The organism is Nocardioides luteus, from assembly GCF_015752315.1.
Classification (GTDB): Bacteria; Actinomycetota; Actinomycetes; order Propionibacteriales; family Nocardioidaceae; genus Nocardioides.
Window position 1 is genome coordinate 4,306,996 of record NZ_JADOVJ010000001.1, and the last position, 115,343, is coordinate 4,422,338.

General features: G+C 70.6%; 102 protein-coding genes (2 of these 102 only partly in view). 40 read left to right on the plus strand and 62 right to left on the minus strand.

Annotated elements, in window-relative coordinates; all coding sequences use genetic code 11:
- Positions 1-228: the 5' portion of a nitroreductase/quinone reductase family protein gene (locus tag HD557_RS20710; RefSeq protein WP_196875281.1), read on the minus strand. The gene continues 165 nt to the left of window position 1, outside the view; the window shows 228 of its 393 coding nt (coding positions 1-228); it begins with the start codon at positions 226-228; its stop codon lies beyond the left edge, outside the window.
- Between the two features lie 71 nt (positions 229-299).
- Complete coding sequence (locus tag HD557_RS20715) at positions 300-1,334, minus strand: alpha/beta fold hydrolase (RefSeq protein ID WP_196875282.1); 1,035 nt, start codon at positions 1,332-1,334, stop codon at positions 300-302.
- Positions 1,335-1,378: 44 nt separating this feature from the next.
- On the opposite strand from HD557_RS20715, the gene HD557_RS20720 reads away from it, so the two are divergent.
- Complete coding sequence (locus HD557_RS20720; RefSeq protein WP_196875283.1) at positions 1,379-1,756, plus strand: hypothetical protein; 378 nt, start codon at positions 1,379-1,381, stop codon at positions 1,754-1,756.
- Positions 1,757-1,760: 4 nt separating this feature from the next.
- Here the strand turns inward: HD557_RS20720 and HD557_RS20725 are convergent, their stop codons facing one another.
- From HD557_RS20725 to mfd, 3 genes are read right to left on the minus strand one after another with little or no spacing between them, the layout of a single operon-like run.
- Entirely contained in the window at positions 1,761-2,213 is a 453-nt protein-coding gene (locus HD557_RS20725) for a hypothetical protein (protein WP_196875284.1), read from the minus strand.
- Entirely contained in the window at positions 2,173-2,790 is a 618-nt protein-coding gene (locus HD557_RS20730; RefSeq protein ID WP_196875285.1) for an ArsR family transcriptional regulator, read from the minus strand. Before HD557_RS20730 ends, HD557_RS20725 begins: the two co-directional genes overlap by 41 nt.
- A 40-nt stretch (positions 2,791-2,830) precedes the next feature.
- A complete protein-coding gene (mfd, locus tag HD557_RS20735) occupies positions 2,831-6,427 on the minus strand; it encodes a transcription-repair coupling factor (protein ID WP_196875286.1) in 3,597 nt (1,198 codons plus the stop codon).
- A gap of 106 nt (positions 6,428-6,533) precedes the next feature.
- On the opposite strand from mfd, the gene HD557_RS20740 reads away from it, so the two are divergent.
- Positions 6,534-7,544 (plus strand): aldo/keto reductase, encoded by a 1,011-nt coding sequence (locus tag HD557_RS20740; RefSeq protein ID WP_196875287.1) that lies wholly within the window; start codon positions 6,534-6,536, stop codon positions 7,542-7,544.
- Here HD557_RS20740 and HD557_RS20745 read toward each other — a convergent pair.
- Complete coding sequence (locus HD557_RS20745; RefSeq protein WP_008363632.1) at positions 7,501-7,944, minus strand: MerR family transcriptional regulator; 444 nt, start codon at positions 7,942-7,944, stop codon at positions 7,501-7,503. The two genes, HD557_RS20740 and HD557_RS20745, sit on opposite strands and share 44 nt — an antisense overlap.
- 43 nt (positions 7,945-7,987) lie before the next feature.
- Positions 7,988-8,743 carry an SDR family NAD(P)-dependent oxidoreductase gene (locus tag HD557_RS20750; RefSeq protein WP_196875288.1) on the minus strand — a complete coding sequence of 252 codons (756 nt, stop codon included), beginning with the start codon at positions 8,741-8,743 and terminating at the stop codon, positions 7,988-7,990.
- A gap of 61 nt (positions 8,744-8,804) precedes the next feature.
- On the opposite strand from HD557_RS20750, the gene HD557_RS20755 reads away from it, so the two are divergent.
- Positions 8,805-9,404 carry a TetR/AcrR family transcriptional regulator gene (locus HD557_RS20755; RefSeq protein WP_196875289.1) on the plus strand — a complete coding sequence of 200 codons (600 nt, stop codon included), beginning with the start codon at positions 8,805-8,807 and terminating at the stop codon, positions 9,402-9,404.
- Between the two features lie 8 nt (positions 9,405-9,412).
- Complete coding sequence (locus tag HD557_RS20760; protein WP_196875290.1) at positions 9,413-10,294, plus strand: M15 family metallopeptidase; 882 nt, start codon at positions 9,413-9,415, stop codon at positions 10,292-10,294.
- 190 nt (positions 10,295-10,484) lie between these two features.
- On the opposite strand, the gene HD557_RS20765 is transcribed toward HD557_RS20760, so the two are convergent.
- A complete protein-coding gene (locus HD557_RS20765) occupies positions 10,485-11,267 on the minus strand; it encodes a siderophore-interacting protein (RefSeq protein WP_196875291.1) in 783 nt (260 codons plus the stop codon).
- A 50-nt stretch (positions 11,268-11,317) separates the two neighbouring features.
- A complete protein-coding gene (locus tag HD557_RS20770) occupies positions 11,318-12,040 on the minus strand; it encodes an arsenate-mycothiol transferase ArsC (RefSeq protein ID WP_196875292.1) in 723 nt (240 codons plus the stop codon).
- 304 nt (positions 12,041-12,344) lie between these two features.
- Between HD557_RS20770 and HD557_RS20775 the strand changes: the two genes are divergently transcribed.
- From HD557_RS20775 to HD557_RS20785, 3 genes are read left to right on the plus strand one after another with little or no spacing between them, the layout of a single operon-like run.
- Positions 12,345-13,766 carry a polysaccharide biosynthesis tyrosine autokinase gene (locus HD557_RS20775; RefSeq protein WP_196875293.1) on the plus strand — a complete coding sequence of 474 codons (1,422 nt, stop codon included), beginning with the start codon at positions 12,345-12,347 and terminating at the stop codon, positions 13,764-13,766.
- Positions 13,767-13,768: 2 nt separating this feature from the next.
- Positions 13,769-15,148: an O-antigen ligase family protein gene (locus tag HD557_RS20780; RefSeq protein ID WP_196875294.1), complete on the plus strand. Its 1,380-nt coding sequence runs from the start codon at positions 13,769-13,771 to the stop codon at positions 15,146-15,148.
- Positions 15,141-16,169, plus strand: a complete 1,029-nt coding sequence (locus HD557_RS20785; protein ID WP_196875295.1) for an acyltransferase family protein — start codon at positions 15,141-15,143, stop codon at positions 16,167-16,169. Before HD557_RS20780 ends, HD557_RS20785 begins: the two co-directional genes overlap by 8 nt.
- Here the strand turns inward: HD557_RS20785 and HD557_RS20790 are convergent.
- The 4 genes from HD557_RS20790 to HD557_RS20805 all read right to left on the minus strand — a co-directional run bounded on the left by HD557_RS20790 (position 16,166) and on the right by HD557_RS20805 (position 21,765).
- On the minus strand, positions 16,166-17,068 hold the full coding sequence (locus tag HD557_RS20790) for a glycosyltransferase family 2 protein (protein WP_196875296.1): 903 nt from the start codon (positions 17,066-17,068) through the stop codon (positions 16,166-16,168). The genes HD557_RS20785 and HD557_RS20790 overlap by 4 nt on opposite strands.
- Complete coding sequence (locus HD557_RS20795) at positions 17,065-18,693, minus strand: delta-60 repeat domain-containing protein (RefSeq protein ID WP_196875297.1); 1,629 nt, start codon at positions 18,691-18,693, stop codon at positions 17,065-17,067. Before HD557_RS20795 ends, HD557_RS20790 begins: the two co-directional genes overlap by 4 nt.
- A 24-nt stretch (positions 18,694-18,717) precedes the next feature.
- Positions 18,718-19,341 carry a hypothetical protein gene (locus tag HD557_RS20800; protein WP_196875298.1) on the minus strand — a complete coding sequence of 208 codons (624 nt, stop codon included), beginning with the start codon at positions 19,339-19,341 and terminating at the stop codon, positions 18,718-18,720.
- A gap of 129 nt (positions 19,342-19,470) precedes the next feature.
- Entirely contained in the window at positions 19,471-21,765 is a 2,295-nt protein-coding gene (locus HD557_RS20805) for a hypothetical protein (protein ID WP_196875299.1), read from the minus strand.
- 192 nt (positions 21,766-21,957) lie between these two features.
- Here HD557_RS20805 and HD557_RS20810 point away from each other — a divergent pair, with 192 nt between their 5' ends.
- The gene (locus HD557_RS20810) at positions 21,958-23,097 is read left to right on the plus strand and encodes a right-handed parallel beta-helix repeat-containing protein (protein ID WP_008363615.1); all 1,140 of its coding nucleotides are present in this window, start codon (positions 21,958-21,960) and stop codon (positions 23,095-23,097) included.
- On the opposite strand, the gene HD557_RS20815 is transcribed toward HD557_RS20810, so the two are convergent.
- Positions 23,084-24,541, minus strand: coding sequence for a lipopolysaccharide biosynthesis protein (locus HD557_RS20815; RefSeq protein ID WP_040757228.1), 1,458 nt, complete (start codon positions 24,539-24,541; stop codon positions 23,084-23,086). The genes HD557_RS20810 and HD557_RS20815 overlap by 14 nt on opposite strands.
- A complete protein-coding gene (locus HD557_RS20820; RefSeq protein WP_196875300.1) occupies positions 24,538-25,659 on the minus strand; it encodes a glycosyltransferase family 4 protein in 1,122 nt (373 codons plus the stop codon). Before HD557_RS20820 ends, HD557_RS20815 begins: the two co-directional genes overlap by 4 nt.
- Positions 25,660-25,815: 156 nt before the next feature.
- On the opposite strand from HD557_RS20820, the gene HD557_RS20825 reads away from it, so the two are divergent.
- The 3 genes from HD557_RS20825 (at position 25,816) to HD557_RS20835 (ending at position 30,273) form a co-directional block, all read left to right on the plus strand.
- On the plus strand, positions 25,816-26,574 hold the full coding sequence (locus HD557_RS20825; RefSeq protein ID WP_196875301.1) for a CDP-alcohol phosphatidyltransferase family protein: 759 nt from the start codon (positions 25,816-25,818) through the stop codon (positions 26,572-26,574).
- Positions 26,571-28,466, plus strand: a complete 1,896-nt coding sequence (locus tag HD557_RS20830; RefSeq protein ID WP_196875302.1) for a glycosyltransferase — start codon at positions 26,571-26,573, stop codon at positions 28,464-28,466. The genes HD557_RS20825 and HD557_RS20830 overlap by 4 nt, the downstream gene beginning before the upstream one ends.
- 604 nt (positions 28,467-29,070) lie before the next feature.
- Positions 29,071-30,273 carry an MFS transporter gene (locus tag HD557_RS20835; RefSeq protein WP_307785672.1) on the plus strand — a complete coding sequence of 401 codons (1,203 nt, stop codon included), beginning with the start codon at positions 29,071-29,073 and terminating at the stop codon, positions 30,271-30,273.
- 1,605 nt (positions 30,274-31,878) lie between these two features.
- Here HD557_RS20835 and HD557_RS20840 read toward each other — a convergent pair.
- Complete coding sequence (locus HD557_RS20840) at positions 31,879-32,994, minus strand: DUF1972 domain-containing protein (protein WP_196875303.1); 1,116 nt, start codon at positions 32,992-32,994, stop codon at positions 31,879-31,881.
- 118 nt (positions 32,995-33,112) lie between these two features.
- Positions 33,113-34,411, minus strand: a complete 1,299-nt coding sequence (locus HD557_RS20845; protein ID WP_307785673.1) for a glycosyltransferase family 4 protein — start codon at positions 34,409-34,411, stop codon at positions 33,113-33,115.
- Positions 34,412-34,564: 153 nt separating this feature from the next.
- Here HD557_RS20845 and HD557_RS20850 point away from each other — a divergent pair, with 153 nt between their 5' ends.
- Complete coding sequence (locus tag HD557_RS20850) at positions 34,565-35,983, plus strand: AMP-binding protein (protein WP_196875305.1); 1,419 nt, start codon at positions 34,565-34,567, stop codon at positions 35,981-35,983.
- A 3-nt stretch (positions 35,984-35,986) separates the two neighbouring features.
- On the opposite strand, the gene HD557_RS20855 is transcribed toward HD557_RS20850, so the two are convergent.
- The 4 genes from HD557_RS20855 to HD557_RS20870 are packed head-to-tail and all read right to left on the minus strand — an operon-like array spanning position 35,987 to position 39,286.
- Positions 35,987-36,253 (minus strand): acyl carrier protein, encoded by a 267-nt coding sequence (locus HD557_RS20855; RefSeq protein WP_008363602.1) that lies wholly within the window; start codon positions 36,251-36,253, stop codon positions 35,987-35,989.
- A 33-nt stretch (positions 36,254-36,286) separates the two neighbouring features.
- Positions 36,287-37,480 (minus strand): pyridoxal-dependent decarboxylase, exosortase A system-associated, encoded by a 1,194-nt coding sequence (locus HD557_RS20860; protein ID WP_008363601.1) that lies wholly within the window; start codon positions 37,478-37,480, stop codon positions 36,287-36,289.
- Position 37,481: 1 nt separating this feature from the next.
- On the minus strand, positions 37,482-38,333 hold the full coding sequence (locus tag HD557_RS20865) for a hypothetical protein (RefSeq protein WP_196875306.1): 852 nt from the start codon (positions 38,331-38,333) through the stop codon (positions 37,482-37,484).
- Positions 38,330-39,286 (minus strand): glycosyltransferase family 2 protein, encoded by a 957-nt coding sequence (locus HD557_RS20870; RefSeq protein WP_008363599.1) that lies wholly within the window; start codon positions 39,284-39,286, stop codon positions 38,330-38,332. The genes HD557_RS20865 and HD557_RS20870 overlap by 4 nt, the downstream gene beginning before the upstream one ends.
- A gap of 122 nt (positions 39,287-39,408) precedes the next feature.
- Between HD557_RS20870 and HD557_RS20875 the strand changes: the two genes are divergently transcribed.
- The 3 genes from HD557_RS20875 (at position 39,409) to HD557_RS20885 (ending at position 42,996) form a co-directional block, all read left to right on the plus strand.
- On the plus strand, positions 39,409-40,074 hold the full coding sequence (locus tag HD557_RS20875) for a polysaccharide deacetylase family protein (RefSeq protein WP_040757308.1): 666 nt from the start codon (positions 39,409-39,411) through the stop codon (positions 40,072-40,074).
- Positions 40,075-40,198: 124 nt separating this feature from the next.
- Positions 40,199-41,260: a hypothetical protein gene (locus HD557_RS20880; RefSeq protein WP_050801026.1), complete on the plus strand. Its 1,062-nt coding sequence runs from the start codon at positions 40,199-40,201 to the stop codon at positions 41,258-41,260.
- Between the two features lie 113 nt (positions 41,261-41,373).
- The gene (locus HD557_RS20885; RefSeq protein WP_008363595.1) at positions 41,374-42,996 is read left to right on the plus strand and encodes a DUF4082 domain-containing protein; all 1,623 of its coding nucleotides are present in this window, start codon (positions 41,374-41,376) and stop codon (positions 42,994-42,996) included.
- A gap of 10 nt (positions 42,997-43,006) precedes the next feature.
- Here the strand turns inward: HD557_RS20885 and HD557_RS20890 are convergent, their stop codons facing one another.
- Positions 43,007-44,344, minus strand: coding sequence for an O-antigen ligase family protein (locus HD557_RS20890; protein WP_008363593.1), 1,338 nt, complete (start codon positions 44,342-44,344; stop codon positions 43,007-43,009).
- Between the two features lie 10 nt (positions 44,345-44,354).
- Positions 44,355-45,086 carry a hypothetical protein gene (locus HD557_RS20895; RefSeq protein WP_196875307.1) on the minus strand — a complete coding sequence of 244 codons (732 nt, stop codon included), beginning with the start codon at positions 45,084-45,086 and terminating at the stop codon, positions 44,355-44,357.
- 120 nt (positions 45,087-45,206) lie between these two features.
- Between HD557_RS20895 and HD557_RS20900 the strand changes: the two genes are divergently transcribed.
- The 3 genes from HD557_RS20900 to HD557_RS20910 are packed head-to-tail and all read left to right on the plus strand — an operon-like array spanning position 45,207 to position 48,895.
- Complete coding sequence (locus HD557_RS20900) at positions 45,207-45,881, plus strand: hypothetical protein (protein ID WP_008363589.1); 675 nt, start codon at positions 45,207-45,209, stop codon at positions 45,879-45,881.
- Positions 45,874-47,340, plus strand: coding sequence for an oligosaccharide flippase family protein (locus HD557_RS20905; RefSeq protein WP_008363587.1), 1,467 nt, complete (start codon positions 45,874-45,876; stop codon positions 47,338-47,340). The genes HD557_RS20900 and HD557_RS20905 overlap by 8 nt, the downstream gene beginning before the upstream one ends.
- A complete protein-coding gene (locus HD557_RS20910; RefSeq protein WP_196875308.1) occupies positions 47,333-48,895 on the plus strand; it encodes a hypothetical protein in 1,563 nt (520 codons plus the stop codon). Before HD557_RS20905 ends, HD557_RS20910 begins: the two co-directional genes overlap by 8 nt.
- 21 nt (positions 48,896-48,916) lie before the next feature.
- Here the strand turns inward: HD557_RS20910 and HD557_RS20915 are convergent, their stop codons facing one another.
- The 10 genes from HD557_RS20915 to HD557_RS20960 all read right to left on the minus strand — a co-directional run bounded on the left by HD557_RS20915 (position 48,917) and on the right by HD557_RS20960 (position 61,683).
- Complete coding sequence (locus tag HD557_RS20915; protein WP_196875309.1) at positions 48,917-50,083, minus strand: glycosyltransferase; 1,167 nt, start codon at positions 50,081-50,083, stop codon at positions 48,917-48,919.
- A gap of 1 nt (position 50,084) precedes the next feature.
- Complete coding sequence (locus HD557_RS20920) at positions 50,085-51,194, minus strand: DegT/DnrJ/EryC1/StrS family aminotransferase (RefSeq protein ID WP_008363579.1); 1,110 nt, start codon at positions 51,192-51,194, stop codon at positions 50,085-50,087.
- The gene (locus HD557_RS20925; protein ID WP_196875310.1) at positions 51,191-51,859 is read right to left on the minus strand and encodes a DapH/DapD/GlmU-related protein; all 669 of its coding nucleotides are present in this window, start codon (positions 51,857-51,859) and stop codon (positions 51,191-51,193) included. Before HD557_RS20925 ends, HD557_RS20920 begins: the two co-directional genes overlap by 4 nt.
- Positions 51,856-53,007 (minus strand): DegT/DnrJ/EryC1/StrS family aminotransferase, encoded by a 1,152-nt coding sequence (locus HD557_RS20930; protein WP_196875311.1) that lies wholly within the window; start codon positions 53,005-53,007, stop codon positions 51,856-51,858. Before HD557_RS20930 ends, HD557_RS20925 begins: the two co-directional genes overlap by 4 nt.
- Complete coding sequence (locus HD557_RS20935; protein ID WP_196875312.1) at positions 53,004-54,008, minus strand: NAD-dependent epimerase/dehydratase family protein; 1,005 nt, start codon at positions 54,006-54,008, stop codon at positions 53,004-53,006. Before HD557_RS20935 ends, HD557_RS20930 begins: the two co-directional genes overlap by 4 nt.
- Positions 54,005-55,075: a Gfo/Idh/MocA family protein gene (locus tag HD557_RS20940; protein ID WP_196875313.1), complete on the minus strand. Its 1,071-nt coding sequence runs from the start codon at positions 55,073-55,075 to the stop codon at positions 54,005-54,007. The genes HD557_RS20935 and HD557_RS20940 overlap by 4 nt, the downstream gene beginning before the upstream one ends.
- 82 nt (positions 55,076-55,157) lie before the next feature.
- Entirely contained in the window at positions 55,158-59,912 is a 4,755-nt protein-coding gene (locus HD557_RS20945) for a DUF4082 domain-containing protein (RefSeq protein WP_196875314.1), read from the minus strand.
- A 19-nt stretch (positions 59,913-59,931) separates the two neighbouring features.
- On the minus strand, positions 59,932-60,780 hold the full coding sequence (locus tag HD557_RS20950; RefSeq protein ID WP_196875315.1) for a glycosyltransferase: 849 nt from the start codon (positions 60,778-60,780) through the stop codon (positions 59,932-59,934).
- Entirely contained in the window at positions 60,777-61,424 is a 648-nt protein-coding gene (locus tag HD557_RS20955; protein WP_008363569.1) for a serine O-acetyltransferase, read from the minus strand. Before HD557_RS20955 ends, HD557_RS20950 begins: the two co-directional genes overlap by 4 nt.
- Complete coding sequence (locus HD557_RS20960; RefSeq protein WP_196875316.1) at positions 61,414-61,683, minus strand: acyl carrier protein; 270 nt, start codon at positions 61,681-61,683, stop codon at positions 61,414-61,416. Before HD557_RS20960 ends, HD557_RS20955 begins: the two co-directional genes overlap by 11 nt.
- A gap of 180 nt (positions 61,684-61,863) precedes the next feature.
- Between HD557_RS20960 and asnB the strand changes: the two genes are divergently transcribed.
- The 6 genes from asnB to HD557_RS20990 all read left to right on the plus strand — a co-directional run bounded on the left by asnB (position 61,864) and on the right by HD557_RS20990 (position 67,202).
- Positions 61,864-63,903: an asparagine synthase (glutamine-hydrolyzing) gene (asnB, locus tag HD557_RS20965; protein WP_196875317.1), complete on the plus strand. Its 2,040-nt coding sequence runs from the start codon at positions 61,864-61,866 to the stop codon at positions 63,901-63,903.
- Positions 63,900-64,934 (plus strand): NAD(+) synthase, encoded by a 1,035-nt coding sequence (gene nadE, locus HD557_RS20970; RefSeq protein ID WP_231380391.1) that lies wholly within the window; start codon positions 63,900-63,902, stop codon positions 64,932-64,934. Before asnB ends, nadE begins: the two co-directional genes overlap by 4 nt.
- 82 nt (positions 64,935-65,016) lie before the next feature.
- Positions 65,017-65,244: a hypothetical protein gene (locus HD557_RS20975; protein ID WP_196875318.1), complete on the plus strand. Its 228-nt coding sequence runs from the start codon at positions 65,017-65,019 to the stop codon at positions 65,242-65,244.
- Entirely contained in the window at positions 65,237-66,175 is a 939-nt protein-coding gene (locus tag HD557_RS20980; RefSeq protein ID WP_196875319.1) for a hypothetical protein, read from the plus strand. The genes HD557_RS20975 and HD557_RS20980 overlap by 8 nt, the downstream gene beginning before the upstream one ends.
- Positions 66,176-66,217: 42 nt before the next feature.
- On the plus strand, positions 66,218-66,859 hold the full coding sequence (locus HD557_RS20985; RefSeq protein WP_196875320.1) for an SRPBCC family protein: 642 nt from the start codon (positions 66,218-66,220) through the stop codon (positions 66,857-66,859).
- A gap of 4 nt (positions 66,860-66,863) precedes the next feature.
- A complete protein-coding gene (locus tag HD557_RS20990; protein ID WP_008363561.1) occupies positions 66,864-67,202 on the plus strand; it encodes an ArsR/SmtB family transcription factor in 339 nt (112 codons plus the stop codon).
- 265 nt (positions 67,203-67,467) lie between these two features.
- Here the strand turns inward: HD557_RS20990 and HD557_RS20995 are convergent, their stop codons facing one another.
- The 5 genes from HD557_RS20995 to HD557_RS21015 all read right to left on the minus strand — a co-directional run bounded on the left by HD557_RS20995 (position 67,468) and on the right by HD557_RS21015 (position 72,597).
- Positions 67,468-68,742, minus strand: coding sequence for an HNH endonuclease signature motif containing protein (locus HD557_RS20995; RefSeq protein WP_196875321.1), 1,275 nt, complete (start codon positions 68,740-68,742; stop codon positions 67,468-67,470).
- Between the two features lie 587 nt (positions 68,743-69,329).
- A complete protein-coding gene (locus tag HD557_RS21000; protein ID WP_008363558.1) occupies positions 69,330-69,731 on the minus strand; it encodes a VOC family protein in 402 nt (133 codons plus the stop codon).
- Positions 69,712-70,131, minus strand: coding sequence for a holo-ACP synthase (locus tag HD557_RS21005; RefSeq protein WP_196875322.1), 420 nt, complete (start codon positions 70,129-70,131; stop codon positions 69,712-69,714). Before HD557_RS21005 ends, HD557_RS21000 begins: the two co-directional genes overlap by 20 nt.
- 28 nt (positions 70,132-70,159) lie before the next feature.
- Positions 70,160-71,023, minus strand: coding sequence for a hypothetical protein (locus tag HD557_RS21010; protein WP_196875323.1), 864 nt, complete (start codon positions 71,021-71,023; stop codon positions 70,160-70,162).
- A 2-nt stretch (positions 71,024-71,025) separates the two neighbouring features.
- Entirely contained in the window at positions 71,026-72,597 is a 1,572-nt protein-coding gene (locus HD557_RS21015) for a class I adenylate-forming enzyme family protein (protein ID WP_231380392.1), read from the minus strand.
- A gap of 164 nt (positions 72,598-72,761) precedes the next feature.
- Between HD557_RS21015 and HD557_RS21020 the strand changes: the two genes are divergently transcribed.
- Genes HD557_RS21020 through HD557_RS21035 form a run of 4 tightly spaced genes read left to right on the plus strand, consistent with a single transcriptional unit; the run spans position 72,762 to position 76,458 of the window.
- Positions 72,762-73,433: a hypothetical protein gene (locus HD557_RS21020; protein WP_196875324.1), complete on the plus strand. Its 672-nt coding sequence runs from the start codon at positions 72,762-72,764 to the stop codon at positions 73,431-73,433.
- 6 nt (positions 73,434-73,439) lie between these two features.
- Positions 73,440-74,729 (plus strand): MFS transporter, encoded by a 1,290-nt coding sequence (locus tag HD557_RS21025; protein WP_196875325.1) that lies wholly within the window; start codon positions 73,440-73,442, stop codon positions 74,727-74,729.
- Entirely contained in the window at positions 74,726-75,742 is a 1,017-nt protein-coding gene (locus tag HD557_RS21030) for a PD40 domain-containing protein (protein ID WP_196875326.1), read from the plus strand. Before HD557_RS21025 ends, HD557_RS21030 begins: the two co-directional genes overlap by 4 nt.
- 59 nt (positions 75,743-75,801) lie before the next feature.
- The gene (locus HD557_RS21035) at positions 75,802-76,458 is read left to right on the plus strand and encodes an acyltransferase (protein ID WP_008363544.1); all 657 of its coding nucleotides are present in this window, start codon (positions 75,802-75,804) and stop codon (positions 76,456-76,458) included.
- A 10-nt stretch (positions 76,459-76,468) separates the two neighbouring features.
- Here HD557_RS21035 and HD557_RS29080 read toward each other — a convergent pair whose 3' ends face one another.
- Entirely contained in the window at positions 76,469-77,143 is a 675-nt protein-coding gene (locus HD557_RS29080) for a response regulator transcription factor (protein WP_307785674.1), read from the minus strand.
- Positions 77,130-77,876 (minus strand): sensor histidine kinase, encoded by a 747-nt coding sequence (locus tag HD557_RS29085; RefSeq protein WP_196875327.1) that lies wholly within the window; start codon positions 77,874-77,876, stop codon positions 77,130-77,132. The genes HD557_RS29080 and HD557_RS29085 overlap by 14 nt, the downstream gene beginning before the upstream one ends.
- A 243-nt stretch (positions 77,877-78,119) precedes the next feature.
- Between HD557_RS29085 and HD557_RS28815 the strand changes: the two genes are divergently transcribed.
- Positions 78,120-79,208 (plus strand): LCP family protein, encoded by a 1,089-nt coding sequence (locus HD557_RS28815; RefSeq protein WP_196875328.1) that lies wholly within the window; start codon positions 78,120-78,122, stop codon positions 79,206-79,208.
- Positions 79,209-79,279: 71 nt separating this feature from the next.
- Here the strand turns inward: HD557_RS28815 and HD557_RS21055 are convergent, their stop codons facing one another.
- From HD557_RS21055 to HD557_RS21085, 7 genes are all read right to left on the minus strand, one after another.
- A complete protein-coding gene (locus tag HD557_RS21055) occupies positions 79,280-80,623 on the minus strand; it encodes an LLM class flavin-dependent oxidoreductase (protein WP_196875329.1) in 1,344 nt (447 codons plus the stop codon).
- Positions 80,623-81,375, minus strand: a complete 753-nt coding sequence (locus tag HD557_RS21060; RefSeq protein WP_196875330.1) for an ABC transporter ATP-binding protein — start codon at positions 81,373-81,375, stop codon at positions 80,623-80,625. Before HD557_RS21060 ends, HD557_RS21055 begins: the two co-directional genes overlap by 1 nt.
- Positions 81,348-82,199: an ABC transporter permease gene (locus HD557_RS21065; protein ID WP_231380393.1), complete on the minus strand. Its 852-nt coding sequence runs from the start codon at positions 82,197-82,199 to the stop codon at positions 81,348-81,350. The genes HD557_RS21060 and HD557_RS21065 overlap by 28 nt, the downstream gene beginning before the upstream one ends.
- Positions 82,199-83,260: an ABC transporter substrate-binding protein gene (locus tag HD557_RS21070; RefSeq protein ID WP_196875332.1), complete on the minus strand. Its 1,062-nt coding sequence runs from the start codon at positions 83,258-83,260 to the stop codon at positions 82,199-82,201. Before HD557_RS21070 ends, HD557_RS21065 begins: the two co-directional genes overlap by 1 nt.
- A gap of 181 nt (positions 83,261-83,441) precedes the next feature.
- Positions 83,442-84,599 (minus strand): hypothetical protein, encoded by a 1,158-nt coding sequence (locus tag HD557_RS21075; protein ID WP_196875333.1) that lies wholly within the window; start codon positions 84,597-84,599, stop codon positions 83,442-83,444.
- Positions 84,596-85,744: a phosphotransferase family protein gene (locus HD557_RS21080; RefSeq protein WP_196875334.1), complete on the minus strand. Its 1,149-nt coding sequence runs from the start codon at positions 85,742-85,744 to the stop codon at positions 84,596-84,598. Before HD557_RS21080 ends, HD557_RS21075 begins: the two co-directional genes overlap by 4 nt.
- A gap of 81 nt (positions 85,745-85,825) precedes the next feature.
- The gene (locus HD557_RS21085) at positions 85,826-87,481 is read right to left on the minus strand and encodes an enoyl-CoA hydratase-related protein (RefSeq protein WP_008363533.1); all 1,656 of its coding nucleotides are present in this window, start codon (positions 87,479-87,481) and stop codon (positions 85,826-85,828) included.
- Between the two features lie 231 nt (positions 87,482-87,712).
- On the opposite strand from HD557_RS21085, the gene HD557_RS21090 reads away from it, so the two are divergent.
- Positions 87,713-88,384 (plus strand): GTP pyrophosphokinase, encoded by a 672-nt coding sequence (locus HD557_RS21090; RefSeq protein WP_008363532.1) that lies wholly within the window; start codon positions 87,713-87,715, stop codon positions 88,382-88,384.
- A gap of 47 nt (positions 88,385-88,431) precedes the next feature.
- Here HD557_RS21090 and HD557_RS21095 read toward each other — a convergent pair whose 3' ends face one another.
- Genes HD557_RS21095 through HD557_RS21125 form a run of 7 tightly spaced genes read right to left on the minus strand, consistent with a single transcriptional unit; the run spans position 88,432 to position 96,207 of the window.
- Entirely contained in the window at positions 88,432-90,771 is a 2,340-nt protein-coding gene (locus HD557_RS21095) for a PQQ-dependent sugar dehydrogenase (protein ID WP_196875335.1), read from the minus strand.
- A gap of 25 nt (positions 90,772-90,796) precedes the next feature.
- A complete protein-coding gene (locus HD557_RS21100) occupies positions 90,797-91,507 on the minus strand; it encodes a hypothetical protein (protein ID WP_231380394.1) in 711 nt (236 codons plus the stop codon).
- 15 nt (positions 91,508-91,522) lie between these two features.
- The gene (locus tag HD557_RS21105) at positions 91,523-92,281 is read right to left on the minus strand and encodes an ABC transporter ATP-binding protein (RefSeq protein WP_196875336.1); all 759 of its coding nucleotides are present in this window, start codon (positions 92,279-92,281) and stop codon (positions 91,523-91,525) included.
- Positions 92,274-93,020 carry an ABC transporter ATP-binding protein gene (locus HD557_RS21110; RefSeq protein WP_196875337.1) on the minus strand — a complete coding sequence of 249 codons (747 nt, stop codon included), beginning with the start codon at positions 93,018-93,020 and terminating at the stop codon, positions 92,274-92,276. The genes HD557_RS21105 and HD557_RS21110 overlap by 8 nt, the downstream gene beginning before the upstream one ends.
- On the minus strand, positions 93,017-94,093 hold the full coding sequence (locus tag HD557_RS21115) for a branched-chain amino acid ABC transporter permease (protein ID WP_231380395.1): 1,077 nt from the start codon (positions 94,091-94,093) through the stop codon (positions 93,017-93,019). The genes HD557_RS21110 and HD557_RS21115 overlap by 4 nt, the downstream gene beginning before the upstream one ends.
- The gene (locus tag HD557_RS21120) at positions 94,077-94,961 is read right to left on the minus strand and encodes a branched-chain amino acid ABC transporter permease (protein ID WP_196875338.1); all 885 of its coding nucleotides are present in this window, start codon (positions 94,959-94,961) and stop codon (positions 94,077-94,079) included. The genes HD557_RS21115 and HD557_RS21120 overlap by 17 nt, the downstream gene beginning before the upstream one ends.
- A gap of 4 nt (positions 94,962-94,965) precedes the next feature.
- Entirely contained in the window at positions 94,966-96,207 is a 1,242-nt protein-coding gene (locus tag HD557_RS21125; protein WP_008363518.1) for an amino acid ABC transporter substrate-binding protein, read from the minus strand.
- 104 nt (positions 96,208-96,311) lie between these two features.
- Here HD557_RS21125 and HD557_RS21130 point away from each other — a divergent pair, with 104 nt between their 5' ends.
- From HD557_RS21130 to HD557_RS21140, 3 genes are all read left to right on the plus strand, one after another.
- Positions 96,312-97,388 carry a LacI family DNA-binding transcriptional regulator gene (locus HD557_RS21130; RefSeq protein ID WP_196875339.1) on the plus strand — a complete coding sequence of 359 codons (1,077 nt, stop codon included), beginning with the start codon at positions 96,312-96,314 and terminating at the stop codon, positions 97,386-97,388.
- On the plus strand, positions 97,385-97,810 hold the full coding sequence (gene arfB / locus HD557_RS21135) for an alternative ribosome rescue aminoacyl-tRNA hydrolase ArfB (protein WP_196875340.1): 426 nt from the start codon (positions 97,385-97,387) through the stop codon (positions 97,808-97,810). Before HD557_RS21130 ends, arfB begins: the two co-directional genes overlap by 4 nt.
- Positions 97,811-97,926: 116 nt before the next feature.
- Positions 97,927-98,925 (plus strand): IS481 family transposase, encoded by a 999-nt coding sequence (locus tag HD557_RS21140; RefSeq protein ID WP_196876299.1) that lies wholly within the window; start codon positions 97,927-97,929, stop codon positions 98,923-98,925.
- Positions 98,926-99,080: 155 nt separating this feature from the next.
- Here the strand turns inward: HD557_RS21140 and HD557_RS21145 are convergent, their stop codons facing one another.
- Positions 99,081-100,673: a GNAT family N-acetyltransferase gene (locus HD557_RS21145; protein WP_196875341.1), complete on the minus strand. Its 1,593-nt coding sequence runs from the start codon at positions 100,671-100,673 to the stop codon at positions 99,081-99,083.
- 122 nt (positions 100,674-100,795) lie between these two features.
- Positions 100,796-101,968, minus strand: a complete 1,173-nt coding sequence (locus tag HD557_RS21150; RefSeq protein WP_196875342.1) for an acyl-CoA dehydrogenase family protein — start codon at positions 101,966-101,968, stop codon at positions 100,796-100,798.
- Between the two features lie 85 nt (positions 101,969-102,053).
- Between HD557_RS21150 and HD557_RS21155 the strand changes: the two genes are divergently transcribed.
- The gene (locus HD557_RS21155) at positions 102,054-102,506 is read left to right on the plus strand and encodes a CoA-binding protein (protein WP_008363512.1); all 453 of its coding nucleotides are present in this window, start codon (positions 102,054-102,056) and stop codon (positions 102,504-102,506) included.
- Between the two features lie 2 nt (positions 102,507-102,508).
- Here the strand turns inward: HD557_RS21155 and HD557_RS21160 are convergent, their stop codons facing one another.
- Positions 102,509-102,958 (minus strand): Lrp/AsnC family transcriptional regulator, encoded by a 450-nt coding sequence (locus HD557_RS21160; protein ID WP_040757215.1) that lies wholly within the window; start codon positions 102,956-102,958, stop codon positions 102,509-102,511.
- 110 nt (positions 102,959-103,068) lie between these two features.
- On the opposite strand from HD557_RS21160, the gene HD557_RS21165 reads away from it, so the two are divergent.
- Positions 103,069-103,551 (plus strand): DUF2000 domain-containing protein, encoded by a 483-nt coding sequence (locus tag HD557_RS21165; RefSeq protein ID WP_196875343.1) that lies wholly within the window; start codon positions 103,069-103,071, stop codon positions 103,549-103,551.
- A gap of 2 nt (positions 103,552-103,553) precedes the next feature.
- On the opposite strand, the gene purE is transcribed toward HD557_RS21165, so the two are convergent.
- On the minus strand, positions 103,554-104,048 hold the full coding sequence (gene purE / locus HD557_RS21170) for a 5-(carboxyamino)imidazole ribonucleotide mutase (RefSeq protein ID WP_008363509.1): 495 nt from the start codon (positions 104,046-104,048) through the stop codon (positions 103,554-103,556).
- Between the two features lie 115 nt (positions 104,049-104,163).
- Here purE and HD557_RS21175 point away from each other — a divergent pair, with 115 nt between their 5' ends.
- From HD557_RS21175 to HD557_RS21190, 4 genes are read left to right on the plus strand one after another with little or no spacing between them, the layout of a single operon-like run.
- Positions 104,164-106,803, plus strand: coding sequence for an ABC transporter permease (locus HD557_RS21175; RefSeq protein ID WP_196875344.1), 2,640 nt, complete (start codon positions 104,164-104,166; stop codon positions 106,801-106,803).
- The gene (locus HD557_RS21180) at positions 106,800-107,669 is read left to right on the plus strand and encodes an ABC transporter ATP-binding protein (RefSeq protein ID WP_196875345.1); all 870 of its coding nucleotides are present in this window, start codon (positions 106,800-106,802) and stop codon (positions 107,667-107,669) included. Before HD557_RS21175 ends, HD557_RS21180 begins: the two co-directional genes overlap by 4 nt.
- On the plus strand, positions 107,662-108,324 hold the full coding sequence (locus HD557_RS21185) for an ATP-binding cassette domain-containing protein (protein WP_196875346.1): 663 nt from the start codon (positions 107,662-107,664) through the stop codon (positions 108,322-108,324). Before HD557_RS21180 ends, HD557_RS21185 begins: the two co-directional genes overlap by 8 nt.
- 58 nt (positions 108,325-108,382) lie before the next feature.
- Entirely contained in the window at positions 108,383-111,100 is a 2,718-nt protein-coding gene (locus HD557_RS21190) for a DEAD/DEAH box helicase (RefSeq protein WP_196875347.1), read from the plus strand.
- A 99-nt stretch (positions 111,101-111,199) separates the two neighbouring features.
- On the opposite strand, the gene HD557_RS21195 is transcribed toward HD557_RS21190, so the two are convergent.
- The 4 genes from HD557_RS21195 to HD557_RS21210 all read right to left on the minus strand — a co-directional run bounded on the left by HD557_RS21195 (position 111,200) and on the right by HD557_RS21210 (position 114,779).
- Positions 111,200-112,357, minus strand: a complete 1,158-nt coding sequence (locus HD557_RS21195) for a 5-(carboxyamino)imidazole ribonucleotide synthase (RefSeq protein WP_196875348.1) — start codon at positions 112,355-112,357, stop codon at positions 111,200-111,202.
- 96 nt (positions 112,358-112,453) lie between these two features.
- The gene (locus HD557_RS21200; RefSeq protein WP_040757211.1) at positions 112,454-112,753 is read right to left on the minus strand and encodes a winged helix-turn-helix domain-containing protein; all 300 of its coding nucleotides are present in this window, start codon (positions 112,751-112,753) and stop codon (positions 112,454-112,456) included.
- A 249-nt stretch (positions 112,754-113,002) separates the two neighbouring features.
- Positions 113,003-113,953: an adenylate/guanylate cyclase domain-containing protein gene (locus HD557_RS21205; RefSeq protein WP_008363499.1), complete on the minus strand. Its 951-nt coding sequence runs from the start codon at positions 113,951-113,953 to the stop codon at positions 113,003-113,005.
- A 37-nt stretch (positions 113,954-113,990) separates the two neighbouring features.
- Positions 113,991-114,779, minus strand: coding sequence for a biotin--[acetyl-CoA-carboxylase] ligase (locus tag HD557_RS21210; RefSeq protein ID WP_196875349.1), 789 nt, complete (start codon positions 114,777-114,779; stop codon positions 113,991-113,993).
- Positions 114,780-114,840: 61 nt separating this feature from the next.
- Here HD557_RS21210 and HD557_RS21215 point away from each other — a divergent pair, with 61 nt between their 5' ends.
- On the plus strand, positions 114,841-115,343 hold the 5' end (the start) of the coding sequence (locus tag HD557_RS21215; RefSeq protein WP_196875350.1) for an acyl-CoA carboxylase subunit beta. The gene runs 1,117 nt beyond the window's last position; only the first 503 of its 1,620 coding nucleotides appear in the window; its start codon is at positions 114,841-114,843; its stop codon lies beyond the right edge, outside the window.

Genomic DNA, 115,343 nt, shown 5'->3' on the forward strand with positions numbered 1-115,343 from the left:
CACGTTGCGGACCCAGTTGGTGCCCGGGCCCCACGGCAGCGTGATCACGAACTCGTCCTCGGTGTGCAGCAGGGCGACCGGGAGGCTCAGCGCTCGTCCGGTCTTGCGGCCGCGGTGGTGCACCACGGCCCAGAGCGGGAACAGGCGGCGCCCGGCCAGGGTCCGCACCATCGGGGCGGTCGCCTTCGCCATCCGCCAGGAGTCGTTGCTCGGGGTGATCGTCGTCATGGCTCCACTGTCCCGGGATACCCGGGGTCACCGCTTCCCGGAAGGTGCGCAGCGCAACTGACGGGTTCCCGTCAGTCGGCCCCGTTGCGGATGGCCCAGGCGGTGGCCTCGGCCCGGCTGCGTACGCCGAGCTTGCGGTAGAGGTTGGCCGCATGCCGCTCGACGGTGTGCTCGGTGATGCCGAGGTCGCGGGCGACCGAGGCGTTCGTACGTCCCGTGGCGATCAGCCTCAGCACGTCCTGCTCGCGCGTGGTCAGTGCCGACAGGCCCGGCCCGGGCGCCCCGCGGTGCACCTCGCCGGCCAGGAACCAGCGGCTCACCATCGCGAGGTCGCGGGCTCCGCCCTCGACGAAGAGCGTGGGGGTGCTGCCCTCGAGCTCGACCAGCCGTCCGTCGCGGACGCCGTCGGCCAGGCTCCGGGACACCTCGACCGGGATCTGGCTCGCGGCCTGGCGGTGCAGCACCAGCGTGGGCGCCACGACCCGGTCGAGCAGGTCGCTGACGTCGAGGCGGGCCGCCTCCGCGAACCAGTCGCGGGCGACCGCCGGGGTCGTGGCGGTGCGGAACGCCTCGGCCACCCGGCCGGCGTTCTCGCCCGAGCCCCAGCCGAGCCAGGCGGTCGCGGCGGCATCGGCGAAGAGGTCCCAGTCCTGCTCGACCAGCGACAGCAGCGCCTGCGTCTGCGCCGGGCTCATCGCGTCGCGCATCCGTGCCGCCCCGCCGAAGAGGAGCATCCGGTCGACTCGCTGCGGGTTGGTGGCGGCGTACGCCACCGCGGTCGCGACCGCGTGGTAGTAGCCGAGCAGGTTGACCCGGTCGGCGCCGACCGCCTCGATGACCGCCTCCAGGTCACGGATGTGTGCCTCGAGCCCGAGGTCGCCGGCCCGGCGGTCGGAGGAGCCGGTGCCGCGGCCGTCGTAGAGCACGAGGGTCAGGTCCTGGCTCAGCCGCTCGTAGGCCATCCGCAGCGCCGGCACCCGCCACTGCGCCCTGATGTTGCTGAGCGAGGGCATCCAGATCGTCACCGGCCCGCTGCCCACTGTCTGATAGGCGATCGCGATGTCGTCGCTGGTCTGCGCGTAGCGCACCTCTGGCTCGCCGGTCACGCCGCCCATTCTTGCGCCTGGGACGCATGAGTAGCGTCGGTGCCATGAACCGAGTGCTCCTGATCGGGCTGGCGCCCGAGGCAGTCGACCTCTCCGACGCACCGATCGACCTGGCCACGTTGAAGGAGCGGATCGCCGTCGGCAACGCGCAGGTCGCCGACGCCGGCTACGACGCGCTCCCCTGCGAGATCGGCACCGATGTCTCCACCGCGTCCGCGCAGGTGCGCGCGGCGCTCGAGCAGCATGCCTGGGACATCGTCATGATCGGCGGCGGGATCCGGGCGATCCCGGCCCACACCGAGCTCTTCGAGGCGATCGTCAACCTGGTTCACGAGCTCGCGCCCGAGGCCCGCTTCGCCTTCAACGCCGGCCCCGACACCACCCTCGAGGCGCTGCGCCGGGTCGCAGACGGCAGGGGCTGACGGCTCAGACCGCGAGCCGTTCCACGGCGGCGTCGTAGAGCGTCTGTGCGGCCTCGGCGGCCGCGTCGGCGGCGGCGACGGTGACCGGCTTGCCGAGGTAGTTGTTGGCGTTGCGGTCCAGGCGCATCACGTCGTAGTGGATGGCTGCGTCCCGCGGGGGCGGGGTGTCGAAGACGGCGGCGAGGAACCGGCCGACCTTGACGTGGCCACCGGCACCGTACGTCGTCTTGTAGCCGTAGGCAGCGAGCATGGCCTCGCCGACGTCGTGGGCCGCCTTGTAGGCGAGGTTGTAGCGGTTCTCGGTCCGGGTGACGTTGGGTACGTCGGCAAGGGCCGACTCCGCGCCGCCGAGGAAGGCGCGGGCCTTCTTCTCGTCGGGTCGCACCGCGCGCAGGGCGCCGGAGCGTACGAGTGCGTCAACCGTCTTCTGCTGCGCCGGCGTCAGCGGCAGGGCCATCCGGTCCTCCTCCGTAGATCTCGATCACCGGGCTGGCCCGGACCTCCTCGAGGAACCCGGTCTGCTCCTCGGCCTCCTCGGGACTCATGATCGTCGGGTTGACGATCCGCCCGACGCTGTCGGAGACCTCCCGGCAGACCTCGTAGACCGCTCGTACGTCGGGCGTGCCGATCACCATCAGGTCGATGTCGTTGGGCGGCGGGCCCGGCTCCCCCTTCGCCCGGGCCGCGAACGACCCGAAGATGAAGGCGCGCTCGATCCCGTCGAGACCCTCGAGGGCCTCCCGGAGCAGCACGGCCGGGCCGGTCACGGTCAGCAGGATCTCCCGCGTCGGCGCGAGCAGCGGGCTCTGCTCGTTGCCCTTCACCAGCCGCGTCCGCCCCACCCGGCGGTCGGCGAGGAGGCCGGCGTCGAGCAGCCGGGCGACCTCGCGGTGCACCGTCGGATAGGGCAGGCCGACGCGCTCGGCGAGGTCGGTCATGCTCAGCTCCTCCCCCGGGAGCAACAGCTCCGAGAGCAGCAGCGCCTGCGCCTCCGACCGGAACAGAGGCGCGAGCACCGGAGCCTGACTTCTCACAAAATGGATAATAACCTCCATTTTGTGGATATGTAACCCCCTACGTGAGCGGGTCGATGATCGCGTCGATGACGACCCGGGCCCAGTCGAGGAGGTCGGGACCGTCGAGGGGCTTGGCCGGGAAGCCGGAGGAGACCGGGCGCGGCACCATGATCGTCTCCAGCTGCGGCTTGACCAGCGACTTCGGGTACATCCGGTTGAGCCGGACGACCCGGGAGTCGGGCAGCGTGACCGGGTGGAAGCGTACGTTCTTGCCGGCCAGGGTGACCTCGGAGACGCCGGCCTGGCGGGCGCGGGCGCGGAAGCGGGCGACCTGGAGGAGCGAGGAGACCTCCGTGGGCGGCTTGCCGTAACGGTCGAGGAGCTCGGCGGCGACCGACTCGACGTCCTCGTCGGAGCGCACCTCGGCGAGGCGCTTGTAGATCTCCAGCCGGAGCCGCTCGGAGGGGATGTAGTCGTGCGGGAGATGCGCATCGACCGGGAGCTCGATCCTCACCTCGTTGAGCTCCTCGGCGGCACCGTCGGGGCCGGCCTTGAACTCGGCGACGGCCTCGCCGACCAGGCGTACGTAGAGGTCGAAGCCGACGTCGGCGATGTGGCCGGACTGCTCGCCGCCGAGCAGGTTGCCGGCACCACGGATCTCGAGGTCCTTCATCGCGATCGCCATGCCGCCACCGAGGTCGGAGTGCTGCGCCAGGGTGGCGAGGCGCTCGTGGGCGGTCTCGGTGAGCGGCTTCTCGCCGGGGTAGAGGAAGTAGGCGTAGGCACGCTCGCGGGAACGTCCGACGCGGCCACGCAGCTGGTGGAGCTGGCTCAGACCGAGGGTGTCGGCGCGCTCGATGATCATCGTGTTGGCGTTGGAGACGTCCAGGCCGGACTCGACCAGCGTGGTGCACACGAGTACGTCGAACTCCTTCTCCCAGAAGTCGACCATCACCTGCTCGAGCTGCTTCTCGTTCATCTGGCCGTGGGCGACCGCGACCCGCGCCTCGGGCACCAGCTCGCGGATCCGGGCGGCGGCCTTCTCGATCGAGTTGACCCGGTTGTGGATGTAGAAGACCTGACCCTCGCGGAGCAGCTCACGACGCACCGCGGCGACGATCTGACGGTCCTCGTAGGCACCGACGTACGTCAGGACCGGGTGTCGCTCCTCGGGCGGCGTGGTGATCGTGGACATCTCCCGGATGCCGGTGATCGACATCTCCAGGGTGCGCGGGATCGGGGTCGCGGACATCGACAGGAAGTCGACGCTCGTGCGGAGGCGCTTCATGGCCTCCTTGTGCTCGACGCCGAAGCGCTGCTCCTCGTCGATGATGATGAGGCCGAGATCCTTGAAACGTACGTCCTTGTTGAGCAGCCGGTGGGTGCCGACGACGATGTCGATGGTGCCGTCGGTGAGGCCGGCCATGACCTCGGCCGCCTCCTTGTCGGTCTGGAAGCGGGACAGCCCGCGCACGTTGACCGGGAAGCCCGACATCCGCTCCATGAAGGTCGACAGGTGCTGGGAGACCAGCAGCGTCGTCGGCACCAGCACGGCGACCTGCTTGCCGTCCTGGACCGCCTTGAACGCGGCCCGCACCGCGATCTCGGTCTTGCCGTAGCCGACGTCACCGCAGACCAGCCGGTCCATCGGCACCGGCCGCATCATGTCCTGCTTGACCTCGTCGATCACGGCGAGCTGGTCGGCGGTCTCCTGGAAGGGGAAGGCGTCCTCGAGCTCGCGCTGCCAGGGGTTGTCGGGACCGTACTGGAAGCCCTTGGTGGCCTGCCGGGCGGCGTAGAGCTTGATCAGCTCGGCGGCGATCTCGCGGACCGCCTTGCGCGCGCGGGCCTTCCGCTTCTGCCAGTCGGCGCCGCCGAGCCGGTCGAGGCTGGGCTGCTCACCACCGACGTAGCGAGTCACCTGGTCGAGGGCGTCGGCCGGGACGTAGAGGCGGTCGGGCGGCGCACCGCGCTTGGAGGCCCCGTACTCCAGGACGAGGTATTCGCGGGTCGCGCCCTGCACCTCGCGCTGCTTCATCTCGATGAACTGGCCGACGCCGTGCTGCTCATGGACGACGTAGTCGCCGGGCTTGAGCTCGAGCGGGTCGATCTGCTTCTTGCGCCGCGCGGGCATCTTCACCATGTCGCGCGTCGACGACTTCTGCCCGGAGATGTCCTCCCCGGTGAGCACCACCAGCTGGTTGGCCTCGTCGAAGAAGCCGTGGGTGAGGCGGGCGTGGATCACGGTGACGGTCTTGTGGACCGGCTTGGCGGTCTCCTCATCACCTTCTGCCAGGCGAGCCGGGACGTCACGCTCCCCCAGCGCCTCGACCGTACGCTGCGCCGTGCCGTGGGCGGGCTGGACGACGACCACGCGGCAGCCGTCGTCGCGCCACCGCTCGATGTCCGCCATCGCCGCGGCGGTGTCGCCCCGGTAGGCCTTCGCGGGCTGCCAGTCGATCTTGCGGACCGGTACGCCGACGACATCGGGATCGGCGAGATCGGACTCACCGTCGTCGAGACCGAACGGGCTGACCGACCACCACGGCTTGCCCTGCGCGATGGCGTGGGCACGTACGTCGGCGAGGTCGCGGTAGGAGGCGGCGGAGAGGTCGATCGGGGCGACTCCGCCGCTGGCCGCGGCGGCCCAGGAGGCACCGAGGAACTCCTCGGCGGTGGCGACCAGGTCGTGGGCCCGGCTGCGGATCCGCTCGGGGTCGAGGAGCAGCACGTGGCTGTCCTCGGGGATCAGGTCGATCAGCAGCTCCATGTCGTCGACGAGGGCGGGTGCGAGCGACTCCATGCCCTCGACCGCGATCCCGGCAGCGATCTTGTCGGTGAGCTCGATCAGCGTGGGGTGGTCCTCGCCGAGCTTTCGCGCCCGGTCGCGGACCTCCGGGGTCAGCAGGAGCTCACGGCACGGCGGCGCCCACAGGCGCTCGGTGGCCCCACCGTGCTCCTCGGGGATGGCACGCTGGTCGGCGACCGCGAAGTGGCGGATCGAGTCGACCTCGTCGCCCCAGAACTCGACGCGGACCGGGTGCTCCTCGGTCGGTGGGAAGACGTCCACGATGCCGCCTCGGACGGCGAACTCGCCACGCTTCTCGACCAGGTCGACGCGGGAGTAGGCGGCGTCGGCGAGCTTCACGACGACGTCGTCCAGGCTCACCTCCTGGCCCTTGATCAACTCCACCGGCTCGAGGTCGCCGAGGCCCTTGACCTGCGGCTGGAGCACGCTGCGGACCGGTGCTACGACGACCTTCAGCGGCCCGTGGGCGCCGTCGGCATCAGGGTGGCGGAGGCGACGGAGCACGGCGAGCCGGCGCCCGACCGTGTCGCTGCGCGGGGAGAGCCGCTCGTGGGGCAGCGTCTCCCAGCTCGGGTAGTAGGCGACCGAGTCGGGCGGGAGCAGGTCGGTGAGGTCGCTGACCAGATCCTCGGCCTCACGCGAGGTCGCGGTGACGGCGAGGACGGTGCGCTCCTGGCGTACGAGACCGGTGACCACGAAGGGGCGCAGCGCCTCCGGGCCGGTGACGTCGAGCGCCAGCATCCGGCCGCCCTTGGCCTCCGCCATCACCTCGCTCAGGGCGGCATCGCGCAGGACGAGATCGGCGAGCGGGGCGAGGATCACGGGTGACTCCAAAGTGATGGGCATGCACGAGAGCCCCCGGCCGGAGAGAACAGGGGGTGCGGCACCAGTCTAGGAGACGACCGTAAAGACGTTTGACTTCGAGCGCGCGCGAAGCCGGAGCGTGGAAGACATGCGATACACGACCATCGGATCAGGCGCCGGATCCCGGCGCGTCAGCAAGCTCGCGCTCGGTGTGATGCGGTTCGGCACCGACACGGACATCGAAACCTCGTACGCGATCCTGGACCGCTTCGTCGAGGCCGGCGGCACCTTCGTCGACACCTCGAACAACTACGCCTACTGGGCCAACGGCACCCAGGGAGGCGAGAGCGAGACCGTGCTCGGGCAGTGGCGCCGCGACCGCGGCGTCGGCGACGCGCTCGTCATCGGCACCAAGGTCGGCGCGCGCCCGACGGACGTCGTCGAGCGGGTCGAGAACGGCTGGGAGAACCAGCGCGACCGCCGCTGGGAGGGCTTGGCCCCGGAGAACGTACGTGAGCAGGCCGACCGCTCCCGCGAGCGTCTCGGTGTCGAGCGGCTCGACCTCTACTACGCGCACGTGCCGGACATGAACGGCGTGCCGCTGGAGGAGTACGCCGCCGGCTTCGCGGCCCTGGTGAAGGACGGTGTGATCGGCCAGTTCGGGCTGAGCAACCACTGGTCCTGGCAGGTCGAGCGGGCGCGGGCCGTGAACCCGGAGGCCGCGCGGCCGAGCGTGCTGCAGTATCACCACACCTACCTGCGGATGCGCACCGACATCCCCGACCGGCGGCTCTCGGTCGACGGCGAGATCGGCGTGGCCGACGCCTCGCTGCTGGCCTACCTGCGGGCGACACCTGGACTCACGCTGGTGGCCTACACACCGCTGCTCAGCGGCGCCTACACGAACCCGTCGAAGCCGCTCGACCCCGCCTACGACCACCCGGGCACGACCGCCCGGCTGGCGGTGCTCGACGAGGTCGCCGCCGAGACCGGCGCGACCCGCAACCAGGTCGTGCTGGCCTGGATGCTCGGCGACGCGCTCCCGGTCATCCCGCTGGTCGGGGCGTCGTCGGTGGCCCAGCTCGACGAGAGCCTGGCGGCGATGGATCTGGAGCTCAGCGAGGAGCAGCGGGCTCGCCTCGACGCTGCTGGGCGATGAGCTCGGCGTCGGGGTCCGTCTCGCCCACGGCCGCCGCGTAGTAGGCGACCTTGAACTCGATCGCGTCCAGATGGGCGGCCGTCTCCTCCAGCTGCGCGCGCACCCGGTCGCGGTGTGCGCGCAGCAGGGCAAGGCGCGCCTCCTCGTTGCCGCCACCGTCGCGGACCATCTCGGCATAGCGACGGATCTCCCGGATCGGCATCCCGGTCGAGCGCAGCCGGGTGATCAGCGTGATCCAGCCGAGATCGTCCTCGGTGTAGGCGCGGTGGCCCGAGCCGTTGCGGCCGACGCCGAGCATCAGCCCGTCGCGCTCGTAGTAGCGCAGGGTGTGGGCGGTCAGGCCGGTCCGCTCGGCCACCTCGGCGATGCTGAGTCCGTTGCTGTGCACCTGCGACGTCATGACTCCAGTGTCCTGGTTGGAGTGCACTCGAAGTCAAGAAGATTCAGAGGGCCGAGCCGCCGGTCACGTCGAGCGTCTCCCCGGTGACCCAGCGCGCCCGGGGCGAGGCCAGGAACCCGACGGCGTCGGCGACGTCCTCCGCCGTGCCGATCCGGCCGAACACCGACAGCGCCTCGGCCTGCGCCCGCGGCCCGGGCAGGTTGATCCAGTCGGCGTTGATGTCGGTCTCGATCACACCGGGAAGCACCGCGTTGACGGTCACGCCGCGTGCGGCGAGCGGCGCAGCCAGGGAGCGGGTGAGGTTGTTGATGCCCGCCTTGGAGGCGGCGTACGTCAGGTGGGTCGGCGCCGCCACCCGGGTGTATCCCGTCGACACGTTGATGACCCGGCCTCCGTCGCGCAGCCGCGGCGCGAGCGCCTGGGTGAGGAACATCGGTGCCATCAGGTTGACCTCGAGCACACGGCGAGCGGTGTCCGGGTCGAGCTCGTGGAGCTCCTGGTTGCCGTTGATGCCGGCGTTGTTGACCAGGATGTCGAAGCCGTCCTCCTCGGCGAGCGCCGCCTCGGCCCAGGCCGCCGCGACGTCCGCGGCCGCCTGCGCGCCGTCCTTCCCGAGGTCTGCCTCGATCAGGACCGCCCGCGCCCCGGCGGACTCGACCAGCCTCGCGGTCTCCTCGGCGGCCGCCCGGTTCGAGCCGTAGTGGATGCCCAGCAGGCCGACGCCGTCGGCGGCGAGACGTACGGCGATGGCGCGGCCGATGCCGCGTGAGGCTCCGGTGACGAGAGCGTTGCGGGTCATCTCGTGCTCATTTCTGTAGTAGTCGCTAAATAACTCGGTACGGGATAATGTAGGGATCACTATGGAAATGCGCAAGGCCTCCCGCGGACGACCGCGCTCCTTCGACGAGGACGCGGTGCTCGATGCCGCGATGCGGGCGTTCTGGGAGCACGGCTACGAAGGCACGAGCGTCGCGACGCTCGAGGCCGCGACCGGCTTGAAGGCGCCGAGCCTCTACGGGGCGTTCGGCTCCAAGGAGGCGCTCTACCAGTCGGCACTCGAGCGCTACGCGCGCGAGCACGGCGCGGTGCTGCGGCCCGACGGACCCGTCCGCGAAGCGGTCGCGGAGTTCCTGCTCGACGCGGCCGACCGGTTCAGCGAGGGCGGGCTGCCGGCGGGCTGCATGATCTCCACGGCCGCGCTCGGGGTCGGCGCCGCTCAGCGCGGGGTCGCCACCCGCCCGGCCAGGATGCGGGCGCAGACGCTCGCCGGGATCGAGCAGCGGCTGCGGCGCGCGGTCGACGAGGGTGAGCTGCCCACGGAGACCGACGCCGGCGCTCTCGCCCGCCTGGTCGGCGCCGTGATCCAGGGCATGTCGGTGCAGGCGATCGACGGCGCGTCCCGCGCCGATCTGCGTGCCCTCGCCACGGTCGCGATGAACGTCTGGCCCACAGCGGGTTGAATGGAGCGGTGAGAACCCGCACGTACCCCGCCGCGCTGGCGGCCCTCGCGCTCGTGCTCGCCGCCTGTGGCGTGGCTTCCGAGGCCGGGCCCGCGCCGAGCCCGACGGTGGACGCATCGAGATCGGTGTCGGCGGAGCCGTCGCCCAGCGACGTACCGTCGTCTTCTCCGGTTGTCCCGAAGCCGGGGTCGGTGCCGCCGCCGTGGCTCGGCACGCGGGTGCTGAAGGAGGACGCGCAGGGCTATGGGATCGCCCGGCCGACGCCGCCGGAGCTGCGTCACCGGGCGTGGACGCTGCCGGACGTCGTGCCGATGCTGCCCGGCGACGGGTTCGCCGCCGAGGTCGACGTCGCCCCCGACGACGTGATCGAGCGCTCGACCTGGGTGCCGGGATGCCCGGTCTCACGCCAGCAGCTGGCGTGGGTGCGGATGACGTTCTGGGGCTTCGACGGGGCCCGCCACACCGGGGAGATGCTGATCAACGCCCGGGTCGCCGAGGACGTCGTCGGGGTCTTCCGGCGTCTGTACGAGGCGCGCTTCCCGATCGAGCAGATGGACATCGCCACGAAGGCCGCCCTGGACGCGCCACCGACCGGCGACGGCAACGGCACCGGCGGCTTCGTCTGCCGCCCGTCGGTGGGCCAGACCTCGTTCTCCCAGCACGCCTACGGCCTGGCGATCGACATCAACACCTTCCAGAACCCGTACGTCAAGGGCGACCGCGTCATCCCCGAGCTCGCCCGCTGGTACCTGAACCGGTCCCGGAAGGCGCCCGGGATGATCCACGCCGACGACGTGGTCGTCAGGGCGTTCGCCGACATCGGCTGGGAGTGGGGCGGCGACTGGAACTCGCTGAAGGACTACCAGCACTTCTCCGAGAACGGCACCTGAGACCCCGCCGACTCGGCGCAACTGTCCCAACATCAACGGCCGACCCGGCACGTCTGCCCCGCAATTCAACGCCGAGTCGGCGCAACTGTCCCAGCGGCCGGTGGGACAGACGCGCCGACTCGACCCTCTATGACGGGACAGACGCGCCGGGTCGACCGCTTTCGGCGGGGCAGATGCGCCGAGTCGGCGGTCAGACGGACTCGGCCGCGGCGAGCTCACGCTTCCACTCGCGGAAGGTCTCCTCGGTGCGGCCGCGGCGCCAGTAGCCGGAGATGGAGAGGTCGGCCTTCGGGACGCCGCGCTCCTTGAGGAGGTAGGGGCGGATGCCGTGCATGGTGACCGCGGCCTCGCCGTGGACGAAGGCGTGGACCCGGCCCTCGAGCCAGGGCAGCTCGCGGATCGCGGTGACAAGGGGCTGCTCGTGGCCCTCGGCGTCCTCGGCGGCGTGGTGGGCGTGGCCGCCGGTGACCAGCCAGGTCACCTCGACGCCGTCGGGGTGGTCGAGGGGCTGCTCGTGGCCGGTGGCGGGGACGTCGATGACCGCGTAGCCGCGGGCGTCGGCCGGCAGCGCGGCCAGGGCCGCACGGATGGCGGGCAGGGCGGTCTCGTCACCGGCGAGCAGGTGCCAGTCGGCCTCCGGGGCGGGCGCGTAGGCGCCACCTGGGCCGAGAGCCGTGAGGGTGTCGCCGGGCTGGGCCGCGGCGGCCCAGGGACCGGCGTAGCCCTCGGTGCCGTGGACGACGAAGTCGATGTCGAGGGTGCCGTCCTCGACCGAGGGGTTGAGCGCGGTGTAGGTGCGCAGCACCGGGCCGTCCGCCTGCGGGAAGACCAGCTTCACGTAGCGGTCGGTGAACACGCTCGACGAGAAGGCACCGAGGTCCTCGGAACGGAAGCTCACCCGGATCATCGTCGGACTCAGCCGCTCGGTGGCGGTGACGACGAGGACGGTCTCGGGCTTCGCGGGACGGTTCATGTAGGCAACCCTAACTTGCTATCCAATCAGCCACGGTGAACCAGCCGCGGTCAGCCCACCGACCGGTTGGACTGCGTGGAGTGCGTCGGCTGGATCGGCCGGGGCTGGGTGGTCTCGACCGGCTCGGCGGGCGCCGGGATGACCGGGGCGGGGCGCTGGGGCTTGCTGACCAGCGAGAGGCTCGGCTCGAGCACCCGCAACAGCGTCTCGACGTGGCCGCGCGCCTCGGTCACCAGCCGCCGGGCCTCCCGCGGCGACCGCTTCCGCAGGTCGACGAGGTCGTCGTCGGCCGGACGGCGGACCCGCCGACGGGCCCTCTGCAGCGGCGCGAGCTGTACCAGCGTACGCAGCCGGGTGGCCGCGTCCGCGTCCGAACCGGCGGGCCCGCCCAGGGCGGTGCGGCCCAGCAGGTCGCCGAGCGCGGCGATCTCGACGAGCGTGAAGGTGCGCTTGACCGCCGACGGCACGAGTCGGGCGACCTCGCTGCGGTGGGAGCGCTCGGCGGTGATGATCAGGTCGGCGCTCTCGATGTCGTCGACGTCGAGCGGGTAGGCCTGGTGCCGGCTCAGCCGGGTGCCGGCGAGAGCCACCTCGGAGGCGATCATCGGGTCCATCTCGTAGCCCTCGAGCGCCTCGCTGCCCGCCGAGATCACGTTGATGCCGTGGCGCGCGAGCCCGCCGATCTGGCCGACACCCTCGCGGAGCATCGCCTCGATCGCCGGCGATCGTCGCACGTTCCCGGTGCAGACGACCAGGATCGTCGGGGTGTCCATGCCTGCCTACCTTCGAGTCGTCTGACGATTCTGGAGCGTGGAACCGCACGTCCACGCGGCCATCCCCCGAACGTGACGAACAGACATTACGCAGTCGGCGTACGGCCCCCGAAACCGACGGGGGATCAATCCCCCATTTGGGGGAACGGGCCGGACACTCGGCCCTGTCATCCCCAGAATCGGGTGAGGATGTGCGATGGCCCCGCGGACCTGCCCTGACGGCGCCACCCATTGCCTCGGGCTCCGCTTCGGCGGATGAGCCGCGGACGAGCAGCCTGGCAAAGACATCGGACGGAGTGACCTGTTGGACCTGCGCGACTATGTCGCTGCCCTGCGCAAGCGCTGGTACATCGTCGCTGTGCTCGCGATCATCGGTGCCGGCGTGGCGTTCGCCCAGGCGCACGCGAGCCCGCCGCAGTACCGGGCGCAGAGCACCGTCTTCGTCTCGATCGCCCGCGGCGCGACCACCCAGGAGCTGGTCCAGGGCTCGACCTTCACCCAGGACATCGTCCAGTCCTACGCCAAGCTGGCCACGATGCCGGTGGTGCTCGACCAGGTCATCTACGACCTCGACCTCGACACCACGCCCAAGGCGCTGGCCGAGCAGATCACCGCGGAGAACCCGCTCGACACCGTGATCATCGAGATCGACGCGGTGGCGACCACCAGCACCGGTGCCTCCGACCTCGCCAACTCGGTCGCCGACGAGCTCACCACCACGATCACCAACCTCTCCCCCAGCTCCAACAAGAAGGCCGCGGTCGAGGTGACTGTGGTCGCCCGCGCCGACCCGCCGGAGGAGGCGTTCGCGCCGCGTACGCGGCTGGCCGCCCTGGTCGGGTTCACGGCCGGCTTCGGGCTCGGCGTCGCGATCGCCGTGGTCCGCGCGCTCCTCGACACCCGGGTCCGGACCGCGGCCGAGATCGAGCAGCTCACCGACGTCGGGCTTCTCGGGGCGATCCCCCGGCGCCGGGGCCAGCGGCGCTCGCGCGGCGCGGTGACCGCCATCGACCCGCACAACGTCGCCGCCGAGGCCTACCGGCGGCTGCAGACCAACCTGCAGTACCTCGACGCCTCCTCGCCGGTCCGATCGATCGTCGTGACCTCCTCGATCGGCGGTGAGGGCAAGTCGACGACGTCGATCAACCTGGCGCTGGCGATCGCGGAGCAGGGCCAGCGTGTGCTGCTCGTCGATGCCGACATGCGCCGCCCGGCGGTCGCCGACTACTGCGGTCTGGAGGGTGCGGCCGGGCTGACCACGGTGCTGATCGGCAAGGCCGAGCTCGACGAGGTCGTCCAGGTCTGGGGCGACGCCAACCTGCACGTGCTCACCATGGGCGAGATCCCGCCCAACCCCGCGCAGCTCATCGGCTCGCCGCGGATGGCCGACCTGCTGGAGGAGGCGCGCGCGAGCTACGACGTGGTCATCCTCGACTCCCCGCCGCTGCTCCCGGTCGCCGACGGCGCGATCCTGTCCCGCCTGACCGACGGTGCCCTGGTCGTCGCCAACTGCCGCACCATCCACCGTCCCCAGGTCCTGGAGGCCATCGACAGCCTCGAGAACGTCGACGCCCGCTGCCTCGGCATCGTCGCCAACCAGGTTCGCGACACCGCGGCGCACACCTACTACGGACAGCCCGAGCAGGGCTGGCTCGCCCGCCTCCTCTCCGGTTTCGTACGTCCCCGGGAACCGCGCCAGCAGGGCTACCCCGCCGCCGGGAGCTGAGCATGGCCGTCGCGACGGCGGTCCGGGTCCGCACCGGGCGCAGCGGGCGCACCGGGCGCACCCAGGTCGCCGAGCGCACCGGCTGGGAGGTGCTGACCGCTCTCCTGGCCGGGGCCGCGGCGTTCCTGGCCGGCACCGACTTCGACCTCGTCCGTGGCCTCACCGTGGGCGGACTGATGGGCGCGGCCCTGGCGCCGGTCTGGATCCGGGAGGCGGGCCGCTATCGCGGGGCGGCGCTGGGCGGCGTACTGCTGCTTGCCTGCTTCGTCTCCGCGCTGGCGCTCACCACCTGGCGCTCGGCGACGCATCCGCCGACCGAGGCGGGTGTGCTGTTCGAGCTGTTCCCGGTCGTCTCGGCCGTGATGTGCGTCGGGGCGCTGCTGTGGGGTCAGCGCGTGCTCTCACCGGGGATCGTGGTGTGCCTCTACGCGCTCGGCTCGTTCATGACCGCGCCGCTGGGGTCCAGGTTCGCCGAGGAGCCGTGGCGGTTCGGGTTCGCGATGCCGTCGACGATGTTGCTCCTGGGGGCCTGCCTGCTCATCCGGCGGCGTCCCCGCAAGCGGCTCCTCGCCGACATCACCGCCCTCGGGGCGCTCACCGCGGTCACGGCGCTGTCCGGGGCCCGGTCGATGAGCGCGTTCCTGATCATGACCGCCGTGCTGCTGCTGTGGCAGCACCGGCCCAGGACCGCGAAGCGCACCACCTCCGCGCTGCTCTCGCTGGTGCTGGTGGGCGCGCTGGGCTTCGGGCTCTACCGGGCGCTCGAGGGTGCGGCGCTGGACGGCTACCTCGGCCAGTCGGCGCAGGAACGCACCCAGGAGCAGACCCAGGCCGCCGGATCCCTCATCCTCGGTGGCCGGCCCGAGATCGGCGCCACGGTCGCGCTGATGCTGCACGAACCACTCGGCTACGGCGCCGGCACCATGGCCACGCCGACCGACATGCAGGCCGCGAAGCAGGGCATGTCCCGGCTGGGCTACGACCCCGACAACGGCTACGTCGAGCACTACATGTTCGGCACCCGGATCGAGGTGCACTCGCTGATCGGCGACCTCTGGGTCTGGTTCGGGCTCGCCGGGCTGGTGCTGTCAGGGTGGCTGCTGTGGCTCGCCACCATCTATCTGGGCCGCAGCATGGCCCACCGCACGGGCACCGCGCTGGGCCTCTTCCTCGCCCTCCAGCTCGGCTGGAACCTCTTCTTCGGCCCGATCATCAGCTCGCTGCCGCCGCTCGCGCTCGCGCTCGGGGTGTTCCTGCTGCAGCGCAAGGAAGCCGATCAGGCCCCGCCGATGCCGCCGCGGCCGCAGCTGCCCCGGCGCCAGGGCGGTCACGGCCAGCGCGCCCGCCGTCGCTATCTCTCCGGAGGTCCGCAACGTGCGTGAGACCTGGATCGACTCCGCGCGCGGCCTGGCGATCGTCCTGGTGGTGCTCTTCCATGCCGTGATCAACCTCGACCTGGTCGGCCTCGCCGGGCCGTGGTCACGGCTGGCCTACACCCTCGACACCTTCCGGATGCCGCTGTTCTTCTTCCTCTCCGGCCTCCTCGCTCCCGCGCTGCTCGCCCGCCCGCTGCGGGAGGTGCTGCGCACCCGCTGCCTGAACCTGATCTACCTCTACCTGCTGTGGTGCCTCCTGCTCGGCGCCTTCCGCGCGCTCCTGCCACACTCACCACCAGGTGGGGTCGCCGCCGTCGCCCGGGTGCTGGTCGAGCCAAACGTCTACCTCTGGTTCCTCTACTCGCTGTGCCTGTTCACGCTCGTGGGATGGCTGACCCGCCGGCTTCCCGCGTGGCTCGTCGTCGGCGCCGCGCTGATCGTCTCGGCGGTCTTCGCCGCCGGGCTGGTCTCCACCGGCGACGTCCCGTGGGACAAGACGTTCCGCTACTGGTTCTTCTTCGTGCTGGCCTCCCGCGCCGCACCCGGGGTGCGCTCGGTCGTCCCGCGGACGCGGCCGGTCCACGTGGTCGGGCTGGGGGTGGCGTACGTGGTGGTGCTGGGGTTCTTCCTCTACGTCGCCGACGACCGGATCATCTTCGTGCGGCCGATGCTGGGCCTGCTCGCGGTGGCCGCCGGCTGCGGGCTCGGGGTGATGATCGCCCGGATCCCGGCTCTCGGCTTCGTACGCCACCTCGGCACCCGCACGCTGCCGATCTACGTCGTCCACGCCTTCCCGATCACCGCCGCCGCGGCCCTGCTCACCGGCCGCGACGTCGACTGGCCGCCGGGGGCCGGACTGGTGGCCGTGCCCCTGCTGACCCTGGTCGCGATCGTGCTCGCGCTGGCTCTCGACCGGCTGATCACCGGCCGCGTCCGGGGCATCTTCGACTTCCCGATCCCACGCTGGACGGCCAAGCGCGATCTGGCGATGCCACCAGCCCCCGCCGGTCGAGGCGGCGAGCGCTAGCGGGCGTACTCGGACACGTGGGAGCCCCAGGCACCGCGGAGCATTCCGAGGCCGCGGAGGAGGGTGCGGGTGCCGCGGGCGTGGTGGGGCTGCGAGCCGGTCAGGCGGCCCAGGAGGAGGCGGGCGGAGCCGCCGAGGACGCGGACGAGGCCGCGAGCGGTGGCTCGCAGCCGGGCGAGCGGGCGGCGACCCGACGGAGCGAGGTGGACCTGCACCCGGGAGTCGGAGTTGCCGATGCGGGAGGCGCGGGCGCGTACCCATTCCCGGGTCGCCCGGTCCGCGGGCACCAGGTCGTGCACCGGGGCCTCGTCGCACCACACGATCCGGCCGCCGGCGGCCGACAGCGTGCGGGTGAAGACGGTGTCGGAGCCACCGGAGAGCCCGAAGCCGAGGTCGAAGCGGAGCCTGCCGACCTGAGTCATGTCGAGTAGGAGGTTGTTGGTCGCCGCGGTGGTGACGACGGTGCCGGTCGGGTGCCGGAGGCGCCGGAAGAAGCCACCCGCCTCGATCCACGGGTCCAGCGGCCCGTCGAAGTGGGAGACCACCGGCCCGACCACGGCCGCGGCGCCGGTCTCCTCCCAGCACGCGAGCAGGGTCGGCAGCCACTTCTCCGAGGGCTGCTCGTCGTCGTCGATGAAGACGACGACCGCCTCGGGGCCGGCCTCGTCCAGCGCCCGGTTGCGGGCCGCGGCGATGCCGGGGGTCGGCTCGTGCACATAGACGACGCGTACGTCCCCCGCGGCTGCCTCCGCCACGGCGGAGGCAGCGCTGGGCTGCTCGTCGTTGTCGATGACGAGCAGCCGCGCGTCAGGGACCAGATCGAGCTGGGTCCGGAGCATGCCGACCGCCTCGGCCAACCCCTCGGGGCGCCGATAGGTGAGCATGCAGACCCAGATCATCTGATCGTGACCGTGACCCAGTCGGAGCGGGAGATGTTGCCGAGCGGGTCCACTGCCTCGATCTTGTACTTCTGCGACGAGCCGCTGGTGCGGCCGGTGTCGGTGAAGGTCATCGCGGTGTGCTTCCAGAACGGGGCCGAGACCTTCACGGTCTTGATCGGCGTGGAGTCGAGCGAGCCACGGTAGAGCTTGTAGGTCACCGCCGCGTTGTCCTTGTCCGGGTTGCCCGGCCACTTCAGCGTGGCCTTGCCTGCGGAGGGCGAGGAGCCGGTCAGCGCCCACTTCGCCCCCTTCAGCGTCGGCCCGACCTTGTTGGGGGCGACATCCTTGACGGCGAACCGCACCAGGCCCTGCTGGGCGACGCCGTTGACCTTCAGGAACTCACCGCCGTACAGCACGTAGCTCGCGTTGGCGGTCACGGTCCAGGTCGACTGCTGGGCGCTGGTGTAGGTGCCGTTGGTCCACTTGGGGTACCACTCCAGGAACTCCGGGCGCGGGGTGCCGGGGTGGTCCGGGTAGCCGTACTTGTCGTCGGCGATGTTGGTGCCGCGTACGTCCTGGGTGATGGCGGTCGAGTGATACCAAGCCCGTGGCTTGGTCTCCGGGAAGCCACCGGAGGTGTCGCAGCCGTGCTTGTGGCTGGCCTGGTAGACCGTCTTGGCGGTCGGCCAGACGGCGTAGGTGTCGCCGTGGCAGTCCTCGAGCCAGGTCAGCTTGCCGGTGGCCCAGTCGGCCTTGAACGAGCCCTCGAGGTTGCCGGAGCCCGCGTAGTTGTAGCCGGTGCCGTAGAAGCTGGTGCCGTCGGACTCGAGCGAGAGGATCGCCGACTCGGTGCCGCCGTTGCGGACCTCGTCGTTGACCGGCAGCGCCAGCGAGCTGCCCGAGGAGACCTCGAGCCGAGCCAGGCCGAAGCCCGGCTTGGAGGAGCCGTTGACGCTGGTGAACGCCCCACCGATCACGATCTTGGTGCCGTCGGAGGAGACCACGATGTCGTTGACGTTGCCACCGGCGACCTTCGGGTTCATCGGCAGCAGGCCGGTGCCGGTGTCGCTGGGCTTGACCGCGGCCACCTTCGTCCGCGCCGTCTTGTCGGCCGAGGTGAACACACCGCCGTAGAAGACCGCGCTGGACGTGGCCGCGACCGCGTTGGTGGTCGAGTTGAAGACCGGCCGGAAGCTCGTCGCCTTGCCGGTCGCGAGGTCGATCGCGGCGGCCCGGTAGCGGTTGACGCCGTCGACCTGGGTGAAGCCGCCGGCGACGTAGAGCAGCTTCTTGTCGGGCGAGAGCGCCATGTCCTTGACCTGGCCGTTGAACGTCGGCGCGAAGGTGGTGATCAGCTTCCCGGTGGAGAGCCGGTAGGCGAGCATGTTGGACCGCGGCGTCTCGCTGGTGCCGGCCGCAGCACCCGCCGGCCGGGCGGAGGTGAAGCTGCCGCCGACGTAGACGATGTCACCGACGATCACCTGCTTCCAGGCGACGCCGTCGATCTGGACGGTGGGAAGTACGTCGGCCGCGACCGTCGTCGGCAGGTCGGTGTCGGTCGGCGCGGTGTCCGCGGAGGCGGAGGTCGTCGCCAGGGTCAGGCTCGTTGCCACGAGCACCAGCACAGCCAGGATCGGCTTCATCACATCTCTCATCGTGGGGGAGGTCTATCGCTGGGGTCGGCCCTTGAAGACCACCACGTCGGCGCCGTTGCCCAGATCGAGCTCGACGCGTACGGGGCGGGCTTCCTCGGGGATCTGGAAGACGTAGACGCCCTTGGCCGACTCACCGTCGGCGACCGAGGCTGGGAACGGCACCTCGCCGTCGGAGGCGACGCTCACCGCCGGGGTGCGCTCGCGGCCGTAGTAGGCGTTGACCACACCGAGCGCAAGGTCGAGTTTCTTCCCGGTCTCGTTCTTCACCTTCACGGTGATCGCGAGCGCCGGACCACCGATCTCACCGGGCAGGCTCGCGGTGGCCTGGACGGAGTCGATCCTGGCCAGCCGCGCGGTGACGCCCGGGGCCGAGGTCGCCTCGGCCTTCAGCCCGACGGTGCGGTTGTCGCCCGACGGCTTCCCCGGCTCGGTCTCCTCGGTCTCGGAGGACGATGCGGACTCCTTCTCCGACGGGGTCGCCGTCGGAGAGGGTGCGGCGGCCACCGTCGAGTCCGACCCGGCGGTGGCCGGGCCGGACGAGCTGCGCACGATGAGCACGACCGCGACGCTCACGAGGGCGACGGCAGCGACAGCTGCCGCGACGTACATCCTCGAACGCGGGACTTGACTGAGCATGGGGGATCTTCCGCGGGCGGGGTCGGACAAAGACATCTGTTCAAAGACGTTGCATTGAAGCCCACGTCCGACGCCCGCGGGGGGATCCGCACGCCTACTCCCCAAGATCGGGTACGTGCGGAGCCAGGCCTACGGCTCGATCACCTTCAGATCGTCGTAGCTGACCTCCACCGGCGTGGTGCCGATCGTCGAGGAGCCGAAGCCGCGCAGCATCACGCCGCCGGGGACCTGGTTGGCCGCGGTCGAGTCGGAGAGCTCGTACGTCCAGCCCGACGGCTCCGCCGAGCCGGCCGGCCACACCTTGGCGCGCACGGTCGTGGGGGCGGTGCCGGTGACCTGGAGGCGGACCTTCAGCCGGTCGCCGGGGGCGACGCTCAGGCCCGGGATGACGTTGGCGCCGACGACCGGGGTGCCGCTGCGTACGAGGTGGAGGCCGACGGTGCCGTCCGGGTTGAACCGGAGCCGCGAGGCGTAGTGGTCGGCGCCGGAGACGCGGGCGCCGAGGATCGACCAGACGTAGCCGGCGTCGGGGAGCCGGGAGACTCCGACGCTCACGGTCGCGTCGACATCGCCGGCCGAGACCTCCTGCAGGCGGGACTCGGTGGTCCCGCTGGCGGTGACCGCGTGCCGGCCGCGACCCTCGGAGACCGAGAAGTTGCCCGCGGTGCCGGTGGTGCGGGTCCAGGTGCCGCCGGTGTCGGCCGCGCCCCAGCCGCTCGTCTCGGCACGCCCGAAGGCGTCCGCGGCGACGATGCCCTCGACGGGCGGCGCCGGCTCGCCGGCGACGTCGACGGTGACCCACTCGGTGGGCGACTGGTTGCCGAAGGCGTCCTCGGCGACGACGCGGTAGCTCTGGGTGGTGCCCGGCGGCGCGGCGGTGTCGAGGAAGCTCTGCGTCGTCTGCTTCCAGAACGCCGCGGTGACGGCCTTCGTGTGGATCGGAGCGTCGGCCGATGCCCGGTAGACCTTGTAGGTCACGGTCGCGTTGTCCCGGTCGGCGTTGCCGGGCCAGGTCAGCCGGACCTGGCCGTCGGCGGGCGAGGTCGCGGTGAGCCCGAAGTCGGCGCCGGACAGGGCCGGCCCGACGTCGTTGGGGGCGATGTCCTTGACCGCGAAGCGGACCAGGCCCTGCTGGGCGACCCCGTCGACCTTGAGGAACTCGCCGCCGTAGACGACGTAGTCGGCGTTGGCCGTCACCGTCCAGGGCGCCTGGTTGGCGCCGGTGAAGGTGCCGGGGGTCCACTTCGGGTACCACTCCAGGAACTCCGGCCGCGGGGTGCCGGGGTGGTCGGGGTAGCCGTAGATGTCGCGGGTGTTGGTGCCGCGTACGGACTGGGTGACCGCGGTGGAGTGCTGGAAGCTGCGCGGGCTGGTCTCCGGGAAGCCGCCGGAGTTGCCGCAGTAGTGCTTGTGGCTGGCCTGGTAGACCGTCTCGGCGGTCGGCCAGATCGAGTAGGTGTCGCCGTGGCAGTCCTCGAGCCAGGTCAGCTGGCCGGTTGCCCAGCTGGCCTTGAAGGAGCCCTCGAGATTGCCGCCGCTGCCGTAGTGGTAGCCGCTGCCGTAGAAGCTGGTGCCGTCGGACTCCAGGGCGAGGATCGCGGAGTTGGCGCCACCGTTGCGGACCTCGGTGTTGACCGGGAGCGCCAGCGACGCCCCGGTGGCGACCTTGATCCGGGCGAGGCCGTAGCCGGGGCTGGACCAGCCGTTGACCCTCGTGAAGTTGCCGCCGATCACGATGTCGGCGCCGTCGGGCGAGACCACGATGTCCTGCACGGAGCCGTTGGAGACGGTCGGGTTCATCGACAGCAGGCCGGTGCCGGTGTCGGTGGGGCTGACGGCCGCCAGCTTCGTACGCGTGGTGTTGTCGGCGGAGGTGAACACGCCGCCGTAGAAGACCGCGGTGGACGTGGCCGCGACCGCGTTGGTGGTCGAGTTGAAGATCGGCCGGAAGCTGGTCAGTGCACCCGTGGCCAGGTTGATCGCGGCGCCCCGGTAGCGGTTGACACCGTTGACCTGGGTGAAGCTGCCGGCGACATAGAGCAGGGATTTGTCGGGCGAGAGCGCCATGTCCTTGACCTGGCCGTTGAAGCTCGGCGCGAAGCCGGGGATCAGCTCACCGGTGGAGAGCCGGTAGGCCAGCATGTTGGCGCGCGGGGTCTCGTTCGTACCGGCCGCGGCGCCCGCCGGACGGGCCGAGGTGAAGCTGCCCCCGACGTAGACGGTGTCACCGACGATCACCTGCTTCCAGGCGACCCCGTCGATCTGCACCGTCGGGAGTACGTCGGCCGAGACCGTCTCCGGCAGCTCGGGGTCGACCGGAGCCGTGTCCGCCGTCGCCCCTCCCGACATGACCAGGCTGCTCACCCCGAGAACAGCTGCGGCCGCCCCAGCCGCAAGCAGACGCCACTCGTGAATCCGCGTCATCATCCATCCCTGCACAAGGCGGCCACCTCGGCCGCGACACGGCAGTGTCGCGGACATCCGCAGTCATCTGCCCGTCAATCGCCCTCCCCATCCCCTGAATCGGGTATGTGTTGGACCCAGACGCCCAACCCGCGCAAACTGCGTGGTGCAGACTCCAGCAACGTCAGTAGGCTGCACAGTCCACAGGAAGGCATGCGTCTCTTGGCTGTCCCGCCCGGCCCGTCCCGGATCCTCGTCCTCGGCATCTCCGCGGTCGCCACCGTCGTCGCGCTGTCCTCCACCTATGTCCTGACCAGGGCTCAGGACGAGGACCCAGCGCCGCGTACGGAGCGGAACTACGCCAACCTGCCGCCCGACGACTTCGGCGGACCGGTGACCTTGACGCCGGCCCCGTCCTCGTCGGCGTCGCCGTCGGCCTCCTCGACCAGCTCGGTCAGGCCCTCGCCCGGCGCGACCCCGAGGACGCGGTCCTCGGACCCGGCGAACCGGTCCGGTGACCGGCCGACCGGGCAGGAGCCGCGCGAGGGCGAGCCGCTGGGTTCACCACCCCCGGGAGCAGGCTCGCCGGGGCCGCGCGACACCGGCGTACCTCCGAAGAAGAAGCTGCGCACCCACCGCGGCGACCTGATCATCAGGACTCCCGGACAGGTGGTCGACGGTCTCGAGGTGCACGGCCGGATCCAGGTCGAGGCGCCGAACGTGACGATCCGCAACACCTTGGTGATCGTGCCGACCGGCTCCGAGACCGCCGGGATCTCCAACAACAACGACCGCGGCGCCGGGATGCTGGTCAGCAACGTCGAGGTGCGGGCCGAGAACGCCGCCCCGGGCGTCAACGGAGTGGTCGGCCACGACTTCACCCTGCAGAACTCGGAGGTCCACCACGTCACCGACCAAGTGCACATCACCGGCAGCAACGTGACCGTGCGCGACAACTGGTTTCACGACAACTACCACTTCGAGAGCGACCCGTACCAGGACGGCGGCGCCTCCCACGACGACTCGATCCAGATCATCGGTGGCAGCAACATCACGATCGCGGACAACCGCTTCACCGGTGCCTACAACGCCGGTGTGCAGATCACCCAGAGCATCGGCGACGTCAGCGACGTCACGATCCGCGACAACTTGCTCGGCGGGGGTGGCTGCACCGTCAACGTCGCCGAGAAGAGCCGTGGCCCGATCCGCGGCGTGGAGATCCGCGACAACCGGTTCCTCAGCGACCAGCGTATCGACGGCTGCGCGATCATCCACCCGTCCTCCACGAAGATCAGCCACTCCGGCAACGTCTGGGACGACACCGGCCGCCCGGTGACGCTCACCCGCGGCTGAATCGCCCGCCGAGCGCACCGCGCACCGTCACCACCAGCGACATCACGTCGCGGCGGATCGGCGGGACGACCAGCAGGAGCGCGTACGCCGCGGACCCGGCCACCACGCAGACCGGCACCGTGATCCCGGGGTGCTGCCCGTGGAGGGCCTGGGCGGTGGCGTACGCCGCGGCCGCGACGGCACCGGCAACCAGCAGGATGCGGGCAGCGCCGAGGTAGAGCGGTCCGACGCGGAGCCGGGTGCGGCGGGAGATCCACCACAGCGACAGCGGCCACTCCAGCAGATGGGCGGTCGCGTAGCCGACCGCGACGCCGGTGACGCCGTAGCGCACGCCGACGAGCACGCAGACGACCTTCAGCACCGAGGCGACCAGGGTGTAGTGGCGCAGCTCGGTGGTCAGCCCATGGGCGAGGTAGACCCAGTAGCCGACGTAGGCCAGCGTCTGGAAGAGGCCAGCGCAGGCGAGCAGGGCGAAGATGCCGGCGACGTCCCAGCCCGGACCGAGGAAGAGGGCGCAGACGGGTACCGCGGCCCCGGCGATCAGGCCGAGGCCCGCGCCGAGGCTGTAGCCGAGCGCGATCTGCCCGCGCTGCACGAACCGCTGGGTCAGCGCCGGGTTGTCGCGGATCCGGCTCAGCACGGGCAGCGCGACCGTGGTCGTGGGGCCGCGCAGCTGGCCCAACGGGTTCATCAGCAGCTGCCAGGCGCGGTTGTAGGTGCCGAGCTGATGGGCGCCCAGGCGGGTGCCGATGAGCACGGAGTCGATGTTGCTGGCGGCGTAGTTGATCAGCTGGGTCCCCGCCAGCGACCAGCCGAAACGCAGGAACTCGCCCATCTCCACCCCGCGTCGCGGGCGGCCGGGGAGCCAGCCGGCGAAGAGCCCGACGGCCACCAGGGTGACAGCGCCCTGGAGCAGCTGCTGGACGACCAGGGCCCAGTAGCCGGCGCCGTTGGCTGCTGCGTACGCCGCGACCCCGAGGGCCAGCAGCGGCGCCAGCGTGGAGGCCGCGGCGAGCCTGGCGAACTGCATCCGGCGGGTGAGGTCGGCGCGATACTGGGCACCCATGCCGTTGAGGACGAACATCCCTGCCAGGGCGGCGGTCAGGGTCGTCAGGGCCGGTTCGTCGTAGAGGGCGGCGATGAGCGGGGCGGCCGCGACGGCGAGGATCGCGAAGCCGAGGCCGAGGGCGGTGTTGAGCCACCACAGGTTGGTCTGCTGCTCGCGGCTCAGCTCCTCTGCCTGGACCGCGGCGGTCGAGAGCCCGAGGTCGCGGAAGATCTCGGCGACCGCGATGACCGCCAGCACCATCGCGACCAGGCCGTAGTCGCGTGGGCTGAGCAGCCGGGAGAGCACCGCGACGGAGGCGACCTGGACCAGGATGCGTACGCCCTGGCCGCCGAGCACCACCATCCCGCCCCGGGCGGCGCTCCTGCCCAGACTCAACCGAGCACCTCGGCGGCGATCTCGTCTCGGTAGCGCTCGGCACCGAAGCGCTCCTCGGCGTCTTTGCGTCCAGTGGACGCCAATTCGGCGGCCAGGGCGGGATCGGCGGCGAGCCGCCGGATCGCTTCTGCCAGATCGTGCACGTCACCAGGGGTCACCAGGAGACCCGTCTCGCCGTCGGTGACGATCTCGGCCAGCCCCTGCACCCGGCTCGCGACCAGCGGCCGCTCGGCGAGCAGCGCCTCGACGGCGACGTTGCCGAAGGGCTCGACCCGGGAGGGCACCAGGACCACGTCGGCCTGCTCGAGCTCTCGGGCAGGCTCGTCGACGTAGCCGAGGAACTCGACGCTGCCGGCGAGGTCGCTGTCGGAGGCGCGGACGCGGAGCTCCTGCTCGAACCACTCGTAGCCCGCGAAGACCGACCCGCACACCCGCAGCCGGGCGTCGATCCCGCCCCGGCGCACCTCGGCGAGCGCTTCGAGGGCCACGTCGGTCCCCTTGCGCGGCGAGAGCCGCCCGACCAGCACCAGCCGCAGCGGCCCGTCCGGCGTCCGGGTGCGCGCCGCCGTGACGGACTCCGGGCCGGGCACCCCGTTGTAGACGACCGTCGTACGCCGCGCCAGCACCTTCACCGTCCGCACGAGGACGTCGCGCGATGCCCGCGAGTTGGCCACCACGCGGGTCGCCAGCAGGAGCGGGGCGGTCAGGGCGAGGCGTACGGGCCTCGGCTGGTCGTCCTCGGCCTCGTGCACGTGGCAGACCACGGGGACGCGGGCCGCGCGGGCGACGAGGATCCACCACGGGATGGTCACGGTGTTGACCAGCAGGCGGCTCGGCCGGACCCGCCGCCACAGCCGCGCCGCACGCACCCAGAAGACCATCAGCGCCGCGGCCAGCCGGACCAGTCCCGTGGGGCTGAGGTAGGCCTTGCGCAGCACCGGGAACGTCATCACCTCGACGCTCGCGCCGGCGGCCTCGAGCAGCGGGATCAGGGGTCCGTGCTCGGGCACGACCACGGTGACCCGCTGCCCCGCCTGGTGCAGCCCACGCACCGTCTCGACCAGCTGAAGATCGGAGCCGTAGACGTCCGGTGACGGGTGGGCGACCAACAAACGCATGATGAGTAAAGGTAGGCCACCCGAACGGCCCGGGCCGAAGGTCCTGGCAAAGTCCTACCCAGATCTGGGGAGCCAACGGCCTCGGTGACCTGGGAGGACCGAGGGTCCTCTAGGGTCCCGATGTCCCCCCCACGTATCAGCAAAGCAGGATCGAGCATGGCCGCGACCGGCGCCGAACGCGCCCCCGGCGGGTTCCGTACGCACCTGCAGGCGCTGGGGCAGGCGCAGAAGCCCTCGCTCAACACCGCGGCCTACTCGCGGCTCGTCAACCGGCCCGCCGGCCGGGTTGTCGCCGCGGCCGCGCACACGCTCGGCGCGACGCCCAACCAGGTGACGGCGCTGAGCGCGACGCTCTCGGCCGCCGGCCTGGCGGTGCTCGCGCTGGTCGAGCCGCGCTGGTGGACCGGGGTCGTGGTCGCGTTGCTGCTCGCCGCTGGCTACGTGCTCGACTCCTCCGACGGCCAGCTCGCCCGGCTGCGTGGTGGCGGGTCGCGCTCGGGCGAGTGGCTCGACCACACCATCGACTGCTTCAAGACGGCCGGTCTGCACCTGGCGGTGCTCGTCTCCTGCTACCGCTTCGGTCCGGACTCCGACGGGTGGCTGCTGGTGCCGCTCGGGTTCGAGGTGGTCGCCGTGGTGACGTACTTCGGGCTGATCCTGATGCCGACCCTGCGCCCCGCCTCCTCCGGGTCGCCGTCGGCGGCGGTCCACGAGAACCCGCTGCGCAAGTGGGCGCTGCTGCCGATGGACTACGGCGCGCAGTGCTGGATGTTCGTGGTGCTCGGGTTCGGGATGCTCATCTGGTGGACCTACGCGCTGGTCTTCGCCTGCAACGCCGCCGCGCTGGCCGTCGCGCTGCGCAAGTGGTGGCGTGAGCTGCGGGCGCTGGACGGCCCCTCGCAGGTGTCGCGATGAGCGACCTCGCCCGGGTTGCCGTGGTCGTGGTCAGCTACGGCGATCCGGCGCTGCTCGAACGGCACACGACCCGGGTCGCCGCGGCGCTCCGGCCCGCCCGGATCGTGGTGGTCGACAACCACTCGACCGACGCCCACCGCGCGGCGGTCCGAGCCCTCTGCGAGCGCGAGGGCTGGACCGGAGTCTTCCCGGGCACCAACACCGGCTTCGGCGCCGGCTGCAACCTGGGCGCCGCGGCCGCGCTGGCCGCGGGCGCCGAGGTGCTCCTCTTCCTCAACCCGGACGCCACGATCGACGCCGAGTCGGCGGTACGCCTCGTCGCCGCCGTCGAGGCCGAGCCGCTCCTGCTCGCCGGACCGACCGTGCTCGGCCCGGACGGGTCGGTCGCCTCTGCGGGACTCGATCTCGACCTCGACACCGGGACCATGCGCCCGTGGCGACGGCGCGCCGAGCATCCGGGGGCGGACACGCTGCCCTGGGTCACCGGGGCCTGCTTCGCGGTCACCCGTGAGCTGTGGGAGCGGCTGGCCGGCTTCGACGAGCGCTACTTCCTCTACTGGGAGGACGTCGACCTCTGCGCCCGCGTCCGGGCGTTCGGCGGCCGGGTCGCGGTCGTCGACGGTGCCACCGCGATCCACTCCGGAGGCGGAACCCAGCGCGCCGAGGGCTCCCGCGCCAAGTCGCCGGCCTACTACTACTTCAACATCCGCAACCGCGCCCTCTTCGCGCGGACCTGGCTCAGCCAGGAGCAGGAGCGGGCCTGGCGTCGCGGGGCGGTCGGGGCTGCGTACGAGATCCTGATGCGGGGTGGACGTCGTCAGCTCCTGCACCCGGTACGCCCCGTCTCCGCCGTCCTCCAGGGACTGCGCGACGGCCGCCGCGACCGGCCGGTCCGGGTCATGGAATCGGTCCGCGAGCTGCGCGCGACGACCAATCCCTACATCGTCCAGCTCGTCGAGACCCTCGGGCAGCGCGACGACACCGACGTGCTCCTGTTCAGCTTCCGGCGCGCCCTCGCGGGCCGCTACGACGTCTTCCACGTGCACTGGCCCGAGCTGCTGATGACGTCGGCGAGCACACGCCTCCGTCGCCTGGCCCGCCGCCTGCTCACCGCCGCGTTCGTCGCCCGGCTGTGGCTGACCAGGACCCCGGTCGTACGCACCTGGCACAACCTCGCCCGCCCCGACGGCCTGTCCCGCTGGGACCACCGGCTCCTGGACGCCCTCGAGCGCCGCACCCGGCACATCATCCGGCTCACCGAGCAGACCGCTCCCCCGCTCGAGGTGCCGACCTCGACGATCCTCCACGCCCACTACCGCGACTGGTTCGAGCGGATCGAGCCCGCCGCCGAGGTCACCCCGAACCCGCGGCGTGCCCTCTACTTCGGCCTGATCAAGCCCTACAAGGGCGTCGAGCAGCTTCTGGAGGCGGTCGCCGACAGTCCCGAGGCAGACCTGGACGTACGCCTCGTCGGCTCCCCAGCCGACCCCACCCTCGCCGACCGGGTCCGCGCCGCGGTATCGGCCGACCCACGGATCAGCGCCGAGCTGAGCTACGCCGACGACGCCACCCTGGCCGCCGAGATCGCCGCCGCCGCCCTGGTCGTGCTGCCCTACAAGGCGATGCACAACTCCGGCGCCCTCCTGCTCGCCCTTTCCCTCGACACCCCCGTCCTCGCCCCCGACAACGAGGTCAACCGCCGCCTCGCCGAGGAGGTCGGCGAAGGCTGGCTCCACCTCTTCGACGGCACCCTCACCATCGAGGACCTGGAACGCACGTTGAAGGCGGTCGCGGCCGGTCCGCCCCCTGGCCGCCCCGACCTGTCGGCGCGGGAGTGGCCGGAGTCCGCCGCACTCCACGCCGCAGCCTTCCGAGCCGCCCTGCTCCCCTGAGCCGGGCAACGCCGACCCGGCGCATCTGTCCCGCCACCCACCGCCGACCCGGCGCATCTGTCCCGCCACCCAGCGCCGACCCGGCGCACCTGTCCCGCCACCCAGCGCCGACCCGGCGCACCTGTCCCACCACCCAGCACCGACCCGGCGCACCTGTCCCACCACCCAGCACCGACCCGGCGCACCTGTCCCACCACCCAGCACCGACTCGGCGCGTCTGTTCCGCAGCAGAACGGCGCCAAGGCCGGCGATGCCGCGCCTGCACCTACAGCACAGAACCGGACCGGATGCGTGAGACAGTCACGCCGATTGGGGCGTTCCGTCCGAGACACTCACGCCGACTCGAGCGCTCCAACCGAGACACTCACGCCGACTCGAGCGCTCCAACCGAGACACTCACGCCGACTCGAGCGCTCCAACCGAGACACTCACGCCAACTCGAGCGCTCCACCCGAGACACTCAAGCCAACTCGAGCGCTCCACCCGAGACACTCACGCCAACTCGAGCGCTCCACCCGAGACAGTCGCGCCGACTCGAGCGTTCCACGCGGGACATTTGCGCCGGGTCGGCGGGGATGTGCGGTTCTTTACTAACCTGAAGAACGTGCCTCCTCCCCCAGACCACTCACCGAAACGCCCACCGGTCTGGATCTCGGTGGCCTCGTTCGTGAGCAGCTTCGACCGGTTCGTGGTGAGCCCGATCCTGGTCCTGGTCGCGGCGACGTTCGGGGTCTCGGTGGGGCAGGCGGTGGCGATCGCGAGCGGCTACTACCTGGCGTACGGGCTGTCCCAGCCGTTGTGGGGAGCACTCTCGGACAGGTTCGGCAGGGTCCGGCTGATGCAGGGGGCGCTCGTCGGGGCGGGGATCGCGGGGCTGGTGTCGGCGGCGGCGCCGAACCTGATCACGCTGGTCGTGGTGCGGGTGGTCGCGGGGGCCTTCTTCGGGGCGATCGTGCCGACGTCACTGACGTACGTCGGCGACACCGTCTCCGCCACCCACCGGCAGCGGGCGCTCTCGGACCTGATGGCCGCGATGGCGGTCGGGACCGCGCTGGCGGCGGCCGCGGCGGGGATCACGGGTCAGCTGGCGGGATGGCGGGTCGTGTTCGCGGTACCGGCGATCGTGGCCCTGGTCAGCGCCTGGGGCCTGAGGAGGCTCGCCGAACCACCGCGAGCCACGAACGGCGGGGTCGGAGCCGCCTTCCGGGCCGCGCTGAGCAACCGCTGGGTGATGGTGGTCGGGCTGCTGGTCTTCGTCGAGGGCGGCCTGGTCCTGGGCGTGCTCACCCTCCTCGCCCCCGCCCTGCAGGCCCAGGGCGTCGACGCCGCGCGGGCGGGGCTCGCGGCCGCTGCGTACGGCATCGCGGTCCTGCTCTCCTCGCAGGTCCTCAAGGCGCTCACCCGGCGGCTCCCGCGGTGGGCGCTGATGGGGATCGGCGGCAGCGCCCTGACGGCCGGGTACGCCGTCGCGACCCTGCGCGTCTCGGTGCCCACCATCATCGGCATCGTCATCATGCTCGGGGTCACCTGGGCCTTCCTGCACACCTCGCTGCAGACCTGGGCCACCTCGATCGTCCCGGAGGCGCGCGGCACGGTCGTGGCCTGCTTCGCCGCCTCCCTCTTCATCGGCAGCTCCGTCGCAGCCGTCCTCGCCGGCCCGGCCGCCGACCACAACCGGTGGCACACCCTCTTCACCATCAGCGCCGCGACCGCCGCCGTCCTCACCGTCGCCTGCGTCCTCGCCTACCGCGCCTACGCGGCCCGCGAGGCCGCACCGCGGGCGACGGACGTCGCCACCGACGTCTAGCCATCCCGCCGCATAGGCCTCGCCTTCACTAGGGACGGCCGGTGACAGCTCCAAAGCAGAGTGAAACAGGACGTTGTGGCAATACGTGGCTGCTTTCGAAGCGGTGGACCCCTAAGGTTGGTAACGGAATGTGTAGCGAACACTTTTCAACCACGGCGGACGGAGCTGCAGTACCATCTGGAGATGCAGCGGAGGCAATTGGTCCACCAGGTCATGACTGAGTTGGATTCGGCGACTGAGCGAGTTGATTACCCCGATCATCCCTTGCTCCTCAGAGGACCAGACGTTCTGGCGCTCGCCCGCGGAAGACTGACAGCCTATTTTGTCTACAAGGCGGGCGGGACACGGCCCACGAGCACTCAGGAAAGGTCCCGATTCCTGCTGACTCGCTTGGCATTTCCGCCTGGTACTGGAATTGTCCTCGTCACTGATACGACCGCGACCGTCGACTTCGGACCCAATGACATCCTCGTGGACGCGATCGTGACTATTCGGGAGTTCGCGCAATTCTCTAGATCGAGTACCAGGTTCGAGTCAACTGACACAGCGGACGTGATTGAGGACGTGCGACGATTTCACAGCGCGCGCTTCGCGGAAGCGTGGACTCGCGCGTTCGACGTACCCGAGCCCACCCGAGCCCGATCAGAGAGACCTGGTGATCCCACGTCTGAAATCGCCGCTCGTCGGGACAACCTGAAGCGGGCTCGGTGGATGCAAGTCGACAATGGGGTTCTACACGCTCGGTCGCCAGCAAGGACAGGATCAGACCTCCGGAGGGCTGTGGCTCGCACTACCGTTGCCGCGACATCCCTCGACTACGACCTCACTCTAGGGCTGTCTGGCGTAGCCGAGACCTCAGCGAAACTCAGATCGGGAAACGGGCACCTAGTCATGCATTACTTCCACGACGAACAAGCACCTCGGAAGCCGGCCTTCGACGCCTTCAAACCCCAACGTGCAGCCGCGTTCGCAGGCGTCGAAGCTGTCAGATCTGGGCCCGAATGACCGCGAAGAAGAGGGTTGAAACTCTGCGTCTTCTCATCGGCCAAAATTCGGTTCTGAGCAATTCAGTGAAACTGGTCGCACTGTACGCCGAGCTTAACCGACTACTCGCCATCCGAACAGCAAAGCACGACAGTCGTTGGCTCCTGTCTGTTCTCCACACAACGAGAGCACTAGACACGTCTCTTAGTGAGTTGCGGAACGCGAAAGGTTGGGGCTCAGGAACGAGCCTCAACGACCATCTTACGGTCTTCACGAAACATCAAATCCTGTACACCGCGGAACTCACGGCGTATCGCAACGAGATCGTGTACAAGCGAAACAAGTACATGCACGAAGCAGGCGCCACCCCTGATCAACTGGAGGCCGATCGTATTCTCCGTGAGATGGAGGGTTGTCTCTCGGTTGTCATATCACGCCTGACATGATCCTTAGGTCGACTGATTCCTGAGCCAGCTCGCACGGATTCTGTGTCCGTTGGGGCGATTACACCCGCTGGGCATGTAGTACTGACGACACCCTGGGCGCCTCGACTCAAAGGCACGAACTTGTTCCAGTCGCAGGGAGGCTCGATCTCGATAGACCCGACTATCGACTCTCAAGTCAGCGCATGTGGGCGCGCAGGAGCGCCTCGTACTGGTCGGTGATCCGGCTCCAGGTGAACTCGGCCGAGTGCCGGGCCCGGGCGCCCGCGGACAGGGATGCAGCGAGCTCGGGCTCGGACAGGAGCCGCTCCAGCGCGGTGACGACGCCGGCCTCGTCGGAGAAGTAGAGCGCGGCGCCGTCGGCGACCCAGCGGTTGTAGCGGTTGTCGTGGGCGATCACGGCGTTGCCGCAACCCAGCGCCTCGACCAGCGATGGGTTGGTGCCGCCGACCTGATGCCCGTGGACGTACGCCACCGAGTGGAAGCGCAGGGCCGAGACGATGTCGGTGTCGTAGATCGCACCGAGGAAGACGACCTCGTCGCTCGCCGCCTCGAGGACGGCGCGCTGGTAGGCGTCCGCCGGATCATAGGAGCCCAGGACGACCAGCTTCCGGCCCCACCGGCGGCTGGAGAAGGCCCGGACGACCTCGAGGATGCTGTTCTCCGGCACCGGGCGGGCGATCAGGGTGAGATAGGAGCCCGGCTCCAGCCCGTGGTCGAGCACCGGCCACTCCGGTGCATCGACAACAGGCGGCGCACCGTAGGCGATCGTGGTGATCTTCTCGACCGGCACCCGGGTCGCCAGGTGACGGGCGATCTCGGGGTGGTCGGCGATCAGGTGGTCACCGAGCCAGCAGGCGGCCCGCTCCTGGGTCCACAGGAAGGCCTTCTCGGGGCCGGACCAGCGGGCCCGCTTCCACTCGATGCCGTCCATGTTGATGATGTTGGGGACGCGGCGGGAGCGGAGCACCGAGTTGAGCGCGCCGGTGTTGTAGCCGAACGTCACGCAGACGCTGCCGTCCTGCGCGGCCTCGCGGGCGGCATGCCGCACCGCACCGACGTCGAACTCGATCGTCCCGCGCGGACCGTCGTGACGGGCCGGCACGTGGACGCGCTCGATGCCCTTCCACGAGTCGATGCGCAGGTCTGCGTGCGGCTCGTCGTCCTGGCAGTAGACGACCACGCGCCAGCCGCGGTCGACCAGGTCGAGTCCGATGTTCTCCACCGCGGTCTCGAAGCCGCCGTGGGCAGCGGGCACACCACGGGTGCCGAGCATCCGTACAGTGGGGGTCACGTGGGGTTGACTCCTAGTTCGCAAGGAGCCGACAGCCCCTATTTTCGATATAAGGAGCCATCCAAGGGGATCCGCGCGGATCGCGGTCCCGAACCCGGGTTCATATACCCGAAATGGGTTACGTCGCCGCAGGTCCTCGGGTCAGCACGAACTCCCGGAGCGCGTCCGGGTCGTCCAGATCGACGTACTCGAACCCCTCGACCGCCGCCGGCGCCTCCCCGATCGCGCACATGGAATCGTAGACCTGCACGTACGCCGCCGACTGCGGCCCCCAGTCGAGCACCTTCGCCGCCCGTTCCCGTGCCCGCAACGCCAGCTCGACGCGTAGCTCGGGGTCGTCCAGGAGCGACTCGACGGCATCGGTGAACGCCGTGACGTCCCCGGACGGGACGAAGAGCGCGGCGTCCTCGGCAGAGACCCGCGTCTCGACCAGGTCGAAGGAGACGGAGGGCAGGGCGTAGGCCATGTACTCCATCGTCTTGTTCATCGTCGAGACGTCGTTGAGCGGCGTCTTCAGGTCGGGGCAGAGGCCGACGGCGGCGGCGCTGAGGTGCTGGGCGATCAGCGCGGAGCCGGCCCGCCCGGTGAAGGTGACGACATCGTCGAGGCCCAGCTCGGTGCAACGGCGCTGGAGGTCCTCGAGGCAGTCACCGAAACCCATCAGCACGGCATCGACATCGGTGCGGCCGCGCCGGTGGACGAGCTCCGCCATCACCTCCAGCACCGTGTCGACACCGTCCTGAGGACCCATGATCCCGAGGTAGGCCAGGGTGTGGCGACGACCCGTGGGAGCGGGGTCGTGGGGCCGGATCGGGCGCATCACCGAGGTGTCGGGTCCGCTGCGGACCACGGTCACGTCCGCCGGGTCCATCCCGCCGCGGGTGATCGCGACCTTCCGGTAGGACTCGTTGGTCGAGATGACCTGGTCGGCGGTGGCGTACGTCTGCTTCTCGAGCCAGCGCAGCGCGGCCAGCTGGGCACGGCCGGAGAGCGAGGTCGGGGTGCCGAACCTGGAGAGGAAGAGCTCGGGGTTTAGGTCGTGCTGGTCGAAGACGAAGCGGACGCCGCGGCGCTTCCAGATGCGGGCCAGGAGCCAGTAGGTGTCGGGCGGGTTGCACGCCTGCATGATCGTGAACGGGCGGTCGCGCCAGACCTTGTTGGCCAGCAGTGCCGTGCGGATCCAGCAGTAGACGAACTCGAGCAGGTAGCCGAGCACGCCGCGGGCCTGCGGCGCGGCCCGGTACTTGTAGATGCGTACGCCGCCCAGCTGCTGGCGCCCCGGGTCGCCGGGGCCCTTCGGGCAGATCACGCTGACCTCGTAGCCGCGCGCGACCAGCGCCTGGCACTCCAACCAGACCCGTCGGTCCAGCGGCACGGGGAGGTTCTGAACGATGATCAGCACGTGCGTCTTTGCCACGCCATGTCTCTGCTGGGCTGCGTTGACCATACGAGCAGCGTTGAGGAGTGCGGAGACCCGCTCGCCGGGGACACCCGGCATATCCCCGAATCCGGGGATCGTGATCGGTGACCCGGGTGCCGAGGCGCTCCGCGGCTCCTAGCGTCGCGTGCTGTGAACCCGCTGGCCGAGCGCATCCTCTCCGCACGCACGCGACCTCGTTCGGAGTCCGTGATCGCCGATCGGCGCACCTCGGTCGGCGCGGACGGGCTGTTCGAGGCGGCCGAGGAGCTGCGGCTCGCGCTCGTCACGGCCGCCGGTGTGCCGCGGCCGCTGGTCGCCGTCGCGCTGCCGCTCTCCACCGATGCGGTCGTCGCGCTCGTGGCCGCGATCCTCGGTGACCTCTCGGTCTGCTTCGTGGACCCCTCGGCGCCCGAGGAGCACCGCCGGTCCCTCGTCCAGGCGCTCCACCCCGACGTCGTCCTCGACCGGTCGGGGATCCGGACGGTCGCCTCGTCGGCGTCGGCAGAGCCCCGAGAGGCCGGGTACGTCGCGATGTCCTCCGGCTCCACCGGCGGCGGCCCCAAGGGGGTGGTGTCGGCCTGGGCCGGGATCGATGCCTTCGTCCCGCACGGAGCGGCCGCGCTCGACCTCGACGCCTCCTCGGCGTGGGCCGAGGTCTCGCACCTCTCCTACGACCTGGCGATGACCAACCTGCTGGTCGCCCTGGCCGCCGGCGCCTCCCTGCACCTCTCCTCGTCGCTGGGTGACCGGCTCCGGCCGCTCGGCTTCTGCACCCGCGTCGAGGCGACGCACCTGCGCCTGGCTCCCCGGTTCATCGACCTCGCGGCGGCCGAACGGGTCGACGCGGCCCCGCGGAGCCTGCGGGTGTGGGGCTCCGGCGGCGACCGGCTCTCCGCCGCCGACGCGCAGCGCGTCTTCGACCTCGGGGTCGCGACGGTCGTCAACACGTACGGCACCAGCGAGACGATCGGGTTCGCCAGCGCCGCCCGGTTCGATGCCGGCGGCGAGCTGCCGACGGTCCACGGAGCGCTCGGCATCGGGCACGGGGCGGTCGGGGCGTGGCGTACGTCGTTGTCGGGTGACGGCGACGACGGGGCGCCCGCCGAGGGGATGCTCGCCATCGAGTCGCCCCACCTGCCCGGCGGCTATCTCTTCGGCGCCCCGAACGGCGAGTATCCGCGCTGGGACACCGCGGAGCGGGTGCTCACCGGCGATCTCGGCGTGCGCCGCGGCGAGGACCTCTTCTGCTTGGGCCGCGCGGGGCGCCGGGTCAAGCGCAGCGCCAGCTTCGTCGACCTGGACGCCCTCGACGCCGAGGTGAAGCAGACCTTCGGCCTGGCCACCTTCACCGCCGCCACCCCCGCCGGGGACCTGGTCAGCCTCGTCGAGGGCCCGGCCGCCCAGCTCGACGACCTCCGTCGTGGTCTCCCGACGGTCCTGCGCCCGGACTCGGTGCCGGACGTGCTCGTCCCCGTCGCCCAGCTCCCCCGCCTCGGCAACGGGAAGATCGACCAGGCCGCGGCTCAGGCGCTGGCCGAGGGCGGGATGCTCACCGAGTCACCTCGGTGAGCATCAACCCAGCTGCGCGCCCACGTACTCGGCCAGCGACCCGACGGACTCGAACACCTCGGCGTTGATGTCGTCCTCGTCCATCTCGAAGCCGAAGCGGTCCTCGAGGACGGTGATCAGCTCGACCAGGGCGAGCGAGTCGAGCTCGGGCAGGGAGCCGAACAGCAGCGTGTCGGCGGTGAGCGTGCCGGCGCTGTGGTCGGGGCCGATCACGTCGGTGATCGCCTCACCGACCCGGTCGAGGGTCGCTTCGGTGGTGTCGATGGTCATGAGCAGGACTCCTTGGGTTCAGGGTTCAGGGGTTCAGACGAGCACTTCGAGCGGCGCCGGGTGGCTCAGGAACGCGGTGGGGCTGGCGGTGAGGCCGTACGCCCCGGCCTGGTGGACCACGACCAGGTCGCCCACCTCGGCCCGCGGCAGGCTCACCTTGTCGCCGAGCAGGTCCAGCGGCGTGCACAGGCAGCCGACGACCTGAACGGTCTCCTCCTCGCCTTCGCGGGCCGCCGCGACGGAGATCGGGTAGTTGCGGCGGATGACCTGCCCGAAGTTGCCGGAGGCGGCGAGCTGGTGGTGCATGCCACCGTCGACGACGAGGAAGGTCTTGCCGCGGGAGATCTTGCGGTCGACGACCCGCGTCACGTAGACCCCCGCCTCGCCGACCAGATAGCGGCCGAGCTCGATCACGACCTGCGCGGACGGCAGCGAGGGACGTACGCGACGGGCGAGCAGCTCCTCGAGCCGCGAGCCGACCAGATCGAGGTCGAGAGGACGATCCTGGGCGTAGTAGGGGATCCCGAAGCCGCCGCCGATGTTGAGATAGGTCATCGCCGCAGGAAGGTCGTCGGCCAGCCGCAGCACGAGGTCGACGGTGCTCTCCTGGGCCGACGCCAGGATCTCGGCGTGCAGGTTCTGGGAGCCGGAGAAGACGTGGAAGCCGGCCACCTCGACGTCGCGGTCGTGCAGCGTCTTGAGCAGCAGCGGCACGGTCTCGGCGTCGACCCCGAACTGCTGGGCGCCGCCGCCCATCCGCATCCCGGAGCCCTTGACCTCGAAGTCCGGGTTGACCCGCACCGCGACCCGCGGCCGAAGACCGAGCCGCTCGGCGGCCTCGACCAGGCGGTCGGCCTCGAGCGGCGACTCGATCTCGACGAGCACCCCGGCCGCGACCGCCTGCGTCAGCTCGGCGACCGACTTCCCCGGTCCTGCGAAGCTCACGGAGCCCGGAGCGATCCCGGTGTCGAGCGCCACCCGCATCTCGGCCCCCGAGGCGACATCGAGGGCGTCGACGGTCCGGGCGAGGTGCTGGACCACCGCCGGCATCGGGTTGGCCTTGACCGCATAGCTCAGGTGCACGTCCTCGGGGAGCGCGGACCGCAGCGAGGCGACCCGGGCGTCGATCGCGGCCCGGTCGTAGGCGAAGAACGGTGTCGACCCGACCCGCTCCGCCAGCAGCCGCACCGGTACGCCTCCCACGGCCGGTCTCCCGACGTACGTCATCTCACCACTCCAGACATGTCAGCTCGCTGTACAGGTAGTCGACCCGAGCCGGGTCGAGGGCGTCGCTGCGCAGCATCTTCGGCCGCGACCGCGACAGCCGGTGCGACCCGGCGGGAGCACCTCCGGCGACCCGGTGCTCGATCAGGGTCGCCGCAGCGCCGTGCTGCCGCAGCAGGTGCGTGGCCAGCCGCGGCGCGTGCCGCCGGAGCAGCTCGGGGTTGCTCGCGTAGAGGACCGAGGCGAAGGCGCGTACGCCCTTGCGGGTGTCCTTGCGGGCCACCACGTAGCAGTGCTCGGAGCCGGTGCTCAGCACCACGTGCCGGGCCGCCGCCGCGGCACGGTGGTCGGCATAGAGGTCCCGCTCCTCGCCCTGCAGGACCGAGTCCAGCACGTCGGGACGACTGCTCACCCGCACCCCGCGCCCCGGCAGCGCCACCGCCGGGACCAGCGAGGTGGTCGTGTCTAGGTCGGTGAACTTGAGCTTCCGGTTGAGCGCGACGACGTTGCCCGAGGGCGAGAAGTCGGTGAACTCGTAGCCGGGCTGCTTGAGCAGCGTGGTCAGCAGCCGCAGCCCCTGGTGGCGGTGGCTGTCGAGCACGCACCAGGCGCCCAGGTTGCAGATCTGGAGCTTCTCGGCACCGACCGTGCGCTCGGAGTAGTAGGCGAGATAGGCCCCGACCACCCGGTCCCCCTCGGCGAGGAAGAACCCGTGGTTGGGCTGGGGTACGTCCCACGGCACCCGCAGCGCCTGGGTCCACTCCAGCTCCCGCACGCGCGGGTTCAGCTCCTGGTGCAGGAATGTGGAGACGGCCGGAAGGTCCTCGGCCGTGATCGGGGCGAGCACGGCCTTCATGCGCTCGCCACCCACTCGGGGCCACGCGGGGCGCTCATCCGCCGGGGGCTGACCAGGGTGCGGACCGCACGTCGCGAGGTCTGCTTCCCCAGCAGTGCGCGACTGCACTCGCGGGCCAGCACCATCAGCCAGTACGCCGCCCCCTGGACCCGCCCCCGACGGGCCGTGAAGAGCCGCACCCGGTTGGCGACCAACAGCGCCCACAGCCCGGGCGAGGTGGTGGACTCGCCGCCGAGGTGCACGGCGCGGGCGGCGGGGACGTAGCGCACCCGGAAGCCCCGGTCGCGGGCACGCAGGTGGAACTCGGTCTCCTCGGAGTAGAGGAAGTAGGACTCGTCCCAGGGCCCGCACGCCCGCCAGCACGCCGCGCTGATCAGCTGGGTGGAGCCCTCGGCCCAGTCGGTGTCCTGGGCTCGCTCGTACTCGGCCGGCGAGGCCACGATCTCGCCCGCCCACCGCACGCGGCCGGCGCGGTTGGCGCCCACCACGGCATCGGCGAAGGCCCGGACCAGGTTCGGTGCACCGCGCATCGACTCGATCAGCCGGCCCTCGGCATCGACCAGGTGCGGAACGGCGACGCCGACACCGGGGTGTTTGCCAGCGGGCAGAGCGAGCTCGCGCGCCAGCTCCACGCCACAGCCGGGCTCGAGGCGTACGTCCGGGTTGAGCACCAGCACCGCGTCGAGGCCAGGCTCTTCGGCGAAGGCAGCGGCGACACCGGCGTTGATCCCGGCGGCGTAGCCGCCGTTGCGCCCGGTCTCGACGACGGTCGCCTCCGGCGCGAGGCGGCGGGCGACCGCCACGGTGTCGTCGGCCGAGGCGTTGTCGGCGACCACCAGCCGCCACCCGAGACCGGCGAGCCCGCCCGGCAGGGAGGCGACGAGATCGGCCAGCAGGTGAGCGCTGTTGTAGGTCACCACCACGACGGCGATGGTGCGGATCCGGTGCGACACGTCATGAGTCTCGACGGCGCCGACCCCCAACCGAGCGGCCTCCCGAGCGCAGATCCCCCGTATGAGGTAGGCCTTCGCACCGGGCGACCGGACGCGTCCTCCGGATCCTTACCGTGAAGAACATGCCCGTCCACGTGACCAACATCTGCTTCCACGGCATCGGCGAGCCCGAGCGCGAGCTGGAGCCGGGCGAGGACCGCTACTGGATCGGCCAGGACGCCTACGAGGACATCCTCGACGCCGTGGCCGGCCGCCCCGACGTGCGGATCAGCTTCGACGACGGCAACCACTCCGACGTCGCCCTCGGGCTGCCGGGTCTGCTCAACCGCGGCCTGACCGCCACCTTCTTCGTCCTGGCCGGGCGCCTGGGCCTGCCGGGGAGCGTCGACCGCCTCGACATCCGTCTCCTCCGGGTGGCGGGCATGCGGATCGGCACCCACGGCATGGACCACGTCAGCTGGCGCGGCCTCGACGCCGCGGGCGTACGCCGCGAGCTGATCGAGGCCCGCGAGCAGATCACCATGGCGGCCGGTGAGGTCGTCGAGGAGGCGGCGCTCCCGCTGGGCCGCTACGACCGCACCACGCTGCGTCACCTGCGCCGCCTCGGCTACCAGCACGTCTACACCAGCGACCGCGCCCACGCGGTGGCCGGAGCCTGGCTGCAGCCGAGGTTCAGCATCACCGCGAGCGACGACGGTGCCAGCGTACGCAGCCAGATCCTGAACGGGCAGGGCATCGCCCGGCGGATGGAACGCCAGGCAGCGGGTCTCGTCAAGAGGCTGCGCTGAGACGAGGAGCCGGCCCGTTGCGAAGTAACCAGTTTGAAGGATGCTCTCGGCCCCCGGGTCGGGCAGGGTCGAGCAGGCAGTGCCGAAGAATGATGGCCATCGAGACGCGAACGGGTGCAAACACATGCCAACCAAGCCAGGCCGGCGCCGGCGGATCGCGGTCGTAGCGGGCCTGGCCCTGCTGCTGGCCGCCACGACCTGGTTCCTGTGGCCCAACTCCGCCCAGGTGCGCAAGGTCGGCTCCGACTCGCTGCCGACGGTCCCGCCACCGGCGAGCGCGACCCCCTCCCCCACACCTTTGGCCAGTCCCAGCCCCACGGCCTCGTCGACCCCACCGACGCCGACCCCCACACCGTCGGCCACCCCGGAGCGTACGAAGCCCACGACCGCCGCCGCACCGCCGGCCAAGGGGTTCCCGACGCGCGAGTCGGCGGGGCTGCCCGGCGGCTGGAAGCCGAAGCGCACGGTGACCGGTGACTTCTGGGTCCGGCACCGCGGCGCGGTCGTGGAGGACCTGCGGATCACCAACGGGGTCATCTACGTCACCGCACCCGGTGTCACCCTGCGCCGTATCGAGGCGATCGCCTCGGTCGTGGTCAACGACTACAACGGCGTGTGCAACGCCGGCCTGCGGATCGAGGACTCCGACTTCGTCCGGAGCAGCGCCCCGACGACGGAGGAGGCCTGGCCGGCGGTCTCGGCCGGCGGCTACACGGTGCGCAACGTCGTGATCGACGGGGTGCCCGAGGGGCTGCGCGCCTCCAACAAGGAGCGCTGCGGCGGCGTCAAGATCCACGACTCCTTCGTCCGCGTCACCTCCCCGGACGTGTGCAGCGACTGGCACGGCGACGGCCTGCAGGGCTACGGCGGCGGCAAGGTCACGGTGCGGCGTACGGTGATGATCCTGGACGTCAAGAACAACTGCCACGGCACCGCCCCGTTCTTCAACCCCGCAGGTCAGGGCAACGACGCGGTCGACATCGACGGCCTGGTCGTGGCCGGGGGCGGCTACCCGTTCCGCAACGGCATGCCGGGGCCGGTCCGCGGCCTCTACGTCGTCGACCAGAGCTGGGTCTACAACCCGCTCGACGTGGACTGCTCGGTGGTCACCGAGTGGAGCGCGGCCGTCGTCACCATGGACTCGGCCGGCCAGCCCGTGCCGATCCGCGACCTACCCTGCGAGTGACCTCCAAGCCCTCGAAACCGGCCATATATACCGAGTTTTGGGGGTGCCTGTTCGGCAAGGTTCAAACGTAGTGTCGATGCCGTTGCCGGTATCCCATACGAACAGGTGCATTCATGCCCTCGCACAGCATGCCCCCGAGCACGCATCGACGACGGATCGACCGACCTCCCCACGACTCCCGCAGGACCACCCGGTGGCGACGTACCGCCGTCGTCAGCGTCCTGGTCACCCTCATCACCGGGGGTGCGCTCTGGACGTTCGGACCGGCGACCGCTCACCCGGAGACGGTCAGCCTTCTCCCCGACGACGCGGTCCCGACGGTGCTGACGGATCCCGACTCCCGGCCGGTCGAGCTCGGACTGCGGTTCCGGACCTCCCGGCCCGTCGAGGCGGTCGCGGTCCAGGTCTACCTGGGCCCGCACAACCACGGCCCGCACCCGGCGACCCTGTGGTCGGAAGGCGGCGTCCCGCTCGCCCGCGTCCAGGTCGGCGGCGCCGCCGGGGAGGGCCTGAGGGTCGCCGAGCTCGACCGGCCGATCCGTCTCGAGCCCGGCCGCTCCTACGTCGTCTCGTACACCGCACCCCGGGGCCATTACTCGACCGACGAGTACTTCTTCGACCGTTCGATCAGCAACGGTCCGCTGTCGGCCGGCACGAACGCGGGCGTCTACACCTACGAGCCGGGTGAGTTCCCGCGCTCGACGTACCGGGCCACCAACTACCAGGTCGACGTCGTCGTGCGGCCGACCGGCTCTGACGAGGAGCCGACGACCTCACCGTCGCCGTCCAGCAGCCCGACGGCGTCCAGCGCACCTCCCACCCTGAGCCCCGGCCCCTCGACGAGCGCCGGCCCGACCGCTCCGGCGAGCACGCCGAGAGCCCCGTCGGCCTCCCCGAGCTCCCCGAGCAGCACTCCGACGACCGCCGCCCCCTCGCCGACCTCCGCCCCTCCCTCAGGTGGCTTCCCGACCCGCGCCTCGGCCGGGCTTCCGGACGGCTGGCAGCCGAAGCGGTCGGTGACCGGGACGTACACGATCAACACACCGGGTGCCGTCGTCGAGGACCTGCGCGTCACGAACGGGACGATCAACGTCACCGCCAGGAACGTGACCCTGCGGCGGGTGCAGGCGGTCGGCTCGGTGATCGCCAACTACACCAGCGCCACCTGCGCGACCGGTCTCGTGATCGAGGACTCCGAGATCGTCCGCGGCGCGGCCCCGACGACGGACGAAGCCTGGCCGGCGGTCACCTCGGGCGGCTACACGGCCCGCAACGTCCTCATCGACGGCGTTCCGGAGGGCTTCCGGGCCCAGGGGAGGTCGGCGTGCGGCGGCGTCGGGATCTACGACTCCTACGTACGTGTCGTCTCCCCCGACGTCTGCACCGACTGGCACGGCGACGGCATCCAGGGCTACGGCGGCGGTGCGCTCACCGTCCGGAAGACGGTGATCGACTTCGTCGACACCAACAACTGCGGCGGCACCGCCCCGTTCTTCTACCCCGACCAGGACAACACCTCCGTCGACATCGACGGCCTGGTCGTGAGCGGCGGCGGCTACCCGTTCCGGCTCGGCACGCCGGGCAGCGTGAGGAACCTGTACGTGGTCGACCGGAGCTGGGTCTTCGGGCCGCTCGACGTCCGGTGCAGCCTGATCACCCAGTGGCAGGCGGCGACCGCGACGCTGAACTCCGCCGGCCAGCCGGTCGTGGTGCGCAACCTGCCCTGCACGACCTGAGCCGGGCGGGTCACCCCGGTCGTACGCTCTGCGACACCTCGCCCCGGGCACCGGTGCGCACCTCGGTGCGCACCTCGGTGCGCTCCGGTGGCGCCGTGAGCACCAGCCGGGTGACCGCGCTCCCCAGCCCGAGCACCAGGAAGATGGTGCCCATCGTCATCGGGAAGGCGAACGCGTCGAAGAAGGCCAGACCGGCGAAGCCGGCGGCCGCGGCACCGATGAGCGAGATGACCAGGTCACGCGTCTTCGGGTCCTCGCAGGCGCGATAGACCCGGGCGAGCTGGATGAACGTCGCGATCACGAACGCCGCGAACAGGAGCACGCCGACGATCCCGATGCTCACCATCATCTGCAGGTACTGGTTGTCGAAGATGCGGTACTTCGGCAGGAACGTCCCCAGCCCCCGCCCGAAGAACGGGTTGCGGTCGACGAAGAACCAGGCCACCCCGTAGCTGTCGGTGCGCGAGGTGACGCTGGGGTCCTGCTCGGCGCCGACGAACATGCCGGTCACCGAGTTGATGATCCGCGGCGCGGCCAGGAACACCAGCGACAGACCGCCGACCGCCAGCCCCAGCACCAGCCCGCGCTGCTTGCGCGACCAGCCGATCATGCAGACCATCACCGCGATGGCCGCACCGAGGTAGGCCGACCGGCTCGAGGAGGCCGCGATGACCATGCAGATCAGCATGACCGGGGCCCAGCGTACGAGCGGGTTGAGGTTGCGGTGGTGGAAGCCGACGTGGAGCGCGACCGGCAGCAGCATGCCCATGAGCGTGCCGTATTCGATCGGGCTCAGGGCCGTCCCGGCAGGACGTACGAGGCCGTTGCGCATCGCCAGCTCGACGGTCGTCATCGGGGTCAGGACCGGGATCGAGATCCGGTCGACGAAGACCTGCCGGGCAAAGAACTGGGCCAGGCCGAGGACCGCGAGGAAGCTGCCGCCCACGACCAGCCGCCACACCAGCACGTGGACCCTGGCGATGCTCGGGATGGCGTCGCCGGCCAGCAGCAGCGTGCCCACCCAGGAGACCATCGCCAGGATCGCGACGTCGGCCGGGCTCACCTCGTCGCGGCTGATCGGGCGCGACATCGCGATGACGTAGGTGATCCCGACGCTGAACAGGAACAGGCCCAGCATCAGCCGCATCGGCTGCCGGGGCCGGTTCTCCGGCAGCGGCCGCCCGATGCTCAGCAGCACCCAGATCGCGAAGCTGCCCAGGCCCATCAGCATCGAGACCGATCCGGCGCTGCCCAGCGGCCGGAAGACCAGCCACGAGGGGATCACGAAGACGGCGAACGTGTAGAGGCTCAGCCACGTCACCGCATCGACACCACGGCGTACGGCCATCGTTCCGGCCTCAGCCGTGGAGGCGCTGGACGACGTGGTCGTCGCGGTCGAGCCGGTCGTCCTGGTCGGCCCGTTCGTCCAGGTCGGGGTCGTCGTCGACGACGTCCTGGGCGGCCAGCGACGCGGCCCGCTCCTCGCGAGCCAGCCGGCGGCGCAGCGCGATCCCGTCGATCGCATAGATCAGCACCGCGGTCATCGCGATACCGAGCACGACCGCCATGATCCGGGCCCGCAGCGGCCCGCTGCCGTCGATCGCCGCCGTCTCGTCCAGCGCGAGCGGTCGCGAGCGCAGCCGGGCGTTGCCCTTCGCGTTGACCTCGTCCTGGAGCCGGCCGAGCGTCTCCGGGATCGAGTCGGCGACGAAGTTGAGCGCCTCGATGGCGTTGGCCTCGCTGTCGGCACTGACGTCGATCGCGATCACCGGCCCCCGCGTCGACTCCTCCATCGAGACCGTGACCGCGGCGCCCGGGGTGACCTCCGCGATCGCCTCCTGCGCGGGCGCGCTGGTGTAGTAGGCGACCACGACCCGGGCCGGCAGGTCGAGCCCGCCGAGCCCCAGGAACGGGTTGCCACCGGGGCCGACCGCGTTCTTCGAGGGAAGCATCAGGACCAGGCCACGGGCGGTGTAGGACGGCGCCACGAAGGCCGATGCGCTCCAGCCGAGCACACCGGTCAGCAGGATGCCGACCACCGCGAGATACCAGCGCCGCCGGATCGCACCGACGAACTCCGACAACACCATGGCCACGAACGTACCCATCGTCGGGCGGCCCGAGCAGACCTCGCCGGGGTCCTACCCGATTTGGGCGATGACCCCGCTGACCTGCACGGACCTCGCCCCACCCGACCTAGCGTTCGGAGCATGGCGCTGTGGGACCTGCTGCGGGCGATGGTCCGGCGATGGCCGTTCGTCGTGGTCGGCGCGATCATCACGCTCGCCGTCGCCAACTACGCCGGCCAGGACCGGAGCATCTACTGGACGCGTACGGACCTGGTCTTCCTGGCTCCGAAGAACGCGCAGTACCCGAACGCGCTGCGGGCGACCTCCGAGGACCTGGTGATCACCGCCGGCGTGGTCGGCAAGCTCGTCACCGGCACCCGGCAGGTCCCGAAGTTCACGGCCACCGACGCGGGGCTGATCGGGATGGGCGTACGCGACGGCTGGACCGTCCGGCTGCCCGACACCGGCGGCCAGTGGGCGCCCAACTACGTCGACCAGTGGCTGATCATCGAGGTCGTCGGCCCCGACCCGGAGACCGTCCGGACCCGTAAGGAGCAGCTGGTCGAGGAGATGGCGGCCGCGCTGGACCGGGTGCAGGACGAGTACAAGGTGGCCCGCGCCTTCCGGATGACCACCAAGGAGGCGCCCGGCTCGACCGTCGTCTACCCCGTCGGTGGCAGCTCGCGGCGGGCCTTCGTCGTCTCCGGGATGCTCGGCGCCGCCGCGACCCTCTACCTGGTCGTACGCATCGACCCGATCCTGCTGCGGCGCCGCGAGCGCCGCGCCGAGACCCTCACGGAGCCCGACGTTGTCTGACGCCCGCCCGCACACCGCGCTCGCCTGGAGCATCGCGAACACCGCCGTGACAAAGCTCGGCACGATGGTCGTCGGCATCCTCGTCGCCCGGCTGCTCGGGCCGGAGAGCTACGGCACCTACGCCGTCGCCTTCCTCGCCCTGATGGCCGTGCTCAGCTTCAACGAGCTCGGGGTGAGCCTCGCGGTGGTGCGCTGGAAGGACGACCCGCGCGAGATCGCGCCGACGGTCACCACCATCTCGGTCGTCGCGAGCGTGCTCATCGCCGCCGGGATGGTGATCGGTGCCGGCCCCTACGCGCGAGCGATGGGCGAGCCGGACGCGGCCGTGCTGGTGGCTCTCTTCGCCGTCCCGGTGGTGCTCAGCGGGATCACCGCGACCCCCGCGGCGCTGCTGCAGCGCAACCTGATGCAGGGCAAGCGGATGCTCATCGACCAGATGGCCACCCTCGTCGCGGTGCCAGTCATGCTCGGCCTGGCGCTGGCCGGCGCGGGCCCGTTCTCGCTGGTCCTCGGGCATCTCCTGGGCGTGTGCGTGACCACCGTGATGTTCCTGCGGATGTCGCCGCTGCCGTGGCGCCTGGGGCTCTCCCGGTCGCACGCGGTCGCGCTGCTCCGCTTCGGCACGCCGCTCGCGGTGACCAGCATCCTGGTCTTCGCGGTGGGGTTCGCCGACCAGATCGTCATCGGCAGCGCGCTCGGCGCGACCGCGCTCGGGTTCTACGTGGTCGCCTTCAACCTCTCCAGCTGGCCGGTCACCATGCTGTCGCGGCCGTTGCGGCAGGTCACGCCGGTGATCTTCGCCCGGCTGCAGCGCGACCCCGAGGGGATGCAGCACGCCTTCTCCCGGCTCTCCGCGCTGGTGCTGACCGTGACGCTCCCGGGCTGCTCGGCGCTGGCCGCGCTGGCACCGGAGGTGATCCGGCTGGTCTACGGTCAGGTCTGGCTGGCGGCCGCGGCACCGCTCCTCTGGCTCGGCGCGCTGGCCGTGCTGCGGATCTCCTTCGAGCTCGCCTACGACTTCCTGGTCATCGCCGGCTCGACGCGCAGCCTGATGACGATCCAGATCGTCTGGCTGGTCGCGCTGGTGCCCGCGCTGCTGGCCGGGGCGGCCTGGGCCGGCGTGGGCGGGGTCGGTCTGGCCGCGTTCGCGGTCGGGCTCGTCGTCATCCTGCCGCTGCACCTCTTCTACCTCGCCCGGGCCGGGGTCGGGCTCGCCGGCCTCGCCGCCGGTGCCGCCCTGCCCGCCCTCGGCGCTGTCGCCGTCTGGGCGGCGGCGTTCGGGCTGCGGGCCGCACAGCCGTCGGTCTGGGTGACCTGCGTGGTCACCGGCCTGGTGCTCGCCGCCGTGTGGGCGGTGCTGCTGCGCCGACGCCGCGAGGACGTCCGCTGGTTCCGCTCCGGAGCCGGCTCCCCCACCGAGACCCCCACCGATCCCCGGAGCGAGGACGTGCATGTCTGACCGTCTCGACGACAACCACGCCACCCTGGAGGAGATGTACGCAGCCGCAGCAGCCGCCGGGAAGCGACGGCCGCAGCGCGCGGCCGCCCTGGCCCAGGCCGCGGCGGAGTTCGCCTGGGGCAACCACACCGGCTGGTTCGCGTACGAACCTCTCGAGCTGCTGCTGAGCGACCTCGGCGGCTCACTGCCCTCAGCGTCGTCGCCGGTCCGCGGGCCGCGCACGCTGCACGTCGTCACGCAGATGTACCAGAGCGGCGGCCACACCCAGATCATCGCCGGCTGGACCGACCAGCTCGCCGACCGCTCCCACGAGATCGTCGCCACCCGGCACATGACCTCGCCGGTGCCGGCCAAGATCCTCTCCCGGCTCGGGGACCGGGTCGGCCTGACCATGCTCGACACCGCGCCGGGGTCGCTGCTGCACCGCGCCGCGCGGCTGCGCGCGCTGGCCTCGACCGCCGATCTGGTGGTCTCCCACTGCCATCCCTTCGACGTCGTCCCCGCACTGGCGTTCGCCGACCGCCGCGGCCTGCCCCCGGTGGTCTACATCGACAACACCGACCACGTCTTCTGGGTCGGCGTGCGGGCCTACGACCGCATCGTCCACCTGCGCCGCAGCGGCCAGGATCTCGCCCTGCACCGCCGTGGCCTGCCGATGGCGCGGTCCTTGGTGCGCAACCGCCCGCTGGCCGTCCGGGGGCGGACCAAGAGGCGCGAGACGGCGAAGCCGCAGTGGCGCGTACCGGCCTCCGACGTGCTGGTCGTGACAGCGGCCGACGCGAGCAAGTTCAAGGGCGGCGACACCTACCTCGCGGCCGTCGAGGCCGCCGTGGCCGCCGAGCCCCGGCTGCAGTGGCGGGTCGCAGGTCCGGACCCGGAGTCGGAGCCGTGGGCGGGGCTGGCACGGCGTACGTCAGGGCGGATCCAGGCGGTCGGCATGCTGTCCGACGTGGCCCCGCTCCACCACGCCGCCGACGCCTACCTCGACTCCTTCCCGTTCGCCGGGCTCACCTCGCTGCTCGAGTCGGGCGGCCTCGCCAACCCGGTGGTGACCTTCCGCGGGCACCGGCCCGAGTGCGCGGTGTGGGGCTCCGACTCCCCCGGGATCGACCACCTGATGCTGCGGCCGAAGACCCCCGACCAGCTGCGCGACACCCTCATCGACCTCGTCCGCCGCCCGCGCGAGCGGGTCACCCGCGGCACCGCCACCGCCCAGGCGATCCTCGAGTGCCACACCGGCCCCGGCTGGGTCGCCGACGCCGAGTCGCTCTACCGGATGTCGCAACGGCTCGACGACGACCTGCTCGCGCCCGTCCGCGGCCGCGGCCACCTCGACCTGCTCACCGTCTCCGTCCAGGCGACCAACCCGTTCAGCCGTACCTCCGCCGACATCACCGCCGGTCTCCTCGGCGCGATGCCCCTCACCGACCGGATCTCGATGTGGCGCCAGACCCGCCGCGGCGGCGCCGGCCGCGTCCGCGACCTCGCCCCCGAGTGGGCCGCTGCGGCGGTGCGGTCGCGGTTGCGGCGCCGGCGTGACGTGATACCCGGCTGACCGGGTAACCCTGCCCCGAGCTCACCCCACGAAGAACGCCCGGTTGCGCGGCCGGCTCCACAGCGACGCGAGCACGGCAGGCTCGACGCCGACGAGGAGCCACAGGCCGGTGTCACGGGCGAGGCCGACGACGTAGGGCGCGGTCGTGGTGGCGGCGAGGGGGGCGATCTCCTCGGACCGCAGGCCGGAGACGAGCAGGAGCTCGCCGGGGGCGGTGGCGGCAACGGCGGCGACGACACCGGGCCAGCGGAGGGTGGCGGCGGAGAAGGGGATGCCGTTGCGCTCGAGGCCCTCGGCCTCACCGACGGTGCCGTCGCGGGAGGGGTCGACGACGCGGATCGAGGAGCTGCCGGCGAGGCGGGCGACGTCGTCGACGAGCAGCCGGATGTCGGCGAGCACCACCTGGCCACGAGCGGGCCGGGAGACCCGGCGGAGCGAGCGCGTCACCCGGCGGGCGCGGACCGACTCCCCCAGGAACCGACGCGCGCCACGGGCGCGCCGGACCGGCCAGGACGTGGCGCCGTGCTCACCGCCGACGATCCCGCAGGTCGTACGCACCGGCGCCAGGCCCGCGTAGGTGTGGCCGACGCTGCGGTGGGCGACGTCGAGGCGGGCGAGGTTGGTGGTCATGCTGTTGTGGGTCAGCGGGATGTCGACGGCGGCGGCACGACGGCCGGAGGCGCGCATCCGGAGGCAGTACTCGACGGCGTACGCGTGCCAGGCCAGGTCGGGCGACTCCGAGAGCGGCTCGCGCAGCACCTGGGACCGGGTGACCATGAAGAGCACCTCGTCGAGCGAGTCGACGTCGACCGGGATCGAGGTCGAGCGGCCGAGCGGGACGACCCGGTCGCGCATCGCGCCGATGACCTCGCCGCGGTGGCTGACGCCGACAGCGCCCAGCACCCCGATCGCCGGGTCGGCGAGGAGAGTCGCGGCGGCGGCCTCGAGCGCGGGCAGCGAGTGCAGGTAGACGTCCTGGTGGACGAAGACGACGACCTCGTTGCGTGCCATCCGGGCGCCGTGGTTCAGCGCCGCGCCGGCGCTCGCGAAGTCGCCCGAGACGTTGTCGACGGGGATCACCTCGGTCTGCCGCGATGCGTCCGGGCCGGCCTTGACCGAGGCCTCCAGACACGACTCCAGCACCGCCGGGTCGTTGTAGACGCAGACGATCGATACCGGTGTACGCACCTCACCCATGCCTCACCGCCGCGGTGAGCACGTCGGCGACGTACTCCTGCTGTTCCGGGCTCAGGTGCGGGAACATCGGCAGCGACAGGATCGTGCCCGCCGCCCGCTCCGCGACTGGGAAGGAGCCCTCGCCGAACCCCAGCGAGGCGTACGCAGCCGTCAGATGCACCGGGAACGGATAGTGGATCCCGGCGCCGATCCCGGCGTCCAGCAGCGCCGACAGCACCCGGTCGCGGTCGGCGATCCGGACGACGTAGAGGTGCCAGACGTCGACGTTGCCCGGTGCGGACTCGGGCAGGCGGATGCCGGGGATGCCGTCGAGGAGACGGTGGTAGCGGTCGGCCGCCTGCCGGCGCAGCTCGTTCCACTTCTCCAGGCGGGCCAGCTTGGCGGAGAGCACGACGGCCTGGACGGTGTCGAGGCGGGAGTTCATCCCGGCGACCTCGTGGACGTACTTGGTCTCCGAGCCGTGCGCCGAGAGCAGCCGGACCATCCGGGCGATCTCCGGGTCGGAGGTCGTCACGGCACCCGCGTCGCCGGCGGCGCCGAGGTTCTTGCCGGGGTAGAAGCTGGTCGCGGCGACGGTGGTGAGCGAGCCGGCCGGACGGCCGTGGCGCCGGGCGCCCTGGGACTGCGCGGCGTCCTCGATCACCGCGATCCCCGCGGCCTCGGCGAGCGGGAGCAGCTGCTCAACGAACGCGGTCTGCCCGAACAGGTGCACCGGCGCGATCGCCTGCGTGCGTGGCGTGATCGCCCGCTCGACCGCGACCGGGTCGATCAGCAGGTGCGACTCGTCGACGTCGACCGGGACCGGCACGGCGCCGATCCGGGTGGCCGCCTCGGCGGTCGCGATGAAGGTGTTCGCGGGCACGATCACCTCCCCGCCGGGCCGCACGCCGACGGCTCGCATGGCCAGCTCGAGCGCGTCGGTCCCGTTGCCGACGCCGACGCAGTGGTCGACGCCGACGTAGGCCGCGTAGGCGTTCTCGAAGGCGGTCACCTCGGGCCCGCCCACGAAGGCGGTGCGCTCGAAGACGCGGTCCAGCCCGAGGCGTACCTCGTCCTCTATCTCCGACTGCTGCGCCCCGAGGTCGACGAACGGCACCTTCACCAGATCAGCTCCTGACGTGAATTGAGACTGCGGGCGGGCACTCCGGCCCAGGTCTCCCCGGCGGGCAGGTCGTTGAGCAGGACCGCTCCCATGCCGAGGACGGAGTCGGCTCCGACGGTGGTGCGCTGACGCACCGAGGAGCTCATCCCGAGATAGGCGGCTTCGCCGATCACGACCTCGCCGCCGAGGGTGACCCCGGCGCAGAGGGTGGCGTAGTCGCCGACGATGTCGTCGTGGGTGAGGACGACGTTGGGCATCACCACGACATGGCGCCCGACGCGTACGCCGGCGGTCAGCACGACCCCGGCGAGCAGCACGGTCCCGGCGCCGAGCTCGCAGCCCGTCGGCACGGACGCCGAGGGGTGGACGACGGTCGCGTAGCGCTCCGGTGCGACCCCGTAGCCGCTCAGCCGCTCGGCGAGGCGACGACGCGTCGCGCCCGCCCCGGCACAGAGCACCAGGTCGGCACCGCAGTCGGCGACGACCTCGATGGGGCCGATCACCTTGGCCCCGCCGGCACCGTCGACGGAGCCGATCACCTCGCCCCAGCGCTCGCGGTTGTCGTCGACGGCGACGATCTCGTCGTAGCGGAACTCGTTGGACGCGGCCGCCGCGGCGACCTCGCCCGCCAACCCGCTCGCGGCGACGAGAACGAGCGCGGTCATCGACGTTCCCCCCGGAGTACGTCGATGACCCGCGCCTGCTCCGAGTCCGATATCTGGTGGAACAGCGGCAGGATGAGGGTGGTGTCGGTGAGGTGCTCGGTGACCGGGAGGCTGACCCCCGAGGAGGCGTACGCAGGCTGCCGGTGCGCCGCCATGATCCCGCGCCGCGCGGAGATCCCGGCCTCGGCCAGGGCGCTGAGCAGCCCCTCGCGGTCCAGCCCGTACGCCGAGCCGCGTTGTATCGAGCTTGTCGAGATGACCTCGATCCAGAACGACTGGAAGTTGCAGGTCCCCCAGGCCGGGTCCGCGACCGCGCGCAGCCCCTCGATCTCGGCGACCGCCTTCGCGTAGACCGCGGCGAGCTCACGGCGGCGGGCGACCACCTCCGGCAGCCGGGAGAGCTGCACCAGGCCGACCGCGGCCTGCAGGTCGGTCATCCGGAAGTTGAAGCCGACCTCGTCGTAGGACTCCGGCGGCGAGACCAGGCTGGCGTGGCGATCGGCGGCCGAGACGCTCATCGCGTGCTCGCGCAGCTTCCGTGCCCGCGCGGCCCAGTCCTCCCGTGAGGTGGTGAGCATCCCGCCCTCGCCGGTGGTGAGGATCTTGCGCGGGTGGAAGGACCAGGCCGCGATCTCGGCGCCGGCGCCGACCGGGCGGCCGCGGTAGGTCGAACCGGCCCCGCAGGCAGCGTCCTCGATCACCACGATGCCGAGCGGGTCGCAGACCTCCCGGATCCCGTCCAGGTCGACGGGCACCCCGCCCTGGTCGACGACGATCACCGCCGTGGTCCGTGGCGTGAGCGCCTCCCGAACGGTCTCCGCGGTGAGGTTCCCGGTCACCGCCGAGACGTCGGCGAAGACCGGCCGCGCACCGAGGTAGACCGCCGCGTTGGCGGTCGCGATGAAGGAGAAGGACGGGACGACGACGTCGTCCCCGGGACGTACTCCGGCGACCACCAGCGCCAGCTGGAGCGCCGTGGTGCAGCTCGAGGTGGCGACGGCGTGATCGGCCTGCTGCGAGGCCGCGAAGCGTCGCTCGAACTCCGCCACACGCGGCCCCTGGGCGACCCAGCCGGAGCGGAGCACCTCGGTGACCGCGGCGATCTCCTCCTCGCCCAACCAGGGCTGCATCACGTTGATCCGACTCACGACGGACCGCCCTGCAGAGCCCGCCCGGCCGCGATCTCGGAGCGCAGCGGTCGCCACCACTCAACCAGCTGCCGCAGCCCCTCCTCGAGCCCGATCGTGGGCGTCCAGCCCAGGTCCTCACGGGCCGCGGAGATCGAGGCGAGCCGGCGGGTGACCCCGTTGACCGCACGCTCGGGCCCGTGCTCGACCTGCAGGCCGGAGGCGCCCATCACCCGCAGCAGCGCCTCGGCCAGCTCGAGCAGCGAGGTCTCGGTGCCGGAGGCGATGTTGTAGACGCCCTCGGTCACGTCGGAGGCGGCCGCGAGGATGTTGGCGCGGGCGATGTCGGGGACGCAGACGAAGTCCATCGTCTGGCGGCCGTCGCCGAAGATCAGCGGTGGCTGGCCGTCGGCGATCCGCTCCATCCAGCGCACCAGCACCTCGGTGTAGGCGCCGTGCACGTCCATCCGCGGCCCGTAGACGTTGAAGTAGCGCAGCCCGACGTAGTCGAGCCCGTACATCGCCCGAAAGGACCGCACCAGCCCCTCGTTGTAGGACTTCGCGGCGCCGTAGAGGGTGTCGTTGTTGTTGTGGTGGTGACCCTCGGGCGTCGGGAACTCCTCGGCCAGGCCGAAGACCGAGGCGGAGGACGCGTAGACCAGCTTCGAGACGCCTGCGGAGACCGCGGCCTCGACGACGTTGAAGGTGCCGTCGACCAGCACCTCGTTGGCCAGCCGCGGCTCCTCGGCGCACAGCGTGATCCGGATGGCGGCCTGGTGGAAGACCAGGTCCTTGCCCGCGGTGAGGTCGCCGACGAGGTCGCGGTCGCGGATGTCGCCCTCGACGAGCGTGACCCGGCCGGAGGCGAGCGCGTCGTCGAGGTTGGCCTTGCGGCCCCGGATCAGGTTGTCGAGGACGTCGACGTGCGCGACCCCCTCGTCGAGGAGCTGGTCCACGATGGTGGAGGCGATCGTGCCCGCACCTCCGGTGACCAGGACGTTCGCACCGTGCAGAGAAGTCATCGGATCAGCTCCAGGGAAGGGGTCTCGGCGGCCACCTCGACGAGGGCGCCACGGGCTCGGAGGCTGGTCTGGGCCGCCTCCAGGACGGAGAGGACACGGAGCCCGGCGGCCCCGTCGGTGACCGGCGCACGCCCGCCCCGGATCGCCTCGGCGAACTCGCCGACCATCCGGGAGAGCGCCTCGTACTCGGGCAGTGCCGGCGCCCAGGTGTCACCCAGGCGGTAGGAGATGGTGGCTGCGGCGCGGTCGGCGATGTCCACGCTCTGCTGGACCAGGTCGACGCCCCGGTCGAAGACGCTGAGCCGCTGCTGCGGGTTGAGGTCGTCCCAGACCAACGTACGCCGGCTCCCGCCGATCACCATCTGCCTGATCTTGGTGGGGCTGAGCCAGTTGACGTGGACGTGGGCCATCGCCCCGCCCTCCAGAGGCAGGGTGAGATAGCCGACGCACGCCTTCCCGGCACCCAGCGGGTCGGAGCCCTGGGCGGCCACCCCGGTCGGGCGCAGCCCACCCGGCAGGACGAAGTCGAGGATCGAGAGGTCGTGCGGGGCCAGGTCCCAGAAGACGTCGACGTCGGGCTGCACCAGGCCGAGGTTGATCCGCACCGAGTCGACGAACAGGATCTCGCCGAGAGACCCGTCCTCGACCAGCTCGCGGATCTTCTGCACGACCGGCGTGTAGCAGTAGGTGTGGTCGGCCATCAGCACGAGACCGTTGGCCCGCGCGGCCTCGACCATGCTCCGTCCCGACTCCACGTCGTCGGCCAGCGGCTTCTCGACCAGCACGTGCTTCCCGGCACGCAGCGCCCGCTCCACCAGCCCTCGGTGCGTCCGGGCCGGGGTGGCGATCGCGACCGCGTCCACGTCCTCGCGTGCGAGCACCTCGTCGAGGTCGGTCGTGGCCAGCACGTCGGAGCCGCCCCCGATCACCTCCTGGGCCCGCTCGAGGTCCAGGTCGACCACCGCGACCAGCGACCAGTCCCGTGCGTTCCGGAAGTTGCGGACCAGGTTCGGTCCCCAATAACCAGCCCCGACCACTGCCACGCCGAGCGGTTCCCCATCAGTCATGTCGACCATGAAATCGGCGTGGGGCGAGGCTCCGAAGAGCCTCGCCCCACCTATCCCCCCAATTAGGGACCGCTCGCCCGGCCTACGGGGACGCCGGGCGGAACCTCACGTCCACGAAGTAGTTCGTGGAGTTCCAGGATCGGTTCGGGAGCCCCCCTCCGATCCCGTACCGATACCGGCCGTTGGCTCCGCCCGGAGCCGTCAGCGGGCCGACCGTCCGCGACTGCGTGAGTGCGGCGGGGGTGGACGAGTAGCGCCCGTTGGGGGCGTAGTAGGACACGACGTACACCGCTCCGGGCGTGAGCGCCACCGGCGTCGCCAACGTGGCCTGCTGCCAGCCGGTCGCGGTCTCGTTGGTGAAGGTCACCTGGGCGATCCGGGTGCCGGCCGCGTTCCACAGCGAGCCGACGTGGGTGCCGGTGTTGCCGCTGCCCTTGTAGAACCGGATCGCCGTCACGGAGCCCGCCACCGAGGTGGTGAACGCGGTGCCGACCTCGATCGGCATCAGGTCGAACGTCGACGCGTTCTGCGGGGTGACGCCGGTGAACAGCGAGACCTCTGTCACGACCGGCGGGACCGTGGTGAACGACCAGGTCTGCGTCGGCAGGTTCGCCCCGTCGGTCGAGACCACCCCCGAGACCGTCACCGACACCGTCGCCCCGGCCGGCAGCGCCGCCGACGGGGTGAAGCGCAGCGTACGTCCGTCGCTGCTCAGCGCCGCCGAGCCCGCGACCGCGGACCCGTTGGCCGTGACCGACATGTTCCAGCCGCTCGCGATCGCTGTCGAGAACGTGATCGACGGGTTCACCGAGGTCGCCACCTCGGTCGTGCCCGGCTCCGGAACCCGCTCGGTGACCGAGATGGTCGGCCCCGCTCGCTCGAAGACGACGTCGGCGAAGTAGTTCGTCGACCCGAACGAGTACTGCGGGAAGCCACCGGCGGCACCGTAGAGATAGCGCCCGTTGGTGCCGGCCGGAGCGGTCAGGTCACCGGCGGCGTAGGCGGTCGCGAAGAACTGCGACGTGGTCGCATAGTGCCCCTGCGGCGCCAGGTAGGAGACCAGGTACGACACCCCTGCCTGCACCTCGACCGGACTGGACAGCGTGGCCTGCTGCCAGCCGGAGGCGGTCTCGTTGGTGAAGGTCACCTGGGCGAGCCGCTGGCCGGCCATGTTCCACAGCGACCCGACGTGGGTGCCGCCGTTGCCGGCTCCCTTGTAGAACCGGATCGCGGTCACCCGCCCGTCACGGGTGGGACTGAACACCGTCCCGACCTCGACCGGGGAGGCGTCGTCCTGGGCCTCGACCGCGGGCACCACGTCACCGAAGAGCGTCTGGTTGTCGGGTGTCTCCGCCGATCTGGTCCGGAACGTCCACGTCTGCGTGGGCAGACTGGCCCCCTCGGTCGAGGTGACCCCGCTGATCGTGACCGTCACATCCGCGGCCGCGGGCAGCAGAGACGTGGGGTCGAAGGTGAGCGTCGTCCCGGAGTTGCCGAGCATCGTCGTCCCCTGGACCGGCTGGCCTCCCGAGGTCACCGACATCGTGTAGCCCGAGTTGATCGCCGAGGAGAACGACGCCACCACGTTGGTCGAGCGCGGCACCTCGACCGCCCCGGGAACCGGGCTGCGCGAGGTCATCGTGAGCGTCGGAGCGCCCTTCTCGAAGACCACGTCGACCATGTAGCTCGACGGCGAGGTGGCCGCCGGGAAGCCCGTGCCGTAGGCGTACGCCCCGGCCGTCGAGGTCACCCGCAGCGGCGGCTTCGACAGGTCGGACGAGGCGAAGGCGTTCGGGGTGGCCGAGTAGTAGCCGTTGGTGCGGTAGGAGGCGATGTAGTCGGTGTTCGCCTGGATCTGCACCGGCTCGGCGAAGGTCAGCGTCTGCCAGCCGGTCGTCGACTCGTCGGTGAAGGTGCCCTGGGCGAGCACGGCCCCGTTGGCCGACCACAGGGTGCCGGTGTGCGGGGCGGCGTTGTTGACGCCCTTGTAGAACTTCACCCCGGTGACGGTGCCGGCCACGTCGGCCCGGAACCTGACACCCAGGGTGAGCTGGGCGTTCTCCGGGTCCTGGAGGACCGTCGGGGTGGCGTCCTCGTCATAGAGCGAGCACGGGCAGACCCCTGCCGCAGCCGGCGGCTTGGCCGTACGGAACGACCAGGTCTTCCCGGTCGAGATGGCCGTCCCACCGCTGTCCTGCCCCGAGAGCGTGGCGGTGTAGGTGACGAACCCGGCGAGGTTGGCCGACGGGGTGAAGGTCACCGTCCTGGTCGTCGAGTCGTAGGCCGTCGACCCGGCCACCTGGTTGCCGACGGAGTCGGTCAGCCGCAGCCCGACGGTCGAGGCGACCACCGGCTTGGTGAACCTGGCGCTCACCGTGGTGTTGCGCGGCACCGAGGAGGAGCCGGCCAGCGGCCACTGGTTGGTGGCGGTCAGCGGCGAGTCGTCGGTGGTCGTGAACAGCACGTCCACGAAGTAGTTGGGGTTCTGGTAGGAGCTCGCCGGGAACTGTCCCGCGTTCGCGTAGACCCCGGCGGGTGCGGCGCCGTAGCCGCCCTCCACCTCGAACGGGTACGCCTCGAACCCCTTCGCCGCGAACGCCCACGGCGCCACGGCGTAGTGACCGGCCGGAGCCGTGTACGAGACGGTGTACCTCGCCCCCGCGGCGACCGCGACCGGCTGGCTGAACGTCGCCGACTGCCAGCCTCCGCTGGACTCGTTGGTGAAGGTGACCTGGGCCAGCCGCTCGCCGCTGCTGCTCCACAGCGAGCCGACGTGGGTGCCGGTGTTGCCGGCGCCCTTGAAGAAGCGGACGCCCGCGACGTACCCGTCGGCCTGGGGCGTGAAGCGCAGGCCGAGCTCGGCGGCACCGCCGTCGTTGGCCGACGGGGTCGCCGGGCTGGTGACGGCGTTCCAGGTCGTCGGCACCTCCCGCTGGCCGAGGATGCTGCACGGGCAGGTGACGTTGAAGCTCCTGGTCGCCGAGGCGCCGATGTTGGCGCTGTCGTCGACGGCGCGGACCCGTATCGGCGTGCTGCCGACCCCCGGCTGGACGTACGTCACCGACCAGGCGGTCGTCCCGGTGGCGGGGTGCCACGAGGTGCCGTCGTCAAGGGAGTACTCGACCCCGGCGACCACGCCACCGCCCGTGTCGACGGCGGTGCCGGTGAGCGTCACCTTGGTGCCGTTGGGCTGGGTCGATCCGGCCGTGGGCGAGGTGATGGCGACCGTCGGTCCGGTCGTGTCGGTCGACTTGGTGGCAGCGTTCAGGCCGGTCATCAGCGTGGTCGGCTGGGCGCCCATGTCGGCCAGCAGGTTGACCTGCGCCTGCTGCATCCGCCGGTCAGCGGTCTCGTCGTGGTAGGGGTTGTCGTGCTCGGAGTCGAGGCCCCAGGTCCACTGGACCGACCCGGCGCCGAAGACCAGGGCGCCGCTGGCGGCCCGGTAGAGCGTGAGCGAGTGGGTCGTGGTGCCGTCGCCCGTGGTCCGCCCGAAGTCGCGCATGTACTGACCGGGGATGAACCCGGTGGTCTCCGACAACCGGATCGTGCCGGGCGGCCGGAAGCCGTTGTCCTGATCCTCGTCGGACTCGTAGCCCACCGTGTGCGGGGCCAGCTCGGTCTGGTCGGCGGTCATCGAGGACAGCCCGGTGTTGCGCCACAGCCGCAGCCCGCCCTGGGACTTCTTCACCGTCACCGGGAGGTCGGTCAGGTTGGACATGAAGATGGTGCCGGTCAGCGAGTTCTCCGGCAGCCCACCGCCCTGGGACTTCGGCGCGTAGCGCGGGTCGCGCCAGGTGCCGGTCGACTCCGCGGTCGGGTCGAGCTTCTGCTGCGCCCAGGACTCCTTGTAGGTGACCAGGGTCCGGTAGGGCGTGTTGGTGCCGTCCTTCGACGCCTCGTAGCGGGTCCGCCAGTAGACCTCGTTGCCGCTGAGGAACTGCAGGTTCACGCCGGCGTCGCGGGCGGCCTCGACGTTCGCGCGCTGCCGCCCGCTCCAGTACTCGTCGTGTCCCACGCTCAGGAAGGTCTTGTGGTTGGTGAGCAGCGAGCCGTAGCGATCGGTGTCGATCCCGGACATGTAGCTGACGTCGTAGCCGTTGCGCTCCAAGAACCGCACCGCCGGGTACTCGTTGGCGAAGAAGAAGTCGTGGGAGGTGCCCCCGGAGCGGGTCGCGAACGGGCGGTTGTAGCTGAGCTTGTAGGCCCGGCCGTTCCCGCCGCCGACGTAGAAGCTCGAGCCGCCGTAGTTGTTGTAGGCCTGCCACGTGGTGTCGGAGGTCTGGAAGACCACGTCGGAGTTGCTGTCGTCGTCGCGGACGATGAAGGTGATGTGGCTGGACTCGTTGGTGTCAGCACGGTCCAGCTTGGCGATGTAGACCCCCGAGACCGCGGTCGCCGGCACGTTCCAGGACGCCGAGACCCCCCAGTTGCCGCAGTCGGTGATCTCGGTGGTGGTGTCGCGATAGCAGTTGGGCTGGTTCTGCGGCAGGTTCGCCGACGGCGTCACCGAGGTGATCCTGCGGGCGCCGTCACCGCCGTAGTAGCCGATCCGGTAGATCGTGATCGTGTAGGCCGAGGCGTCGGTGTCGACCTTGAAGTCGATCCGGTTGCCGGCATCGACGCTGATGTCGGTCGCGAACCCCTGGATCGAGTCGTCGCCTGCGCCGGTGATGCCCCATTCGCTCGACGGATTACCGGGTTTGCTGTTCTCACAGGCGATCTCGTTGCCCTCCGGACCGCACGGGTCGGCACTCGCGCTGGACGCAGTGACGAGCGAGATGACAGGGGTGACAAGAACAACTCCGAGCAACGCGGCCAGTCCCGTTCGCAGCTTCACAGTCGTGCTCCTTCTCGGATCAGGCTCGCGAGCTCTCGTCGCGCAACCAGGTGGTGTAGTCGCCGGTCCGGACAGCTCTGCGGGAGAGCATCCGGGCGACGAGGGTGACTGTCATGAAGACCGGAACCCGGAGTCCGATCGCAGGCTTACGCAGCCCGAGCACAAGCAGGTCCGAGAGGGAGGTGGATCCGCTCCGAGCGCCGTGGTCATCGGCTTGAGCGTTGCCGGTCGCGACGCGGATCCTGCGTCTGACCAGGTCTTTCAAAGTACGAGGCGGTCGCACGACCACGGTCGCGTCGGCGACGACACGGCGTTCGGCGGGTGCGAAGAGCTCGGAGACCACCAGGTCGTCGTTCATCAGGCTCGTGCCGGCGGCGGCGACCCGGGCCCGGCCCTCGGCGGTGAGGCAGAAGGCTCCGCGGCCGAACAGGCCGCTGCGTACGCTCGGGAGGGCCTGCCACACCCGGTAGTAGGCGCGGACGGGCCAGGACGACTCCGCCAGCGGCACCGTCCGCTCGGGGGCGACCGCGAGCACGCCGTCCTCGTCGAGGGCGTCGAGCAGCCGGAGCAGGTCGGTGCCGGTGAGACGTACGTCGGCGTCGATGTACAGCCGCGGGCTGTGCAGGTTCTCGGAGGCATCCGCCGCGGCGTTGCCGACCTCGACCGCGCGCGCCTTGGAGGCCTCCGCGATCTCCAGGACGCGTACGCCGGGTACCGACCGCGCGACCGCGGCGGTGTCGTCGGTGCAGCCGTTGCACACGACCACGACGTCCAGGGCCCCGTAGGGGAGGCCGTCGAGCAGGGCCGTCAGGTTCTCCGACAGCCCCCGGGCCTCGTTGTGCGCCGGCACCACGACGCTCGCGATCATGACGCTCGCACCCCGCCGGCCGAGCCACCGGAGTCGGCGATCACGTAGTTGATCATGTTGCTGTTGTCGTAGTCCTTGGCGATGACCCGGCCGGGGTTGCCGCCGACGAGGCTGTGCGGCGGGACATCCTTGGACAGCACCGTCCCGGCGGAGATCGTGCAGCCGTCGCCGACCGTGATCGCGCCCGTGATCACCGCACCGGGACCGATCCAGACGTCGTCGCCGATCCTCGGCACGCCCAGGTCGCCGTCGGCGATGCGCTGGCCGATGGTCACGTTCTGGTGGAGCACGCAGTTGCTGCCGACCACGGCCGGGCCGACGATGATCCCCGAGCGGTGCATGAGCAGCAGCCCGGGCCCGATGTCGGCGCGCCGGAAGATGTCGGTGTGGTGGACGCGGATGTTGCGCCGGTTCCAGAACCAGTAGACGCCCAGCGCCAGCACGCCGAGCAGACGGTTGCGGGTGCGCAGCCGGGACGCCCAGCGTCCATAGCGGTAGCAGGCGACGCAGTGCAGCTCGTAGTCGAAGAGCCAGAACCGCAGCCTGGACAGCCAGGATGTACGCGGACCGTCGAGGACGATCGCGTACATCTTGGCCAGGTCGACCTCGAAGTCACCTGTGTCACGGGCTCCGTCAACTAGCAAGGCTCTGTGCCTCTGACGTCTTCCGGCCGACGTACGCCACCAGGTTGGCGACGCCGTCGAGGTTCTCGGGCACGGTCTCGGCCTCGTCGACGGAGATGTCGAACTCCGCCTCGAGGAACTCGATGAGCTCCAGGATCCCGGTGGAGTCGATGACGCCCGACTCGACCAGCGACTCGGTCGGCCCGGGCAGCCGGGTCTCGTCACCCAGCAGCAGGCTGTCCAGGATGAAGCCTTCGATCGTGCTCTGTACGTCCGCCATCACATCTCCTGTCTACGAACGTCTACGAATGCCCTCCCGTTCTGTCAGCCGAAGAGGGTCGGGAGCCGAAATCAGGCCCGGAGATGCCGACATTGGGTGATAAACGCCCCCATCCCGGCGCCCCGGCAGGCCTTCGCGGGCAACTCTTCGGGCACCGTCCGGGATCGATCGAGGAGCGCCATGTGCGGGATCTGTGGGGTGCTGAGCAGCACCGAGTCGCCTGAGCCTGCCCTCGTGCGACGGATGCTGGGCAGCCTGGCCCACCGCGGACCCGACGGCAGCGGCTACTACCGCGACGAGCGGGTCGCGCTCGGCCACACCCGGCTGGCGATCGTGGACACGGCCGGTGGCACGCAGCCGATGACCGGCCGCTCCTGCCGCGAGAACGGGCAGATCTGGGTCACCTTCAACGGCGAGATCTTCAACCACGTCGAGCTGGCCGCCCAGCTCCGCGACCGCGGCCACGTCTTCGACACCCGCTCGGACACCGAGGTCATCGTGCACGCCTGGGAGGAGTGGGGGCCGGGCTGCTTCGAGCGGTTCAACGGCCAGTGGGCGCTGGCGATCTGGGACCGCCGGACGGACTCGCTCGTGCTCTCCCGCGACCGCTTCGGCGTCCGCCCGCTCTTCTACACGCGCGTCGCGGGGCAGCTGCTCTTCGCCTCCGAGGTGAAGGCGCTCTACGCCTCCCCCGACGTCCCGCGCGAGCTCGACCCGGTCGGGCTCGACCAGGTGCTGACGCTGTGGTCGGCGGTCGCGCCGCGCACGGTCTTCCGGCAGATCTCCCAGGTGCCGCCGGGCTCCTACCTGACCGTTCGTGACGGGCACGGTCGCGGCGTGGAGGTCGAGCAGCGCTACTGGGCGCCCTCGTTCCCGCCGGCGGGGGCCGAGGAGCTCACCGACCTGGAGGCCAACGCCGAGGCGCTGCGTACCACACTGATGGCGGCCACCCGACTGCGGTTCGAGCGCAGCGACGTGCCGGTGGCGGCGTACCTCTCCGGCGGGATCGACTCCGCGGTCACGGCCGGTGCGATCGCATCCGGCAGGGTCGTACGCAGCACCTCGGCGCCGCTGCACACGTTCTCGCTGCGGTTCGCCGAGGCCGAGTTCGACGAGGGCGGCTTCCAGACCCTGATGGCCGAGCGTCTCGGCACCGTCCACCACGACGTCGTGGTGAGCGAGCGCGACATCGCCGACGTCTTCCCCGAGGTCGTACGTCACGCCGAGTCGCCGCTGCTGCGGACCGCCCCGGCGCCGATGTTCCTGCTCTCCCGGCTCGTGCGGGACGCCGGCTTCAAGGTGGTCGTCACCGGCGAGGGCGCCGACGAGGTGCTCGGTGGCTACGACATCTTCCGCGAGGCCAAGATCCGCGACCTGTGGCTGCGCGACCCGGCGGCCGCCGAGGCGGCGGTCGAGCAGCTCTACCCGTGGATGCACCGCTCCCCCAACCAGGCGCCGGCCTTCGCGCGGAGCTTCTTCTCGCGCAACCTCTCGTCCGACGACCTGGCGATGTCGCACCGGCCGCGGTGGGACTCCACGGCGGTGCTGGCCTCGATGCTGCGTCCGGAGGTCCGGGTGCCGGCCGGTGGCGCGGCCGACGGAGTGGTCGCCCAGATGCCGGCCGCGGCCGCCTCCTGGGACCCGGTGGCGCGCGCCCAGTGGCTGGAGATGACGACCCTGCTGCCCGGCTACATCCTGGCCTCCCAGGGCGACCGGATGCTGATGGGCAACTCCGTCGAGGGCCGGTTCCCGTTCCTGGACCCGCACGTCGCCGAGCTCGCCGGCCGGGTCCCGGCCGAGCACAAGATCCACGGCATGGACGAGAAGCACCTGCTCAAGCGGGCCTTCGCCGACCTGGTGCCCGAGGAGATCCTGCGCCGGCCCAAGCAGCCCTACCGGGCACCCGACGCGGCGGCCTTCTTCGCCGGCGGCACCCCGGACTGGGTCTTCGACGTCACCTCGGGCGCCGCTCTGGAGGCGGCCGGGGTCTTCCGGCCCGAGCTCGTCCAGCGGCTGCTGGAGAAGGCCCGGCGGACCCAGGGCCGCAGCCTCGGCAACACCGACAACATGCGTCTGGTGGCCGTCCTGTCCACCCAGCTGCTGCACAGCGAGCTGCTCACCGGCCCGGCCCCGGCAGCCGCGCCACCGGAACCACTCACCGTCTTCGACACCACTCTCGAACCCACCGGCCTCGAGCCCACCGGAAGGACCTCGGCATGACCACCAGCCCAGCCATGACAGGCACAGCCACGACCAGCCAGAACGCAGCGTACGGACTGGAGACGCTCCGCTACGACGAGGAAGCTGAGGCGACCCGGATCGGCGATGCGATCCGCCGCTATCTAGTGGCTAACAAGCGCAAGGGCATCGTGCTCGGGGTCTCCGGCGGGATCGACTCCAGCGTGGTCGCCGCGCTGGCGGTCAAGGCGCTCGGCCGGGACCGGGTCTTCGCGCTGCACATGCCCGAGCAGGAGTCGTCCGACGACACCATCGGCTACAGCACGAAGCTGACCGAGTCCCTCGGGATCGACTCGGTGCTCGAGGACATCTCCCCCGTCCTGGTCGGTCTCGGCGCCTACCAGCGGCGGGACGACGCGATCCGGCGGGTCGTGCCGGCGTACGGCCCGGGGTGGAAGTCGAAGATCGTGCTGCCCAGCGTGGTCGACTCCGACGCGTTCCGGCTGTTCTCGGTCGTCGTCGAGGACCCGAACGGCACCCAGAGCACCCACCGCCTGACGACCGAGGCCTACCTGGAGATCGTCGCGGCGACGAACTTCAAGCAGCGGGCCCGCAAGGCGCTGGAGTACTTCCACGCCGACCGGCTCAACTACGCCGTCGCCGGCACCCCCAACCGGCTCGAGTACGACCAGGGCTTCTTCGTGAAGCTCGGCGACGGTGCCGCCGACCTGAAGCCGATCGCGCACCTCTACAAGTCGCAGGTCTACGCGATGGCCGCCCACCTCGGGGTGCCCGAAGAGATCCAGGCGCGGCCCTCCACCACCGACACCTACTCGCTGGAGCAGTCGCAGGAGGAGTTCTACTTCTCGCTGCCCTACCAGCGGATGGACCTGTGCCTCTACGGCCTCAACAACGGCATCCCCACCGCCGCGGTCGCCGAGGCCACCGGGCTCACGGTCGAGCAGGTCGAGCGCGTCTACCGCGACATCGAGCAGAAGCGGCGTACGACCGCCTACTTCCACGCGGCTCCGATGCTCGTCGAGGAGGTCGCCGAGATCGCCAGTCCTGGGTAGATCTCCGATGCTGCGGCTCGCGGTGTGCTGACCGGAACAGGCTGGCGGTGGAGACATGTCCCGCCCAGAACCAGGAGGTTCCATGTCTGACACCACACCAGAGCCCGGCGAGATCGCAGACCTGACGCTCGGTCTCTCCGACGCCGAGGCCGCACCGATGATCGACGCACCTGTGATCGACATCGACGAGGCCGCCACCGATATCAACGCCTTCGACGAGGACATCGAGGACGGCGAGCCGACGGAGACCGCGGGCACCGACACGATGGTCCCTGCCGAGGATCTTCCGGAGGACCTGATCTATGAGTGACGTGCTCACCCTCAACGGCAAGCCGGTCGACTGGAGCAAGCCCCCGAAGCAGACCGACCTGGTCCTGTGGTCGCGGAAGACCTCGGGCGGCAAGCAGGTCAAGGGGTCGGCCCGGACCATCGCGCACCTGTGCGCGCTCGACGCCGCCGCGCAGAAGAAGTTCGGGACCGGGATCGTCATCATCCAGGCCCCGTTCAACACCACCGTCAAGGCGTCCGCGGGCACCCACGACCACGACGCCTGCGCCGACCTGCACATCCCCGGCGTGAACTGGCGGACCCAGGAGAAGTGGCTGCGGGCGAACGGCTACGCGTGCTGGTACCGCTTCCCACCGAAGTTCGGCCACCACATCCACGGCTTCACACTGCCGCCGCAGTCCGGGGTCGTCAGGACGGACGACTTCCGCGACCTCGGGGTCACCGTCGGCAAGTTCGTCGACGGCGGCCCGGCGCTCTTCGGCTTCCTGGCCACCAGCTCGCAGATCAGCGACTACTACAACCACGCCTTCGGCCTCAGCGGCCAGCACGGCGTCGGCACGGACGAGACCTGGCACCCCGCCGACATCAGAGCCACGATCTTCGACTACGCGGCGTACGCGAGGTCGAGGGCGAAGCCGGTCTGGAAACCGAAGGAGACCAAGTCCAACCTGGCGATCATCCAGAAGCAGTTCCAGATCGCCGCGGGTCTGCGCAAGGGCAAGCGGATCCGCACCAACGGCGTGGGCTGGATCCAGAACGCGCTCAACGTCAAGGCCGGGGCGAACCTCGTGGTCAACGGCATCGTGGACGACGCCACCCTCGCCGCCTGGAAGAAGTTCGAGCTCGCCACGGGCGGCACCGGCGCGAAGTCGACCCCGGACCCGCGTAGCCTGAAGAAGCTCAAGATCGCGTTCCGGTTCGTCGGACCCGAGGCCCACCTGCCCGTCGGCTGATCCGGTTGAATATCAAGATGCATTGATATAGCGTCGGCAGGCATGAGCACACCACCTTTCATTCCTGCCGACCACCTCGGCGCGGTGAACCGCGCGCTGACCACGACGACCCGCGGCGGCGAGGAGCTGCGCGTGCTCGTCGTCGAGCGCAGCTACGACGCCGACCCCGACGAGGTCTGGGACGCGCTGACCACCAAGGAGCGCATCCCGCGCTGGCTGATGCCGGTCACCGGCGACTTCGAGGTCGGCGGCCGCTACCAGCTCGAGGGCAACGCCGGCGGTGAGATCCTCGCCTGCGACCGCCCCAAGCTGCTCTCGATCACCTGGGACTACGGCGACATGAAATCGTGGGTCGACGCGACCCTGACCGCCGCCGGCGGCCGTACGCTGCTCCGGCTCGAGCACTCCGCCCCCGTCCCGCCCGAGCAGTGGAAGGAGTTCGGCCCCAGCGCCGTCGGCATCGGCTGGGAGCAGATGCTGCTCGGCCTCGCCCTGCACCTCTCCGCCCCCGACGCCGAGAAGATCGACCCGATGTCCCCCGAGGCGCTGCCCGCGATGATCGAGCACACCCAGGGCTCCGCCGCCGCCTGGGTCGAGGCCGACATCGCCTTCGGCACCCCGCCCGACCAGGCCCGCGCCGCCGGCGAGCGCTGCGTGGCCGCCTACACCGCGATGCCGGAGTAGCCGCTTGCACGCCTTCGACGTCCTCGGCGACCCCGTACGCCGCCGCATCCTCGAGCTCCTCGCCGCCGGCGACCTCACCTCCGGCGAGGTCGTCGAGACCATCTCCGCCGAGTTCGGCATCCGCCAGCCCGCGGTCTCGATGCAGCTCAAGGTCCTGCGCGAGCACGGCTTCGCCAACGTACGTCCCGACGGCACCCGCCGCATCTACTCCCTCGACACCGGCCCCCTGGCCGAGGTCGACGCCTGGCTCACCCCGTTCCGCCGCTTCTGGACCCAGCACCTAGACGCCCTCGACACCGAGATCAAGCGTGGCCGGCGGGAAATGAGACCTACCGAGGGCTGAACCCCGAACCAGATACCCGCCGAGTCGGCGCATCTGTCCCGCTACCCAACGCCGAGTCGGCGCATCTGCCCCGAAATAGAGCGTCGAAACGGCGCCAGGGCCCAGCGACGACGTCGCCAGAACCGCAGCACGGACCCCGACCCGGTGCGTGAGACAGTCACGCCGGCTCGCGCGCCAGACGGGACAGTCACGCCGACTCGGGCGTTCCACGTGGGACAGTTGCGCCGACTCGGCGGGGTGTGTGGTCCGTGATCGTCCTGCTGGTTCAGGGGCGGCGGGTGAATCGGATGGTGCCGTCCGGCAACCGTTCATGAACATAGGCGGGGTTGTGTGCCAGTCGGTGGTGATGTGGGCACAACAGCACCCCGTCCTTCAGGTCGGTCTTTCCACCGGCTGCCCAGGGGTCGAGGTGGTGGGCATCGCACCATTCGGGCGGCATGTCACAGCCTTCGGCCTGGCAGCACTTCTGCCGCAACCGGAGGGCTTTGCGTTGGATGGGCTGGAAGAACCTACTGCCTCGGCCGGCGTCGAGGACCTCGCCATCTCCGCCGAGGACCCAGGGGATGATGGTGGCGTTGCAGGCCAGTCGCCGGGCCTCGGCGGCGCTGATGGTGGCGCCGTTGGTCTCGTCGTAGCCCAAGGTCGCGACCCCGAGGTCTTTGCGGAGCTCCTCGAGGGAGATGACGACGTTGATGGTGGTGGCGTCACCACCGTGCCTGGGTAAGCTGGCGGGATCGACGGTCTCCAGCAGCCGGGCGAAGCCTTGGCCCATCAACCGTCCCCACGGGGGCAGCGGGGCACCTTTGTCGAGGAGCTGTTGTTTGCGGGGCTGGGCGTAGGCCTCGACGAGTCGCTTGAACCGCATCCCGACCGAGGTCGGGAGGACTCCGTCGAACCCGATGGTGCCGTCGTGGTTGTCCCAGATCCGGAGCGCGGTCTTCTGCTGGGCGCGTTCTTCCTCGGCCAGCAGTGCTTTGGCTTCGGCGTTCTCGAAACGGCCAGGGTCGATCTCGCGCAGGATGCGCTTGCCGACGATGCGGAGTTCGTTGGCGGTCAGCCGGGTGGCGTAGTCGACCAGCAGCTTCTCGGCCAAGACCAGCTCCTCGCGGCTCGCGACCGGGTCGGTCTCGATCGCGTCGAGTGCCTGGGTGATCACCCGGGCCTTGTCCAGCGACACGACACCCTCGGCCAGGCCGGCCGCGACAAGGTCGTACTTCGCGACGCTCGCGGCGAGCTTGATCTGGGCTCGGGCAACAGACTTGTCGACGAGCAGCTCGGTCCGCAGCCACCCCGAGGCGTCCTTCGCACCGGTCTCCTCGGCAATGTCGCCGGCCGAGGCGAGGACCCGCAGCTTCAACGCGGCCTGCTGGGCCTGCAGCTTCTCGAGTCGTTCGAGCAGGTCCTTCTTCTGCCCGGTCCGCCAGTAGACGGGGTCGCTGGACAGCAGCTCTCGAAGGGCGGATTCGATGGTGCTCAGGGCGGCGTCGATCGCGTCGCTGGGGTTGGTGCCCCAGTGGTCGATCTCGCGCCCGAGACTCATCGCGCTCGTCCCTTCAGAGGTGTGCTGTGATGGTTCTGATTCTACGCCCCAACCCTCGATTGATCCATCTATTTTCCCAGGTAAACCGTAGTTTTTGCACTTAGTGAACGGCCTCGTTCCTGTGGATGATAAGTGGCCCGAAGGGCCACCATTCCTACCCCGGAACACCCCGATCCCGTACAAGAATCTCGCTGCGCCACACCCGGGCCGCCGCCCCGATAGCCAGCCAAATCTTTTCTCGATCTGGTCCGGAGTCCAGGACCGCGAAGCGGCCGGCGTAGCCGGCGCCCGAAGGGCGTCCTTGACGCCGGTCCAGATCGAGAAGACCCTCAGGAAAGGGTCGGCGGCCCAGGCCAGCCACGAAGAGACGGTTACGCACAGGGTGGTCTCGACAAGCTCGACCACCGGGGCATCACTGGTCCGTGACACACCATGTTGCGCGCCCGGCGAAGCCAACACCCGACCCCATCCTCGACGCCGGAGCAGATCGAGAAGGCCCTCGAGAACGGGTCGGCGGCCCACACCATCCACGAAGAACGGTTACGCACAGCGAGGTCTCGACAAGCTCGACCACCGGACAGACACGCTCAGTCGATCCGCCCCCGACGCCGATCGGTGGTGATCAGCTCGACGTTGATCCCAGCAGCCCGCACGAACGCGATGAGCTCATCGTCGAACATCTCCCCAGGCTGCGGCGGACTGAGCGTACGAGCCCCGGCGGCCCCGAGCTCGACCAGAGTGACCTCGAGATCAGGTGCCATGAAGGCCAGGTGATGGAGACCGTACGCATGCGGCCCAGGAGTCACCGGGGTGATGAGCTTGATGGGCAGAGAGTCCGGCTTCTCCAGGAAGACCCCGCGGACCCCGTGACGGGTGTTGACGACCGGATCGGTGACGCGCCGGTAGCCGAAGAGCCGCTCGAACGCCTCGGCGGCACGGTGCAGGTCGCGGACCTGGATGCCGATGTGGTCAAGTCGAAGGTCGGGCATTCTCACCTCGCATCGGGTCGCCGTCGGCGACAGCTGTGGCGATGGCCATCCGGGGGCCGGGAACGGTGGCGACCCGCACGCCGGTGACGCCGGCCAGGGCTGCGAGCTCGGCCGCAGGGCCCTCGAGGCGTACCGAAAGAGACCCAGAGGCGTCCTCGAGCACCGTGATCCCGCGCCACGGCAGCGGCCCGGACCATTCGCCGGGACCGAGTGCCTTCCAGACGGCCTCCTTGGCGGCGTACCTCATCGCGAAGGCCGTGGCGGGGGTCGCCGCGGCCATGCACTGGGCGATCTCGGCGTCGGTGAACCACCGCACCGCGAAGCCGGAGCCACGCATCGCCAGGAGTCGCGCGAAGCGCCGGATGTCGGCGACGTCGATCCCGACCCCCTGCAGGCTCATCGCATACTCATCGCCCTTCGTCCGCACCTCAGGCGACCGGACTCTGGGTCGCCACCACCCTGAGCAGCTCCGCGGCGACGGCCTCCGACCCGACCTCGTTGAGGTGGCCACGGTCGAAGGTCAGGTTCTCGTTGAGCACGTAGTAGGTGGTGCCGTCCTGGCTGCGCTCGCCGGTGCCCTCCGCCTCCGCGGCGGCGATGTCGACGAGGCGGCCGGTGGATCCGTACTTCTCCCGGACCATCGCGTTGTAGCGCTCCCGGGCGATGTTGTCGGCCGGACCCATCTGGTCGTCCCGGCCCAGGGCCGCCTTGACCTTGGACTTCCAGTTGCGGTCGGCGGTGAGCGGCGCGGTCGTGTATAGGAAACGTACGTCCGGATGGGCCGCCTCCACCTCGGCCATCGTCGACACGTAGGCGTCGAAGACGGCCTGCACGTCGGTGGCCGCGGTGATGTCGACGTAGCAGAGCTTCATCAGCGCCACGTCGATGTCCTTCCCGGCGGGGCTGTCCATCACCTCCTCGAAGGCGGCGAACTTGCTCATCGGGTCCTCGTTCACCCCGATGTAGGCGTGCCGCAGCATCGCGCCCTCACCCTCGGAGTCGACGGAGCCGCCGGTGACATCGGCGACGACGGGAGCCGAGACCGAGGCGTCGGAGTACACCTTCGAGACCCCGTCGATGATGTTCATCCCCACCGAGTTGTGCCCGAAGAGCACCTTGGTCTGCCCCACGACCCGCAGCTCCGACTCGGAGGGCCCTGCGATCGCGACGTGGTCGTTCATTCCTGGACTCCTCAGCAACCATGCGCCGGCCAGCGCGACCGCGACGACCAGCACTCCAGCCCATACGCCGGCCAGCAGCTTCACCGACCTGGGCACGTTCCTCACCGACATCCTCAACCCACCTTGACCCCTTCGAAACCCGCATCGTCCGCATCATCGACGTCGTCGTCCTGTCCCCCGGCGGGTTCCTGTGCCAGCCGGAGGCACATCGCGCGTACGTCGCGCTTGATGACCTTCCCGTTCGCGTTCATCGGCAGCGCGTCCACGAAACGGACCACCTCGGGCACCATGTGCTTCGAGAGCCGCTCGCGACAGTGCGCGATCACGTCGGCGCCGCGCAGCGTCGACCCGCGCCGCCGCACCACCACCAGCTCGACCCGCTCGCCCGCGGCCTCGTCCGGGAGCCCGACCGCGGCGGCCGCCACCACGTCCGGCAGATAGAGCGCCGCAGCCTCGACGTCCTGGCTCGCGATCCGGTGCCCCCACGACTTGATGAAGTCCTCGACCCGGTCGACCACGTAGATGTAGCCGTCCTCGTCGACCTTCGCCAGATCACCCGTACGCAGCATCCCGCCGGGCATCTTGCGGGCCGTCGCCTCGGGGTCGTCGAGGTAGCCGGGCGAGATGTTCGCGCCGCTGGCCCAGATCTCGCCGACCTCACCGGGCTCGACGTGCACCCCGTCGCGGTCGAGCACCCGCAGGTCCACACCCGGGATGCCCCGGCCGATCGACCCCGGCCGGCGGCAGAGCTCCTCGGGCGGAAGGTAGGAGAGCCGGGCGGTGGCCTCGGTCGCCCCGTACATCACGAAGACCTTGGCCTGCGGCTGGGCGCGCGCCATCTGCTCCACCAGCGCGGGGGCCAGCCGGCCACCGGCCTGCTGGATCGTCCGCAGCGTGGGCACCGCCGTGGAGCCGAACGTGCTGTTGCGCAGCAGCATCCCGAACGTCGAGGGCACCCCGGCGAATCCCGTGCAGCGCGCGGACACCATCCGGTCCACCACCGCCTGCGGGAAGACGAACGTCGGCTGGATGACCATCGCGGCGCCGGCGCGCAGGTGGGTGTGCAGGAGCGAGAGCCCGAAGACGTAGGTGAACGGCAGCACCACGAGCATCCGGTCCGACGAGGTGATCTCGAGGTAGCCGAGGATCGAGGTCGTGTTCGCCTGGATGTTGCGGTGGGTGAGCCGCACCGCGCGCGGGTCGCCGGTGGTGCCGGAGGTGAACATGTAGAGCGCGTCCTGGTCCGGGTCGACATCGACCGCCTCGGGCAGCTCGGCCGGCGCCGATCGTTGCTTCGGGACGAGCCGCTCCTTCCGCTCCACGACGACCGGGAGGCTCCTGGGCAGGCTCAGCCGCAGCGCCTCGGCCTGGGAACGGCCCACCAGCAGCGCGTCCGCACCGACCCAGCGCACCCGGGCCACCACCTCCTCGGCCGGCAGCGTGACCGCCAGCGGCACCACGACCAGACCCATCCGGAGCGCCGCGAGGTAGGCCGAGACCCAGAACAGCCCGTTGGGCGCCATGATCCCGACCGGCGTACCCGGCGTCAGGCCGAGCGTCGAGAGACGCTCGGTCAGCACGGACACGCTGGATCGCAGCTCTTCGAAGGTGTACTCGCGACCCGCTTCGGCGAGCGCGATCGAGTCCTCGGGCGCTAGCTCGAGAAGAAAGTCGGCGGTGTTCAACGTGGCCTGTCCCCCGGGATGCTACGGCCGGGACAGTTCCCGGCTACCGCAACGTCGCACGGCCCGCCTCCAGCGACGGTGGCCGGTCCGGCAGGCTGCCTGAAATTTGGTACGCGACCCACGCATCCGTCTCGACACGGCTCCGCTGCGCGTCGACTGGTCCCGTGAACCTCAAACGCCTCGCCCTTCTCGTGCTGCTCGGCGTGCTCGTCGGCGTCACGATCTTCTGGGTGCCCGGGCGTTTCGCCGGCTCCTCGTCCGGCAAGGACGGCGACCCGGCAGGCGCCTCGTCGTCCCAGTCGGGCTCACCGGGAGCCGACGCGAGCTCCGGGTCGGGATCCGGGTCCGGGTCTGGGTCCGGGTCGACGTCGGAGTCGGATCCCGAGCCCGCGACCGAGGCGCTGCCGAAGGCAGCCTCGACCCCGTCCGAGTCCGGACTTCCCGGCCTGACCGAGAAGCCACGTACGAAGTCGGCGGCGCTGATCTCGGAGCCGCTGCCGAAGTCCGCGGTCCGCAAGGGCGCGCTGGTGTCCGGCTACCCGGCGGCGCTGGAACCGCCGGCGCGGACCACCGTTGACGTCTCCAGCGTCTCGGCCACCAAGGGCGTGCTCCAGGTGGCGCTGACGGCGAGCTGCCGGCGGCCGTGCGACGTACTGCGTCACTTCCGGACCAGCCTCGCCCAGCACGGCTTCAAGGAGGTCACGACCACCTCGGTCGAGAACACCCCCGCGGTGTCGCTGCAGCGCGGCGACGAGACGGTGAGCGTCACGGTCACCCGGACCGGCCGCCGCGCCGTCGACTTCAGCCTCTTCTCCGTCCTCCGCACGAAGACCTGAGCGCCGGTGTACCTCTCCCTCAGCGACCGTCCCACCACGAGTGCCGAGCCGCAGCGCACCGGCGGGCGGGTCTCCCGGACGGTCATCACCCTCGGCATCGTCAGCCTGCTGACCGACATCTCCTCGGAGTCGGTCTCGGCCATCCTGCCGCTCTACCTGACCGCGGTGGTGGGGCTCTCGCCGGTGGCGTACGGGCTCATCGACGGGCTCTACCAGGGCGTCTCCTCGCTGGTGCGGATCGCGGCCGGGTGGGCCGCCGACCGCACCGACCGGCCGCAGCCGGTGGCCCTGGCGGGCTACGCGATGAGCGCGGTCGCGCGGCTCGGGCTGATCTTCGCGGGTGGCTTCGGGACGATCTCCGCAGCGATCTCGCTGGACCGCGTCGGCAAGGGCGTACGCACCGCTCCGCGCGACGCGATGATCGCCGCCTCCAGCGACCCGGCGCACCTCGGCCGCAGCTTCGGCGTCCACCGGGCGCTGGACACGATCGGGGCGACGCTCGGGCCGCTGCTGGCGTTCGTGATCCTGTGGCGGATCGCCGACGGCTACGAGACCGTCCTGGTCGTCTCGCTCGGCTTCGCGGTGCTCGGGGTGGCCACGATGGCCTTCTTCGTCCCGTTCCGCACCGGAGCCGTCCGCCGGGTCGCTCCCCGCCGCGAGCCCCGCGCCAAGGTGCGCTGGCGTGCCGCGCTCACGCCCGGTCTCGCGCGGGTGATCGGCGTCTCCGGGGTGCTCGCGCTCCTGACCGTCGGCGACGGCTTCGTCTACCTCGCGCTGCTCGAGACCGGCGGCTTCGCGGCCCAGTGGTTCCCGGTCCTCTACGTCGGCACCAACCTCGCCTACCTCGCCCTGGCCGTCCCGATGGGACGGCTCGCTGACCACGTCGGGCGGGTCCGGGTCCTCGTGCTCGGTCACCTCCCGCTCGCGGCCGCGTACCTGTGCGCGGCCACCGGCTCCGGCGCGTTCTGGACGACGTGCGCCGCGGTGCTCCTCCTCGGCGTCTTCTACGCCGCGACCGACGGCACCCTGGCCGCGGTGGCCGGACAGCTGGTCCCCGAGACCGTACGTGCCAGCGGCATCGCCACCGCCCAGACCGCGGTGGCTCTCGCCCGGCTGGTCGCGGCGACCGGCTTCGGCCTGCTCTGGTACGCCGTCGGCCCCCGGCTCGCGATGCTCGCCGTCTGCGTGGTGCTGGTCGCCGCGATACCGGCCGGCCTCGCCGTGCTGCGCCGGCTTCTCGGGTCCGAACGACCTGGCCTCGAGCCCGCCGAGCCCCCGACGAAGGTCCAGGGATGAACCGGCGCACCACGGTCTTCGGCGCGGTCGTCGTGCTCGTCACGGCCGCCATGACCGCGTACGCCCTCTCGGCGATCGCCGAGAACGACCGGCGTACGTCCCGGGCGACCGACGCGACGACCACCTCCCTGGCGCAGGTCGAGGAGGGGCCGAGGATCCTCTTCCAGCACACCGGCCGCGACGCCGACTACGGGCACGTCGCGGCGGTGGCGCTGGCCGATCCCGGCGGCGCCCGGGCACTGACCGACCTGAGCTGCGACCGGGTCTACGCGCAGGCGAGCTCCGTGTCGTGCCTGGCGACCGAGCGCGGCGTGGTGAGCCGCTACCGGGCGACCGACCTGGAGACCTCGGCTCCGGGGAAGCGATGGCGCGAGGTGGACGGGACCGACCTGCCCGGGCTGCCCAGCCGCACCCGGATCTCGCCGGACGGACGGCTGGTCTCCTCGACGGTCTTCGTCAACGGCGACTCCTACATGGTCAGCGGGTTCTCCACGCGCACCGTCGTCCGCCGGATCGGCGGGAAGAGCTACGGGAACCTGGAGAAGTTCAGGCTGGTCGTCGACGGCCGCCGGGTCGCCCCGGTCGACCGCAACATCTGGGGCGTCACCTTCGCCGACGACGACCGCACGTTCTATGCCACCCTCGCCACCGGCGGACGGACCTACCTGGTCCGTGGCGACCTCGCCGCGCGTTCCCTGACCACGATCGCCGACCACGTCGAGTGCCCGTCGCTCTCTCCCGACGGCACCCGGATCGCGTTCAAGGAGGCCGTCGCGGACGGCACCCGGTGGACGCCCGCGGTCCTCGACCTCGCCACCGGGCGGCGCACCGTGCTCGCCGGCGAGACCCACAGCATCGACGACCAGATCGAGTGGCTCGACGACGACACCGTGCTCTACGGCCTCCAGCGCGAGGACGAGCCGGTCAGCGACGTCTGGTCCCTCGACACCTCGGCCTCCGCGAAGCCCCGCGTCCTCATCTCGGAGGCGGCCTCACCCGCGGTCCTACGCTGAATCGGGTACGCCGCACCGAGGCCGCCCCGCACGCCTCCCGGTCCCGCTTTGCTGGCGTCATGACCATGGAGGAAATAGGGGCGGAGCCCCGGATCGCACCCCGGGTCGAACCTCGGATCGAACCCCGCATCGAACCGAGCGCGGACGTCGACGACCGCGCCATGATCGGCGAGGGAACCCTCGTCTGGCACCTGGCCCAGATCCGCGAGCACGCCCGCGTCGGCAGCGAGTGCATCATCGGCCGGGGGGCGTACGTCGGTCCCGGGGTCGTGGTGGGTGACCGCTGCAAGATCCAGAACCATGCGCTGGTCTACGAGCCGGCGGTGCTCGAGGACGGCGCCTTCGTCGGGCCGGCGGTGGTGTTCACCAACGACTACCTGCCTCGCGCCGTCAACCCGGACGGCACCCTCAAGGACGGCGACGACTGGGAGGCCGTCGGCGTGACCGTACGCACCGGCGCCAGCATCGGCGCCCGCGCCGTCTGCGTCGCGCCGGTCACGATCGGCGCCTGGGCGATGGTCGCGGCGGGTGCCGTGGTCACCCGCGACGTACCGGACCATGCCCTGGTCGTCGGGGTCCCGGCGCGGCAGGTGGGCTGGGTCGGGCACGCCGGTGCGCCGCTGGTCGCCCAGGGAGACGCCTGGCGCTGCCCGCAGACCGGCACGTTGTACGTCCTGCGCGGCACGAGCGAGGACGACGGCCTCGTCGCGTGCTGACGCCCAGGCGTCAGGCGGCCCGCCACTCCGCCTTGTGGGCGATGCTGACCGCCGCGATCTGCGAGGAGACGCCGAGCTTGGCGAGGATCGACTTCACCTGGGTGCGCACCGTCGCCTCGGAGACCACGCGCAGCTTGGCGATGTCACCCACCGTCAGGCCGTCCATCAGGTGCTCGAGCACCTGCGACTCCCGCCGGGAGAGCTGCGCGAGGCGGCGACGGATCTCGATGATGTCCTGCTCCTGCCCCACCCAGGCGCGGATCAGGCGCTCACGCTCGTCGACGTCGAGCACGCTGTGGCCGTAGTTGAGGCGGCGTACGGTGCCCAGGATCTCGCCCAGCGGCACCGTCTTGGGCAGCACCGTGCGGGCGCCGGCGTGCAGGGCGTGGCCCCAGCGGGTCTCGTCGGTCGCACCCGTCACCACGACGACGTCGACGCCCGCCCGGGCGAGCGGGGAGATCAGGCGTACGCCCGATCCGTGCTGCCCCAGGTCGAGGTCGAGCAGGACGATGCGAGGCTGGGAGCGCATGATCAGCCCGGTGAGCTTGGCCTCCGACGGCGGCTCCTGCGGAAGGTCGATGCGGTGGGCGTCGTAGCCCTCGAAGGTGAGCGCCAGCTCGAGGGACTCGGCGAACAGGGTGTGGTCCTCGACGATGACCACCTTCACCCGTTTACGCGGCGACACCACGGCGACCTCCCCGGGTCGGGGTGTCGTGCTCGTCGGCCCCTTCGGCGGCCCCGTCGTCGATACAGCCGAGCATCGGGATGCCGATCACGAAGGTGGTGCGCCCGCCGGTCTCGACCAGCTCGAGATAGCCGCCCTGGCGCTCCATCAGGTCGCGCGCGGCGTGCAGGCCGATGCCCTGGCCCGTGGAACCCGGTCGGCTGACGCCCCAGGCGAAGATCCGGCGGCGCAGCTCCGGCGCGACCCCGGGCCCGTCGTCGGAGACCGCGATCTCGAGCGAGGTGCTCGCCGCTCCGGCGACACGTACCTCGATCCGGACCGTGCCGCTGCCGTGCGCGGCAGCGTTGTCGAGGAGCACGTTGAGGGCCTCGGTCAGCTGGTCGGAGTCGCCCAGCGCGAGCATCCGGCTGGGCCGCCACTCGATGTCGGCGCCCTTCGCCTCGTGGGCGAGGACCATGGCGGCCACCACGGCGTCGAGGTCGATCACCTCGGCGCGCAGCTCATCGGCGCGCGGCTCCGGGGTCGCCGGCCTCGCGGCGTCCTGCTGCTGCCGGACCATCCGCTCGAGGCGCTGCAGCTCGCTCTGCACCATCGCCGCCATCGCGGCGCGCCGCTCCTCGTCGATCTCACCCGGCGAGTTGAGCAGCGACGTCGCAGCCCGGACCCCGGCCAGCACCGAGGCAGCCTCGTGCAGCCGGGCACGTTCGTCGGGTCCGACACTTGGCTTCGACACAGTTCTCCCCTGGTCATTCATCGAGCTGTGCCCTCCCAAGACACAGCCAGGCGGCTGGAAGCACCTGGAGACATCGGCTCCAGCGTGAACAGCGCCATACAGCAAAGTGACTTTACTCAGCCGCACCACACGACGTATTGCCTACCTATTTTTGGTTACCAGCCGTTACCGAGCGGTGCCTGAAATTGAGGAATGGCGAGCATCTGGGCCCCGCAGTCGGGGCGTGCCGGGTCACATACTCGGGTGGCCATCCTCGATCACCCGCCCGTGCCGCCGCAGTCGGATCCTGCGGGCGAGCCCCGCGCGCGCGGATGGCGCCGTGCCCGCAAGCCGCTGATCGGGCTGCTGGTGTGCCTCCTCCTGCTGTGCGCGGTAGCGCTGACCGGGATCCTGTGGCTCCAGGCCAAGGTGGAGGGCAACATCAACCGTCTGCCCGACACCTTCACCGGGCTGACCGACCGGCCGGCCAAGCCCACCTCCGGGTCGGCCGCGGACGCGGTCAACATCCTCGTCCTCGGCACCGACACCCGCTCCGACGCCCCCACCACCGGCGCCGAGGCTCCCGGCTGGCAGCCGGGCCAGGCACGGTCGGACACGATGCTGCTCGTCCATCTCGACGGCGACCGCCGCTCCGCCTCGGTGGTCTCGATCCCCCGTGACTCCTGGGTCGACATCCCCGGCCACGGGAAGGGCAAGGTCAACTGGGCCTACTCCTTCGGCGGCCCCACGCTCACGGTCGAGACGGTCGAGAAGATGACCGACGTACGCATCGACCACCTCGCCGTCATCGACTGGGACGGTTTCAAGGCGCTGACCGACGCCGTCGGCGGCGTCGACATCGACATCCCGAAGACCGTCTACGACTCGGCCCGAGGTGTCCGCTGGGAGGCCGGCCGCCACCACCTCGACGGCGAGGAGGCGCTCCTCTACGTACGCCAGCGCTACGGCCTCCAGGACGGCGACCTCGACCGCGTCGCCCGCCAGCAGGCCTTCCTCCGCACTCTGCTCAAGCAGACCCTCAACCAGGAGCTGCGCAAGAACCCCGACCAGGTCCTCGACCTCCTCACCCTCTTCTCCGAGCACGCCTCTGTCGACGACGACTGGTCGACCACGCAGATGGCCAAGCTCGCCGCCTCGCTCCGCAACCTGCGCACCGACGACATCAGCTACCTCACCGTCCCGACGGACGGCACCGGCATGGTCGGCGACCAGTCGGTCGTACGTCTCGACCCCTCCCGCGACCGCGACCTGTGGCGCGCGGTCCGTGAGGATCGGATGGGCGAGTGGGTCGAGGAGAACCAGGATCTGATGACGCCCGACGTGGTCCGCTGACCCCAGCCGACCCCGTCAGGACGAGCCGACTCGGCGCGACCTGCGGGACGGTCGCGCCGAGTCGGCCGTCTTCAGGAAGCGACCTCCGCGGCCTCGAGGTCGAGCCGGTTCTCCGGACGCGGGAGCCCGTAGTGGTCCCGGAGGGTGACCCCGGAGTACTCGGTCCGGAAGAGCCCGCGCTCCTGCAGGATCGGCACGACGGAGGACGCGAACGCCTCGAGCCCCGAGGGCAGGACGGCGGGCATGATGTTGAACCCGTCGGCCGCCCCGTTCTCGAAGTAGTGCTGGATGGTGTCGGCGACCTGGACAGGCGTCCCGGCGAACGTGCGATGCCCACGCCCACCACCCAGCTTGCCGATCAGCTCCCGCACGGTGAGCCGGTCGCGGCGGGCCCAGTCGACGATGAGCGTGTAGCGGCTCTTGGCGCCCTCGATCTCGTCCTCGGTCGCGATGTCGGCCGGCAGCTGCTCGTCGAGCTGGAGCCGGGAGGGATCGACCTGCAGGAGCTGGGCGAGCTGCGCCACCGCGTACTCCGGGGCGATCAGCCGGTCCAGCTCCGCCTCCAGCTCCCGCGCCTCGGCCTCGGTGTCACCCAGGACCGGGACGATCCCGGGCAGCACCAGCACGTGGTCGGGGTTGCGCCCGGCCGCGGCCACGCGCCGCTTGATGTCGGCGTAGAACGCCTGGCTCTCCTCGAGGGTCGGCTGGGCGGTGAAGATCGCCTCGGCCCAGCGGGCCGCGAACTCCTTGCCGTCGTCGGAGGAGCCCGCCTGGACGAGCAGCGGGTGACCCTGCGGCGACCGCGCCAGGTTGAGCGGCCCCTCCACCGAGAAGTGCGGCCCGACATGGGAGATCGGCCGGATCCGGTCACCGACCGCATGCACCCCGGCGTCCTTGTCGGCGACGATCGCGTCGTCGGCCCAGCTGTCCCACAGCTTGGTGGCCACCTCCAGGAACTCCGAGGCCCGCTCGTAGCGGGTCTTGTGCAGCGGCTGCCCCTCCAGACCGAAGTTGCGGGCGGCGGCGTCACCGGCGGTCGTGACGATGTTCCACCCCGCCCGGCCGCCGGAGATGTGGTCCACCGAGGCCAGCCGCCGGGCGAGGTTGAACGGGTCGTTGTACGACGTCGAGGCCGTCGCGATCAGGCCGATGTGCTGCGTGGAGACCGCCAGCGCGGACAGCAGCACGGTCGGCTCGATCCGACCCGACGGGCGCCGGCCGGGCTCGCCGAACAGGGCCGGCGAGTCGGCCAGGAACAGCGAGTCGAACCTGGCCTCCTCCGCGACCCGGGCCAGGTGCTGGTGCGCCGCGAGCGAGAGGTTGGCGTGCGGGTCCGACCCGGGCAGCCGCCACGAGGCCTCGTGGTGACCGGTGTCGAGCAGGAACAGGTTGAGGTGGAGCTGTCGAGCGCCCATCAGGCCACCTCCTCCTCGACCGACTCGACCACACCCAGCTCGGTCAGAAGCTGGGCACGCAGCGACGCGAACCGCGGATCGCCCGGGCTCCGCTTCGCGCCCAGGTCGATCCGGATGTCCGAGCCGACGACACCGTCGACCAGCACGATCACCCGGTCGGCCAGGGCGATCGCCTCGTCGACGTCGTGGGTGACCAGCAGGACGGCGGGGTTGTGGGCGGCGTACAGCTTCTTGAGCAGCTTGTGCATCTTGATCCGGGTCAGCGCGTCCAGGGCACCGAACGGCTCGTCGGCCAGCAGCAGCTGGGGATCCCTGACCAGCGACCGGGCCAGCGCCGCGCGCTGCTGCTCGCCACCGGAGAGCTCGTGCGGCCAGGCCTTGTCGCGGCCCTCGAGCCCGACCTCGGAGAGCGCCTCGAGGCCACGGGGCCGTGCGTCTGGACCCGACAAGCCCAGGATCACGTTGTCCAGCACCCGTCGCCACGGCAGCAGCCGCGAGTCCTGGAAGACCACCGAGACCCGCTCGGGCACGTCCACGACTCCCGATCCCGCCACCGAGCGGTCGAGACCGGCCAGGGCCCGCAGCAGCGTCGACTTCCCGGACCCGGACCGCCCGATCAGTGCCACGAACTCACCGGCGTCGATGGTGAGGTCGAGCCCGTTGAGCACGCCGCCCGCCTCGGAGAAGCTGCGGTGCAGCCCCTCGACGCGTACGGCAGGGTCTTTCAGTGACTCTCCAGCGTGCGTCGCCATGCCAGTGCCTTCCTCTCGGTGAAGCGGACGATGCCGTCGGCGACCAGGCCCAGCAGGGCGTAGACGACCAGGCCGACGACGATGATCTCGGTCTGGCCGTAGCTGGACGCGAGGGTGATCATGTGGCCGATGCCGCTGGTCGCGTTGACCTGCTCGACGACCACGAGGGCAAGCAGCGCGTTGAGCACCGCGAACCGCAGTCCGAGCAGGAACCCCGGCGTCGCCCCCGGCAGCACCACGTGCCGGATGAACGCGCCGCGTCCCAGGCTGACGGTCTCGGCCAGCTCCGCGTAGCGGCTGTCGATGCCGCGCAGCCCGTTGTGGGTGTGGATGTAGATCGGGATGAGTACGCCGAGGGCGATCGTGATCACCTTCATCGGCTCCCCGATCCCCAGCCACAGGATCAGGAGCGGCATCAGCGCCAGGCTCGGGATGGCCCGCTTCACCTGCACCGGACCGTCGATCAGCGCCTCACCGGCCCGGCTGAGCCCGGAGACCAGGGCCAGGGCCAACCCGACGCCGATCCCGATCACCAACCCGAGCGCGGCCCGGTAGGCCGAGGTCGCGAGCGCCTCGGGAAGCCGCCCGTCGGCGATCAGCCGCTGAGCGGTCTCGACCACGACCCACGGCTCGGACAACGTACGCGGATCCAGCACGCCCGTCGCCGAGGCGACGATCCACAGCCCCAGGAGCAGGACCGGCCCGATCCACAGCGTGCCGGGGACCCGCGGCCCGGGCCCGAGGCGGCGGCGTACGACCCTCTGGTCGGTGACCTTCTCGGAGACGACGCCGACGATCGGCGCCTCGACTGCCGTGGTGGCCATCACTGACCCTCCTTCAGGGCCTCGGCGATGACCTTCTCGTAGCGGCGGTCATAGAGGTCGGCGACGTCCAGCTCCGGATGGTCCTGCTCCTCCGAGAGGATGTCCGCGGTCTCCTGCTGTCGCTCGATGAAGCCGTCCCAGTTCTCCGGGATGACGTTCTGACCGGAGGTCTCGAAGACCTTCTTGCCGTCCTCGAAGGTGAGTCCCTCGTGGTCGACGTAGTAGGCCTGGATCCACTCGTCCGGATGCTCGTCGACCCACTTCTCGGCCTTGACCCACAGCCCGAGGAAGTCCTTGAACGCGGCCGCCTTGGCGGAGTCCTCGAAGGTCTTCTCCGGCCCGTAGATGAGGGTCGAGTCGTCGCGGATGCCGGTGCGGATCGAGGTCGCACCGTCACGGCCGTACTTGGCCAGGTAGGAGGCCAGCTGCGTGCCCCCGAGCGGGGCGACGTCGACCTGGTTGGACGCCAGCGCGTTGGAGAAGGTGTCGTCGACGCTCTGGATCTCGACCAGCTCGACGTCCTTCTGGGTGAGCCCGGCGGCCCTGAGCGTCTTCAGGATCAGCGCGCCCTGGGCCTGGCCGGGCGAGTAGGCGATCTTCTTGCCCTTCAGGTCCTGGATCGTCTTGACCTTCGACTTCGGCGCGATGCCGAGCTCGTAGATCGGGTTGGCGAGCGGGTCCGGGTTTTCGGTGACCGCGACGATCTTGACGGGCGTGTCGGTCCAGGTCGCGAAGAGCGGCGGGATCTCGGCGACGTAGCTCGCGTCCAGCGCGTCGGCGCGGAACGCCTCGATGCTCTTCGGACCACCGGAGATGTTGGCCCACTCGATCTCATAGCCCTCGACCTCGTCGATCAGGCCGGACGTCTTCAGCGCGACCTCGATCGGCGGGAGCCCGAGGCGCAGGACGGTCCCCTCCGGGACCTGGTCGGGGAGCGCCGCGTCGGCGGCGAGCTTGGAGGCACTGGAGGCATCGGCGCCGCCGCAGGCCGTCAGTCCCAGGAGCAGGGTGGTGAGAACGGCGGCGATGGCGGTCAGGCGCGGTGGGGTGGGGCGGATCATGGCTCTCCTCTGGTTGGTCCGTCCAAACCAGAGTAAGTCACTAGAGTTTAGTCATAAATTGTTGTTCGGATCCTGAGACCGGGATGGCGAGGCGTCAGGCAGGCAGGCCGAGGCGTCACGTACGTCGGCCGAGCCGGCATCCGGATGCCGGCTCGGCCGACGGGGGTGACGCCTCGGCGGGTCAGACCCGGTCGAGCCAGTCGGTGAAACCGGAGGGGTCGTGGCGGCCGAGGACCCCGTGCTCGAAGAGCCCCCAGCCCTCGACCCCATCAGCGCTCGGACTGTGCGCGACCGCGCGCCCGACGTGGTCGATCACGCCGAACGGCACCCGGCCGGCGACCTCGGGCGCGTTCAGGTCATAGGTCAGCCGCTCGGTGAACCCGGCACCCTTCCAGACCCCGTGCGCCCAGTCGGAGTCGCCGCCGTAGCCGCCACCGACGTGGATCGGCACGCCCAGCAGCGAGGAGACCTCGAGCACCAGCTGCTCCCCCGTCGGCGTCGTGCAGGTGATCGTCGCGCCCTCCGGGATCCGAGTCCCGTCCCGGTAGTGGATCCGGACGTGCGGCCAGCCGAGCTGCTCGACCCGGCCGTCGGCGAAGGTGCGCGTGCAGTCGTTGAGGGTGCGATAGCCGTCGGGCGTCTCCTGGATGATCAGGACGACGGCGAACTCCTCGAACCGCAACGGCAGGTAGAGCCACCACATCCCCTCGAACCCCGGGTCGGCGGGCTTGCCCGCCGGCACACCCTCCCCCGAAGGGCGGATGCCCCAGGACCGGTCCCGGGTGCCGACCCAGCGATCGTGGTCGACGGCGATCGTCTCGCCGTCGACCTCGATCACCCCCTCCCAGGTCCCGACCTGCGCGAACCGCTGCGCATCCAGCACGGTCGCCGCCCCCTGCCGCATCACGTGCGGCTGCTCCTGGACCACGTCGAACGAGCCCTCCCACCGCAGGTCCAGCGCGATCCCGCGGGTCTCCTCCATCACCAGCCGTAGCTTGCGCAGCGGCTCGGTGACCTCGATCCGGTACGCTCCGACCCGCTGCTCCATCCGGTCACCGCCCCGAGGGTCGGCGCCGTCGCCGAGGTGCACGGCGGTCTGCTCGTCGCCACGGCGGAGCAGGACGTACGCGTCCTTGGTGCCGAGGTTGGGGTAGAACCCCATCCCGGTGATCAGGAAGAGGTCGCCGGTGCGGTCATGGGCGTTGAGGTAGCAGCGGTCGTAGAAGTTGCGGTCGCTGCTGCCGGCCCAGGCCACCGGGCGCGGGAGCTGGTGGATCGGGTACTCGTCGAGCGGGCCGACACCGACGTACTCCCCGTGAGCCCGAAAGGTCCCGGTCACGCGCCGACCTCGTCGAGCATCACCTCGAACATCGCCCGGTGGTAGAGCGCCGACTCCGGGTCCTCGGGCGCCTCGATCTCCCCGAAGTGGATCTGTCGGGCCGCGATCCGCAGGTAGATGACGCCCCACATGACCGCGGCGTGGACCTCGTGCCAGGTCAGGTCGCCGAGCTCGACACCGCTCGCGGCGACGTAGGCATCGCGGACGTCGTCGGCGGTGAGGAAGTCCGGCATCCCCGGAAGACCCAGCATCGAGGCCAGGTCCTCGAAGATCCGGTGGGCGAAGATCATCCAGGTCACGTCCATCTCGCGGGGCCCGAGGCCGACCATCTCCCAGTCGAGGACGGCGACCGGTGCGAAGTCGCGGTAGATGATGTTGCCGATCCGCGCGTCGCCCCAGCACAGGACGGGCTCGCCGACCTCGTCGGGGAGGTTGGCCTCGAGCCAGGCCAGACCCCGCTCGACCAGCGGCGAGCGACCGCCCCACTCCTCGGCGGTGGAGGCGAAGGCGTACCAGGCCCGGGTCTTGGCCAGGTTGCGAGCAAGCAGCGTCTCGCCGGAATGACCGGCGAGGGCGGGGTCGAGAAAGGCGAAGCGCGAGGCGGCACCGGGGATGGCGTGGAGCCCGGCGAGCACCTCGACCGAGCGCCTCTGCAGTGCCGCCCGGTCCGCGGCGGAGCCGTCGAAGAGCCAGCTGTCGCCGAAGTTGTAGGGCATCACGTCCGGCGGAACGACCCCCTCGACCCGCTCCATCAGGAAGAACGGCGTCCCCAGCACCGAGCCGGTCATCTCGGCGAGGCCGACCTCGGGCACCGGCACAGACGACAGCGAGCCGGCCAGGCGCATCGCGTCGTACTGCGCCTGCAGGTCATAGGTCGCGAAGACCGGGATGTCCTCCGGGCGGGGCGCCACCCGCAGGACGTACGCCTTCGTCTGCCTCCACCCGTCGACCATCGAGGTGACGTCGAGCAGCACGGTCTCGCTGGACATCCCGTTGGCGTCGACGCCGTCGAGGATGGCGACCTCGGGATCGGCGCCGGGCGGGAGCGCGGTGGTCAGCCAGTGCTCCAGCCTCGCGCCGATCGCCGCAGGGTCGCGGCCCGACTTCTGGAAGGTCATCTCGGGCGGCGGGGGCGCCTGGGTCACGTGCTCCTCCTTGAGGCGTGTGAGTCAGATCACACGCCTCAGGTTGGTGGAACACGTTCTAGTCTGTCAACAGGTCACCCGTCAGAACCGGATCTTCGACGGCGTCTCGGTCGGCGCCGCCTTGGTGACGAACGCCTGCCGCTTCGCGGCGAACCCGTGCCGGTCATCGAAGATGTCGCGGGCCATCTCGGCCAGCTCGATGCTCTGGTAGTAGGACATCGGCATCGAGCCGGCCCGGCGGGACTCACGAGCAGCCAGCGCCGGGACGTACGCCCCGGGCTCGGTGTAGCTCTTCGCCAGGTCGCGCAGCCAGCCCTCGAACTCGGCCGCGTCGCGCGGGCCGAGCTCGCTGACCATGTCGATGCGAGCCGCCTCGGCGGCCGAGATCGGCAGCTTCGCGCCGAGCAGCTCGTCGGCCTTCTCGGAGCCGACCCGGCTCGGCAGACCCCAGGTGTGCAGCTCGGAACCGAAGATGCCCATGTCGTAGTAGGGATTCAGCACGACACCGGCGCGCGCGACCGTGATGTCGGCACAGAGGCCGGCCATCACGCCGCCCGCGCCGGCGTTGGCGGTGAACGCGGCGATGGTCAGCTGCTCGGCCTCGGCGATCGCCATGCAGAGCTCGTCGATGGCACGGATGTTGTCCCAGGCCTCGGCAGCCGGGTCCGGAGCCGCCTCGATCACGCCGAGGTGGATGCCGTTGGAGAAGGCGTGCTCGGTGCCGCGTACGACCAGGACCGTGGTGTCCTCGATGAGCGCCTTGCGCACCGCATCGGTCATCCGCCGGCACTGCTGGGTGTGCATCGCGCCGCTGTAGGAGCGCAGGGTCAGGTAGCCGACGTCGCCGTCACGCTCGTAGGTCGTCTCGGCCAGCGCGTCGGGCATCCTCAGATAGGGCGCGTGGCGGGTGTCGAGCACCCACGCGGCCGGGAGCTTCGGGCCGCGCTTCTTGTCGAGCGTCGCGGCGTAGCCGACCCACAGGGTGCCCTCGCCGGTGGCGATCGCGACCGCGTCGGTGTCGACGCCGACCACCGTGCCGTGCTCGTGCTCGCCGTGCTCGTCGGGGGTCGCCACCGCGTCGAAGAGACAGTACGTCCTGCCCTCGACGGTCGCCGGAGCACCCGGCGCTCCGTCCGCCGCCGCGATCCTCCGAGCGATCTCGGTGGCCGGTGCGGACCAGTCGATCTCGAACGCCTTCCGGCGCAGCAGCGGGAGCTCGCCGGTGCCCTCGACCTCCGCGGGCCACTCCTCGGCGGGCTTCGGCCCCTCCCCTGCGGCGACCATCCGGACGACCTCCGCGACACAGGCCATCGCCGCGTCGGCGACCGGCCCGTTGTAGAGCGCGCTCTTCGCGATCGGGACCTCGGGCATCGCGAAGGTCTCGGTCGCCCAGACCGGTCCGGCGTCCATCTCCTCGACGGCGGACAGCGCCGTGACGCCCCAGCGCGAACGCCCGTCGAGCGTGGCGTGGTCGAGGGAGGACGGGCCGCGGTCGCCGACCGGGCCCGGATGGATCACGACCGTGGGGTAGCTCCCCCAGACCGCCTCGGGCACCCGGTGCTTGAGGAACGGGCACAGGATCAGCTCGGGCTCGATCGCCTCGACGGCCGCCACCAGGGACGAGTCGTCATGAACGGGTGCGAGCACGACACCGATGTCGTGGCCACCCTCTTTCAGATCGCACCAGACCCGCTGGGTCAGGCCGTTGAACGCGGAGACGAGCAGCAGAATGCGCATGTGGGGGAAGTGTCCTTACTCGTAGGCAACCCGAACAGACCTGTATCCCCCGAGGGGTATTTATCCCCCGAGGGGTGTCACTGTATCGGGCGCCGCCGAGCCAGGGCACCTCGGTGTCCAGAAGAGGGTCGGAAGACCTGGTGACCTCCGGGTCCCTCGCCCCGGTCTGATATGGCCACCCCGCCGGCGTCTTGTCGCGGCCTGTAAAGATGACTCTGTCAGGAGGGGACAATGACAACAGTCGACGACAACCCGATCAACGGGTTGATCGATCTTGTCGAGGCGAGCGGCGACGAGATGGCCCGCGAGCTGGCCCGGTTCCGGATGCGCTACAAGTTCGCGATCGACGAGGTCTCGACCAAGATCGCGATCCTGCGCGAGGAGTTCGAGCACGCCCACGACCACAGCCCGATCGAGCACGTACGCACCCGGCTCAAGTCGCCCGACAGCCTGCTCGCGAAGGCCCGCAAGATCGGCTGCCCGCTCACCCTCGAGGCGCTCGAGCAGCAGATCCGCGACATCGCCGGGATCCGGGTGGTCTGCCCGTTCGTCTCCGACGTCTACTGGATCATGGAGATGCTGGGCAGCCAGTCCGACGTCGACGTCGTCGAGGTCGAGGACTACATCGCCGAGCCCAAGGCCAACGGCTACCGCAGCCTCCACCTGATCATCAAGGTGCCGGTCTACCTCTCCGACCGTGCGGTGGACGTGCCGGTCGAGCTGCAGATCCGCACCATCGCGATGGACTTCTGGGCCAGCGTCGAGCACTCGATCTACTACAAGTACGACGGCACCGTCCCCTCGACCCTGCGCGACGAGCTCGGCGCCGCGGCCCGCACCGCGGCCGACCTCGACGCCACCATGGCCCGGCTCCGCAGCGAGGTGCACGGCCCGGTCCGCTGACCGGGCCGTGCTCCCTTCGACAAGCTCAGGACACCGCCTCGACGGCGTCAGCGGCCGTTGACGAACCGCTGGTACTGGGCCCGCGCCTCGTCCGGGGTGATCGCCCGGTCGAGGAACATCAGCGAGTCCATCCGGCAGTCGCAGGGGTTCCGCTCGACGGTGTCCTGCGGGAACGAACCGCCGATCTTGATGCCTCGCGGCAACGTGTCGGAGGTGCCGGTGCCGTCGACCTGCCACGGGTCACCGGCGGAGGTGTAGAACCCCTCGACGGCCTTGCCGTTGCGGTAGAGCGCCATCTTCCCGGTGGTGTAGTCGAACGTCGCCGCCAGGTGCACCCACTGCCCGCGCGGCAGCAGGGTCTGCCAGTCCGCCGAGGCCGCGAACGTCTGCGAGGCACCCTCGTCGAGCCGGCGGCCGAGCGCGACCAGGCGCAGGGTGCCGTTGACGTTGATGAGCTCGAGCAGGGCGCGCACGCCGTGGCCGTCGGAGTTGCCCGAGAGCACCCCTGCCAGGCCGATGGCGTTGTAGCGGTCCGTCGGGTCGGCGGTCACCGAGTTGAGCGCGGGGCCGTCCATGTCGACCTTGAACCAGCCGGCCACGGTGATCTGCTCGGCTCCGGCGAACGGCGCCAGCGACGCGACGCCGTTCTGGTTCCACGACCCCGCCTTCCAGTCATCGTTGCCGTTGACCTCCGGGTCGACCTGCTTGGTCTGCAGGGCGTTGTTGCTGGTCCGGTAGGCGGAGTCGGTGACCTGCATCGCGTTGCCGCCGTTGACCTGGTTCAGCAGTGTCCGCGAGAAGCCCTGGTCCTCCTCGCGTGCCCCCGGGGCGAAGGGGTGCTCGAAGTCGTAGTAGCTGACCAGGTCCTCGCGCAGCGACGGCACGACCTCGCTCGGCCACGGCCGCTGCACCGTGTTCACCACCTTCCAGATCTTCCCGTTGGCCTTGGCCAGCAGGTAGAGGTTGCGGCGCGAGTCGGTGCCGAAGCGCAGGTCGACGCGCGGGTGGTCGACGAAGTCCTGCATCGAGAGCCGCTTGCCCGAGGTGTCGAAGAGCTGCATCTGGTGCAGGGTCGCCTCCCGGCTGCTCCCCCGCTTCATCTGCCGGGCGTCGGTCCAGAAGACCTCGCCGTTGACCAGGTCGCCGAAGACGTACTTCCCGCGAAGGTCGTCGAAGCGGCCACGGTAGACGACACCGCCGCTGACCGCGTGGCCGCTGTCGGAGGTGCAGGGGTAGTTGGCCGGCGGGTCGTGGTCGAAGGACGCGACCGGGAGCGTGAAGCCGGACATGTCGTAGTCGTCGGGCACCGTGTAGAGAGCGCACTCGTCGGTGTTGTCGTAGAGCAGCCGGCCCTCGATCTCGCTCCAGCCGAGGTTGTCCCCGGCCCGTACGTCGTAGACGCCCTCGATCGCGTGCTGACCGATGTGGCCGAGCAGCAGCCGGCCCGTCTCGACGTCCCAGGAGAACCGGTGCGGGTCACGCATGCCGTACGCCCAGATCTCGCCGATCGCTCCCTCCCGGTCGACGAACGGGTTGCTGTCCGGGACCCCGTACGCCCCGTTGCGGCCGTCGCGGGCGAGCGGGTCGATCCGCAGGATCTTGCCGAAGGGGTTGGCGAGGTTCTGCGGGTCGTCGCTGCGGACGCCGTTGCCGCCGTCGCCGGAGGCGATGTAGAGCAGGCCGTAGTCCTCGTCGCCGGGCCGAGCGGTCGGGTTGAAGTCGATCTGCTGGATGGCGTGGATCTGGCCGGCGAAGTCGATGCGCATCACCTCGCGGCTGGTTCCTGCGAACGTGTTCGCGGTCGGGTCGGTGGCGTGCCACTCGGTCACGACGCTGACGGTCCGCCCGGAGCCGGGGTTGGTCTGGGACGGGAACGTCGGGGTCTTCGCGAAGCCGCCGAAGCGCTCGGTGTGGGTGGTGTAGAAGAGCCCGTTGGTCTCGAACTCGGGGTGGAAGGTGATGAACCCGGCGCCACTGCCCAGCCCGGCACCGGACCAGAAGTCGACGAAGTGGTCCCGGAGGTTCAGGTATTCGTGCTGCTGCCCACCCTCGAGCAGATACATCGGCCCGTTGAGGTCGGGGACGTACATCCGGCCCGAGCCGTCAGGAACCTCACCGATGAAGTTGATGCGGTTGTGGCGTACCAGGCGCTGGTCGGTGGGGGCGGGGTAGGGCTCGGTCGCAGGGAGCTGGGTGACCTCCTCGAGCACGAGGCCGAGGCTGCTGCGTACGGGCTGTTCGGGGATGGGGTCGGGGACGGGCTCGCTGCCGGGGATGGCGGCGCCTGCGGAACTGAGCGAGAGCGTGGGGGTGAGCAGCGCGGCGAGCAGGGCGCCGACGGCGAGGCCGGCCCGCGCCTGTCTGCCCCATAGACGTGAGGTTTCCATGGGTTGTTCTCTCCTTACCGAAGGTTCAGCGATGACGCACGCCCGCGACGGTCACGTCACGGATGCGCCCGAAGTTGTCGAAGGAACCGAAGCCGAACCGGCCTCCGGCGAAGCTGGTGTCGGTGGCGGTCATCCGAGGCTCGTCGGCGCCGTCGAGGTAGACCGCGATCGCGCCCGTGCGGGCGTTGTAGTCGAGGCGTACGTCGTGCCACTCCGCGTCGGTGATCGACGGCGCGGCGCCGACCGTGCCGTTCCACTGGTGGTCGATCCGCAGCCGGTCGGCGTCGTTGACCACGAAGATGCCGTTGTGGGGGTAGATGGTGTTGTCGGTCGAGAGGTGGGCGTAGTAGAAGCGCGTCGGTGACTGGTAGTTCCAGACCAGGATCACGTCGCGGTTGGTGACCGTGACGGCCTCGTCGATGCGCACCTCGGCGCGGTAGGTGAGCGAGCCGAGCTCGGGGCCCTGCGTGACGATGGCGTACTCGAAGGGCCGTCGCGGGCCCGGCTGCGGCGTCCCCGGCTCGGTCAGGATCACCTGGCCGTCCTCGAAGGCCCACTTCTCATCGGTCAGCGGATCCCAGTCGGCGAGGCTCGCCCTGGGTTTGACCACGGCCAGGCCGGGCCCCTCGGGCGGGTGTGCCTGGGCTCCGGCGACCGGAGCGGCCAGGGCAACGGCGAGGGCGATCACACCGGCGCGTACGCCTCGCCCCATCATTCGGTTCAGCTTCCATCTCATGGTGCTTCCCTTCCCCTATTCGAGACCATCGGTGGCCCCTGCTGAGGTCGTTGCGGCTCCCCCGAGATAGAGCTCCGCCATCCGCGGGTCGGCGAGCAGGTCGGCGGCCCGACCTGAGATGTGCACCTTCCCCAGATCCAGTACGCAGCCCAGGTCGGCCGACTCCAGGGCCCGCCGGGCGTTCTGCTCGACGAGCAGGACCGCCAGCCCGGCGTCCCGCATGCGTACGACCTGCTCGAACACGGTCGCGGTGGTCTTGGGATCCAGGCCCATGCTGGGCTCGTCGAGCAGGACGACCTTCGGGCTCACCATCAGCGAGCGGGCGAACTCGACCTGCTTCTGCTGACCGCCGGAGAGCGCGCCGGCGAGGGTGTGCCAGCGCTCGGCGACGACTGGGAAGAGGCTCTTCACGAAGTCGGTCCGCTCCTGGATCGCGGCCGCGTCACGCACCGTGTGGGCGCCCAGGCCGACGTTCTCGGCCACGGTCATCTCCTTGAAGACGGAGTGGCCCTGCAGGACGTGGGCCATGCCCGCCCGGAGCATCTGCTGCGGACCGTTGCGGGTGACGTCGACGCCGTCGACCGTGATGGTCCCCGAGCGCGGTGTCAGCATGCCGCTGGCGACCTTGAGCACGGTGGACTTGCCGGCGCCGTTCGGCCCGACCAGACAGACGATCTGACCTGCGGGAACGGTGAGCGTGAGGCCACGCAGGACCAGCGCCGCGCGGCCGTAGCCGGCCTCGATGTCGCGCAGCTCGAGGAGAGGTTCAGACACCAAGGTAGGCCTCCAGGACTCGTGGGTCGTTCTGCACGTCCGCCGGCGCACCGGAGGCGATCGGCCGGCCGCGGTCGAAGACCACGACATGGTCGGAGAGGCTCATCACCAGCTCCATGTTGTGCTCGACGATGACGAAGGTGCGGCCCTCGGCGTTGAGCTCGCGCACGAGGGTGGCGATCCGGCCGATCAGCGCCGGGTTCACTCCCCCGGCGGGCTCGTCGAGCATGATCGTGTCGGGCTCGGCCATCAGCACCCCGGCCAGCTCGAGCAGCTTCTGCTGGCCGTAGGAGATGTCGCGGGCCTCGCTGCGCTCGAGGTGCTCGATGCCGACCCTGGCCAGCAGCTCACGGGCCCGGGCGATGTCGTCGGGGTTGTGCGCCCCGCGCAGCCGGTGCATGACGCCCGCCGAGCGGACGCCGGCGAGCACGTTGTCGAGCACCGTCATCCGCGGGAAGATCCGGCACAGCTGGAAGCTGCGGCCGAGCCCGGCCCGCGCGATCCGGTGGGGTGCGTGGCCGGTCACGTCGCGGCCGCGGTAGGTCACCGTGCCCGAGTCGGGACGGATCATCCCGGTCACGCAATTGAAGAACGTGGTCTTGCCCGACCCGTTCGGGCCGATCAGGGCGTTGATCCTGCCCTCGTGGAAGGTGACCGTCGCGTCGTCCACGGCGCGGACGCCGCCGAACGACTTGGTCAGGTTCTGGATCTCCAGGCTGTGCTCGATCGGTCCGGTCATGACTTCGCCTCCTCGAGCGCCTTGCGCTGCTCGGCCAGCTGGGCGGCGTCGACCTCGCGGATCGAGGTGCTGCCGGGACGGAGCCGGTCGAGCTGCGAGGTCAGCCACGGGATCACCCCGTCGGGCATGAAGAGCACGACCAGGGCGAGCAGCAGCCCGAGCGCGACCAGGTGCAGCTGGGTGTCACCGTACTGGTTCTTGAAGAACTCGACCGCATAGCCCACGATCACCGCGCCGACGACCGGACCGAGCAGGCTGCGTACGCCGCCGAGCAGCGACATCAGCACCAGATAGGAGCCGGTCAGGATGGAGAACTGGAAGATCGGGTCGAGCGAGCCGAACCAGAGGGCGTACATCCCGCCCGCCATCGCGGTGAAGAACGCCGAGACCACGAAGACGACGAGCTTGTAGGCGAAGGTGGGTACGCCCAGGGCCTGGGCCTTGTCCTCGTCCTCCCGGATCGCCTTGAGCCCGGTGCCGAGTCGGGACCGGTCGATCACCCACCACAGTGCGAGCGCGACCAGCGTCAGCCCGACGAACAGGTAGAAGAACCGCTCGTGCTGCTCGGGCCGGAGTACGTCGGTGCCGAACGGCCGCGGCACTCGTAGCCCGTTGGACCCACCGGTGACGCCGGCCCAGCTCTGCGCGACCAGCAGCAGGATGAGCACCAGCGCGATCGAGACGATCACGAACGACGCTCCGCGGACCCGCAGCGACGCGATCCCGATCGGCACCGCGGCCACGCCGACGAGGACCGCCGCGATCACCATCGAGAGCCACGGGTTCGCCCCGACCTCGGTGATCAGCAGCGCGGTGCCGTAGCCGCCCAGCCCCGAGTAGGCGGCGTGGCCCAGCGAGATGTAGCCGGTCAGCCCGCCGACGAAGTTCCACGCCACCGCGAGGGCGGCATAGCTGGCGATCACCACGCCCACCGACAGGATGAACGGGTCCGGGGCGAGCGCCGGGAAGGCGAGCACGAGGGCGAGCCCGACGGCCGCCGCGACGAGCTTGGTCGCCAGGATCGAGCGGCCCGGGGACGTACGGCTCTGCTTGTGTCTAGAAGCGCTGAGCAAGGCGACCTCCGAAGAAACCCTGGGGGCGGAACATGAGGGTGGCGAAGAGGGCGAGGTAGAAGACCGTCTGCGCCCAGGTGGTGCCCATCGGGATCTGCAGCAGCGCCTGGGTGACCCCGAGGAGCATCGCCGCGATCGCGGCGCCGGGGATGCTGCCGAGGCCGCCGATCACGATGATCGCCATCAGCGGGCCGATCCAGTGCCAGTGCAGCGAGGGGTAGATGGTGGCGTCGAGCGCGAGCGCGGTGCCGCCGACCGCGGCGGTCGCCAGGCCGAGCCCGAAGCCGAAGCCGGCGATCCGGTCGGTGTCGATGCCGAGCAGCTGGGCGGCCTCGCGGTGCTGGATCGTGGCCCGCAGCGCCTGCCCGAAACGGGTCTTCTTGAGCAGCAGGAACAGTGCCAGGAGCGAGACCGCGGCCAGCCCGAAGGCGATCAGCTTGACCACCGCGATCCGGGCGCCCCACAGCTCCAGGCTCGCGCCGGAGTAGCCGAGCTGGATCCGTCGCTGGGTGCCGGAGAAGAGGTAGCCGAGGCCGCCCTCGATCACCAGCGCGATCGCGAAGGTCAGCAGCACCGACATCATCGTCAGCGTCGCCGGTCGCAGCCGCGAGAGCAGCGCCCGCTGCATCCCGTAGCCCGCGGCGAAGAAGAGCGGCACGGTGATGAACAGCGAGAGCAGCGGGTCGAGCCCGGTCTGCTGGGTGAAGAACCAGGCCAGGTACGCAGCCAGGATCAGGAACGCGGAGTGCGCGATCATCACGACCCGCATGACGCCGAAGTAGAGCGTCAGGCCGGCGGCGAGCAGGGCGTAGAGGCCTCCGAGCAGCAGCCCCAGGATCAGGCTCTGCAGCAGCAGCGAAGCCGACATCGACTCACCACGCCGGCTTCGGGAAGATGAACTCGGCCTCGGCCTGGTCCTCCGGCAGGACGATCTTGATCTCTCCGTCGACCCACTGCTGGATCATGTGGGCGCTCTGCGGGCGGCCCTTGTCGTCCCAGCTGAGCGGGCCGACGACCGTGTCGACCTCGTTCTCGCGCAGCCAGTCGATCAGCTGGGCCTGGCACTCCGGGTCGGGCTCGGCGCACTCGACCGCCTCGACCGCCGCGGCGACGACCTGGCCGGTGGTCCAGGCGTTGGCCTCGTCCTCACCGGGCGCCTCGCCGTGCTTCTCCTCGTAGAACTTCACGAACTCCTGGTTCTCGGGGTAGTCCGCCTTCGTGGTGTAGCCGGTCGGCGCGATGATGCCCTGCGTCTTGTCACCGATCGCCTCGGCGAACTCGGTCTCGGTCGGCGCGGTCGAGAAGGCGGCCAGCTTCGGCTGGTAGTCGAGCTGCTGGAGCGCGACGATCAGGTTGACGCCGTCCTGGTACTGGCTGCCGCCCACGACGATGTCGGCCTTGCTGTCGGCGATCTTGGCCGCGATGCTGCTGAAGTCGGTGGTGTTGGGCGGGTAGACCTCGTCCACGACCGTCTTCACGCCACCCTCCTCCAGCGCGTCCTTGAGCCCGTAGGCGGTGCCCTGGGCGAACGGGTCGTCCATGGAGGCGTACGCCGCGGTCTTGGGCCGCTCGGCCTCCGGCATCGCCAGGATGTGCTCGGCGAGGAGCTTGTAGTGGTCGTCCGCGACCGCAGGGGCGGCGTAGAAGAGGTTCTCGAAGCCCTCCTCGAAGACCTCGGGCGCCGCGCCGGCGGGCTCGACGAAGAGGTAGCCGTAGTCCTGGGCGACCTGGGCGGCCGGGATCACCAGGCGCGTGGAGAACGGCCCGACGACGAGGTCGACCTGCTCCTGGTTGATCAGCTTCTCGTAGTCGGCCGCGACACGCTCGGCGCTGGACTGGTCGTCGAGCATCTCGAGGCGTACGTCGCGGCCGAGCAGGCCGCCGTTGGCGTTGACGTACTCGGCCCAGGCCTCGTAGCCGCGCTGGATGCCCTTGCCGGGCTCGCTGAAGTCGCCGGTCAGGGGCAGCGAGATGCCGATCACGATCTCGTCCTCGCTGCCTCCTTCCTCGGCGGCGCCACAGGCGGCGAGGGTGGACGCGAGGGCGAGGGCGGCGGTGGCGCCCAGAGCTGCTCGGGACCGCTTGCTCGCGGTGGGGGTCTTCGTGAAGGGCATCTGCGGTTCTCCTCTACGAAAGCGCTTACGTAAGCGTTTACGATGACGTTACCGACTCTCGCTTAGTGTGGCAAGGGTCACAATCCTGACGACAAGGGGCATCGATGGTCCGCACCAACCGCTCCCCCCGCCTGATCGACGTCGCCCATGCGTCCGGCGTCTCGATCGCCACCGCCTCTCGTGCGCTCTCGGGAACCCCCGGAGTCAGCGACTCGGTCGCCGAGAAGGTCCGCCAGGCGGCACGCGAGCTCGGCTACGTCGCCAATCTCCACGCCCGTTCGCTCGCCAGCGGATCCACCGCGACCATCGGGCTCGTCGTGCACGAGATCGGCGACCCCTACTTCTCCGAGATCGCCAGCGGCGTGCTCAGCCTCGCCGCCGAGCACGGCCGCACCGTCCAGATCTGCCACAGCGGCCGCGACCCCGAGGCCGAGGTCGAGCAGGTACGCAGCCTGGTGGCCAACCGGGTCGGCGCGATCCTGATCGCGGGGTCGGGCTTCGTGGACGCCTCGGTCGAGGCTCCGATGCGGCTCGAGGTGCAGCGCTACGCGGAGGCGGGCGGACGAGTCGCGGTCGTGGGCCGGCACCACCTCGGGGTCGACAGCGTGCTGCCGGACAACCGCCCCGGCGGCCGCGCCGTCGCCGAGCACATCCTCGGCCTGGGCCACCGGCGCATCGTGGTGGTCTCGGGATCGCTGGAGCTCACCACCGTCGCCGACCGTCTCGACGGGGTGCGCGACGCGCTCGCCGCGGCGGGGCTCGCTCCCGGTGACGTACCCGTCCTCGAGGGGCCGTTCACCCGCGAGGGCGGGCGCGAGTGCATCCGCCGGATGCTCGCCGACCACCCGCGTACGACGGCCGTCATCGCCCTCAACGACGACATGGCCATCGGGTGTCTCTCCGAGCTGCGCAGCTCGGGGGTCTCGGTGCCCGGGCAGGTCTCGGTCAGCGGCTTCGACGATGTCGCCGTCGCCCAGGACCTCTCCCCCGGACTGACCACCGTGCGCCTGCCGATGGCCGAGATGGGCGCGCGAGCGCTGACGCTTGCCCTGAAGGAGCCCGGCGCGCGCCCCCGCCGGCAGCGGGTACCCGCCGAGCTCGTGGTGCGCGACTCGACCGGCCCGGTGGGCTCCGTCGACGCCTCGGAGGAGAATGGGGGCCGAGCGAGAGGAGCCAGATGAAGGACATGCAGGTGCCGCCGGGCCCTGGCCTGCCCGAGGGTCTGGTCATCCCCGACTCCGAGCTGGTCGAGCGCTTCTCCCGCTCACCCGGTCCCGGCGGGCAGTCGGTCAACACCACCGACTCCCGCGTCGAGCTGTCCTGGGACCCGTCCGCGTCCGAGGCACTCGACGAGTCGCAGCGCGCCCGCATCCTCGCCCGCTCACCGGGCCCGATCACCGTCGTCTCCCACGAACAGCGCTCCCAGCACCGCAACCGCGTCGCCGCCCGGGAACGTCTCGCCCTGCGCATCCGCGAGCTCCTCGCCCCGCCCCCTCCCGCCCGCCGCCCCACCAAGCCCACTCGCGGCTCCAAGGAGCGCCGCCTCGACGCCAAGCGCCAGCGCAGCCAGACCAAGCAGCTCCGCGGCCGCGTCCAGGACTAGCTGTGATGTCCAGGGAGGTTGTATCGCCCGGCATCGGTGAGCCTGTCTGACAGGCGAAGGCCTCCGGTTGTGAAGTGGAGCTGTCTAGGAACCGCTTCACGAACCAGGAGGCCTTCGTGTCCCACGCTAACGCTGCTCTGACCCCACGCGCCCGTTTACGACTCGCTCGGCTCGTTGTCGATGACGGGTGGACCTATGCTGCGGCGTCCAAGATGTTCATGGTCGCTCCACGAACCGCGAAGAAGTGGGCAGACCGCTACCGGTCCGAGGGGCCTGCGGGGATGACCGACCGCAGCTCACGGCCACACTCGAGTCCGACCAAGACAGCGCCTGTGGTCGTCCGGCGAATCGTGCGGCTGCGATGGCGCCACCGGCTTGGCCCGGTCCAGATCGCCGGCCGGCTCGGGATGCAGGCCTCGACGGTGCACGCGGTTCTGGTGCGGTGTCGGATCAGCCGGCTCTCCCACATCGACCGCGTCACCGGTGAGCCGATCCGCCGTTACGAACACCCGCACCCAGGCTCGCTGATCCACGTCGACGTCACCAAGTTCGGCAACATTCCTGATGGTGGCGGCCACCGCTTCATCGGACGCCAGCAGAGCAAGGCCAACGCCCAATCCACGGCCCGCCGCACTGGAGAGCGCGGTCACGACTACCGTCCCCGGATCGGGACCGCTTTCGTGCACACCGTCATCGATGACCACTCCCGGATGGCCTACGCCGAAATCTGCACCGATGAGAAGGCCGCCACCGCCATCGCAGTGTTGCAACGAGCCGTGGCCTGGTTCGCCGACCATGGCGTCAACGTGGAACGAGTCCTGTCCGACAACGGCTCGGCCTACCGGTCCTACGCCTGGCGCAACGCCTGCACCGAACTCGGCATCAAGCACAAACGCACCCGGCCTTACCGACCCCAGACCAACGGAAAGATCGAACGCTTCCACCGCACCCTGGCCGACGGCTGGGCCTACGCCCGCCTGTACGAGTCAACCGAGCAACGCAACACCGCGCTACCCGGCTGGCTCCACTTCTACAATCATCACCGCGCCCACTCCGCCATTGGAGGCCAACCACCGATCACCCAGCTGACCAACCTCCCTGGACATCACAACTAGCCGAGGCGTCAGGCCGGTCGGCCGAGGCGTCAGGCCGGTCGGCCGAGGCGTCAGGCCGGTCGGCCGAGGCGTCACGTACGTCGGCCGACATGTCACCCGGAGACGTCTCGGTTCGCGGGCGTGACGCTTCGGCCGACGTACGTGCCTTCTCGGCGTCAGGCAGGCTCGGGGTCGGTCGCGAGCCGGGCGTGGGTCTCGGTGTCGTAGCGGACACCGTCGTAGAGCAGCTTCTGGCGTTCGCGACCCTCGACGACGAAGCCGGCGGCGGTGGCGACGCGGCACGAGCCGGGGTTGTCGACCCGATGGCCGGTCTCGAGGCGGAAGAGGTCGAGCTCGTCGAAGCAGTACCTCGCCAGGAGCTTCAGTCCGGTGCTGCCGACACCTCGGCCGCGGTGCTTCTCGAGGGTCCAGTAGGAGATCCAGCCGATGCTGTGGACGCGCAGCTGGGTGGTGACCCGCATCTGCCCCAGGATCTCGGCGCCGTCGACGACCGCGAAGGTGTACGCCCTGTCCGCCGCCGCCTCCTCGGCCCACCCGGCGATCAGCCGCTCGGCGTCCTCGACGGTGGCCACGTCCGCCGGCCGCTCGGTCCGCATCCCCGCCCCGTCGTACGCAGCGAGCAACACTTCGGCGTCCGCCTCTTCCCACTCGCGGAGCCGGAGCCCGTCGTCAGCCATGCCGGCGACGATAGCGCCGGCACGTGCACGATCGGTGCAGTCAGGACCGACACCTGAGTGCACCGATCGGGCACATGCTCGATCTGTGCATGGGCGACGATCGCCCGAGTGCATGGATCGTGCACGTCGCCGAATCACTGGAAAGTGGGGGCGCCAGGCGTCCGACAGCTGCTTCGGCACGCCCGGTTCGCCTCGCTCCAGCAGCACGCGGTGAATCTTCTCGAGCGTCAGGTCGGGTCGGCGATAGATGCCCTTCGCAACGACGGTGAGGATGCGCCAACCGTCGTCGTCGGCCTCCTCGCGTCGTTCGAGGTCGCGCTCCCACTGGTCGGTGGGGTGCTGCTTTCCGTCGTACTCGATCGCGGTCTTCGAGGCCGCATAGACCAGATCGTGCTCGCGCTTGAGCATGCCGTCCCCGGTGCCGACGAGCGCATTGATGCGCGGTTCCGGCAGACCGCCGAGCACGATCAGCATGCGCACCCGGGTCTCCATCGGCGAGCGAACGTTCTCGCGTACGTAGCGCGCCGCCGTCGCCGCCGGGCGCGAACCCGGCAGCGTCCCGGAAGCCGCGAAGTCGGCCAAAGTCGTCGGAGTCACACGCCCGTGGTGGCGTACGAGATGGTCGCCGGCGACGACGAGGTCGACCAGGCTCACCTGGCTGGCGAGTTCGGTGAAGAGCTGGTCGGGCGAGGAGACGCCGATGCCATCGACGACCACCGCTCGCGGCTCTCTCATCACGTGGCAGACGATGCCCGGATGTGTACGCCGGTGGGCCGCGGCCGTCACCGTCACGTGCTCGTCGGGCAACGTCGGGATCGGCACGTCATAGACCCGAGCGGCGGACGCGTGACTGGCGAACCCGCGGCCCTGGAACGGTACGAGCGCAGCTTGGACCCGCTGCAGTGGCGTCGCTGGGGCGTCGGCGGCGACGTACACGCCGCTGAAGAGACGCGTGAAACGCGGTCCGCGCAACGTGCTCGGTTTGAGCTTCGCCTTGGCGGCATCGGCGCGCGAGAAAGGTCGCGAGAGGTCCAGGACGAAGTCTTCATCCGGATCAGATGTGTCCCCCATGAAGGCATCATCTGTCGGCCGTGCACGATCTGTGCACCTTTGAGCAGATCAGCGATGCATGGATCGCGCACATGAATGATCGGTGCACTGAGCCAAGCAGGCGCAGTGCACCGATCGGTCAGTCACAGGGCCGACTGGATGCCGGCGAGGAGCTGGCGAGCCATCACGATCCGCTGGACCTGGTTGGTGCCCTCATAGATCTGGGTGATCTTGGCATCACGCATCATCCGCTCCACCGGATAGTCACGGGTGAACCCATACCCACCCAGCAGCTGGACCGCATCGGTGGTCACCTGCATCGCCACATCCGAGGCGAACGCCTTCGCCGCCGCACCGAAGAACGTCAGATCCTTGTCACCCCGCTCGGAACGACCCGCCGCCGCATAGGTCAGCTGGCGAGCGGCCTCGATCTTCATCCCCATGTCCGCGACCATGAACTCCACACCCTGGAACTCCGCGATCGGCTTACCGAACTGCTTGCGCTCCTTGATGTAACCCAACGCATAGTCCAACGCACCCTGCGCGACACCGACGGCCTGGGCCGCGATGGTGATCCGGGTGTGGTCCAGGGTCTGCATGGCGTACGTGAAGCCGAGACCCTCCTCGCCGATGAGCCGGTCGGCGGGGATGCGCACGTTGTCGAAGTACACCTCACGGGTCGGGGACCCCTTGATCCCCAGCTTCTTCTCCGGGGCACCGAAGGAAACCCCCTCATCGGACTTCTCCACCACGAACGCGGAGATGCCCTTGGAGCGCTTCTCCGGGTCGGTCACGGCCAGCACCGTGTAGTACTCCGAGACACCCGCGTTGGTGATCCACCGCTTCACGCCGTTGAGCACCCAGAAGTCCCCATCACGCACCGCCCGGGTCTTCTGGTTCGCCGCGTCCGAACCCGCATCCGGCTCGGAGAGGCAGTAGGAGAAGTTGCCCTGCCCCGCGGCCAGCGCACCCAGATACTTCTTCTTCAGCTCCTCCGACCCACCGATCTGCACCGGCAGCGAGCCGAGCTTGTTCACCGCGGGGATGAGCGAGGCCGACACATCCGCACGGGCGATCTCCTCGATCACCAGCACCGTCGCGAGCGCGTCGGCACCCACACCCCCGTACGCCTCGGGCACATGCGGCGCGAAGAACTCGGTCTCGACCAACGCATCGTGCGCCTCCTGCGGATAACGAGCCTCCTCATCGACCGCAGCCGCGGCCGGCGCGATCTTCGCATCACAGATCTCACGGATGGCCTTGCGGATCTCCTGGTGCTCCTCGGAGAGGGCGAACAACGGGTACTCGGCACTCATGTCTCGGAGTCTATGCCTGTTTGCTACTCGCCAGTACGTTGGCGGGTCACGGAATCCCCGAAGCGGGGTTGTTGTTGTGCTCCACATGACCGCCGCATGGCTCGACCAGGACACCATCGACACGCTCCTCGACGACTCCGAGACCTGGGCCGTGGTCGGCCTCTCGGGTGACCCGTGGCGTACGGCCTACTCGATCGCCCAGGAGCTCCAGCAGCACGGCAAGCGGATCATCCCGATCCATCCGGGCGCTGCCGCCGAGGGCAAGGAGGTGCTCGGCGAGAAGGTCTACGCGACCCTGGCCGAGGCTGCCGCCGCGGTCGGGAAGATCGACGTCGTCGACGTCTTCCGTCGCTCCGAGGCCGCCGGCCAGTTCGCCGACGAGGCCGTGGCGATCGGCGCGGGTGGCGTCTGGTTCCAGATGGGCGTGATCGACAAGTCGGCCTTCGAGCGCACCACCGCAGCCGGCGTACCGATGGTGATGGACACCTGCCCCAGCAAGGTCTGGTTCGAGCGCGGCAGGGCCGGCGCGCGGAGGTAGGGCTACGGCTCGAACGTCATCGTGCGCAGGTGCTCGTAGATCACCGAGGTCTCGACGTCGGCGATCTCGGCACGCGAGGTGAGCCGGTCGATCACGAAGGCGTAGAGCGCGTCGTTGTCGGGGACCGCGACGTGGACGATGAAGTCCATCCGGCCGGAGGTGACGAACACCCCGACCGCCTCCGGGAGTGCCCCGACCCAGTCGCGGAAGGACTCGATGTTGGCCCGCGACGGCGGCCGGATGCGTACGGCGACGAGCGCCTGCACGCCGCGGTCGATCTGACGGAGGTCGAGATCGAGGTAGGCGCCGCGGATGAGCCCGCGGCGCTGCATCGCTCGCGCCCGGTCGTGCACGGTGGTCGCGGAGACGCCGACTTCCGCGGCGATGTCCCGGAGGCTCCGCCGTGCATCCATCGTCCAGGCGGCCAGAATCTGACGGTCGACTTCGTCCATGCCCGCCAATCTAACCGATTCTCCTGACATTGACCGGACTGATTGCGATCTGTCCTGACATTCTCAAGACTTGTCAGCGAATCAGTTGGCGAATGACAGGAGTCAGAGCGATGAGCACAGGTGTCGAGGCCGCGACGATCGGGTTCGCCCCGGACGAGATCGACCAGTCCGCGAGCACGCGCGAGGTGCCCTTCAAGTGGGTGGTCGTCGTCGACCAGGCCCTCCCCGCCGGACGCGCAGTGAACGCGGCCGTCTGTGTCGCGGGCGCGACCACGCAGCGTACGGCCGGGCTCCTCGGCGAGGACGCGATCGACGCCGACGACTCGACCCATCCGGGCCTGCCGTGGATCGGCTGCACGGTGCTGGGTGCCCCGGCGCAGCGGCTGACCGACCTGCGTCGTCAGGCGGTCGCCCAGCCCGGGGTCGCGGTCATCGACATGCCCACCCAGGCGCAGCACACCCGGGTCTACGACGACTATCTGTTCGCCGTCGGCAGCAGCCGCGGCGCCGACCTCTCCTACTGCGCGGTCAGCCTCTTCGGCCCCCGCCGCATCATCGACAAGCTCGTGAAGGGCCTCTCGCTCCTGCCCTGAGATCAGGAGGTGGCGCGGCGTACGACCTCGCCCTTCTCGCGGGCGAGCTCGGCGAGGGACTTCTCGTACGCCACCAGCTTCTGCTGCAGCTCGGGGTCCGCGACGCCGAGGATGCGGGCGGCGAGGATGCCCGCGTTCTTGGCGTTGCCGATGGCCACCGTGGCCACCGGGATGCCGCCGGGCATCTGGACGATCGACATCAGCGAGTCCATGCCGTCGAGGTACTTCAGCGGCACCGGGACGCCGATGACGGGCAGCGGCGTGACGGAGGCGAGCATCCCGGGCAGCGCGGCAGCACCGCCCGCGCCGGCGATGATCACCGACAGCCCGCGGCCGGCCGCCTCGCGGCCGTAGTCGAGCATCTCCTGCGGCATCCGGTGGGCCGACTTCACATCGGCCTCCCACTCGATCCCGAACTCGTCGAGGAGGTCGGCCGCGGCCTTCATCGTCGGCCAGTCGGAGTCGGATCCCATCACGATGCCTACGCGCGCACTCATGGGCCAAGGCTAGGCCGACGAGCATGTATACGCGTGAACCGGGCCGCCCAAGGAGGCCGTCATGGCCGTAATTCGCTGTCGCGCCCCACAAGGTTAAGAGATCGTGTGCCCCGTGATGTCCGCCATGAGATACCGGCTCGGCCAGGCCGTGGTCATCTCACTGCTGTCCGCGCTGATCACCGCGTGTGCCGTCTTCGCCCCGCTCTACGACCGCGCGATGCAGCAGGCTGCCACCGCGGTCACCCTCGACGACGCACCCAGCGTGGAGCGCGACCTCCAGCTCTTCGGACCCCAGGCGAACCATCTCCTGGACCGCGCCGACCCCGCGGTGCTCGCGCGACAGCTTCCGGACTCATCGCTCTTCGAGACCCCTGTCGTCGGGCACAACGCCGTCGCCGACCTCGATCTCGGCCCTGCCTCGCTCTCCGTCCCCCGAGGTGACATCTGGTGGCGCGAGGGCCAGTGCGACCACATCAGGATCACCGCGGGCACCTGCCCCGACCGGAGCCGCGAGATCCTGGTCACCGACAACGAGGCGAAGACCTACGACGTCGCCATCGGAAGCACGGTGAGGTCGAAGGCAGCCAGGCCCCCGGTGGACGTGAACTTTCACCAGCCGCCGACACCTTGGGTGACCTACCGGGTCGTCGGCACCTACCGGGCCGACGACGAAGCGTGGTGGCAAGGTCTCCATCTGGACGGCCGGGCCGGGATCGCCGCCGGCGACATCGTCCAGCACGATGTGTGGCTGACCGACGAGTCCACCTTCGGCGGCTCGACACCGTTCCTCGACGCCGAGCGCCCATGGGTCGGATCGCGGCTGCGCGCCGATGACGTGGGGGTCGACGAGCTCACCGCCCTGGAGGGAGACCTACGTGACCTCCGGGCGCGGGCCGAGAAGGTTGAGGAGCACGACGAGATCTTCGAGGACTCGATCACATCGTTGGTGACGTCGCTGCCCGAGCTCACCGACGAGGTCAACGCTCAGATCGAACAGAGCCGGACGACGGTGCCACTGCTCCTCGTGCAGCTGGGTGTGCTCGGGGTCATCGTCCTGTGGCTGATGCTGCTCGCGGCGACGGACCAGCGACGGCCGGAGGTAGTGGTCGCGCGGCTTCGGGGACGGGGTGCGTCAGGGGCGAGGTCCCTGCTGATGGGCGAGCTCCTCCCCGCCGTGCTCGCCGGGATCGTCCCGGGGGCAGCGGTGGCGATCCTCGCCGCCACCCTCGCGCGTGAGTACGCGCTGCCTGGCGATCCACCGTTCGAGCTTCCCCAGGGCGTGCTGACGTCCGGGATCATCGCCGGCGCGGCTCTGGTCCTGGTGACGTACGCGGCCGTCTATCGGGTCGCCCGCGAACCCCTCGGCACCTTGCTCCACAGGAATCGCCGCCGCCGCTCGGGGTGGGCGCTCGGCGCAGGCGACGCCGTGGCCATCACGGCGTGCGGGGCGGGCGTGGTCGCCTTTGTGACAGGCAGCCTGACCGGGCCCATCGCGCTCGCCGCCCCGGCGCTGCTCTCCGCGCTCGTCGGCCTCGTCCTCGCACACCTCTTCACCCCGACGGCGATGCGGATCGGGCGCACACTGCTGCGCCGCGGCCGTCTGCGCGCCGGCGTCTCGCTGCTGGACGCATCACGGAGCATCGCCACGCGCCGTACGGTGGCCCTGGCCACCGTCGCCAGCGCGCTCGCCGTCTTCTCGGTCTGCGGTCTCCTCGTGGGCGAGCGCAACCGCGCGGTCGCTGCGGAACAGGAGGCGGGCGCCCCGTTGATCGCCGAGCTCCAGGGACAGCGGTCGACCGCCGACAACCTCGGGGCAGTACGTCGGGTGCTCGCGAGGATCGACCCGAAGAGCACCCAGGTGACCCCCGTCGTACGAGCCGCAGCTCCCAGTGGTGGCGCAACGACGTTCGCCGTCGATCCGCAGGGGTTTCGGCAGATCGCTCTCTTCGGCACCGGGGATTCCCCCAGCGCCGGCCAATGGCACGAACTCGCCGACGGGAAGGCGCACGAGCCGATCCCGGTCATCACCACGGGGTCGCTCTTCGAGGACGAGGTCACCATCGTCGGCCTCGACGGCATCGAGCAGGACGGCGAGGAGGTCGCGGCCATCGACCGGGTCCCCGGCGGCGGCCCGGATGTCGCTCTTGTCGATCTCACCACCGCTCAGGAGCTCGCCCCTCCCGACGCCGATTCCACCATCTCGCTGTGGTTCTCCGCCGAGGATCGGGCGCTGCTCGACCGGGTCAGCGCCGACCTCCGGAAAGAAGGCATCATCGTCGCCGAGCCCCGAACGCTCAGCGACGTACGCCGCAGCCTGGACGAGTCGGTCGCGGCCTGGAGCCTGCAGCTCGGCGTCGTCGTCGGTCTGGCCGCCGTGGCGATCGCCGTCCTCGCGTTGAGTGTGCTGACGGTGACCGGCTGGCGCACCCGCGCTCGCGACCTGGCCTCCTTGTGGTTGGCGGGTGTGGACCGGCGTACAGTCAGGCAGCTCCCCGGCGCCACTCAGCTGCTGCCGGTGGTCCTGGGGGTTCTCGCCGGGGCCGCAGCCGGGGTGCTCGGCGCCCTGCTGACCCTGCCCGACATCCCCCTCTTCGCAGTGCCACCCGCCGTCGACACCATCGACGTGTCCGTTCCCTGGCCGGCGGTCGGACTGACCACACTCGCCTGTCTGCTGGTCCTCGGCACAGCCGCCGTGCTCCTCGGCCGGGCAGTCGCAGCCGCCGCGCGCCTCGACCGGGTCCGGGAGACGGCATGAGCGAGCGCAAGCGAGCGACCACAGACCTCAGGCCGATGGGCATCCGTACCCACGGCCTGGTGCACATCTACCACGCAGAGGGACACGACGTGGCCGCCCTCTCCGGCGTCGACCTGGACGTGAGACCCGGCGAGCTGATGGGGCTCCTGGGCCCCTCAGGATCCGGGAAGTCGACGCTGATGAGCCTCCTGGCCGGCGTCTTCCGGCCCAGCGCCGGCAAGATCTTCGTGGGCGCGCACGAGGTGTCGTCGGCCAGTACGAAAGAGCTGGACCGTCTCCGGGCAACCCAGGTCTCGCTGATGCTCCAGGGTGCCGGACGCAACCTGCTGCCCTACGCCACTCCGGCGGCCAACGTGGATTTCGCGCAGCGCGTGGCCCGCGGGGCCAAGGATCTGCCCACCGCTGAGGAGGTGCTCAGCGAGCTCGGCATCGCCGACGTGGCGCACCGTCCGCTGACCGGCCTCACCCCTGGTGAGCTGCAGCTCGTTGCACTGGCCGTCGCTCTCGCCACCCGGCCCGGGCTCGTCCTCGCCGACGAGCCCACCAGCCAGCTCGGCCACGCCGCCCGCGACCTCGTCCTCGAGCGACTCGCGTGGATCAACCGCGCCCACGGTACGACCGTCGTGCTCGTCACCCACGATCCGCACGTCGCCGCGTTCCTGCCCCGCACGGTCACCATCCGCGACGGCCGTATCGGTGGCGAGGGACGCAGCGGGGAGGAGTACGCCGTGGTGACGGCAGACGGTTCGCTTCCCCTCCCCGGCCACGTACGCGACGTGCTTCCGCCAGGCACACTGGTCCGTTTCCATCCGGTGGACGGTCACTACGAGCTCGTTCCCGAGCACGAGGAGGCGAGCGATGAGTGAGCTTCGCGCGAACGGGCTGACGGTGACGTACGGAAACCTGGTCGCCGTCGAGGCGATCGAACTCGCCCTCGGGGCGGGCGTGATGCTGGCGGTCACGGGACCCTCCGGCGCCGGGAAGTCGTCGCTGTTGTGGGCGCTGGCCGGCGCCCGGCGCCCAGCAGCAGGATCCGTGAACCTGGACGGATCGCCCCTGGTCGGCCGCGACGACGCCGCCGACCGCGGCGTCACCCTCATCCCCCAGGGCAACGGTCTGGCCGGGGCGCTCTCCGCGGAGGAGAACGTCCTGGTACCGATGCTTGCCCGCAAGGTGCCATCCCGGGAGGCGCTCGAGCGCACCACGGCCGCACTCGAGCTGGTCGGTCTCGCCGAGTCCGGACGCCACCTGGTCGACGAGCTCTCAGGCGGGCAGCAGCAGCGGGTCGCGCTCGCCCGCGCGTTCGCGATGCGGGCCGCCGTGATCCTCGCCGACGAGTCGACCAGTGACCTGGATGCCGGCAACCGGGAGCGGATGATCGCCGCGCTTCGTGCCGAGGCGGCTCGCGGTGCGATCGTCGTTCTCGCCACCCATGACCCCGAGGCCGCCGCCGAGGCGGACGCCGAGCTCGCCCTCGACGAGGGGGTCGCGTCATGGGCCCGACCTCTGCCTGTCACCTGAGTGTCGGTCCTGGCCGCTAGTGTGCTGGCCACTCTCCCCGACAACCCCACAAAGGCAGATGGATCCAGCAACGAGCACCGACGTCGTCAGCACGACGCCGAACCCCGCCTCGGTCGAGCGGTTCACCGGGCTGACCAAGGCGGAGCGCAAAGCGCTGCCGTCGCGCGTGCGGCAGGTCTCGTCCTGGTCCCGGCAGGCGGCCTCGGCGACGGAGGCGCGGACCGTGATCGAGCGGGAGGCGGCCGAGGCGGTCGACCACTACCGAGCGAGCGCGGCCGAGCTCAAGCGAGCAGCCCAGGTGGCCTGGCGCAGCATCGCGCTCGACCGCAGCGACGGGCCACGGCTGGCCGCGATCGCGCGGCGGCACGCGCTCGAACCCGTCGAGGAGACCACCCAGGAGCTCGTCGAGGCGCTCTCCGCCGCGACCGAGGACCTGGCGCAGGCGAAGAAGGCGACCGGCGCCCGCCGCCTGTTCGTACGCGGCAACCGCCGGGAGGACGCGGAGCTGGCGGGCAAGCGGATCCTCGACCTGCACCGCTGGGCCGACGAGATCCAGGCGCCGACACGGCTGGGCGAGCTGACCAGGCGCCCGGACCGGCGCCGGGTGCGGGTCCGCGAGGCGCTGCTGCCGAGCGTCGGGCTCCTCGAAGCCCTCTCCGACCTGGGTTCCGAGGCCGTGCTGGCGCCGCGCAAGGGCATCCTCGTCCTGCGCAACGAGGGCGAGGCGCTCAACGAGGCCCGGCGCTCCGAGGAGCCGGCTCGCCGGGCCGCGACCGACGCCGGCAACGCGGTCCGCAGCGCCGACACCGACACCGCGGTCAGCGCTCTGCCGGTCGACGAGCTCGCCGACCTCGTACGCATCGAGCCCCTCCTCGAGGCCGGGATCCGCACCGTCCACGAGGTCATCCATCCCGCCTCTGACCTGCGGGAACTTCCCGGGGTCGGCCCGGCCACGGCGATGCGGATGCAGGAGGCGGCGCAGGCGCTGTGGCAGCGCACCTACGACGAGATGCCCCTCGCCATCGACCACGAGCGCCGCACCCCGGCGGCCACCAGGCTGCTCGCCCGGCTGGCTGAGTGGGAGGCGGGGCGGCGTACGAAGGACGCGGGAGCGGAGCTCGCCCTCGTCCAGTCGCTGCGGCCGCTGATCCGCTCGCTCGACGGCGGCGCGAAGTTCCACCTGATCCTGGCCAACGCGGCCAGCCTCGACGACTTCCAGGCCGCGTTGCGAGCGATCGCCCACCGCGCCGAGATGGCCCGCCGGATCCGTCCGGGGAACCGGCCGGCGGACCCGTGGGAGGACTTCGAGAAACGCCCCGCCGACTACTACGCGATGCTCTCCGAGCTCGGCTTCCTCACCGAGGACGAGGACAAGATCCACGGCGACCTGTCGGCCGAGATCATCGAGGCGGTGCGCGCGCAGGAGCTGCGCACCAACAACCTGACCGCGTCGCTGCGCGGCTACCAGCACTTCGGCGTCCGCTTCGCGCTGGTGCAGATGAAGGTGATCATCGGCGACGAGATGGGGCTCGGCAAGACGCTCCAGTCGCTGGCCGTGCTCGCCCACCTGCACGCGATGGGCGCGTCGCACACCTTGGTGGTCTGCCCGGCCGCCGTGGTCACCAACTGGGTACGCGAGACCGACTCCAAGACCACCCTGATCCCCCACCGGCTCCACGGCAACCGCCGCCAGAAGGCCGCCAAGATCTGGGTCGAGCAGGGCGGCGTCGCGGTGACCACCTACGAGACGCTCAACGCGATCCGGCCCTTCCTCGACCAGGTCAAGGTCGCCTGCGTCGTGGTCGACGAGGCCCACATGATCAAGTCGCCGCGCACCCAGCGCACCGAACGCGTACGCCGCGCCCTCGATGCCTCCGAGCGGGCCATCCTGCTCACCGGCACCCCGATGGAGAACCGCATCGAGGAGTTCCGCAACCTGGTCTCCTACCTCCGCCCCGACCTCCTGCTCTCCGCCGACGAGTTCAACCCGCACCGGTTCCGCAAGCAGGTCGCGCCGGTCTACCTGCGCCGCAACCAGGAGGACGTCCTCACCGAGCTCCCCGACCTCGTCGAGGTCGAGGACTGGCTGCCCCTCTCGCTCGCCGACGAGCGGGCGTACGCCGAGTGCGTCCGCGAGGGCAACTTCATGGCCATGCGCCAGGCCGCCATGCTCCAGGGCACGTCGTCGGCCAAGGTCGAGCGGCTGATCGAGATCGTCGGCGAGGCCGAGGAGAACGGCCGCCGGGTGATCGTGTTCTCCCACTTCAGGAAGGTCCTGGACGATCTGGTCACGCTGCTGCCGGGCGAGGTCTTCGGGCCGCTGACCGGCTCGGTTCCCGCCGAGGAGCGCCAGCAGATGGTCGACGAGTTCTCCGCGGCCGGCCACGGCGCGGTGCTGGTCACCCAGATCGTCGCCGGCGGCGTGGGCCTCAACATCCAGGCGGCGTCGGTCGTGGTCATCTGCGAACCCCAGCTCAAGCCGACCATCGAGTGGCAGGCGATCGCCCGCGCCCGCCGGATGGGCCAGCTCCAGTCGGTCCAGGTCCACCGCCTCCTCTCCGAGGTCGGCGTCGATCAGCGCGTCCACGACATCCTCGCCGCCAAGGCCGAGCTCTTCGACGACTTCGCCCGGGTCAGTGCCACCGCGGCCAGCAGCCCGGAGGCCTACGAGACCTCCCACCCCGAAGACGCCGTCACCGCCCTGGCGAACGAGGCCTCCGACGCCGAGATCGCCCGCGAGGTCGTCGCCACCGAACGCCAGCGCCTCGGCGTCTGACCCAGCCGAGCCGTCGCCTACGTCGGCCGAGGCGTCACGTACGTCGGCCGAGCTGGCAGCTGAGTGCCACCTCGGCCGACGGGGCTGACGCTTCGACCGTCAGTCGGAGTCGTTGCCGAGGTCGCCCTGGAACCAGTCGGCGGCGTGGCGGGCGCGCTCGAGGCAGTCGTCGAGGTCGTCGCCGTAGACGTTGACGTGGCCGACCTTGCGCCCCGGGCGCATCTCCTTGCCGTAGAGGTGGACGCGGAGGTGGGGGTCGCGGGCCATCGCGTGCGGGTAGCCGTCGTAGAGCCGGCCGACGTCGGGCCGGGAGGAGCCGAGGATGTTGACCATCACCGACCACTTCGCGCGGGGCGCCGGAGAGCCGAGCGGCAGGTCCATGACCGCGCGCAGGTGGTTCTCGAACTGCGAGGTGACGGCGCCGTCCTGGGTCCAGTGGCCGGTGTTGTGGGGTCGCATGGCGAGCTCGTTGACCAGCAGCCGGCCGTCGACGGTCTCGAACATCTCGACCGCCAGGATGCCGACGACGCCGAGCTCACCGGCGATGCGCAGCGCGATCTGCTCGCCCTCGACGGCCAGCTCGGGCGAGAGGTCGGGCGCCGGAGCGATGACCTCCTTGCAGACGCCGTTCTCCTGGTAGGTGTGCACGACCGGGTACGCAGCGGCCTGACCGCTCGGCGAACGGGCGACGATCGCGGAGAGCTCACGGCGGAAGTCGACGAGCTCCTCGGCGAGGACCTGGACCCCGGCCTCCTCGGCGACGCGCAGCGGCTCGGCGACATCGGCGACGTCGCGTACGACCCAGACGCCCTTGCCGTCGTAGCCGCCGCGGGTGGTCTTGAGGACGCAGGGGAAGCCGAAGGCCTCGACCTCGGCGACGGACGACACGATCGCGTTGCGCGGGCACGGGATGCCGAGCTCGGTCAGCCGCGAGCGCATGACGCCCTTGTCCTGGGCGTGCACGAGCGCGTCGGGCCCGGGCCGGACCGCGACGCCGGCGGCCTCGAGCGCGTGCAGGTGCTCGGTCGGGACGTGCTCGTGGTCGAAGGTGACCACCTCGCAGCCCTCGGTGACCTTCTTCAACGTGTCCAGGTCGCGGTAGTCGCCGACCATCTGGTCGGGGATGACCTGAGCGGCCGACACACCCTCGCCCTCGGCGAGAAGCCGGAGCGGGAGGCCGAGCGCGATTGCTGGCTGAGCCATCATGCGGGCCAGCTGGCCGCCGCCGATGATCGCAAGTGTCGGTGCGAGGGTCACGACGGACAGAATAAGGAAACTGCCCTGCTGGAGCCGATTTCGCGGATCCCCCTCACGACATCCGCGAAATCCGGCTCCCGGCAGGTTGAGAGAAGGTCAGGCCTTCTCGAAGCGCAGGCCTTTGCCGCGCAGAGTGGTGATCAGATGGGGCTTCCGAGGGTCGTCGCCCAGCTTCCGACGCACCCATCCCAGGTGCACGTCGATGGTCTTCGACGAGGTGTAGAAGGTCGCGTTCCACACGTCCCTCATCAACTCGTCGCGGGAGACGACGTCGCCAGCCCTCTTGATCAGGGCATGAACCAGGTCGAACTCCTTGCGAGAGAGCGTCAGCTCCTCATCGTTCCGCCATGCTCGCCGGGTTTCCGGGTCGAGCTTGATCTCCTGTACCTCGATCATGGAACCGACATTAGGGAGGTAAAGAGCCCTTGGCAAAGGATTGCACGATATTGCCACTGACATTTTCGTGCCAAGGTGCAACGAAATGGGCATGACAAACGTGCGCCCCCGAACGGCGCTCTCAACCATGCCCACGAAGGCGCGACGAGGTAAAGCGATCGACGCTCGGCGTTGATCGACTGTTAACTACAACGGAATGTGAACAAACCTGCGAAATCGCAGGTCAGCGACACCCTAGAAGGTCACGATTCAGACACGGCGGACGGCGACGGGCTCCACGATCCCGAAGCCTCGCACCGGTCGAGCGGCCAGTCGGCGGGTCTCGAACTCGTCCTCGGGCATCGTCCCGGCGGTGGCCTCGTCGACGATGATCCGGTTGCGGCGGGCCACGGCGGTCAGCCGTGCGGCCATGTTCACGGGCGGCCCGAAGACGTCGCCGAGGCGCGAGACGACGTTGCCGGACGCCAGTCCGACGCGTACGTCCGGCATCCGTGGGTCCCGGCCGATCACGTTGATGATCCCCTCGGCGGTGCCGTAGGCCTGCAGCGGATCGTCATTGACGAAGAGCACCGAGTCACCCAGCGACTTGATGATCCGGCCGCCCCAGGTCGCCACCACATCGGCGCATCGCGACTCGAAGAGCTCGACCAGGTCGCCGATCTTCTCCTCGGTCAGCGTGTTCGACAGCGCCGTGAACGAGACGATGTCGGCGAACCCGACCGTCTGCCAGACCGTGCCCAGCTGCTCCTCGGGTCCGGCGATCGACGCCTCGGCCCGCGCGAGCGCGGCGCGCATGTGGCGGCGCCAGGCGAAGATCATCATCTCCTCGAACGCGCTCTCGAACTGCTCCGAGACCGAGACGGTCGCCTTCAGCAGCTCGGACGGCGAGCGTTCGTCCTCGTTCTGGGTCTCGACGTGGTGCAGCAGCGCGGAGACCTCGTAGTCGGACAGCCGCGCCATCGACTGCCCGATGCCGCGGGTCAGGTTGACGACCAGGTCGAAGCTGACCAGCCCGTTGCCCGCGATCTCGTTGGCCTTGGACAGCGCGTGCACGTCCGCCTCGTCGAAGAACGCCTCGGTGTCTCCGATCTCCGGGAAACCGAGAGCCCGCCACAGGCGTTTCGCCTGGTCCAGGCTCACGCCGGCCTTCTCGGCGACCTCCGCCGAGGTCAGGTTGACGGGCTGCTTCGATTTCGCCACGAACTGATCATGCCATCCGGCTCGTCAGGACCGCCCGTCACGACCGCGGCCCGAGCCGGGCGTGGATCACGTCGCCCGCGCCGACCACCCGTGACCCCTCGTCGGTCGCGATGACCAGCCGGCCGAAGTCGTCGATCTCGGTGGCCACGCCCTCCCAGACGTCCCCACCCGGCAGCTCGGCCCGCACCTGCTCGCCGACCGTCACCGACAGCTCCCGGTAGCGGCGAGCGAGCTCGGCGGGATCCGACCCCCAGATCTCGTACGCAGCCCCGAGCTCGGCCAGCAACGCGACCAGCATCTCGGTGCGGTCGACGGGCGCACCGCTCTCCAGCTCCAGCGAGGTGGCGGCCTCGATCGGCAGCTCCTCACGCGTCTGCGAGGTGTTGAGGCCGAAGCCGATCACCGCGAACGCGCCGTCGGGCGCCTCGATCCGCTCGATCAGGATCCCGCAGACTTTGCGACCCTCGATCAGCACGTCGTTGGGCCACTTCAGCCCCGCTGCGTACCCCTTCTTCCGCAGCGCCGACGCGACCGCGACCCCGGTCATCAGCGGCAGCCAGGGCCACCGCTCAACGGAGATGGAGGCCGAGGGGCGCAGCAGGACGGAGACGGTCAGCGCCGAGCGGGCCGGGGTGGTCCAGCCCCGGTCGAGGCGCCCCCGTCCGGCGGTCTGGTGCTCGGTGGTGATCACCAGCCCCGAAGCCTCGCCCGAGCGCGCACGCGCGGCCAGCTCGGCGTTCGTCGACGGCGTCTCGTCGAGGACCTCGACGCGCCATCCACCCGGTAGCGCATCGAGCCGGGAGTGGTCAAGTGACGGGCGTCGCATCGCGAAAGGTGGCACGGGCATTAGATTGGCCCCCGCACCGCCCGAAGTCCAAAGGAGCACCGTGAGCGCCGAAGCCACCCCTCAGCCCGAGAACGAGCCCAGCATCGACCTGCACACGACGGCCGGAAAGCTGGCCGAGCTGGAGCGTCGTCTCGACGAGGCCGTCCACGCCGGCTCCGCGAAGGCTGTCGAGAAGCAGCACGCGAAGGGACGCCAGACCGCCCGCGAGCGCATCGACATGCTGCTCGACGAGGGGTCCTTCCAGGAGGTCGACGAGCTGGCCCGCCACCGCAGCACCGCGTTCGGGCTGGAGAAGAACCGCCCCTTCGGCGACGGCGTGGTGACCGGCTACGGCACCATCGACGGCCGCCAGGTCTGCGTCTTCTCCCAGGACTTCACCGTCTTCGGTGGGTCGCTGGGCGAGGTCTACGGCGAGAAGATCACCAAGATCATGGACCTCGCGATCAAGACCGGCTCCCCGCTGATCGGCATCAACGAGGGCGCCGGCGCCCGCATCCAGGAGGGCGTCGTCTCCCTGGGCCTGTACGGCGAGATCTTCAAGCG

Coding starts and splice junctions, on each gene's coding strand:
- HD557_RS20720 (WP_196875283.1), top strand. CDS start 1,379: ATGAACCGAGTGCTCCTGATCGGGCTGGCGCCCGAGGCAGTCGACCTC.
- HD557_RS20725 (WP_196875284.1), bottom strand. CDS start 2,213: ATGGCCCTGCCGCTGACGCCGGCGCAGCAGAAGACGGTTGACGCACTC.
- mfd (WP_196875286.1), bottom strand. CDS start 6,427: ATGCCCATCACTTTGGAGTCACCCGTGATCCTCGCCCCGCTCGCCGAT.
- HD557_RS20740 (WP_196875287.1), top strand. CDS start 6,534: ATGCGATACACGACCATCGGATCAGGCGCCGGATCCCGGCGCGTCAGC.
- HD557_RS20745 (WP_008363632.1), bottom strand. CDS start 7,944: ATGACGTCGCAGGTGCACAGCAACGGACTCAGCATCGCCGAGGTGGCC.
- HD557_RS20750 (WP_196875288.1), bottom strand. CDS start 8,743: ATGACCCGCAACGCTCTCGTCACCGGAGCCTCACGCGGCATCGGCCGC.
- HD557_RS20755 (WP_196875289.1), top strand. CDS start 8,805: ATGGAAATGCGCAAGGCCTCCCGCGGACGACCGCGCTCCTTCGACGAG.
- HD557_RS20765 (WP_196875291.1), bottom strand. CDS start 11,267: ATGAACCGTCCCGCGAAGCCCGAGACCGTCCTCGTCGTCACCGCCACC.
- HD557_RS20770 (WP_196875292.1), bottom strand. CDS start 12,040: ATGGACACCCCGACGATCCTGGTCGTCTGCACCGGGAACGTGCGACGA.
- HD557_RS20780 (WP_196875294.1), top strand. CDS start 13,769: ATGGCCGTCGCGACGGCGGTCCGGGTCCGCACCGGGCGCAGCGGGCGC.
- HD557_RS20790 (WP_196875296.1), bottom strand. CDS start 17,068: ATGATCTGGGTCTGCATGCTCACCTATCGGCGCCCCGAGGGGTTGGCC.
- HD557_RS20795 (WP_196875297.1), bottom strand. CDS start 18,693: ATGAAGCCGATCCTGGCTGTGCTGGTGCTCGTGGCAACGAGCCTGACC.
- HD557_RS20800 (WP_196875298.1), bottom strand. CDS start 19,341: ATGCTCAGTCAAGTCCCGCGTTCGAGGATGTACGTCGCGGCAGCTGTC.
- HD557_RS20805 (WP_196875299.1), bottom strand. CDS start 21,765: ATGACGCGGATTCACGAGTGGCGTCTGCTTGCGGCTGGGGCGGCCGCA.
- HD557_RS20810 (WP_008363615.1), top strand. CDS start 21,958: ATGCGTCTCTTGGCTGTCCCGCCCGGCCCGTCCCGGATCCTCGTCCTC.
- HD557_RS20820 (WP_196875300.1), bottom strand. CDS start 25,659: ATGCGTTTGTTGGTCGCCCACCCGTCACCGGACGTCTACGGCTCCGAT.
- HD557_RS20825 (WP_196875301.1), top strand. CDS start 25,816: ATGGCCGCGACCGGCGCCGAACGCGCCCCCGGCGGGTTCCGTACGCAC.
- HD557_RS20830 (WP_196875302.1), top strand. CDS start 26,571: ATGAGCGACCTCGCCCGGGTTGCCGTGGTCGTGGTCAGCTACGGCGAT.
- HD557_RS20855 (WP_008363602.1), bottom strand. CDS start 36,253: ATGACCATCGACACCACCGAAGCGACCCTCGACCGGGTCGGTGAGGCG.
- HD557_RS20860 (WP_008363601.1), bottom strand. CDS start 37,480: ATGACGTACGTCGGGAGACCGGCCGTGGGAGGCGTACCGGTGCGGCTG.
- HD557_RS20865 (WP_196875306.1), bottom strand. CDS start 38,333: ATGAAGGCCGTGCTCGCCCCGATCACGGCCGAGGACCTTCCGGCCGTC.
- HD557_RS20875 (WP_040757308.1), top strand. CDS start 39,409: ATGCCCGTCCACGTGACCAACATCTGCTTCCACGGCATCGGCGAGCCC.
- HD557_RS20880 (WP_050801026.1), top strand. CDS start 40,199: ATGCCAACCAAGCCAGGCCGGCGCCGGCGGATCGCGGTCGTAGCGGGC.
- HD557_RS20885 (WP_008363595.1), top strand. CDS start 41,374: ATGCCCTCGCACAGCATGCCCCCGAGCACGCATCGACGACGGATCGAC.
- HD557_RS20890 (WP_008363593.1), bottom strand. CDS start 44,344: ATGGCCGTACGCCGTGGTGTCGATGCGGTGACGTGGCTGAGCCTCTAC.
- HD557_RS20895 (WP_196875307.1), bottom strand. CDS start 45,086: ATGGTGTTGTCGGAGTTCGTCGGTGCGATCCGGCGGCGCTGGTATCTC.
- HD557_RS20900 (WP_008363589.1), top strand. CDS start 45,207: ATGGCGCTGTGGGACCTGCTGCGGGCGATGGTCCGGCGATGGCCGTTC.
- HD557_RS20910 (WP_196875308.1), top strand. CDS start 47,333: ATGTCTGACCGTCTCGACGACAACCACGCCACCCTGGAGGAGATGTAC.
- HD557_RS20925 (WP_196875310.1), bottom strand. CDS start 51,859: ATGACCGCGCTCGTTCTCGTCGCCGCGAGCGGGTTGGCGGGCGAGGTC.
- HD557_RS20935 (WP_196875312.1), bottom strand. CDS start 54,008: ATGACTTCTCTGCACGGTGCGAACGTCCTGGTCACCGGAGGTGCGGGC.
- HD557_RS20940 (WP_196875313.1), bottom strand. CDS start 55,075: ATGACTGATGGGGAACCGCTCGGCGTGGCAGTGGTCGGGGCTGGTTAT.
- HD557_RS20950 (WP_196875315.1), bottom strand. CDS start 60,780: ATGATCGCGAGCGTCGTGGTGCCGGCGCACAACGAGGCCCGGGGGCTG.
- HD557_RS20960 (WP_196875316.1), bottom strand. CDS start 61,683: ATGGCGGACGTACAGAGCACGATCGAAGGCTTCATCCTGGACAGCCTG.
- asnB (WP_196875317.1), top strand. CDS start 61,864: ATGTGCGGGATCTGTGGGGTGCTGAGCAGCACCGAGTCGCCTGAGCCT.
- nadE (WP_231380391.1), top strand. CDS start 63,900: ATGACCACCAGCCCAGCCATGACAGGCACAGCCACGACCAGCCAGAAC.
- HD557_RS20975 (WP_196875318.1), top strand. CDS start 65,017: ATGTCTGACACCACACCAGAGCCCGGCGAGATCGCAGACCTGACGCTC.
- HD557_RS20980 (WP_196875319.1), top strand. CDS start 65,237: ATGAGTGACGTGCTCACCCTCAACGGCAAGCCGGTCGACTGGAGCAAG.
- HD557_RS20985 (WP_196875320.1), top strand. CDS start 66,218: ATGAGCACACCACCTTTCATTCCTGCCGACCACCTCGGCGCGGTGAAC.
- HD557_RS20995 (WP_196875321.1), bottom strand. CDS start 68,742: ATGAGTCTCGGGCGCGAGATCGACCACTGGGGCACCAACCCCAGCGAC.
- HD557_RS21000 (WP_008363558.1), bottom strand. CDS start 69,731: ATGCCCGACCTTCGACTTGACCACATCGGCATCCAGGTCCGCGACCTG.
- HD557_RS21005 (WP_196875322.1), bottom strand. CDS start 70,131: ATGAGCCTGCAGGGGGTCGGGATCGACGTCGCCGACATCCGGCGCTTC.
- HD557_RS21010 (WP_196875323.1), bottom strand. CDS start 71,023: ATGTCGGTGAGGAACGTGCCCAGGTCGGTGAAGCTGCTGGCCGGCGTA.
- HD557_RS21030 (WP_196875326.1), top strand. CDS start 74,726: ATGAACCGGCGCACCACGGTCTTCGGCGCGGTCGTCGTGCTCGTCACG.
- HD557_RS21035 (WP_008363544.1), top strand. CDS start 75,802: ATGACCATGGAGGAAATAGGGGCGGAGCCCCGGATCGCACCCCGGGTC.
- HD557_RS21055 (WP_196875329.1), bottom strand. CDS start 80,623: ATGGGCGCTCGACAGCTCCACCTCAACCTGTTCCTGCTCGACACCGGT.
- HD557_RS21060 (WP_196875330.1), bottom strand. CDS start 81,375: ATGGCGACGCACGCTGGAGAGTCACTGAAAGACCCTGCCGTACGCGTC.
- HD557_RS21065 (WP_231380393.1), bottom strand. CDS start 82,199: ATGGCCACCACGGCAGTCGAGGCGCCGATCGTCGGCGTCGTCTCCGAG.
- HD557_RS21070 (WP_196875332.1), bottom strand. CDS start 83,260: ATGATCCGCCCCACCCCACCGCGCCTGACCGCCATCGCCGCCGTTCTC.
- HD557_RS21085 (WP_008363533.1), bottom strand. CDS start 87,481: ATGCGCATTCTGCTGCTCGTCTCCGCGTTCAACGGCCTGACCCAGCGG.
- HD557_RS21090 (WP_008363532.1), top strand. CDS start 87,713: ATGACAACAGTCGACGACAACCCGATCAACGGGTTGATCGATCTTGTC.
- HD557_RS21095 (WP_196875335.1), bottom strand. CDS start 90,771: ATGGAAACCTCACGTCTATGGGGCAGACAGGCGCGGGCCGGCCTCGCC.
- HD557_RS21100 (WP_231380394.1), bottom strand. CDS start 91,507: ATGAGATGGAAGCTGAACCGAATGATGGGGCGAGGCGTACGCGCCGGT.
- HD557_RS21110 (WP_196875337.1), bottom strand. CDS start 93,020: ATGACCGGACCGATCGAGCACAGCCTGGAGATCCAGAACCTGACCAAG.
- HD557_RS21120 (WP_196875338.1), bottom strand. CDS start 94,961: ATGTCGGCTTCGCTGCTGCTGCAGAGCCTGATCCTGGGGCTGCTGCTC.
- HD557_RS21125 (WP_008363518.1), bottom strand. CDS start 96,207: ATGCCCTTCACGAAGACCCCCACCGCGAGCAAGCGGTCCCGAGCAGCT.
- HD557_RS21130 (WP_196875339.1), top strand. CDS start 96,312: ATGGTCCGCACCAACCGCTCCCCCCGCCTGATCGACGTCGCCCATGCG.
- arfB (WP_196875340.1), top strand. CDS start 97,385: ATGAAGGACATGCAGGTGCCGCCGGGCCCTGGCCTGCCCGAGGGTCTG.
- HD557_RS21145 (WP_196875341.1), bottom strand. CDS start 100,673: ATGGGGGACACATCTGATCCGGATGAAGACTTCGTCCTGGACCTCTCG.
- HD557_RS21150 (WP_196875342.1), bottom strand. CDS start 101,968: ATGAGTGCCGAGTACCCGTTGTTCGCCCTCTCCGAGGAGCACCAGGAG.
- HD557_RS21155 (WP_008363512.1), top strand. CDS start 102,054: ATGACCGCCGCATGGCTCGACCAGGACACCATCGACACGCTCCTCGAC.
- HD557_RS21160 (WP_040757215.1), bottom strand. CDS start 102,958: ATGGACGAAGTCGACCGTCAGATTCTGGCCGCCTGGACGATGGATGCA.
- HD557_RS21165 (WP_196875343.1), top strand. CDS start 103,069: ATGAGCACAGGTGTCGAGGCCGCGACGATCGGGTTCGCCCCGGACGAG.
- purE (WP_008363509.1), bottom strand. CDS start 104,048: ATGAGTGCGCGCGTAGGCATCGTGATGGGATCCGACTCCGACTGGCCG.
- HD557_RS21175 (WP_196875344.1), top strand. CDS start 104,164: ATGTCCGCCATGAGATACCGGCTCGGCCAGGCCGTGGTCATCTCACTG.
- HD557_RS21180 (WP_196875345.1), top strand. CDS start 106,800: ATGAGCGAGCGCAAGCGAGCGACCACAGACCTCAGGCCGATGGGCATC.
- HD557_RS21185 (WP_196875346.1), top strand. CDS start 107,662: ATGAGTGAGCTTCGCGCGAACGGGCTGACGGTGACGTACGGAAACCTG.
- HD557_RS21190 (WP_196875347.1), top strand. CDS start 108,383: ATGGATCCAGCAACGAGCACCGACGTCGTCAGCACGACGCCGAACCCC.
- HD557_RS21200 (WP_040757211.1), bottom strand. CDS start 112,753: ATGATCGAGGTACAGGAGATCAAGCTCGACCCGGAAACCCGGCGAGCA.
- HD557_RS21210 (WP_196875349.1), bottom strand. CDS start 114,779: ATGCGACGCCCGTCACTTGACCACTCCCGGCTCGATGCGCTACCGGGT.